At 47.3% G+C, this 115,343-nt stretch carries 89 protein-coding genes and 1 pseudogene (1 of these 90 running past the window's edge); 42 read left to right on the forward strand and 48 right to left on the reverse strand.

Annotated features, from left to right (window positions below; genetic code table 11):
- The 28 genes from ONB37_09540 to ONB37_09675 form a co-directional block, all read right to left on the reverse strand.
- The coding region (locus tag ONB37_09540; GenBank protein ID MDZ7400393.1) for a hypothetical protein at positions 1-1,615 on the reverse strand (1,615 nt) is incomplete at its 3' end.
- A 670-nt stretch (positions 1,616-2,285) separates the two neighbouring features.
- Positions 2,286-4,979 carry a TonB-dependent receptor gene (locus ONB37_09545; protein MDZ7400394.1) on the reverse strand — a complete coding sequence of 898 codons (2,694 nt, stop codon included), beginning with the start codon at positions 4,977-4,979 and terminating at the stop codon, positions 2,286-2,288.
- Positions 4,980-5,641: 662 nt separating this feature from the next.
- The gene (locus ONB37_09550) at positions 5,642-7,090 is read right to left on the reverse strand and encodes a T9SS type A sorting domain-containing protein (GenBank protein ID MDZ7400395.1); all 1,449 of its coding nucleotides are present in this window, start codon (positions 7,088-7,090) and stop codon (positions 5,642-5,644) included.
- Between the two features lie 513 nt (positions 7,091-7,603).
- Positions 7,604-8,608, reverse strand: a complete 1,005-nt coding sequence (locus ONB37_09555) for a LacI family transcriptional regulator (GenBank protein MDZ7400396.1) — start codon at positions 8,606-8,608, stop codon at positions 7,604-7,606.
- 374 nt (positions 8,609-8,982) lie between these two features.
- Positions 8,983-10,047, reverse strand: coding sequence for a hypothetical protein (locus ONB37_09560; GenBank protein ID MDZ7400397.1), 1,065 nt, complete (start codon positions 10,045-10,047; stop codon positions 8,983-8,985).
- Positions 10,048-10,492: 445 nt separating this feature from the next.
- Positions 10,493-11,464 (reverse strand): GNAT family N-acetyltransferase, encoded by a 972-nt coding sequence (locus tag ONB37_09565; protein MDZ7400398.1) that lies wholly within the window; start codon positions 11,462-11,464, stop codon positions 10,493-10,495.
- Between the two features lie 386 nt (positions 11,465-11,850).
- On the reverse strand, positions 11,851-12,762 hold the full coding sequence (gene argF, locus ONB37_09570) for an ornithine carbamoyltransferase (protein ID MDZ7400399.1): 912 nt from the start codon (positions 12,760-12,762) through the stop codon (positions 11,851-11,853).
- A gap of 186 nt (positions 12,763-12,948) precedes the next feature.
- Positions 12,949-14,313, reverse strand: coding sequence for an ATP-dependent protease ATPase subunit HslU (hslU, locus tag ONB37_09575; GenBank protein MDZ7400400.1), 1,365 nt, complete (start codon positions 14,311-14,313; stop codon positions 12,949-12,951).
- Positions 14,314-14,322: 9 nt separating this feature from the next.
- Positions 14,323-14,853 carry an ATP-dependent protease subunit HslV gene (gene hslV, locus ONB37_09580; GenBank protein ID MDZ7400401.1) on the reverse strand — a complete coding sequence of 177 codons (531 nt, stop codon included), beginning with the start codon at positions 14,851-14,853 and terminating at the stop codon, positions 14,323-14,325.
- 116 nt (positions 14,854-14,969) lie between these two features.
- Positions 14,970-16,418 carry an RNA polymerase factor sigma-54 gene (gene rpoN, locus ONB37_09585; protein ID MDZ7400402.1) on the reverse strand — a complete coding sequence of 483 codons (1,449 nt, stop codon included), beginning with the start codon at positions 16,416-16,418 and terminating at the stop codon, positions 14,970-14,972.
- Between the two features lie 172 nt (positions 16,419-16,590).
- Positions 16,591-17,322: an LPS export ABC transporter ATP-binding protein gene (lptB, locus tag ONB37_09590; GenBank protein MDZ7400403.1), complete on the reverse strand. Its 732-nt coding sequence runs from the start codon at positions 17,320-17,322 to the stop codon at positions 16,591-16,593.
- Positions 17,319-18,398, reverse strand: a complete 1,080-nt coding sequence (locus ONB37_09595; GenBank protein ID MDZ7400404.1) for a hypothetical protein — start codon at positions 18,396-18,398, stop codon at positions 17,319-17,321. Before ONB37_09595 ends, lptB begins: the two co-directional genes overlap by 4 nt.
- Before the next feature lie 117 nt (positions 18,399-18,515).
- Positions 18,516-19,103: an LPS export ABC transporter periplasmic protein LptC gene (lptC, locus tag ONB37_09600; protein ID MDZ7400405.1), complete on the reverse strand. Its 588-nt coding sequence runs from the start codon at positions 19,101-19,103 to the stop codon at positions 18,516-18,518.
- A 78-nt stretch (positions 19,104-19,181) separates the two neighbouring features.
- Positions 19,182-20,120 carry a lysophospholipid acyltransferase family protein gene (locus ONB37_09605; GenBank protein ID MDZ7400406.1) on the reverse strand — a complete coding sequence of 313 codons (939 nt, stop codon included), beginning with the start codon at positions 20,118-20,120 and terminating at the stop codon, positions 19,182-19,184.
- Positions 20,117-21,106 carry a KpsF/GutQ family sugar-phosphate isomerase gene (locus tag ONB37_09610; protein MDZ7400407.1) on the reverse strand — a complete coding sequence of 330 codons (990 nt, stop codon included), beginning with the start codon at positions 21,104-21,106 and terminating at the stop codon, positions 20,117-20,119. The genes ONB37_09605 and ONB37_09610 overlap by 4 nt, the downstream gene beginning before the upstream one ends.
- A gap of 13 nt (positions 21,107-21,119) precedes the next feature.
- Positions 21,120-21,785, reverse strand: coding sequence for an Ig-like domain-containing protein (locus ONB37_09615; protein ID MDZ7400408.1), 666 nt, complete (start codon positions 21,783-21,785; stop codon positions 21,120-21,122).
- A 16-nt stretch (positions 21,786-21,801) separates the two neighbouring features.
- Positions 21,802-22,575, reverse strand: coding sequence for a hypothetical protein (locus ONB37_09620; GenBank protein MDZ7400409.1), 774 nt, complete (start codon positions 22,573-22,575; stop codon positions 21,802-21,804).
- Between the two features lie 13 nt (positions 22,576-22,588).
- The gene (locus tag ONB37_09625) at positions 22,589-23,464 is read right to left on the reverse strand and encodes a CsgG/HfaB family protein (protein MDZ7400410.1); all 876 of its coding nucleotides are present in this window, start codon (positions 23,462-23,464) and stop codon (positions 22,589-22,591) included.
- 73 nt (positions 23,465-23,537) lie between these two features.
- A complete protein-coding gene (locus tag ONB37_09630; GenBank protein MDZ7400411.1) occupies positions 23,538-24,062 on the reverse strand; it encodes an HAD-IIIA family hydrolase in 525 nt (174 codons plus the stop codon).
- A gap of 9 nt (positions 24,063-24,071) precedes the next feature.
- Complete coding sequence (gene kdsA / locus ONB37_09635; protein ID MDZ7400412.1) at positions 24,072-24,896, reverse strand: 3-deoxy-8-phosphooctulonate synthase; 825 nt, start codon at positions 24,894-24,896, stop codon at positions 24,072-24,074.
- A gap of 95 nt (positions 24,897-24,991) precedes the next feature.
- The gene (locus ONB37_09640) at positions 24,992-26,647 is read right to left on the reverse strand and encodes a CTP synthase (GenBank protein MDZ7400413.1); all 1,656 of its coding nucleotides are present in this window, start codon (positions 26,645-26,647) and stop codon (positions 24,992-24,994) included.
- A complete protein-coding gene (kdsB, locus tag ONB37_09645; GenBank protein MDZ7400414.1) occupies positions 26,644-27,396 on the reverse strand; it encodes a 3-deoxy-manno-octulosonate cytidylyltransferase in 753 nt (250 codons plus the stop codon). The genes ONB37_09640 and kdsB overlap by 4 nt, the downstream gene beginning before the upstream one ends.
- A 57-nt stretch (positions 27,397-27,453) precedes the next feature.
- The gene (gene gatC / locus ONB37_09650) at positions 27,454-27,747 is read right to left on the reverse strand and encodes an Asp-tRNA(Asn)/Glu-tRNA(Gln) amidotransferase subunit GatC (protein ID MDZ7400415.1); all 294 of its coding nucleotides are present in this window, start codon (positions 27,745-27,747) and stop codon (positions 27,454-27,456) included.
- Between the two features lie 335 nt (positions 27,748-28,082).
- Positions 28,083-28,841, reverse strand: a complete 759-nt coding sequence (gene mobB, locus ONB37_09655) for a molybdopterin-guanine dinucleotide biosynthesis protein B (protein ID MDZ7400416.1) — start codon at positions 28,839-28,841, stop codon at positions 28,083-28,085.
- A gap of 97 nt (positions 28,842-28,938) precedes the next feature.
- On the reverse strand, positions 28,939-29,691 hold the full coding sequence (locus tag ONB37_09660) for an energy-coupling factor transporter transmembrane protein EcfT (GenBank protein MDZ7400417.1): 753 nt from the start codon (positions 29,689-29,691) through the stop codon (positions 28,939-28,941).
- A complete protein-coding gene (locus ONB37_09665; GenBank protein ID MDZ7400418.1) occupies positions 29,688-30,314 on the reverse strand; it encodes a hypothetical protein in 627 nt (208 codons plus the stop codon). The genes ONB37_09660 and ONB37_09665 overlap by 4 nt, the downstream gene beginning before the upstream one ends.
- Complete coding sequence (locus tag ONB37_09670; protein MDZ7400419.1) at positions 30,305-30,925, reverse strand: ATP-binding cassette domain-containing protein; 621 nt, start codon at positions 30,923-30,925, stop codon at positions 30,305-30,307. The genes ONB37_09665 and ONB37_09670 overlap by 10 nt, the downstream gene beginning before the upstream one ends.
- Positions 30,926-30,973: 48 nt before the next feature.
- Positions 30,974-31,525, reverse strand: a complete 552-nt coding sequence (locus tag ONB37_09675) for an ECF transporter S component (GenBank protein ID MDZ7400420.1) — start codon at positions 31,523-31,525, stop codon at positions 30,974-30,976.
- A gap of 486 nt (positions 31,526-32,011) precedes the next feature.
- Here ONB37_09675 and ONB37_09680 point away from each other — a divergent pair, with 486 nt between their 5' ends.
- Positions 32,012-34,498, forward strand: coding sequence for a M1 family metallopeptidase (locus tag ONB37_09680; GenBank protein ID MDZ7400421.1), 2,487 nt, complete (start codon positions 32,012-32,014; stop codon positions 34,496-34,498).
- 56 nt (positions 34,499-34,554) lie between these two features.
- Positions 34,555-35,319, forward strand: a complete 765-nt coding sequence (locus tag ONB37_09685) for a hypothetical protein (GenBank protein ID MDZ7400422.1) — start codon at positions 34,555-34,557, stop codon at positions 35,317-35,319.
- A gap of 150 nt (positions 35,320-35,469) precedes the next feature.
- Here the strand turns inward: ONB37_09685 and ONB37_09690 are convergent, their stop codons facing one another.
- The 3 genes from ONB37_09690 to ONB37_09700 all read right to left on the reverse strand — a co-directional run bounded on the left by ONB37_09690 (position 35,470) and on the right by ONB37_09700 (position 39,524).
- Complete coding sequence (locus ONB37_09690; protein ID MDZ7400423.1) at positions 35,470-36,249, reverse strand: class I SAM-dependent methyltransferase; 780 nt, start codon at positions 36,247-36,249, stop codon at positions 35,470-35,472.
- Positions 36,246-37,640, reverse strand: coding sequence for a hypothetical protein (locus ONB37_09695; GenBank protein ID MDZ7400424.1), 1,395 nt, complete (start codon positions 37,638-37,640; stop codon positions 36,246-36,248). Before ONB37_09695 ends, ONB37_09690 begins: the two co-directional genes overlap by 4 nt.
- Before the next feature lie 252 nt (positions 37,641-37,892).
- Positions 37,893-39,524, reverse strand: a complete 1,632-nt coding sequence (locus ONB37_09700; GenBank protein MDZ7400425.1) for a DUF885 domain-containing protein — start codon at positions 39,522-39,524, stop codon at positions 37,893-37,895.
- Positions 39,525-39,983: 459 nt separating this feature from the next.
- On the opposite strand from ONB37_09700, the gene ONB37_09705 reads away from it, so the two are divergent.
- Positions 39,984-40,340, forward strand: a complete 357-nt coding sequence (locus ONB37_09705) for a hypothetical protein (GenBank protein ID MDZ7400426.1) — start codon at positions 39,984-39,986, stop codon at positions 40,338-40,340.
- Between the two features lie 132 nt (positions 40,341-40,472).
- On the opposite strand, the gene ONB37_09710 is transcribed toward ONB37_09705, so the two are convergent.
- The 4 genes from ONB37_09710 to ONB37_09725 all read right to left on the reverse strand — a co-directional run bounded on the left by ONB37_09710 (position 40,473) and on the right by ONB37_09725 (position 46,314).
- Positions 40,473-42,314, reverse strand: coding sequence for an SUMF1/EgtB/PvdO family nonheme iron enzyme (locus ONB37_09710; GenBank protein MDZ7400427.1), 1,842 nt, complete (start codon positions 42,312-42,314; stop codon positions 40,473-40,475).
- 306 nt (positions 42,315-42,620) lie between these two features.
- On the reverse strand, positions 42,621-43,628 hold the full coding sequence (locus ONB37_09715) for a D-cysteine desulfhydrase family protein (protein ID MDZ7400428.1): 1,008 nt from the start codon (positions 43,626-43,628) through the stop codon (positions 42,621-42,623).
- Between the two features lie 124 nt (positions 43,629-43,752).
- Positions 43,753-45,267: a transglutaminase-like domain-containing protein gene (locus tag ONB37_09720; GenBank protein MDZ7400429.1), complete on the reverse strand. Its 1,515-nt coding sequence runs from the start codon at positions 45,265-45,267 to the stop codon at positions 43,753-43,755.
- Between the two features lie 114 nt (positions 45,268-45,381).
- Positions 45,382-46,314, reverse strand: coding sequence for a sugar phosphate isomerase/epimerase (locus tag ONB37_09725; protein ID MDZ7400430.1), 933 nt, complete (start codon positions 46,312-46,314; stop codon positions 45,382-45,384).
- Between the two features lie 620 nt (positions 46,315-46,934).
- Between ONB37_09725 and ONB37_09730 the strand changes: the two genes are divergently transcribed.
- From ONB37_09730 to ONB37_09765, 8 genes and pseudogenes are all read left to right on the forward strand, one after another.
- Positions 46,935-47,984: a nucleoside 2-deoxyribosyltransferase gene (locus ONB37_09730; GenBank protein MDZ7400431.1), complete on the forward strand. Its 1,050-nt coding sequence runs from the start codon at positions 46,935-46,937 to the stop codon at positions 47,982-47,984.
- Between the two features lie 119 nt (positions 47,985-48,103).
- On the forward strand, positions 48,104-48,895 hold the full coding sequence (locus tag ONB37_09735) for an acyltransferase (protein ID MDZ7400432.1): 792 nt from the start codon (positions 48,104-48,106) through the stop codon (positions 48,893-48,895).
- Positions 48,895-49,779, forward strand: coding sequence for a D-glucuronyl C5-epimerase family protein (locus ONB37_09740; protein ID MDZ7400433.1), 885 nt, complete (start codon positions 48,895-48,897; stop codon positions 49,777-49,779). The genes ONB37_09735 and ONB37_09740 overlap by 1 nt, the downstream gene beginning before the upstream one ends.
- 534 nt (positions 49,780-50,313) lie before the next feature.
- Positions 50,314-50,424 (forward strand): annotated as a pseudogene (locus ONB37_09745) (DapH/DapD/GlmU-related protein).
- 71 nt (positions 50,425-50,495) lie between these two features.
- Positions 50,496-51,815, forward strand: coding sequence for a hypothetical protein (locus tag ONB37_09750; protein MDZ7400434.1), 1,320 nt, complete (start codon positions 50,496-50,498; stop codon positions 51,813-51,815).
- A gap of 10 nt (positions 51,816-51,825) precedes the next feature.
- Positions 51,826-53,301, forward strand: coding sequence for an oligosaccharide flippase family protein (locus tag ONB37_09755; GenBank protein MDZ7400435.1), 1,476 nt, complete (start codon positions 51,826-51,828; stop codon positions 53,299-53,301).
- A gap of 51 nt (positions 53,302-53,352) precedes the next feature.
- Positions 53,353-55,092 (forward strand): CAP domain-containing protein, encoded by a 1,740-nt coding sequence (locus ONB37_09760; protein MDZ7400436.1) that lies wholly within the window; start codon positions 53,353-53,355, stop codon positions 55,090-55,092.
- A 342-nt stretch (positions 55,093-55,434) separates the two neighbouring features.
- On the forward strand, positions 55,435-57,528 hold the full coding sequence (locus ONB37_09765) for a S46 family peptidase (protein MDZ7400437.1): 2,094 nt from the start codon (positions 55,435-55,437) through the stop codon (positions 57,526-57,528).
- A gap of 207 nt (positions 57,529-57,735) precedes the next feature.
- Here ONB37_09765 and ONB37_09770 read toward each other — a convergent pair whose 3' ends face one another.
- Positions 57,736-58,737, reverse strand: coding sequence for a cobalamin-independent methionine synthase II family protein (locus ONB37_09770; GenBank protein MDZ7400438.1), 1,002 nt, complete (start codon positions 58,735-58,737; stop codon positions 57,736-57,738).
- A 194-nt stretch (positions 58,738-58,931) separates the two neighbouring features.
- On the opposite strand from ONB37_09770, the gene ONB37_09775 reads away from it, so the two are divergent.
- The 5 genes from ONB37_09775 to ONB37_09795 all read left to right on the forward strand — a co-directional run bounded on the left by ONB37_09775 (position 58,932) and on the right by ONB37_09795 (position 65,866).
- Positions 58,932-60,275 (forward strand): cytochrome ubiquinol oxidase subunit I, encoded by a 1,344-nt coding sequence (locus tag ONB37_09775; GenBank protein MDZ7400439.1) that lies wholly within the window; start codon positions 58,932-58,934, stop codon positions 60,273-60,275.
- Entirely contained in the window at positions 60,272-61,300 is a 1,029-nt protein-coding gene (gene cydB / locus ONB37_09780) for a cytochrome d ubiquinol oxidase subunit II (GenBank protein ID MDZ7400440.1), read from the forward strand. The genes ONB37_09775 and cydB overlap by 4 nt, the downstream gene beginning before the upstream one ends.
- Before the next feature lie 95 nt (positions 61,301-61,395).
- Positions 61,396-63,129, forward strand: coding sequence for a metallopeptidase TldD-related protein (locus tag ONB37_09785; protein MDZ7400441.1), 1,734 nt, complete (start codon positions 61,396-61,398; stop codon positions 63,127-63,129).
- A 501-nt stretch (positions 63,130-63,630) separates the two neighbouring features.
- A complete protein-coding gene (locus tag ONB37_09790) occupies positions 63,631-65,349 on the forward strand; it encodes a metallopeptidase TldD-related protein (protein ID MDZ7400442.1) in 1,719 nt (572 codons plus the stop codon).
- Positions 65,350-65,428: 79 nt separating this feature from the next.
- Positions 65,429-65,866, forward strand: a complete 438-nt coding sequence (locus ONB37_09795) for a nucleoside 2-deoxyribosyltransferase (GenBank protein MDZ7400443.1) — start codon at positions 65,429-65,431, stop codon at positions 65,864-65,866.
- 102 nt (positions 65,867-65,968) lie between these two features.
- On the opposite strand, the gene ONB37_09800 is transcribed toward ONB37_09795, so the two are convergent.
- The 5 genes from ONB37_09800 to ONB37_09820 form a co-directional block, all read right to left on the reverse strand.
- Complete coding sequence (locus ONB37_09800; GenBank protein ID MDZ7400444.1) at positions 65,969-66,298, reverse strand: nucleotidyltransferase domain-containing protein; 330 nt, start codon at positions 66,296-66,298, stop codon at positions 65,969-65,971.
- Positions 66,295-66,699 (reverse strand): nucleotidyltransferase substrate binding protein, encoded by a 405-nt coding sequence (locus ONB37_09805; protein MDZ7400445.1) that lies wholly within the window; start codon positions 66,697-66,699, stop codon positions 66,295-66,297. Before ONB37_09805 ends, ONB37_09800 begins: the two co-directional genes overlap by 4 nt.
- Before the next feature lie 331 nt (positions 66,700-67,030).
- The gene (locus tag ONB37_09810; protein MDZ7400446.1) at positions 67,031-67,693 is read right to left on the reverse strand and encodes an N-acetylmuramoyl-L-alanine amidase; all 663 of its coding nucleotides are present in this window, start codon (positions 67,691-67,693) and stop codon (positions 67,031-67,033) included.
- A 144-nt stretch (positions 67,694-67,837) separates the two neighbouring features.
- Positions 67,838-68,863, reverse strand: a complete 1,026-nt coding sequence (locus tag ONB37_09815; protein MDZ7400447.1) for an AIR synthase family protein — start codon at positions 68,861-68,863, stop codon at positions 67,838-67,840.
- Positions 68,860-69,159 (reverse strand): TIGR04076 family protein, encoded by a 300-nt coding sequence (locus ONB37_09820; protein MDZ7400448.1) that lies wholly within the window; start codon positions 69,157-69,159, stop codon positions 68,860-68,862. Before ONB37_09820 ends, ONB37_09815 begins: the two co-directional genes overlap by 4 nt.
- 527 nt (positions 69,160-69,686) lie before the next feature.
- Between ONB37_09820 and ONB37_09825 the strand changes: the two genes are divergently transcribed.
- Genes ONB37_09825 through ONB37_09835 form a run of 3 tightly spaced genes read left to right on the forward strand, consistent with a single transcriptional unit; the run spans position 69,687 to position 73,669 of the window.
- Positions 69,687-71,081 (forward strand): MFS transporter, encoded by a 1,395-nt coding sequence (locus ONB37_09825; protein ID MDZ7400449.1) that lies wholly within the window; start codon positions 69,687-69,689, stop codon positions 71,079-71,081.
- A 46-nt stretch (positions 71,082-71,127) separates the two neighbouring features.
- On the forward strand, positions 71,128-72,942 hold the full coding sequence (locus tag ONB37_09830) for a DUF4062 domain-containing protein (protein ID MDZ7400450.1): 1,815 nt from the start codon (positions 71,128-71,130) through the stop codon (positions 72,940-72,942).
- On the forward strand, positions 72,932-73,669 hold the full coding sequence (locus ONB37_09835; protein ID MDZ7400451.1) for a hypothetical protein: 738 nt from the start codon (positions 72,932-72,934) through the stop codon (positions 73,667-73,669). The genes ONB37_09830 and ONB37_09835 overlap by 11 nt, the downstream gene beginning before the upstream one ends.
- A 485-nt stretch (positions 73,670-74,154) precedes the next feature.
- Here ONB37_09835 and ONB37_09840 read toward each other — a convergent pair whose 3' ends face one another.
- A complete protein-coding gene (locus tag ONB37_09840; GenBank protein ID MDZ7400452.1) occupies positions 74,155-75,687 on the reverse strand; it encodes a bifunctional metallophosphatase/5'-nucleotidase in 1,533 nt (510 codons plus the stop codon).
- A gap of 302 nt (positions 75,688-75,989) precedes the next feature.
- Between ONB37_09840 and ONB37_09845 the strand changes: the two genes are divergently transcribed.
- The 11 genes from ONB37_09845 to ONB37_09895 all read left to right on the forward strand — a co-directional run bounded on the left by ONB37_09845 (position 75,990) and on the right by ONB37_09895 (position 90,331).
- A complete protein-coding gene (locus ONB37_09845; GenBank protein ID MDZ7400453.1) occupies positions 75,990-76,292 on the forward strand; it encodes a Dabb family protein in 303 nt (100 codons plus the stop codon).
- Between the two features lie 63 nt (positions 76,293-76,355).
- Positions 76,356-77,318 (forward strand): acetylxylan esterase, encoded by a 963-nt coding sequence (locus ONB37_09850; protein MDZ7400454.1) that lies wholly within the window; start codon positions 76,356-76,358, stop codon positions 77,316-77,318.
- 45 nt (positions 77,319-77,363) lie between these two features.
- Entirely contained in the window at positions 77,364-78,827 is a 1,464-nt protein-coding gene (locus ONB37_09855; protein ID MDZ7400455.1) for a pyridoxal-phosphate dependent enzyme, read from the forward strand.
- Between the two features lie 153 nt (positions 78,828-78,980).
- Positions 78,981-80,432 carry a dihydroorotase gene (pyrC, locus tag ONB37_09860; protein ID MDZ7400456.1) on the forward strand — a complete coding sequence of 484 codons (1,452 nt, stop codon included), beginning with the start codon at positions 78,981-78,983 and terminating at the stop codon, positions 80,430-80,432.
- Between the two features lie 94 nt (positions 80,433-80,526).
- Positions 80,527-81,867 carry an amidohydrolase family protein gene (locus ONB37_09865; GenBank protein ID MDZ7400457.1) on the forward strand — a complete coding sequence of 447 codons (1,341 nt, stop codon included), beginning with the start codon at positions 80,527-80,529 and terminating at the stop codon, positions 81,865-81,867.
- Between the two features lie 43 nt (positions 81,868-81,910).
- Positions 81,911-82,726 (forward strand): 4,5-DOPA dioxygenase extradiol, encoded by an 816-nt coding sequence (ygiD, locus tag ONB37_09870; protein MDZ7400458.1) that lies wholly within the window; start codon positions 81,911-81,913, stop codon positions 82,724-82,726.
- Between the two features lies 1 nt (position 82,727).
- Positions 82,728-83,993, forward strand: a complete 1,266-nt coding sequence (locus ONB37_09875; protein ID MDZ7400459.1) for an NAD(P)/FAD-dependent oxidoreductase — start codon at positions 82,728-82,730, stop codon at positions 83,991-83,993.
- Positions 83,994-84,218: 225 nt separating this feature from the next.
- Entirely contained in the window at positions 84,219-84,701 is a 483-nt protein-coding gene (locus ONB37_09880; protein ID MDZ7400460.1) for a (2Fe-2S)-binding protein, read from the forward strand.
- Positions 84,698-86,836: a molybdopterin-dependent oxidoreductase gene (locus ONB37_09885; protein ID MDZ7400461.1), complete on the forward strand. Its 2,139-nt coding sequence runs from the start codon at positions 84,698-84,700 to the stop codon at positions 86,834-86,836. Before ONB37_09880 ends, ONB37_09885 begins: the two co-directional genes overlap by 4 nt.
- A 175-nt stretch (positions 86,837-87,011) precedes the next feature.
- On the forward strand, positions 87,012-88,997 hold the full coding sequence (locus tag ONB37_09890) for a S9 family peptidase (GenBank protein MDZ7400462.1): 1,986 nt from the start codon (positions 87,012-87,014) through the stop codon (positions 88,995-88,997).
- A 203-nt stretch (positions 88,998-89,200) separates the two neighbouring features.
- Positions 89,201-90,331: a DUF5009 domain-containing protein gene (locus ONB37_09895; protein ID MDZ7400463.1), complete on the forward strand. Its 1,131-nt coding sequence runs from the start codon at positions 89,201-89,203 to the stop codon at positions 90,329-90,331.
- Between the two features lie 275 nt (positions 90,332-90,606).
- Here ONB37_09895 and ONB37_09900 read toward each other — a convergent pair whose 3' ends face one another.
- From ONB37_09900 to ONB37_09920, 5 genes are all read right to left on the reverse strand, one after another.
- Positions 90,607-91,341 carry a hypothetical protein gene (locus ONB37_09900; GenBank protein MDZ7400464.1) on the reverse strand — a complete coding sequence of 245 codons (735 nt, stop codon included), beginning with the start codon at positions 91,339-91,341 and terminating at the stop codon, positions 90,607-90,609.
- A 206-nt stretch (positions 91,342-91,547) separates the two neighbouring features.
- A complete protein-coding gene (locus ONB37_09905; GenBank protein ID MDZ7400465.1) occupies positions 91,548-93,356 on the reverse strand; it encodes an OmpA family protein in 1,809 nt (602 codons plus the stop codon).
- Positions 93,357-93,705: 349 nt separating this feature from the next.
- Positions 93,706-95,367 (reverse strand): FAD-binding oxidoreductase, encoded by a 1,662-nt coding sequence (locus tag ONB37_09910; protein MDZ7400466.1) that lies wholly within the window; start codon positions 95,365-95,367, stop codon positions 93,706-93,708.
- Between the two features lie 648 nt (positions 95,368-96,015).
- Positions 96,016-97,086 carry a S1 family peptidase gene (locus ONB37_09915; GenBank protein MDZ7400467.1) on the reverse strand — a complete coding sequence of 357 codons (1,071 nt, stop codon included), beginning with the start codon at positions 97,084-97,086 and terminating at the stop codon, positions 96,016-96,018.
- Positions 97,087-98,200: 1,114 nt separating this feature from the next.
- A complete protein-coding gene (locus ONB37_09920; protein MDZ7400468.1) occupies positions 98,201-101,458 on the reverse strand; it encodes a S8 family serine peptidase in 3,258 nt (1,085 codons plus the stop codon).
- A gap of 1,125 nt (positions 101,459-102,583) precedes the next feature.
- Between ONB37_09920 and ONB37_09925 the strand changes: the two genes are divergently transcribed.
- From ONB37_09925 to queF, 12 genes are all read left to right on the forward strand, one after another.
- The gene (locus tag ONB37_09925) at positions 102,584-103,966 is read left to right on the forward strand and encodes a TolC family protein (GenBank protein MDZ7400469.1); all 1,383 of its coding nucleotides are present in this window, start codon (positions 102,584-102,586) and stop codon (positions 103,964-103,966) included.
- Positions 103,967-104,006: 40 nt separating this feature from the next.
- Positions 104,007-105,257: an efflux RND transporter periplasmic adaptor subunit gene (locus ONB37_09930; GenBank protein MDZ7400470.1), complete on the forward strand. Its 1,251-nt coding sequence runs from the start codon at positions 104,007-104,009 to the stop codon at positions 105,255-105,257.
- A gap of 114 nt (positions 105,258-105,371) precedes the next feature.
- Positions 105,372-106,052: an ABC transporter ATP-binding protein gene (locus tag ONB37_09935; protein ID MDZ7400471.1), complete on the forward strand. Its 681-nt coding sequence runs from the start codon at positions 105,372-105,374 to the stop codon at positions 106,050-106,052.
- A gap of 15 nt (positions 106,053-106,067) precedes the next feature.
- The gene (locus tag ONB37_09940) at positions 106,068-107,300 is read left to right on the forward strand and encodes an ABC transporter permease (protein ID MDZ7400472.1); all 1,233 of its coding nucleotides are present in this window, start codon (positions 106,068-106,070) and stop codon (positions 107,298-107,300) included.
- 144 nt (positions 107,301-107,444) lie between these two features.
- Positions 107,445-108,668, forward strand: a complete 1,224-nt coding sequence (locus ONB37_09945; GenBank protein MDZ7400473.1) for an ABC transporter permease — start codon at positions 107,445-107,447, stop codon at positions 108,666-108,668.
- Between the two features lie 97 nt (positions 108,669-108,765).
- A complete protein-coding gene (locus tag ONB37_09950; protein ID MDZ7400474.1) occupies positions 108,766-109,110 on the forward strand; it encodes an STAS domain-containing protein in 345 nt (114 codons plus the stop codon).
- 12 nt (positions 109,111-109,122) lie between these two features.
- Positions 109,123-109,677, forward strand: coding sequence for a pentapeptide repeat-containing protein (locus ONB37_09955; protein MDZ7400475.1), 555 nt, complete (start codon positions 109,123-109,125; stop codon positions 109,675-109,677).
- Positions 109,678-110,028: 351 nt separating this feature from the next.
- Positions 110,029-112,599, forward strand: a complete 2,571-nt coding sequence (gene glgP, locus ONB37_09960; protein MDZ7400476.1) for an alpha-glucan family phosphorylase — start codon at positions 110,029-110,031, stop codon at positions 112,597-112,599.
- Positions 112,600-112,740: 141 nt separating this feature from the next.
- The gene (gene queD / locus ONB37_09965; protein ID MDZ7400477.1) at positions 112,741-113,112 is read left to right on the forward strand and encodes a 6-carboxytetrahydropterin synthase QueD; all 372 of its coding nucleotides are present in this window, start codon (positions 112,741-112,743) and stop codon (positions 113,110-113,112) included.
- Positions 113,106-113,744 carry a radical SAM protein gene (locus tag ONB37_09970; protein ID MDZ7400478.1) on the forward strand — a complete coding sequence of 213 codons (639 nt, stop codon included), beginning with the start codon at positions 113,106-113,108 and terminating at the stop codon, positions 113,742-113,744. Before queD ends, ONB37_09970 begins: the two co-directional genes overlap by 7 nt.
- Positions 113,745-113,747: 3 nt before the next feature.
- The gene (gene queC / locus ONB37_09975; GenBank protein MDZ7400479.1) at positions 113,748-114,437 is read left to right on the forward strand and encodes a 7-cyano-7-deazaguanine synthase QueC; all 690 of its coding nucleotides are present in this window, start codon (positions 113,748-113,750) and stop codon (positions 114,435-114,437) included.
- 218 nt (positions 114,438-114,655) lie between these two features.
- A complete protein-coding gene (gene queF / locus ONB37_09980; protein MDZ7400480.1) occupies positions 114,656-115,096 on the forward strand; it encodes a preQ(1) synthase in 441 nt (146 codons plus the stop codon).
- A gap of 87 nt (positions 115,097-115,183) precedes the next feature.
- Here queF and ONB37_09985 read toward each other — a convergent pair whose 3' ends face one another.
- Positions 115,184-115,343, reverse strand: the final stretch of a protein-coding gene (locus ONB37_09985; GenBank protein ID MDZ7400481.1) for an ROK family protein. The gene runs 722 nt beyond the window's last position; 160 of the gene's 882 nt are visible here — the last part of the coding sequence; its start codon lies off the right edge, out of view; its stop codon occupies positions 115,184-115,186.

Below are 115,343 nucleotides of genomic sequence, written 5' to 3' on the forward strand. Positions count from 1 at the left end.
CATCGCCAGGGGTGGCAATGAGCCGAGGCTTGTTGGGCGCTACGGCAAAGCGATAATCGCTGTCGTAGATGCTCTGGACCGTCCGTTTGCGCCGTGCCAGGGTCTCCAGGTCATCGGCAAATAACAGGGCCATAGAATAATTTTCGGTCTGTCCTGCCTTGAGTCTGATCGGGCCTGAGGCGAAGAACATCCCCAGATTGCCACCGACCAGAGGCGAGGGCGGTGCTTCCTCTGGATTTCGGGAGCGTCGGAAAACATTCCAATTTTGTTCGTCATTGGTCAATTCATAGTAGTGCACATTGAAAATCTCGAAACCTGTGAGGCCGATTTGGTCCGACTCGTCCTTATCGGTCTTGCCGAAATTGGGTTCGCCAGGCAGATTGCCTCGTCCCAGGGTCGGCTTGCCATCGCCTTCGCCATCGTCAGGGCCATCATAACCTGCATCGTACGGCCCCAGGCCATCCTCGCCGACATCGTCATTGAGTGGTTCGCCTGGATCCCAGTGGCCATTGTCATTGACATCGGTAAACGAGCGCCAATCGCCATCCTCATCCCCAGACCAGTGGGGCGCTGGCTCACGGCCAAAATGCTTTCTGAAATTATCGACATCAACGATCCCGTAGGGGTACTGATCGAGCCAGACGCCAGCGGGATTGATCCGACTTTCATCGATGAGGCCGTCGGCATCATTGTCACGACCGTCGTAGGTGATGCCAGGGCTTTCCAGGAATGCGAAGCCACCAACGCCCACCTTCCAGCCCCGATAGCCTTTGTAGTCGTTATCCCAGGCATAGGCGATGTCCAGATCCAGATCGTAAGAACCCGCATCGTCCATATTGTCCATGTCCTCGCCTGGTAGATCGCCCATGCCCCAGTCCGTATAAAACGCAAAGTAAACGCTATCGTAATCGGTTTTGCCTTCATTGGTGATGAAATAGAGGGCAAAAATGGCATCCCGAGCCAGCACCTGGGCCCATTGGAAATATCGGGCGGCGACTTCCAGTCCCACGCCACGACGGGATGTATCGGTGGGATCGGGGTAGAAATCCCATTCCAGATCGAGATCATCATCGAACACGAAATAGGTCTCCAGTTCGGCCTGGGTTTTGCCCTTGCCGAACCAGCCGTTCCAGTAGCCATCCCAGGATGGGGGTTTGTCGGGCCAACGCAGCGGCCAGGTGCGTGGGTCGTCGCTCATGGCAGGAGAATCCGATCCCTCACTGAAATATCCTGGCAGCGGGGCCCAGCCCCAGAGCTCACTGGGCCTGGCGGGATTGTAATCCACAAATTCACGGTACTGGGTCTCCATTGGGTGGATGCGCTTGCCACTGCGATCATTGGTCGCCACGCAGACGATCAGCGCTACACCATCCTGGTACTCATGTCCCGTGCCCTGGGGCCATTCGCACGAGGGGCTCCAGGGATGCTCGGCGATCTCGCCCCAATTCTTGAAGCGAGTGGCAATCCGATTGCCATCCATGATACCAGTGCGCAGCTTGGAAAGATCACCTGTATTGGGATCAGGCACTCGCTGCTGAATCCCCTCCTGAGAAAACAACAGCGTGGGAACGGCGATGATTGAGAGTAGTATCAGCAGGAAAATTTTCTTGTTCATTATTCGACCTCAATTTTTAATCTGAATCTGTTTTGGCCTGTCATTCCTGCGAATGCAGGAATCCTTGGGATTAATCACATTAATCATGGGGTGCCTGCATACGCAGGCATGACATTTTCTCCTCTGTCATTCCTGCGAAAGCAGGAATCCTTTTATTGATGAAGTTAAGGCGTTAGCCTTTTAATCACACAGCGAATCCAGGAATCCCTTTGCTTGTCATTCCTGCGGATGCAGGAATCCTTGGCTTATGCCCAGTCTAAAACCTAATGAGACCCCTGCATGCGCAGGGGTGACATTGAATTTCGCCCCTGTGTCATTCCTGCAAATGCAGGAATCTCTATGTTGAATCCCACTCGTCTTGGGATGCCTGCATGCGCAGGCATGACAGTGAATTACGCCCCTGTGTCATTCCTGCGGATGCAGGAATCTCTTGTGTTAAGTCGCACTCGTCATGGGGTGCCTGCCTTCGCAGGCATGACAGTGAATTACGCCCCTGTGTCATTCCTGCGGATGCAGGAATCTCTTGTGTTGAGTCGCACTCGTCATGGGGTGCCTGCCTTCGCAGGCATGACATTCGCTTTTTTATCATTCAAAATATCAACGCAAAACTTCGCACAGCAAAAGTCATTTAATGTATTCCATCCTGCAACATCCTGTTCATCCTGTCAATTTAAAAGCCCACTGTCAGCCCAACTTGAACCTCCCTGGGGCTGGAATAGAAATCGGGCCTGATGAAATAGTCTTCCAGGGAATTGATGCCACGAGGCTGCAGATAGCCCATGTGATATGGCGTAAGAGAGTAGCCTGCCCGACCCGTATCGGGAAATACATCCCGCTCGTTCAGCCGATCGAATAGATTGAAAATTCGGGCAAACAGCGAATAGCTCAAACGCCCGAGTTTGAAATTTTTGATAAGATACATATCGAAGGTATAGATCAATGGCCGTCGGGCATTATTTTCGATGTAAGCACCAGTCCCCCAGACGGAAGTGTATGGGAATCCCGTAGCCAATCGGCCAATCAGACTCACATTGTAGCTGCTCGGATCGCCGATGGTGAGCGTGGCGTTGATCTGATGCTGTCGATCCCAATCCAGCGGTCGCATCTGTTTCAATGTCTCCAATCCCGACAGCGTGTTCAAATAAGCATCGTTGGGATCCGAGGCATTGCCTTTGGCGACCTGGTAGGTATAATCCACCGAAGCGCCCACACCCGTGATGCCAGCGGTCTGCCGTTTTTCGAGCGAGACAGTGATGCCTTTCACATTGGCATAGTCCCGATTGATATAACGAGCGTAATAGCCACCAGTGAACAATCGCAGCACCTCTGTGCCCAGGAGATTGCGGATATCTTTTCGATAGGCCGTGACATCCAGGGCAAACTGGTCTGAGAGCTGCTGCTGCAGTCCAATTTCGTAAATTACGGTCTTCTGCGGTTTGAGCGAGGCATTGCCCAGCGTGTTCAACGTGCTATTAGGCGGCGGCGAAACTGTGCTTTGCAGCAGAAATAGCTCGAACTCGGGATTCACGTAAAGATAATCCAGGTTCGGCGTCTGGAAGAAATGGCCATACGACACGTGGATTACGCCACGGCTGGTGATGGGGTACGCCAAGCCGAAGCGGGGGCTGAATTGCGCCGAAGCATTCGCTCGCTTTTTCGCTGAGGCAGTGGGATTGGAATAATCCAGCGGCACTTCGCCATCAGGATTGAAATAATCGAATCGCACTCCAGCATTGACAATCAGATCCGTGAATTCCATCTTGTCCTGGATATAGGCGGAGAATTCAGTGGGATAATGTGTGTACCGATTATTGTTAAAAGCTGATGGCGGGGGAATTCGCTCGGCGCCATCGGTAATCACCTCAAATTCGTGCAACCAGAGTCGATGCCGTTTCGCTTCCACTCCCAATTTGAATTGATGGCTATTGGTCACCTGGCTGGTGATATCGAATTTGCTCAATAACGTATTGGTGCTTCTTCGAAAATTCCACATCTGCATTCCGCCGCTCAGGAAGGCATTAGCGCCAGCATCTTGCAACCTTCGCAGCGACACGTAGCGAGGATCGAATGGATCTTCATAGACGTACTGTTTGTATTTTGTCAGAAAGTAGTTCGTTTTCACTGTGAAAAAGGTCCGCTGGCTCAGCACATGGGTCCAGATCAGATTGTTATTGAACCCGTTATTAAAGCGTTTGTAATCGCCATCAGGATTCAGTCGGAAGCGATGGTCGTAGTTTTTATAAAATTGATCTTGAACCAGCAGTTCGTAGCTCAGTTTATCAGATGGCGAGAAAGTATAAGTCAATTTCATTAATCCCGTGACTCGTTTTTCGGGATTCATGGGCACAGGTTTCGCTTTGTTGATCAAATCCTGGGCAATTTCCTTGGAGTAATTGTAAACCTGCCCTTGGGACATAATTTTCCAATCAGATGAATTTGGCGCCGAAAAATCGGATTGATCCGATGGGACAAACACTTTTTTGCCATAAATATAGCCGTCGGTATCGAACCAGCGGCCATTGATATAAAACGATAATTTGTCTTTCATGCCAGGAACAGGTCCACTAAGGCTCGCTTCAAAATTGTAGGTAGGATTTAATTTGTCAATGTTCCAGAAAATGTTTTTGTGGTCGCTGAGGTAATCTCCCAGGTAGGTGGAAAATTCGCCCGAGTAATTTTTCCCTCCCTCTTTGGTGACGATATTCACCACACCCGACATGGCTTGACCATATTCGGCATTAAATGTCCCGCTGATCACTTCCAGTTCGGCGATGGCGCTATTTTCCACTTGAAAGGCATAGGTGCCAGAATAGGCGTCATTCACGGGGATGCCGTCGATCATGTACATTACTTCGCCTGCACGGCCACCCCGAAAATGCCCTTCCACCACGCCCGCTTGCAGATTGACCACGTCAGCGAAGTGATCCACGGGCAGCCTGGCGATCGTTTCGGAGCCGACGACAGCCGAGGTCGACGTCAGGTCCATCTGAATGAGCGGCCGCTCAGCCACGACGGTCACCTCTTCGCCGACATCCAGAATGGTGGTGGTCAGCTCGATTTCCAATTTGGTGGTGAGATCGACCGAGACTTTGACATTTTCATAGCGGAAATTGCTATAGCCGATCATCATCGCTCGAACGGTATAAATGCCTGGCGGCACCATGAGGATGATGAAATTGCCATTGGCATCGGTGGCAGCGCCCAGCGTCGTCCCCTCGATGATGACGTTCACCCCAGGCAAGCCCTGGCGGGTCTCCTTATCGATCACCCGCCCCGCAATTTTACCTGTGGTCCCACCATAGGCGAGAAGCGGCAATAGAGCGGCGAGGATCAGGATTAGAAAGATCAATTTATGGTTTCCCATTCTGATATCCTTTCTCAGTTTGGTGAATGAGAAATGATGAACAGATTACTGAACTTTTTTGGCGATCTATATAAACCTTTAAAAGGCGATATTTCATCCGCATGCAGGAATCTCGTTCCCTGTCATTCCTGCGGATGCAGGAATCCCTTTGTGAAATCCCGCTTATCTTGGGGTGCCTGCATGCGCAGGCACGACATTTTCTTCTCTGTCATTCCTGCGAATGCAGGAGTCTCGTTCCCTGTCATTCCTGCGCATGCAGGAATCTATTTCCCTGTGTCATTCCTGCGAAAGCAGGAATCCTCGGCTTAAGCACAGCCTAAAACCTGATGAGACCCCTGCATTCGCAGGGGTGACATTTGGTCCCGTGTCATTCCTGCGCATGCAGGAATCTCGTTCCCTGTCATTCCTGCGGATGCAGGAACCTATTTCCCTGTGTCATTCCTGCGAAAGCAGGAATCCTCGGCTTAAGCACAGCCTAAAACCTGATGCGACCCCTGCATTCGCAGGGGTGACATTTGGTCCCGTGTCATTCCTGCGCATGCAGAAACCCTTGGATTGAAGCCCACCTATCATGGGGTGCCTGCATTCGCAGGTATGATACAATAAATTTACCCTTGCGAAGGCTACCAGCCCTCGCAAGGGTCTTGACGATAAGCATCAAGTTATTTCAACAAGGTCACTCGCTTGGCAGTGACAAAATTGCCGCTTCTCAAGGTAATCAAATAAACACCCGACGATAGAGCAGAGCCATTATCATCCCGAGCATCCCAGCGAATCTCATAATTGCCCGCTGCCTGGGTACCTTCGAACAAAGTTCGGACCTTTTTGCCCAGGATGTTGTAAACTTCGATCTGGATGTGGCCCGTTCTTGGTACTGCATATTTAATGGTGGTTTCAGGATTGAACGGGTTGGGATAATTTTGACCCAGCTCAAATTCATTTGGAATTTCCGCTCGGATGTAATTGCTAGGCTCGAAAATGCCAGTCGGCAACGCTTCGATCGGCTCGATGGCGAAATCATCATACCAGACTTTGCCCACAGGGTAGGAAGTGAATCGAGCTCGACAAGAGACGCCTGTGGCATCATCGGGAGATTTGGCGATGACCGTGTACAGCCGCCAATCGCCCGCCGCCTCTCGCTGATCAAAATAGTAGAACTGATCGCCACCCGTCAAATCCCAGCTCTGCTGGATATTGCCCTTGTGGAAGAAGAAGCACATGCCCAGTCGATCATCCAGCCGATCGGGCATGACATTGGACGCCACAAACTTGGGATCGGTATTGACGCTGTCCCATTTGGCCCAAACGCTGATCTTGTACCAGGTGTTGGGCTCAGCAGGCACTGGCTCCGAATAGAATACCATCTCATCGGAATTGTTGTCCCACTCGTGCAGCAAGGCCGACCATTCGCCACTGTGAGCCTCGCCTTTGACCGTGTTGGAATAACCTTCTGTCGGACCAGCGTGCCACTCCATCCAGCCCAAAGGCACTTCCATGTCGCTGTTGAACGGCCACATGGTCCAGGGATCAGAACCGCAGCCCACATCGTCGAACCAGACCGTCCCTGTGGCCTTCTTGCCAAATTGCAGCGTGATGTACATCTCATCAGGATTATTGCCTGGCGGCAGAACCAATGCGCCCGTGTATTCGGTCCAATCGGTGTTGGCCGTGCTCTGATCGACCTCTAAAAACGCCTCGCCCAACAGCGCTCCACCACTGAAAAATGAGAACAATGCCCCAATGCGCTCATCATCCGAAGCAGGGTTGGTGTTCACGCCCTGGGTCTTGGCCCAGAAACTGATGGCATAGGTGAGATTGGCCTTGGCGCTGTTCCAGTACAAATTGGCATTGTTGGCGCTCTTCCAACCCACCACATTGTCGGCCGCCGCAGTCTTGACGACTTTCAACGAACGACTGCTGTTGTGGCCATTGGCTAAATCCCAGGTCAACGTGCTACCGCCTGCCCCTTCGTTCAACTTGGTCCAGAAATTGGGCTCTTGAATTTCCAAATCACCGTTGGGTAACAAATTGGTTTGAGCAATCACATAGGTCATTCCTAAAGTCGCCATCAGGAATGTCATTAAAATGAAGCTCCGTAACCACGATTTCATAATTCACCTCCAGATTATTTGGTTTGCGGTTTAATGCGGTTAAATTGTGCTGGTAATGCGAGGGATATTTTTTCTGTGGATCACCTCCTTGTCAAAATGGATATTCATGTTTTTGTTCTTTGCATCTGCCCATAGGTTAGCGAGCAGATTGAGCTGCATTGATTTGGTGATCTGTTAGTGCGATTCGAATGATGGTTTTTTCTGCAATACTTGGAACTTGACTCAACAATCGGCCAAATGGGATGCCTGCTTTCGGAGGCATGACACTCGATGCACTGTCATTCCTGCGGATGCAGGAATCTACTTTCCTGTCATTCCTGCGAATGCAGGAATCCTTGTGTTCAATTCCACTCGTTATGAGATGCCCGCATGCGCAGGCATGACAGTTTCGTGTCATTCCTGCGGATGCAGGAATCTGTTATTTGGGCACAGTACAAAACCTGATGAGCCCCCCTGCCTCTGCTGGGGAGCAGCGAAATAAGAACATCATCCATTAAATCATCGACCCGAATATCAGCTTGAATTTCTGACGACCAGTTCCACAGGCACCAGAATTTTTCCCAGGCTTTTTTTGTGAGATGAGATCAGATCGACCAAATTTTTAACCGCCAGAGCGCCCATGTCCTCTTTATTCACCCTGATCGTCGTCAATTGCGGGTCCATTTGCCAAGAGACATCCACATCGTCAAATCCGACTAGAGCGACCTGATCTGGCACTCTAATGCCTTTTTCTTTTAGACATTTCATGCAGCCGAATGCCATAGCGTCGTTCGCTGCAAAAACAGCGGTAAAAGACGCCTTCCGCTTTCGCAGCTTGCACATGGCGCTATAGCCGTTTTTATCGCCTGGATAGTCTTCGTCAACCACGGCCAAATTTTCGTTGAACGGAATACTGGCTTCTTCAAGGGCTTGCTTGTAGCCTAAAAATCTATCTTGAATGCTAGGATGCGAGATGTCGCCGCCGATAAAAGCAATTTGCCGATGCCCTTTGTCGATCAGATGTTTCACTGCCTGCTTGGCGCCGAAGGTGTTGTCGATCAAAACCGCTGGATAGTTGCCATTGGCTGGAAAATAATCGATAAAGATCAGCGGCAAGTCCATTTGCTCGACATAGGAAATCAATCCGTCGGGGACTCTGCCTGCTAAAATCACGCCATCAACATTTCGTTCCAGAAGAAATCGGGGGATGCATTTTCGATGAAAATCCTGTTCAACCGTGGTGAGCAGAATGTAATAATTATGTTTGCGAGCTTCGAATTCGGAGCCTAAGAAGATCTTGGTATAGAAAGGTTCGGCACGGGAGAAATGATCGCTGGTGAGAATGAAGCCGATGTTGCCGCTTTTTTTAGAAGCCAGGCCCTGTGCCGATCGTTGCGGGTGATAGTCGAGTTCCTTGATCGCTTGCTGAACCCTTTTGGCGGTCTCTTCTGAGACGTTCTTTTTGCGATTCAGCACCAGCGAAACCGTCGAGAGCGACACCCCCGCTCTTTGGGCCACATCTTTGATGGTTGGATTCATAAAATTTATCGAAACGTTTCGATGAAATTTTAAATTGAACCACTTTTATTTTATGATTGCTTTGAAGATTGGCCTAAAATTTATATGACCAATCTTTTGAAATTCATTAAATAATCTCTATTATTGTGGTGACGATAAAATGTGGGAATCCAACTAAAACTTTATTAAAGCGCTTTGAAATATAACAAAAAAAATATGGTTTGTCAAGTCTTTTTTTAAAAATCTTGCAAAGCATCATGGATCAATTTAAAATCATTCCACATGCTCTCAATGATCAGTATATGAGATTGGATGAGCTAGGAACTGGATTTGATGAACTCTTGAAATCGGATGATCGATTTTAAATGCTGACGGTTTAGCAGAGAAAAAGGGGATTAAAGCTTCGCCAGGTGGTGGATCAATTGAACCACTTTTATCGGATCATGATATCTTTTCACCCACTCCCGTCCTTCACGTCCTTTCTGAATTCGAAGCGGTTTATCCTGAATCAATGAGATCAATTGTGCTTTCAAATTTTTTTCGTCAATCACAATGAACGGGTGATCGGGATAGTGCTTCTCGAAACCAGGCGCCAAACACGAGCAAGTGGCGATGCCCATGGCCAGCGCCTCCAATGAATTAATGCCATAACCGAGATCGCCGATCTGGTCAATGAAGATGTGGCATTCAGCCTTGCGTCTGATTGCTTCCTGATAAGGCAGATTTTCGATCAGGATTAGTTGGACGGGAAATTCTTTTTCCAATTCCTGGACTATCGGGATGATCACATCGCTGCCCTTGGCCGCCCGATGGGTGGGCGCATGGCCGATCCGAATGATCGTTTCCTCTCGATGAACAATGGGCTGAAAGCGGCTGGCATCGAATGGGAACGGAATGTGGTGGATCTTGGGATGGAGCTGCAAATGATCGAACTCAACGGTCACATTTAAATCCGATATGGCGTCGATGGGTGGGATCACACCCCGCACTCGCAGATCGCTGCCCGCATAACAGCAGATGATCTTTTTGCCCAGTTGCTTCCATCGAATGACATCACGGCCATTACGGAAGAATCCGACCCCGCCATCGAGCTGAATCACGTCGAACTGATCGAGCTGAAATTGCTGATAGGCTTTTTTGATAATTGGCTGCCAGATCGCTTCCCGAAGTTTGATGAAAAATTTTTCGACAGGATTGGGACGCCAGGTAGGGGGGAGGCTGGTCAATTCAGGCTTGATGTTTGTCACTGTCACTCGAGACTTGCCACCAATCAACCTTTTAAAAGACGTAAAACCTTTGAAATTTAACAAGGGGAGATTCAGACAAATATCCTCTGGAAAACCTCGTGGGTGTTTGGCGAAGGTCATGAGTCGGCTTTCATGACCCAATTTCCGTTCCGCCAGCACAAACGTCATGGGCACGTTGGCGATGTTGAAAGGAGCGATGTGCAGGATTTTCATTTTCGTTCTGAAAAAGGAATAGTGGAATGATGAAATATTGGAATAATGGAAAATTGATTCTAGTATTATTTAGTGTCTGGGCGAAAACTCATAAGTTTAGAATTCAGTCGTCATTGCGAGGAGCGGAGCGACGAAGCAATCTCTTGTTTGTTAAAGAGATTGCTTCGGCAAAAAACGCCTCGCAATGACTGGTAAATCGCAAATCAGGTAGTTTTTGCTCAAGCACTACTTAGTCATATTAAACTGAGTTGTGTCATTCCGAACGGAGTGAGGAATCTGAATATTTTAAGATTGGTTGGCTAAATAAACAGATTTCTCGCTACGCTCGAAATGACATATTCACTCGGTCGGCCAAATTTAGCCCATAACTCCAGCACTCCATCACTCCAATATTCCACTATTCCCCGATGTTTTCAAGGTTCTCAGCAAGCTCGATTATAAAAATCTAATCAAAATACTTCAGCAGCGTATCCCGAAAGATCCCTTGGGCTCCGAAGCTCTCTTTGAAGCGGCCCAGGCCCCAGTTGGGATCCATATTCACGGTAAAAATCCCGAAATCGAGATAGCCATACTTTTCTCGAATCGCCCATTTGATGATCTCGAAAAACAGGCAATTGACGCCACGGTATTGCTGCATGTCTTCGTTGTGGCTGATGTAAAATGCCAACACCACCCGCTGATTGGTGATGAACATGACCACGCCCGCCACCATCTGCTGCTCCACGAAGGCGCCGAACAATCGGATGCGCTCTGGGAAAATCTTCTTCAGCAGCAATAGCTCATCCAACGTGTGCGTGGGCGTGACGTTATGGCGCATTTTCAGGTTGCGTTTTAAAATTTGATAAAAGGTCTCATACTCTTCACATTCTCTCACCACCACGCCCAATTTCACCCCACGCCTGACCGCCCGTCGGGATTCTGGGGAGAAGGTGTACAGCACCTCATTTTCGCCGAAGGTGAGAGGGATAACGCTGGAGATCTCCCGCTTGCGATAGCCGAAGCCGTTTTTGACCAGCGCAAAATCCACGTAATGGCTGGGGCGATGGTAATAGATGATCGGCGGCGGCGTCATCTCCACGCCTTGGAATTGGTGGTCCTGAGCATAGCGGATCAATGCCTCGACGATCTCGAACGTGTCTTTGATCCCCACATCAAATTTGGAGACCAGTCCGCCGTAGGAGGCACCTCGATGGGACGTGAGGATACGGCGATGCTGTTCATAGCGCACCGTCGCAGGAAATAGTGCCACCACCCGCTTCTCCTTTTTGAAAATCAGCGAATGATCTTCAAAACGGTCGGGCGGATGATAGCTCAGAAAGCGACGGGTGTGAAAGATGGTGCCGTTATTGGCGGCCCAGACGAAATTGTCCCACTCCTCGGCAAAGGAGGGGTGATAAGGTTCAACGTAAATCGGCATAGGATATTAATTTTTCCCCACGGATGGTAGAACTACCACGGATGAAAATTTTATAAATTATTAGTGGTGATTCTATCAAAAGCTGAAAGTTATTCTGATTTCTCCCCACGGATGATAGAACTACCACGGATGAAAATTTTATAAATTATTTGTGGTGATTCTATCAAAAGCTGAGAGCTATTCTGATTTTTTCCCACGGATGATAGAACTACCACGGATGAAAATGATATAAAATTATCTGTGGTCGTGCTATCATGCGTTGCGAATCCTTATGGTTTTCCCCACGGATGATAGAGTCGCTAGGGATAAAATTAGCTATCAAATTATCCGTGGTTGTTATATCATCCGTGGGAAATTTTGATGCAATCAAGGCGACGAGATAAAATCTATTTCATCAATTTCACCATGATCGCCTTTTGCACATGCATGCGATTTTCTGCCTCATCGAAGACGATCGAATTCGGGCTTTCGATCACGCCATCGGTGACCTCTTCGTTGCGATGAGCGGGCAGACAGTGCATAAAGTACGTGTCAGGTCGGGCGGATTTCATCAATTGCTCATTAACCTGGAACGGCCGAAAGATCTTTTTCCGTTGCTCTGCCTCGGCCTCCTGGCCCATGCTAGCCCAAACGTCAGTATACACCACATCGGCATTTTTTACCGCTTCATGCGGATTCCGATGGATGGTGATCTCGCTGATGCCAGTTTTTCGGGCATTGGCTAAAATTTGTGGGTTAGGATCGTACCCTTCTGGCACCGCCAGCGCCAACTTCATGGGCACTCGAGAGGCAAAATTGATCCATGAATTCGCCACATTATTGCCATCGCCGATAAAGGCGACTTTCAAATTATCCAGCGTCTTCCGATGTTCTAAAATGGTAAAGGCATCGGCCATGATCTGGCACGGATGCAAGAGATCGGTCAGCCCGTTGATCACAGGGACAGTGGCGTATTGCGCCAGTTCAACGATATCCTGATGGCCGAATAGCCGTGCCATAATGCCATCGTTGTAGCGAGATAAAACACGGGCGACATCCTTCACTGCCTCTCGGGTGCCAACGCCGATATCATTCGGACCCAAATAGAGTGCATGTCCGCCCAATTGAAACATGCCCACTTCGAACGAAATTCGTGTCCGTGCTGAAGGCTTGGCAAAGACCATGGCCAGCGTCTTGCCTTTCAACAGATGATGCGGTTCGCCCCGTTTGGTCTTCTCTTTTAACTCTTTGGTCAGATCGAAAATCTCAAAAATCTCATCTTTGGTCAATTCTGCAATGGAAAGAAAATGTTTGGTCACAGTTACCTCCTCATCTCAAGATGCTTAACCTATGATGCTTTAATTAAAGATCGAAAAATATAAAACCAATAAAGCTCAAGCCAACATACAGTAATTAAATATGGGGACATGCTTGCGAGGTAATCACAGAAGCCTTGGGTTTGCTGCGTGTCCCCAATCATGATTTCTTAACGATTGAATAATCTGTCACAAAATATAACGACTCAGATCCTCATCCTCAACGATGTCTTTTAGTTTCTCGCGCACTTTTTTGTCGGTGATTGTGATTTTTTTAATTTTTGTATCTGGGACCTCAAACAAAATATCCTCCAATAGGGTGGTGAGAATCGTATGGAGACGGCGTGCGCCAATATTTTCAGCCCGTTCATTCACTTCTGTGGCGATTTTAGCGATCTCCCAGATCGCTTCTTCAGTGAATTCTAACTTGACCCCTTCGGTGCTCAGCATGGCTGTGTATTGTTTGATGAGAGCATTTTCGGGCTCGGTGAGGATCCGAACAAAGTCCTCGGTGGTGAGGCTATCTAGTTCCACGCGGATTGGGAATCGGCCTTGAAGCTCTGGGATCAGGTCCGATGGCTTGGAAACGTGAAACGCACCGGAAGCGATAAATAGAATGTGATCGGATTTTACCATGCCGTATTTGGTTAGGACATTGGTGCCTTCAACGACTGGGAGGAGGTCACGCTGAACCCCCTCTCGCGAAACATCAGGACCATGTCCCGAATCTTCCCCAGCAATTTTGTCGATTTCATCCAGAAAAACGATACCAGAATTTTCCACCCTGTGGATCGCTTCTCGGATGACCTCTTCCATATCGATCAGTTTCTGTGCTTCCTCTTGAGCCAGGTAGCGCATGGCGTCGGGAATTTTCATTCGGCGTTTTTTGATCCGCTTAGGGAACATCGGGCCAAGAAGGTCCTGAATATTCAGTCCCATTTCTTCAACGCCCATTGGAGAAATGATTTGCATCATCGGGAAATTCTCTGTCTGCACCTCCATCTCTATGGTTCGTTCATCCAATTGGCCGGCGCGGAGCTGTTGTCTCAATTTCTCGCGGGTGCGATTCCACTTGGCTTTCAGCTCATCGGATTCATCAAGCTGATTTTTGTCCTCGCCCTTCGAGATAGGGGGGAGCAGAATGTCGAGCAACCGTTCCTCAGCCAACTGTTCTGCCTTTTCTTCGACCTCGGCAGTCTTTTCACTTCGGACCATAGATACCGCCAAATCCACTAGATCGCGGATAATGGATTCAACGTCTCGGCCAACATAACCGACCTCTGTGAATTTTGAGGCCTCAACTTTTACGAAAGGTGCATTGGCCAAACGGGCTAGCCGGCGAGCTATCTCGGTTTTTCCTACCCCAGTTGGGCCAATGAGAATGATATTATTGGGCATGATCTCCTCGCGGAGCTCGTCTTCTACTTGAAGGCGACGCCAGCGATTTCTCAGGGCGATCGCCACCGATTTCTTCGCGCGATCCTGGCCGATAATATATTTATCCAATTCCTGAACAATTTGCTTGGGTGTTAATTCATGATCTTGGTTATCCATACGTTTCCTTTATAGTTCTTCAATGACGATATTGGTGTTGGTATAGATACAAATAGAGCCCGCAATTTGCATCGCTTCTTGGACAATTTCCCTAGCACTGAGTTTGGTGTGTTTGATAAGGGCACGAGCGGCTGCCAGCGCATACGGCCCTCCAGAACCTAAAGCCAAAATACTGTCGTCTGGTTCGATCACATCCCCAGTTCCAGAGACCAAGAAGCTATGATTCTTATCCATTACCGCTAATTGAGCTTCCAGCCGGCGCAAATACCGATCGGTACGCCACTCTTTGGCCAGCTCAACGACAGCCCGGGGCAGGTTGCCTTTGTATTGTTCCAACTTAGCATCGAACTTATCGAACAGAGTTAGCGCATCGGCAGCTGCACCAGCAAAACCGACCAAAATCGTATCGTCGTACATCTTGCGGATTTTTCGAGCGCTAGTTTTCAAAATCGTGTCCCCGAAGGTCACCTGGCCATCGCCAGCCATGGCCGCTTTGCCTTTGTGGCGGATCCCAAGAATCGTTGTCGATCGTGTTTTCATTTTGTCCTTTTTCATTTGATAGTTGAGGTAAGCACAGTTAGCTATAACACTCATTTCTTGATTTTCCCCCTTTCGATTTGAATCATAGTCATCCTGCGATCGCTGATTTATTTCGATCAAATTTTTCGACGCAGCCGGGAGACCGGGATCATCATTTGCTCGCGATATTTGGCTACAGTTCGACGGGCAATATTGAAACCCTCTTGTCTCAGAAGTTGAACGATCTTCTGATCGTTATAAGGCTTTTTCGGATCCTCTTTTTCAATGATCTCTCGGATTCGATTTTTGATCTCTTTATTCGAAACATCCTCGCCATCATCCCGCTTGATTTTCTCGCTAAAAAAGTGTTTCAATTCATATACTCCATAATCGGTCTGAACATATTTTCCATTGGTCACGCGGCTAACCGTCGAAATGTCCATCCCAATTTCATCAGCAATATCTTTTAGGATCATTGGCTTCAAATAATTTGATCCTTTCTCAAAAAAATCGCGTTGGCGCCGAACAATTGCTTCAACGACTTTCAGAATGGTAAGCCGTCGCTGATGAATGGAGTTGATCAGCCAGCGGGCAGATTCGAGCCGATTTTTGATAAATTCTTTAGTCTTCTTGGGCGTGTTTTTCTTATCGAGCAACAGCTTTTTATAGCTATTATTAATACGCAAATGAGGGATATTCCAATCGTTCAGAATGATCTTAAAATCGTCCCCCTCCTTCGTGACAATGACATCTGGGGTAATGCTATTATCATAGAGACTGGGATAGCCTTCGCCAGGCTTAGGGTTCAACTTAGTAATGATGTTCAGTATCTCTTTGAACTCCTCCAGACTAATTCCCAATTTTTTAGCGATTTTCTCGAACCGCTTGTTCTTGAAATCTTCAAAATGATCTCTGATTACAGCAATTGCCAATTCATTTCGTTCTGGCAATTCTTCAAGTTGAATCAACAAACACTCTTGCAAGTTTCTTGCTCCGATCCCAGGCGGATCGAATTTCTGAATCACTTTGAGCACCTTTTCGATTTCCTCGACTGTCACATCAAGATTCTGAGCCATGAGCTCCAGATCATAATTTAAATAGCCCACCTCATTGATATTCCAGATGATGTATTCACCGATCATCCGCTCTTTATCTGAAAGGTCGGTCAAGTTTAGTTGTTCCAGCAGATGCTCGGGCAGGCTTGTTTGGCTCACCTCAGGCCGCTCGAATGTCTCGGCACTTTCATCCTTCGGCGCCTTGATCTCATAATTGTTCTCGTCATTTAAAATCGCGTCCCAATCAATTTCCTCCTGATCCTCCTTAAATTCCTCAATTACTTCCTCTTCGTCTTCGTCGCGATCTTCCTGTCGATCCAGCTCCTCCAATTTGATCTCTTCGACCAAATCCTGTTCCATTTCTTCCTCTTGCTCCAGGTCCTCTTCGAGCAGCGGATTCTGTTCCAATTCCAGTTTAATGCGCTGTTCTAAACTGAGGATCGGTAACTGGAGCAATGTCGACAGCAATACCTGTTGGGGCGACTGCTTCATGTAAAGCCCCATTCGCTGTGAAATATTAACATTCATCATAGCTTTATGCACCCTTCCGCAAACACTTTGTTAGCATTCATTGGTTTTGTGAATAATGAATCGGTTTCACCGATTCAACAGAGTTCGACCCCACAAAATCCATCCGTCTCCGAGAAAATGTCATGGCCGAAACGTCTTTCTCGCCAAAAACAGCTCTTTGTTAACGATGAAATCATCGATCTAATCGAAATTTCTCTCCCAAATAGAGCCGTCGGGTCTCTGGATCATTGGCAAGAAATTCCGAACTGCCCGACTTCAGTACCACTCCCTCATACAGCAAATAAGCCCGATCGGTAATCGAGAGCGTTTCGTGAACATTATGATCCGTAATCAGCACTCCAATACCCTTGCTGGTCAAGCCCTTGACGATCGTCTGAATATCCTCCACGGCGATCGGGTCGATACCAGCGAATGGCTCATCCAAAAGGATGAATTTCGGATTGGTGACCAAAGCTCGCGTAATCTCTACGCGTCGGCGCTCACCTCCAGATAAGGTGTAGGCCTTGTTTTTTGCCAGATGAGAAATGTTGAGTTCGTTCAGCAATTGTTCAAGCCGTAGCTTGCGTTCTGAGCGCGACAGGGGCATGGTCTCCAGAATTGCTAAAATGTTTTCTTCAACCGTCAGCTTTCGGAAGATCGACGATTCCTGTGAAAGATAGCCAATGCCCATCCGTGCCCGACGGTACATCGGCAGATCGGTGATTTCCTGGTTATTCAGCCAGATTGTCCCCCGGGTAGGCCGAATCATCCCAGTGATCATGTAAAAAGTGGTGGTTTTGCCAGCACCATTCGGCCCTAATAGTCCAACGATCTCGCCCTGTTCAACATACAGGCTGACCTCGTTCACAACAGTTCGTTTGCTATAGATCTTTACCAGTCGTTCCGCTTGTAGCTTCAATTTCATTCGATCTTCCCAGGAAGTATCATCGGTTTCAAATTGGGCGGGAAATAGGTACCGGAAGAGAGCTGGGGATTGCTCTCCACCAGAATCCGTTCGATGCGTTGATCTCTGATGAACACACTGATCTTATCACCGATGATTTTGTTCATGCCCTTCTCTTCTTCATCTTCATAGATGTAATAATAGCTGGTCGCTTGATTTTCCACCGTGACCTGAACCAACTGGTCGTCCTCAAAGTACATGGTGATGAGCTGGCCAGTCAATGTATTGACTCGATGGTCCCAAGCTACCGTGTCCACTCGAGAAGTGACCAGCGCCTGGCCGGTCACCACCGCTTTGACCAATTTATTTTTCTCGATAAAAAGCTGGATTTGTTCGCCAGAAAGCTGGTCGCCTCCCTGCCATGCAACTGGTTTTTGGAGCAAAAGGATCTCATTCCGATCGCGATAAAATTCTGCCCGACCACAACTGGCATTGGCTTTGCCCTGTCGGATCATGACACTGTCACTCACCACTGCTTTAGCGCCGCCTTGAAACAGCTCCATGGTTAAGCTGGTAATCCAAAGCGTGTCTGTACCTGTGGTATCGCGACGGGTGAGGATCGGATGTCCCGTGATCCATGCATAATCATTGGCATTATCAAATTTCGCCAAAGCACCAGTGATCTGAATATAATTAATACTATCGATGATTACAACATTTTTTTCTGCCGTAACGAGATCTTCATTTTTGTCATAAGCGATCTGTTCAGCGATCACCTGGCGTAATGAATCTTTTAATAATACCCGACCAATGGCTTGAAACAATTGGCGATCGCCGAAATAATATACCTGTTCAGCGAATAGGCTCTTGTTGCGATCATAAACTCGAACGTTATTGCGAACGATGGTCTGGCGTTTATCGCGCCAATACTCCGCTTCCCCGCAAAACATCTCCGCTACGCCCTGCCGCAGATGGACATTTCCAATCATTTTAATGACATCCCCTGAGGCATTCTTTGAATACCGAACCGTATCCGCGTTGATGATCTCTAATTTCTCCTCATCGGGCTTCTGAGCCTGAGTGACTTCCCCTTGCATGAAGATCGCGCCTAATAAAACCCAGCAAAATATAAAGAAGTTTTTTTTCATACCTTCAATTTGAATCTATGTAGTAACGTACCCGTAAGTTTGTGCATGACCTCTATCTCGATTATCTTATTCCTCTTTTTTTGACTTTTTCCGCTCTGGTTGAAGATTGAGGTCCAATGCCCGGCTGGTTTTACCAGAAAAAGCGATGATGCGCCAATTTTCGAGATTTTGATCGGATTCGAATCCCTTGCCGTAGAACGTGTCCTGATCAGCCGTGATGATTGTGACAAAATCGTTCGACACGATCTTTTCGATACTGTTATCCCACCGCAAACGTTCAGTCTTTAGCGTGATCCCAGTATCTGATACGACGACGACATTGCCGAACGCCTCGATGTTATTGGTTGTTTCATCCAACCTGCCTCTGTCCGCCACCAGGTTCGAAGTATGCATCCCCTGCTCGTTGAAAAAATCGACCATCACCTTTCCATCGAGTTCCACCAGTTGGCGCTCCTTAAACCGTTGCATGTGGCCATATCTGATGACGGCAGCAACCTTGCCATTTTTGCTGGTAGTCACGGTGGAGTTCCAACCCTCCTGGTCTGGGATTTCATTTACATTTTGTTGCGATGTCAGTTGCGATTCCCTGGTTCCGCAGCCGAAAGCCACCAGCATGGCGACAAAGATAATACAAAATTTTGGACTATTGTTCACTTCGATCCAGCGTCCGCTTTTTCAAAATTTTCTCAGTCAATTCCCAATTCGGCGACCTCATTCCTTTGAACCTGCTTGTTAATGGAGGTCTTTGCTTGCCACGTCCTCGGGCTTTGTTTTCCATCTTTGATGCATCCAAACCCACTGAGTGGGATATTTTTGAATGACCTGGGCGATGGCATCAGAGAAGCGTTGCGTGTTTGTCACACGATCCTGTGATGCATCGCCAGAGATTTCGAGATCAAGCTGGTCACCGATCTCAATGTAATGGCGGTTATCGGGGCCAATATGAATGGCCATCGGGACCACTGCTGCTTGGGTTTTTAGGGCTAAAATTGTGGGACCTACTGGAGTGTAGGCCAACTTTCCTAAAAAATCAATAAAAACGCCATCGACATGGCGGGTATCCTGATCGATCAGCAAGCCGATGATCTCATTGCGTGCCAGAGCGCGCAAAATTTCTCGCGTCGCACCCCCGCGTGCGATATATTTCATGCCGGAACGTTCCCGATTGCTTACCACCAGCGCATCGAGTCTGGGATCGTAAATAGGAGCGCCGACGACATTGACTGGGTAACCTTTTATTGCTAAATAAGCGCCCATCAGCTCCCAGTTGCCGATATGACCAGTTATGGCCAAGACCCCTCTGCCGCGAGCCAGCGCTCGATCTAACTTTTCCAATCCCCAGGCTGTGACGTAGCGATCGATGTTGTGAGAACCGTAACATGGCAATCGAAATGCGTCGGCCATATTCCGTCCCAGATTGATGAATACGGCTCGCGCCATGCGGTAAATAGTTTTTTGATCATAATGAGAGCCATAGATCAGGGTTAGGTGATCGATGGTCTTGCGACGTTCCGAACCAATCAGATAGAACCCGAATAATGCCAGGTTCTTGAGAAATTTTATCGCTGTATCCCGAGCCGCGCTATTGATCCACCGCAGCCCTGCTTTCACAAATATGTAGATCAACCAGTTTTTTATCCGCTTTCGGGTGCGACGCCACAATAAACTCACAGAATGCCGGCCTCCAAAAGGTCATGAATATGAACGATCCCGCGGGGATGATTGTTATCGTCCACAATGATCACTTGCATGATGCTGAAATCGGTCATAAGCTTGAGCGCCTCAGCTGCCAATGTCCCCAGCTTCACCGTTTTGGGATTACGAGTCATGATCTGGCTGGCCTTGAGGTCCCAAATATCCTTGGTTTTCTCAACCAAACGACGGATGTCGCCATCGGTAATGATGCCGATCAATCGATCCTGTTGGTCCACGACGCAGGTGGAACCGAACCGTTTCGATGTAATTTCAAAGATCACCTTTTCTAAAGGCAAATCTTCGGTCACTTTGGGAATGCGATCACCAGTGAACATGACATCGTCGATTTTGATCGATAGTTTTTTGCCCAGACTTCCCCCAGGGTGAAACATGGCAAATTGTTCGGCGGTGAAATTGCGTCGCTTCAGCAACGCCACCGCCAGGGCATCGCCGATGACCAGGGCAGCCGTGGTGCTGGATGTGGGGGCGAGGTTAAATGGGCATGCCTCTTCTTTGACGCTTGCGTCTAAAACGATGTCGCTTCGTTCCGCGATCCGCGAGCGACGATTGCCCACGATCGAGATGATCGGCACGCCAATCCGTTTTAGCACTGGGAAGATCTGAAATAGCTCGCTCGTATTACCACTTTTCGAGATGCAAATCACCACGTCATCCTTATGGACCGCGCCCAGATCGCCATGCATCCCCTCGGCTGGGTGCAAAAACATGGCGGCCGTCCCAGTGCTTGTTAACGTTGCAGCGATCTTGCGGCCAATGATGCCAGACTTTCCCATCCCAGAAATGATCACCCTCCCTTTGCATTGGGCGAGCAGTTCCACTGCCTGAGCGAACTCGGAGTTGATTTTCTGTTCAAGATCAAATATCGCCTGGGCCTCTTTCCGAATGACCTCTTTCCCGATGGAAATCGTCTGAAGCGCTATCTTGTTATTGCTCTCCGGCATAGTTTAAAGTTTTTTATAATCCCTGGTTTGGTAGCGAACTCGCACCTTCAATCGTGACATGAACTGAATCAGCTCCCCAATTGGTCGGGTCTTTTGCGTCATACGCTTTGACCATAATGGTCTTCCGGCCTGAAAGACCCGTCACATTCCAATTGTTCCATTGATATGGGCTGGAGTAATCGGTATAAGACAGTTTATCGTTGATGAAAAAGTCAACCGACCGAATCGGCCAAAGGTATGTCACTTTTACCTTGATCGTATAAAATCCTAATCCGAGGATCGTTTGGTTTTCCACTGGTTGCGTAATCATGACGAACGGTTTCGTTTCATCGCGCACATTCACAAAGACGGTGTCCTTTGTTTTGCTGCCGTTTTCATCGGAGACAGTAATGATAATGGGAAAGCGGCCCGCAGTGGCCGGCGCGATCCAGGTGACCGTCTCTAAATAATTCTCAATGAACGTCCCTCCCAACTTGCACTCCCATCGATAAGACAAAAAGTCGTTTTCCGGGTCTGTGGCCTCGACGTGCAAAGTAGTGGTATCGTTGACAGCGATCTCTTGCGGATTGGCCGTTAAATTGACAATAATTGGAGGTTGGTTGAACAGCATATCCAATGCTTTGCAATTCAGCAATAGCGCGCATTCAGCTATGACAAAAATGCAAATTGATCGCTTCATGGTCTCCTCCCGCCAATTAAAAACTGGCTGCTTGTAAGATTTCTTTTTTGGAGCTTTGAGAATCCTGAACGAGCACCACTGCATATAAGCTGGTTGCGTTTTCGTACCTTGGCAATGGCGCCGAAAAACGAAATGATTTGATCTCGCCATGCTGAATATAAGGAATCGTCTGCACTGGAAGAATTTGTCGGACCAAAAAGCGGTGCCCTTTCATATTCAGGTCTTCGTATATGACAGCAATCAACCGAAGATTTTCCTTCGCGCCATTTCCGTACATGGCGAGCCTCAAGTCGAGTTCAAATCCATTGTTGCTGATTTTTTTTATTCCTTGAAGACCAAAAGGACTGGTTCGTCCAAGCAGCGTTCCAAGCGCGTCCACATACCGCTGCTTAATATTTTCAAAAGAAGCACCCTGTACTCGCTTGGTAAGCCCATTGAACATAGCATCGGGTATAGCTCGTTCAGAGCTATTGGGAACATATTCGTAATACCGCTGATTAAATTCCTCCATTGCATAAATATCGTTCCACCCAGAAACGCGGTTCATCAGATGATATTCCAGCACACAAATTTTGTCCCGATAAATGGTTTCTTGGGCTAATTCCTCGATCGCACCGGTCGCATAACTGCAAAACTCAAACCCCGTGCTATCGTTGACAAATAATTCCACTGCAATGGTCTGCGCGATGGTGGCATTGGGATTTTTTGGATCGAAGGGATTGTTGCGTTCCAGATCACCGCAACGAACCAGTACCAGTCCAATGATCAAGAGAGATGCGATTTGTCTCATATTGTCCTCCTTTTTAAAATTGGAGGGTGAAGGAAACGGAAAATTTTCCTTGTTCCTGGTCTTCGAATGTGGCCTTGATTGGGAAAGCCTTCGAATCGCTGCTGGCATAGATATAGTTATTATCACTCCGATCGCGTTTCCATAGGGCTATTGTTGCCAAAGTTCCCGCAATTGTGGCGCTGAGCGATATGTTACGAGCCCGATAAGAGCGATTTGCATCGGAATAATACCGATCAAAGTCACCAAATAGATCTGTTTGGAGGTAGCGATCGTATTTATTTTGATAATTGAAATGAAAGATGGCCGTCGCGGCGGCAAGTGCGATGGTGCCTAATGCTGCCCAATGCGAGCGATAATTGCGCAATTTGGCAGATTGCAGTCGTTCGCCTTTCCCAGTCAGGTTGAAGATGATGTTTTGGGCTAACAGTCTGATCATTTGCTCAATGTTGTCAGCAGAGCGGCTCGTTACTTTCTCCCCTGAAATCTGACCAGTGCCCGCTTTTATCAAATGCGCATCGATACGGAACTGGGAGCCAATGGCGTTGATCTCTCCCGAGATAATAAAATCTGCTCCAGCCAATCGACCCACTTGCTGGGCCTCTTGCGTAGCCAAGATCCCAGCTTGAGCCAGTGCTTGTTCTCTCAAAATGGCTTCGAGTTTGCTTCGCTCTACCACCAGAAGATCAGTGGAACGCGAGAGCTCCGTTTTTAGCAATTCTGTGATCGTCCGCTCGAAGCGATCGTAGCCAAAAACCGAGCTGTTATTTTTGAAATCCATTACTGCAACGATGATTTTGGTGCTATCCTGGGCTTGCTGTGCAAATAGATTGGGGATTCCCCTCGAAATTAGGAAGACCAACCAGATAAGAATTTTACATTTGTTTATCATATTTGCCCTCCCAGTGATTCGAACCTATAAGTTGTTTCGTTGCGTGTGCAGCGTCCAATGGGATACCGTGAATTCAGAGCTCAGCAGATCGGAATTTCTGGATGACGAATTCCCATTTTCCCTGTCGTTTTAAGATCCATTCAATGATTTCGCGTACCGCCCCTTTGCCACCTGGCAGTTGGCTAATATAATCTGCTTCTCGTTTCACATCTTCGGAAGCATCGGCCACCGTGCAACGCACCCCAACCCGTCTGAGCACTGGCAAATCATTGAGATCATCGCCCACATAGGCGATTTCATGGTCGCCTAGCCCCAAATTTGCTCGAATCTGTTCGTATGCAGCCCGCTTATCCGATTGTCCCTGGAACAAGATTTTGATGCCTAAATCCTCTGCCCGGCGTTGGACCGCCGCCGAAGCGCGCCCAGTGATGATGCCGACTTCCAGCCCAGCCGCTTGAGCCAGTTTGATGCCCAAGCCATCTTTGATGTTAAATATCTTGAACTCTTGATCCGATTCGCCAAGAATGATGCCCCCATCAGTTAGGACGCCATCGACATCGAGCAATAGCAATTTGATCTTGTTGATTTTTTCGGACAGATTCAAGGCTCAAATCTTTTTGATAATACCATCCAGTTCTTTTAATTGAACTAATAATGATCGCAATTGTTGGAGTGGAAGCATGTTGGCCGCATCGCAGAGCGCTTCCTCAACACAGGGGTGTGTTTCAAGAAAGAGCGCCTGCACGCCTACTGCCATACCTGCTCGTGCCAGTGGAAAAATGAATTGCGGCTGGCCGCCTGATTTCCCATGAGCGCCCCCCGGCAATTGCAGACTATGAGTGGCATCAAACACCACTGGATAACCCAGGTTCTTCATGATTACCAACGATCGAAAATCGACGACGAGATTATGGTAGCCGAATGTGGTGCCGCGTTCCGTCAACATAATTTGATCATTGCCAAAATGGACCGCCTTGGCCGCAATTGCCCCCATATCCTCTGGCGCCATGAATTGCCCCTTTTTAATGTTGATCGGTTTGCCTGTCTTCGCCGCCGCAACAACTATATCGGTCTGCCGACATAAAAATGCTGGAATCTGCAACACATCTGCCACCTCAGCCACTGGTGCAGCCTCCTGCGGGGAATGAATATCCGTCAGAATTGGTATTTCGAATGATTGCTTTACTTTTTCCAGTATTCTCAGCCCCTGCTCTAATCCAGGCCCAGTATAGGACTCGATGCTCTGCCGATTGGCTTTGCTGTATGAAGATTTGTAGATATAAGGGATTCGCAACTCGTCAGTGATTTTTCTGATCTCCTCAGCCGTTTGAAGCGCAATTCGCTCGGTTTCGATGACACAGGGACCAGCGATCAGTACAAATGGAGAATTTTCGGTTATTGTAATATTATTGATTCGAATGGCTTTCATGATCCAGAATTCTTTCCAGTTTAGATTTTGCCATCAATATCAAGCCAATTTATTCCAGTGCTTCGGTCCTGCTTACAAAAAACTACGGCGAGAGCCACTCAGTGCTTTGAAGGAACGTTTTTGCCCTTGGCCGCATTTTTTTGAAATTCCAGGGCTGCGGCGACGAACTCACGAAACAATGGGTGAGCGTTCAGGGCGCGGGATTTTAATTCAGGATGAAACTGGACCCCCAGGAACCAAGGATGATTCTTCAGCTCGATGATCTCCACTAAATCCAGATCCGGGTTGATCCCGCTCATGATTAAACCATGCTGTTCAAGCAACGATCGGTACTTGTTATTGACCTCCAGCCGATGGCGATGGCGCTCACTGATTTTCTCGGCGCTATATGCAGCGGCAGCTCGGGTACCTTTTTTAATGAAGCACGGCTGAGCGCCAAGCCGCATCGTGCCGCCCTTGGCTTTAATCCGCTTCTGCTCCTCCATCAAATCGATCACCGGATGAGGAGTGGATTCGTTGAATTCCGTGCTATTCGCATCCCTCAATTGGCAGACATGACGAGCGAATTCGATCACGGCGCACTGCAATCCCAAGCATATCCCAAAAAACGGAATATTGTTTTCGCGAGCAAAACGGACCGCACTGATCTTCCCTTCAATACCGCGTCCACCAAAGCCGCCTGGTATCAGGAGCCCGGAAATGTCCGATAATACCTCGGCTGCATTCTGTTTTTCCAATAGCTCCGAATCCACCCATTTCAAATTGACGCGCGTGTCATTTGCCACTCCAGCATGGATGAAGGCCTCGATGATGCTTTTGTAAGAATCGTGAAGCCCCACATATTTGCCGCACACCGCAATGGTCACTTCTGACCCAGGGTTTTTGATCTTATGGACGAATTGTTCCCATTCCCTTAAATCTGGTTTTTTGCAATTCAAATTTAATTCTTCAACAATAATATCATCCAGGCCGCCTTCATGGAACATCAATGGGATTTCATAAATGGTGGAGACATCTGGGGCATCGATGACCGCGCGGATGGGGACGTTGCAGAATAGGGCGATCTTTTTTTTGAGATCTGCGTCCAATTTTGTTTCGGCGCGACAGAGCAAAATATCAGGTTGAATACCGATCTCCCGCAATCGCATCACTGAATGTTGGGTCGGCTTGGTCTTCAGTTCCCCTGCGGCGCGAATATAGGGGACCAATGTCAAATGAATGTTGATAAGATTTTTCGGCCCCACATCCAACCGAAGCTGACGGATCGCCTCCAAAAAGGGCAGGCTTTCAATATCGCCGACCGTTCCGCCGACTTCAGTGATCACCACATCCGTTTTCGTTTCGCCATCTGCTAAATCCAAAATACGACGCATGATCTCATCGGTAATGTGGGGGATCACCTGAACGGTTTTGCCCAAATAATCGCCATTCCGTTCCCGTTGAATCACCGTGTAGTAGATCTGGCCGGTGGTCGTGTTGTTCCGACGCGTCATATCTTTGTTCAAAAAACGTTCGTAATGACCCAGATCCAGATCGGTCTCTGCACCATCATCGGTCACATAGACTTCTCCATGCTGATAGGGGCTTAATGTCCCTGGATCGACGTTAATGTAAGGGTCCATTTTCAGGATCGTGACGTTTAATCCTCGCGCCTGCAATAACGCACCGATTGAGGCCGACGCAACCCCCTTGCCAAGAGATGATACAACACCCCCCGTCACAATGATATATTTGGTATGATTGTTCCCTTTCAAGCTGCTCTCCCATGTAATTGTGCTATGACCCGATCGATATCGGCCGGCACATCCACGCCAATCGAGTCCGTCTCAGTAAGCGCGACTTTAATTTTGTACCCATTTTCCAGCACTCGCAATTGCTCCAGTTGTTCAATTCGTTCCAAAATAGAAGGTGGGAGCTTCACCAACTGCATCAGAAAATCGCGCCGATAGATATAAAGTCCAATATGCTGATAATAGGTCGATTTCATCAACCAGTGCCGCTGATCCCTTTCGTCTCGAAAAAATGGGATCACAGACCGCGAAAAATATAACGCATAAAAGTCCTTATCGACCACCACCTTCGGAATATTCGGGTTATTGAGATCCTCGATGTTTTTGATCCGCTTGACCAACGTACCCATCGGCGCCTCAGGATTTTCACGCATTAACATCACCAGTTGATCGATGACCGCTGGATCGATCAGTGGCTCATCGCCTTGAATATTGACAATGAAAGTGGCCGTTAATCGTTTGGCTACCTCTGCGACCCGTTCGGTGCCATTCGCAGCATCTGGAGAGGTCATGATGACTTCCCCGCCAAAATTCTCAACCGCTTTAAAAATTCTTTGATCATCTGTCGCGACGATCACTCGTTCTAACAATTGAGACAGCCGAGCTTGTTCATAGACCCATTGGATCATCGGTTTCCCAAGAATATCGGCCAGCGGTTTCCCTGGGAACCGCGTTGAGGCATAGCGAGCGGGGATAATTCCGATTGCGTTCATCTGTTTTTTTGCGCGACCTTTTACGCTAACTGGTTCTCTGCTAAAAAGCCATCCTGATTAATCTTTTTTAATCACCTTTGGCACGCTAAAAAAATTGCCTTGGCGAGCCGGCGCATTTTGCAGAGCCTGCTCGGGACTGAACCATGGCACAGCTTCATCGTCCCGCATCCGATTGCCGAGCTCGATGACCTGTGACATTGGAGGGACCTCTGTCAAATCCAGTTCGTTCAACTTGTCGATGTAAGCGACAATTTGAGAAAGCTCTATGGCTAATTTCTGCTTTTCTGTATCGCTAAATCTGAGCCGCGACAATCGAGCGATTCGATCCACCTCTTCAATTGAAATTAACATGAGTATTTTGATTTTTGAGTTTCAACAAAGGATCGCTGGTTATGCGAAACTGATGCCTTTTATGCACCCGATAAAGCGAAATGCGGCCATTCACCGTGCCGCAATACTCAGGATGTGCCTGTTCCGTTTTTTTAGGATCAGCAAAGCATTTCAGCCGTTTCTAATATAAAATAATTCGCTCAAATTGTCAAGCATAAACTTCGATGTGCTGGCATAATTTTTGTTAAGAGATCGATTCCGTAATTCCGACCTTTTCATCGCAACACCGATGATCGCATCTTTTGATGCGATCAAACAGCCCCTGATCTCGAGCGAAAACCTTTATTCAAGCCTTTTTATGCAGCTGGATCAATGATGATCTCAATCCGCTGATCTTGCTGCCAGCCATGCAATTCTGCCGCAATGGCCAGGATATTATTCTTAAGAATCCTTTGCACAAATGGAACCATAGGGATTTCCCGTTGGCCGATTTTTAGGCGAATCGTGCCCTGTTGAATGTGGCAATCCTGATAAGTTTTCTCTCCCTGAATAATCGCCTCAACAAGCTCAGCGCAAGTCAACCCACAGCGCTGGCAGCATTGATCATCCACATACGGCAACATGGGAAAGACTTTAGCTTGAACCAGATCGAATAATTCATCTGCTTGCTGCGCATCTAATACGTTGAACACTGGCATTCCCCGATACTCGTTTCGGGTATTGGCAACGACACCAGCGATTGCAAAGGTGCGGCGATCGATCAAATCATCCAGATCTTCTTCGGTTCTGCCACAGACAATTTTGGGAAGCGGAAATTGTTTGAAACCCTCTACCACTAACCAGTCGCAAGGGATTTTAGAGGCAATTTCTAAAAATTCCATTCGACGGTAGTACATGAAATCCGTCTCCCGCTCCCCACGTGCGATCACCAAATCTGCACCAGCTTGCTTATGGACATAAGTATTGGAATTCGGAGTATCCAATTCAAAATCTTCCCGATGAATATCCTTGATTGTTGCCACAGAAAATCGGGCGCGCTTTAAGCGTTTCACCAACTCATGTACAGTTGTCGTTTTGCCAGATTTATGATAGCCGACGATTTGCAAGGCGTACATATTGAGGATCTCCTGTCGATTGAGAGTGGATAGGTTTTTTCAGAATTCAAGGAGATTACAGATTGGAGATATCTGGATTGCGCATAAGAGTACCGTTTTAAAAATAGATCACCCCATAGGCGTTGATGAGCATGATCACTGTTATCATTCCAAAATCCCAGGCTTTTAAAGGATAAGCTTCTTGAATTTCAATTCGGGAAACAGCACCGTAGCCACGAAGCTCCAACGCCAAAGAGGAGAAAGTCGCATAATGAATGCCCCGAATGACCAATGGCAATAGCAATTTTTTAAGCGATACGTATTTTCCCTTCAGGCTTAGCTGGTTCATATCTATGCCTCGAAATCGAAGCGTCCACAGACCTTTCTTTGCTTCTTGAAACATGAAAGGGATGAATTTCACGGTGGTGAGAAGCAATAGGCTGAATTGCAATGATACTTTCATTTTGTTTAAGAATAAAAGAAATTCGTATAGCGAAACACGGCTGAAGATGTACGCCAGCATGAAAATAATCATGAACCGGATCCAAAGCAAAATCGCCTCGCGCAAGCCATCGGAAAAGACGATCGGCCAATTCCGAAATGCGAGGAGCACTTCGCCTTGGCGGCGAAAGACAATTTGAACCAGCGAGATAATGGTAAGGAGTAGCCCAATTTGCGAGACGCGTCGGAGAAACATTCTGAACTCTCCTGGAGCTGTGAGGGCGATCCAGATGGAAAGAATAATCAGCCATAATAACGGCATGAAATAGCCTCGTTCTGCTATTGCCCAGATGGTCGCAGAGCAACCCAGTAGCAGAATCGTTAGGAAATGGAAATTAGGTCGGAACACGTTCATAATCAACTCGCTCATAATTCGGGCAATGAATCCACCTTATGCCAATCTGATCGTGCCAGCAATTTCATACACCAATCAATCTGATCGGCTTGATAGCCCAAAATTATAGTCTTAGGACCAGGTGGCTGATTGGTTCGATCCAATATAAAATCGACTAACTCGATAACTTTTGGGGCGAACAGATTCGCGGGGAGGTAACCAATAATGAGATAATCTGGCGATTTGACCCATTGCGTTAAAAACCAAGCGATTTTGGTTTCGCCTTCTGAGAGCGATAGCGGTGATCGATAGGCCATTTGCTCAACACCTAGCCTGGTGAGCAATTGGCGGGCAAGGTCGAAATGGCGTGACGCAGGTTGCAGCAGTTGTTCTGCTGCTGCCGCCGCATCTGCGATCTCCTCCTGAACCGTGCGATTGAGAAATAGCGCTGGAAGCAGATTCGGCACCCAGCCAAGCCGTTGGCCGATCCTTGGTAATTGATGAGCCAGTTCACCCCATAAATTATGCTTCCGTCCGATGTGAAATGGGGCCACAAGCTGATCGGCCAATAGGGCGTTGAGCTCTTCACTGTGCTGTTGGAGGATAATGTAATTATTCCCAATCTTGAAATTTCTTGTTAACCAATCGATCATAAGCATGTTAGATGTTTTTCGTTCAACATCCATTTGCCGAAATGGTTCGTTGCACGCTGATGATCCACAAAAATCACCGTGCAGTGATTCTGGCCCAAAAACTGGAAAAATTCCAGCCATTTGGATTTCAGGGCCTCTGAAAAGGATGGAAATATCTCATCGAACAAGAAAAGCTGTGCTTGTTGGACATAGTAAATCAGGCTGAGAGCCAGAATCTTCTGCTGATGCATTGCAGTCTTAAAAGGGATGTGCCACATCTCTTTGATTTCTGGAAAAAAAACCGCGAATTCTGCTAAGCGTTGCTCCCTCCAAGTGCGGTCCGCCTTTAAGATGCCGCTGGTCAATTCGAGCTCTTGATGCAGAGATTCAGTGAGCAAAAACAGATCCAGATGCGTGCTGGGAATGTAAGCGATCTTTGGAAAAAAGGATTTCGGTGGGGCTGATATAATAGAGCGGTCCTGGATCAAGATATCCCCGGTCAATATGCTACCTCGATAAAAATGGGGGATCAGCCCAGCGATGAGATGCAGTAGGGTGGTTTTCCCAGCTCCATTTGGACCCATCAGTTGCACAACCTGCCCCGGCCCCAATTGAGCGTTAATGCCCTTCAGTAACAACGTCTCTTCCCAACCAAAATTGAGATTTTCAATCTTTAGCAGCATGGATTACAGAAGCTTGGATTTATCAAATATTGGAAACACCTCGATCAATGCAGAATAAAGCAACAAACTGAGCAACCCCCCGATACCGCCAAAGATGAATGCAGGGATTAAACCGAGGATCAAAGGAAGCAGAGGGATATGCATCAGGATGATTCCCACGATGGCGGAGCCAGCCGCATTGCCAAAAGCGGCGGGCAAAAACATCAACCAGCGGTATCGGAAACCTCGAATCAACCAATAGACCAAGTCAATAACGATACCAGGAACGGTATACGTCAAAAGCGATAGGATGCCATGCGAGCCGTAAATGCCCGTTACTAGGACAATAATGCCTTGTATAATGCCTACTAATGTGGCAGCACCGATATGTCGCACAATTAATATGGCAAGCGAAGGCCAGATCATATAGACCGCTCCAGCCAGCGAACCAGAAGGGATGAGAAAGGCGGAACCGATCAACTTAAATAATGGACCTATGATTGGCTTTAATGCCAGACCGCAAGCCGCCATTAGGGCGATAAATACTGCATCGAGCGTTGAAATTTTATTTAGCATCGAAAGCTCTTTCAAGCGATGTTTGTAAACCAAATATCTTGATACGACCACATTCGCCCATCAAAAATGAAATCAGTCTTGAACTACGGACAAAAGTGGGCATAATATATTAAAGCCTTTCATCAAAATCAACCTTTTTTCCCTTTTTCCCCAGCTCAATTTCGTGGCTAATCAAGTTTGAATAGCATTATGGGTGAACAGCATGATTAAAAGCAGCATTATGAGATCGAAGATAGTTCTTTGAAAAATCTTTCGCTACCGAGCGAACGATCGGTTAATGGTTGCTCGTGATAATTGATACCAAGATGATTATCGTCAAGATCATCAATCATATTTGGCTAATATAAGGTGCTACCAATTGTGAGGTCAGACTCCTATTTTGCTCATTTTTTCGCTTGACTATGGTCATTTAAATGCTAAATTCATTTTATGGAAATTGATCATACGATTACTTGCCAAAACAATTTATAGGAGACAGGGAAACTGATGAAAAATTTTAGCAGAACAGTGGCGTTTTTTTTGGTAATAGGATTGGCTGCGCTTGTTCAAGCGCAGGTACTGTTAGGTGGCAAATTTCAGCGCGTTCGGGAACGAACTATCGATATTGTTCATTACAGAGCGGATCTGAGCTTCGATTTTATAGAGCGAAAAATTCAAGGCACGGCCACCATAACCTTGCGGCCGCTCATCACATGTCAATTTTTCGATTTGGATGCCATTCGGTTGCACATCGAACAAGTTGACCTCCATCTCCTTCAAGGAACTCATCCTTTGACTTTTGATCAATCGGATTCTGGTTTGAAGATAAATCTGGGAAGAAGTTATTCGCGTCAGGAGACATTGACAGTAGCGATTCGCTATTGGGCGCAGCCTAATGCTGGTCTCTACTTTTTGAAGGATCATGATCACCCTGGCCAGTATTTCATTTACAGCTATGGGGAGGGCGGACTTCACGCCAACTGGTTGCCCATTTATAACGAGGTTAACGATAAATTTTCGTCTGAATTCATGGTCACTGTGCCTGCCAACTATTCGGTTATATCAAATGGAGATCTTGTTGAGACTACCACGCAGTCAGATGGTCAGCGCACGTTTCATTGGAAACAAAAGTTGCCTCATTCGAATTATTTGATGGCACTTTATATTGGTGAATTTGAGCGCGGTGAGCTGACGCCAGCATTCGGTACCATCCCGCTGAACTTTTGGGTGCCTAAGGGCCGATTGAATGAAGGCGCTTATGCGTTTCGTAACACCCCGAAAATGGTGGAGTTCTTTTCCGAACGGTTTAATTACCGTTATCCCTGGGAAAAATACGATCAAGTGGCATTTCCCGATTATGCCATCGGCGCGATGGAGCATACGTCGGTCTCCGGGCATCGGTTGTCGGTTTTGCGCGATAGCTCCGCACCAGATAATTTTGGCCCACCAGATTTCGATCGTTATTTCCAGGTCTGGTCTGCCGACGGATTGATTTCCCATGAACTCGCCCATCATTGGTTCGGCAATAATATTACCTGTCGCAACCTCAATTACATCTGGCTGAATGAAAGTTTTGCCACCTATTGCAATATGCTCTGGGATGAATTTCATCTGGGAAAGGACGCTTTCGATCTGGTTCGCCGCGAAGCTCTTGATCGGTATCTCAACTATGTCGCCAAGAAGCATCAAATTCGGCCACTCGAATATGCCTATTATGACACCCCAAGCGAGGTTTATATCATCGAAATCACCTATTTCAAGGGTGCTCTGGTGCTCCACATGCTGAGAGAAATTTTGGGGGACGACGCATTTTTCACCACCCTGAGCTATTTTCTCCATCAGCATCAATTTTCGAATGTCATCAGTAGTGAGTTCCACACTGCCATCGAAGAAGTGACCGGCAAAAATCTGGACTGGTTTTTTGATGATTGGATTTACGGCGCTGGCCACCCGATCTTTGAGGTGAGCTATGATTATTTATCTAGCCAGAAAAAGCTGGATTTGACCGTGAAACAAGTTCAGCCGATTATCGAAGGCCAGGATCTGTTCAATCTGCCGGTCGAGATCTCGATTGTAACGCGATCAGGCAAAAAAATTGAAACTATTTGGGCTAAAAATCGGGTCGATCGATTTTTGATAGACTGCGACGAAGCCCCATTCATGGTCAGTTTCGATGGCAAAGGTGCGCTGGTGGCAGAGATCAGATTTAAAAAATCACCGCGGGAATTGATTTATCAGCTTCAGCATGATGCGCTCCCTGGTAGAATCTGGGCGCTGCGGCAACTGGTAGAACATTATTCGTCTCAACCTGCAACTTCAAATGCCATTCGCGAATTGTTGACTGGTAACAAATTTTGGGGATTGAAAGCAGAGGCTGTTCGGCTGCTGAGCGAGTTGCGCTCGCGCGATGCCATGCAGCTTATTCAGACTGCTCTTCATGCGAAAGATTATCATATCCGCAAGGCGGCGGTATTGGCCTTGCCGCGCTTCGAACCGTCTCTGGCAGAACCGCTGTTGCGACGGGTCATTCAAAACGATCCGCATAGCGATGTGGTTGCGACTGCTATTGTGGCGCTCGCTCGAACAAACCCTACGGCCAGTGGAGATTTTATCCGTGCCCAGATCAATCGACCTGCCTGGTATGATGAGATCCAACTGGCTTGTCTCAAGGCGTTTGAAATCATCGGCGACTCGCGATTGGTCCCAGAAATCGCTCCTTTTGCTGGGGAAAAAAATCACGAGCACCTACGGAAAGCCGCTTTTGATGCCTGGAAGAGCTGCCAGCCTGAAGATCCCAGACTCCATCGCATTTTAATGGACTGTGCTGAGGATTCGCCACCTGGTGTGAAAGCCCATGCAGTGGAAATGTTGGGAGATCTTACCGTTTCGTCTGCTACCGAATTATTGGAGCGAATCATCCGCGAGACAGGTGATAGCGATCTCCGTGCCATCGCTGCGGCAGCGCTGTATTCAATCACAAGGCGGAGTCAATAGGAATACAATTGGCAAGATGTAATCAAACAGTTTTCGTTTTTCGAAAGGTTGAGATCATGTTCAAGAAAAATATTCCATTTTTGCTCCTCATGATCGTTTTCAGCAGTGCCAATGCTCAACAATTTCTGGTGCTGGGAATGGGGTTCAATGGTGCATATTATCAATCGAAAGGTCTCGATCGATTCAAAAAAAGCTATAACGCATATTACGCACCATATCTGGCAACGAATTTTCATGGCCTTCAGCACGCGATGGGCTTGAGCTGGGAGTTGGGTTATCGTCGTTTAAAAGGGCTGAGCTATGCTGCTTTGACTGGGTTTCAATATAATACGTCGAAAGACCTGGCGCGCTTTCAAATCGGTGAGAGCCGAAAGTTGGAATTGAAGCAGAGCTGCCTCTATCTTGCAGGCGAATTCGGATACGCGGTCGGAAATGTTTTCGTGAATGGAACCGCTATGTTGTTTTTCAACCGCCAAATTACTTTGACGAGCCGCTATTCGAATCCGTTCGATGAGAATGTTCCCCAAAAGTCGCTCAATGGACGATATCTGGGGGAATCGTCCCATGCATTCGATGTTGGGATCGTTGCGGGCCTTTACCGCGATCCAGTGATCGTGACGGTGCGGTTGACATATCCAGTTAGCACAGCGGGGCAGAGTTATCCGTTACAGGATCATAGCGCCGAGAAGATCCAACAAGGGACACAAATTTTCCCCGATGATTATGAGGCTTTTTTGAAGCGCCAGAGTTATGCAGGGGTGGGGAGTGATATCAATGGTTTGAAGGTTACTTTGATGATTGTGGCCGCATTAAAGATGTAGACCACTGGCTGAAAGGCAGAGCCCTTCAGCCAGCAGGGGATTGGCTGAGCTTATGGCTTCGAGAGGCGGGGAGCAACAGATCCTTGGCTGCTTTTTGACATCGGTGAAGTCATAACCAGTCCCCTCGATTTGCACATTGGTATTGATGGATCACGGCTTTTTTGCAAGGATGATCATCCGATTGGTTAGGCAGCCGAAATCACCATTGGCATCGCGATCCATAAAATCGCTGATGCATTCCACTGAAGAAAATCCTGCCGAAAACAGCAATGTCGAAATTTTTTGAGGGGAATAGAGGCGTGTGCAATACGTTTTGGTTCGGATATGGCCTTTGGTTGCCGAAATTACCGTCTCTTTGCTGAAAATAATATCATCTCCTAGGACCCGTTCGCGCTGAACCGTGATGTCTTCATTGACCTGATGGACAGAGAACGGTTTAAATCGTTTCAGCATATAATCACGATTGATCAGGTCCAATAATAAGGTTCCTTTGGGCTGCAGCAAGCGATACGCTTCCTGGAGGATTTTTAAGTTCTCGCCTTCATCGATAAAATAGCCGAAAGAGCTGGCCATCACGATGATATATTGAAAGCTTGCCTCCCGAAGCCCTACATCTCTGGCATCGCCTTGAATGAACTGTGTGCTGAAACCCGCTTGCCTGGCCTGCTGTTGGCCGAGCGTGATGAGATAATGAGAATAATCTAAAACGGTAATGTTTGTGAAACCCCGGCGCGAGAGTTCAATCGCATGCCGGCCCTGTCCGCCGCACAGATCCAGAATCGCATCAGATTTTTTGAGGTTGAGGATCTTTTCGAGACAGTTGACTTCCTGCTGGGTGAGCACCTCATCGCAGACTGATCGGGCGTCGGTGAGCAAGTAGACTTCATCGAAAAGATCCTTCCACCACTCATTTGAGACTTCAAAGCTCATTCGATATGTGCTCCAAAGCTAAATAACCCGTCTGAGGCGAAGATCGCTGGCGATCCCAACCACGGCTGGGATCGAATGATTTCCAGCTCTTCCGGCTCGATGCAGATGATAATTTCTAGCTCCTCAGACAACCACATTTGTTCTAAAGTCAAGCATGATTCCCAGATTCCTCGGCTGTAATTCTCCAGGGCTTTCATTTGTTCAAGAGTGATAAGTCTCGGTCGCAGTGCAATTTTGATCGGCCCTAACAAATAGGTGAACTTCTGATCCAACGCCATTCGCTGTTGCTCTTCAATGGCCTGGCGAACGATCGCTGGGTCAGTCCCCAAGATCATCTCGTTGATGATGCGAGTCGCTTCTCGGACCGTTTGATCCGATCGCAACACCGCCAATGGTTGAACGCCGCCGCCGCTCCCCACATTGGTCGGAACTTTGCCGAACCGTCCCAAAAAGCCGTAGAGACCATCCTGACCAAACAAGCAGCGAAAATCGGTCTGATTCTGATACAGTTTTATCGTACCAGTCTCGGGGTCCATATCTGGCATCAGTTCGGACCAAAGGCTCAGCGGGATCTTCTCCTGAACGATGTAATCGTTGTAGCCACCGTTTTTCAAAGCGCGTTCGATGATGTCATCAACATTGTTGTGAATCCCGCCCACGGCGACACCTTTGCCTGAATAACCGCGCTCTGGTTTCAGCACGAGGCGCTCCCAATTCAATCGGGTCCATTCGACGAGATCGTTGATCACCTCCCCATTCGGACCAGTGGTCTTGCGCGGATAAAACTGCCGCGTCCATGGTGTCCGTCGGATGATTTCTTCTGGGAATCGAGAAAAATAGCGGGGGTCGGTCAAAACCTCGAAGAGACCTTTGGAATTGATCGGCTCGGTCCCACGAGGGTTGATCACCTGTCCATTTTTAACGGCGTGCAGTAAAGGCCGCAAGTTATGTTTACGATGCAGTTCTAATAGCACATTGGTGTTGAAATCGATAAACATCAGTGCCACATCTTTACCGCGCCATTGGACGCTGCCATTTTTCAGCTCTAGCTCCTGCGGGGCCATGAGCGCAGCCTGCAATCCATCGATCGCATTGAGATGGTGAACCAGATTCTGATTTTCGGTCACATCCTGAAGCGTCTCTTCCTCAGCCACGATCGCGATCAGCCCGGAATTGCGTCCTTGGCGTGATCGGTAGACATCCACCAGCATGTTCACAAAGCCGTGCACTGGGATGAGCCACGGATGATCGAAATCCAGAACCAACTCGGTCTGTGCTTTAAAGTATTTCTCCCAGATGGTTTTCCCAATGCTTTGATTGATCCGTTGGTAATCCCAACCCCCGGGGCTGCCCAGGTTCCATTCCGAATGATAGCCATTGAAGTTTTCCATAGTTGTGCTCCTATAATGACTGTTGGTATAATAAAAATTTCACCTGATTTGCCAAAGTAACTCTCTCGAACTAATCATGATCGTCTTCTGACATATCACCAAAAAGTTTGACGCGGATCTGGCCTGTGGATGGGGTAGAACTGGCCAGACAATAAGCAACTTACGGATTCGGCACGCGGAGATTTATGAATAACAGTACACCGCAAGAAGACAGGATGCGCAAAGATTTTGTGCGCCGCTGCCAAATATTGATTAGCGCATTGCAAATTCCAGTGGATTTTCCATTGGGCGATCGAATTGCTGCTGCCTCAATATTGTCTCTAAATCAGCGAAATTTATCTCTCCCTGCTGCAAGCACGTTTGCACGAAGCTTTTCAAGTTTGACTGGCCAAAGCGATCAAACAGGTCGATGAAGCGGCGCAAGCCGATGGCATAGCACAGTTGATAGCCTGGGTTCAAAGGGTATTTTCGCACCGAATCGGTTGCCCACTGGGTGCTGGTGCCAGTTTCGATGAGAAATTGGCTCGCTGTGTCAAAATTCATTTCCCCAAGCTGTAGGGCTAAATCCACCTTGCCCCGCGTTGCGCGCCATAGGCGGCGTTTCGCTAAAAGAAATCGATCCCCAGGCTGGGAAAAAAAGCCAGTGAGACGCATGAGTTTTTCGGCGAAACAAGCCCAACCCTCATAATAGATCGGTTGTTCGATATGCCGCCGGATCGGCTGCTGCAAATTCCAGCGAAATGTATCTAACAGATGATGGCCAGGGTAGGTCTCATGCGCGGCAAGCATCCGATACTCTAACAGTCGCTCGCGGTTCTCGGGACCGGAGACTTCGGCGTGATTGACGTAAAAAGTGCCTCCCGCGGCTGGATGCCTGGCAGTGACCGAATAGCTCGATGCCGTTCGAATGGCAGCGAGATAGCTTGGTACTGGGGCGACGTTCACTGGGCAATCGACGATGAGTTCGGATGATATGAGTTTCTTATCTATACAATGCTGAGCCAACTGATTTACCGCATCGCGATAAAGGCCGAGCAGGCCATCCGTCCCGAGAGTTGGAACTGGGAGCGAACGAATGGCTAAGCTCCAGAGAGTATGATCAGAGTCCAGTTGCGCATTTGAGATCAGCCCACGCGCTTCTTCATCCATGACGCGCTGCATCTCAGCAATCTCGAGATCGAGCGCTTCGTTGGCTTCTTTTAAATCCAAACCTGAATTCAGATGATATTGAACGACTCGTTGCAATAATTCTGACGGAAGCGCGAAATCGCTCCGTGTCGGCAATGTGAGAAGGTGATCGGCAAAACGTTGCAGCGCTTCTTGAGATCGCTGGAGCTCTGGCACATTGGACTGGAGTGAGGCGAAATATTGCTGCGTATCCGAAACCATATTGAGGGCGATCTCCCGAAACAAGGTGGGAACATCATCGAGATTTTTCCTGGCCCTATCCAAAAATGAGGGCAAGCCAACTGCTCGCTCGTGCTTTGCCCCGGGATCAGGGGAACTTATCGCCTCCGCAATTCCCAGATTGGCTAGCATTAAATAAAACGAAGGTTGCCATTGCCAAAAACGGATTTCAGCCAATTGTTCGCGCAATGTGATGACGAACTTTTTAAGTAGGGCAAGCTCAATTTGCTCGTTTAATCCCAACGCCAGCGTATTCATGGAAGCGATCTGCGTCTCCCAACCGCCGAGTTGCATCACTGTTTCTTGCACGGCTTCAGGAGAAAAATCATCCCACACCTGCCATGATAAATCCGAAATTCGGATTTGCGGAAAATAGTAGAATTCATCTGATGCACAGGCGATAGGAAAAGCTTGAGCCAAGCTGGTAAAGATCTGATCTGCAATTTTTCTAAAGGAAGATTCTGGCAAAGTTATCAAACCGTCCTCTGATTAAAAAATATCCCTTCGCATGCGATGAGGAGATTTGAAAAAAGTGAAATGACACTAATGCTGCATCGCACTGGTAATCGAAAAAAGCTGTTTGACTAGTTTCTTTAAAAATGAAAAGGGCACATTACCGCTCAAAATGTGCCACCTCCGTAGCAGTCCAAAGGATGTCGAAACGATTGAATGGAGAGATGAAAAGTAGATCGAATATAAACACTTTTTCTAAAAATGGCAAGTAAAATTTATTGAACAAAAATTATTTTTTATTGACATGTTCCTTGACAAATGGTATATTTGGCGCATATCGGAAACTTTCAGCATTGAACTTGTGAGAAATTCGCTTGTTTCATTCTGACGTTGCAACATCGTGGTAGCGTTTATTTATTGATCAAAGCATGGAACTGATGGCTTATGCTGGAGATTGGGATATTCAAATAACTTGGAGGCATAATGGAGAAGTTGATTGTTGCATTCGCGCCTGCTTTTGCGGCGGCATTAGGATTACAGCAGCTCATTGAAGTATTGGATCCGATTTTTTTCTGGCTCAAAGAGCGCAAGGGAGCAGTATTGAAACCGCTGTCATTCATTGCTGGATTGGTGCTTTCTACTTATGCGGGTCTTCGGGTGTTGAATCATCTGGGCTATGCTGGAGGTGAGATTTGGGACATTATCATCACCGCTCTAATTATCAGCAGTGGCACTGAAGGGTTCAATAGCATCTTGAAGTTCCTGGGCTATTCGAAAGAGAAAAAATCGGTCGAGGTGAAAAAAGAGATGGAAACGCTGGAGAGCGAAAAGCGTCCATAGATCATTTTCATCTCATGGTGATGGGCAAAAGCCATTTTCAGCAAATTTCATCCCCAAGGAATTTCGCGACCAGATGTGCGAGCATCATGATCATTTGATCTGACAAATCGATGGAAGAGTCATAATCGGGGTTTATTTGGTCGCTGATCTGGCGCATCGAAAGCCAATGAAGGATGCCGATCGATCTGGCGTCAGCGAATAGCGGCCGGTAGCACGGGCAGCTTCAGCATGGAATAGAAAGCCTCCGCCTCGCACGGCTTTTCGGGTTCCAGTGGAGGGACCTGCCGGGTCGTTCGGTGGGCTATTAATGTAATAAGTGCGCAAATACCAATCTGCCACCCATTCTTTTACATTGCTGCCCATATCGTATGCGCCATAGTAACTGGGACTATCTTTGGTCTGAAAACCATTGTGGTTGCTTCCATTGAAGAAACCGACGGGGGTTGTTTCGTTATCGTATGGATCGCCGCTGTCCCAATAATTCGCGCGTGAACTATCGATGTCATTGCCCCAAGGAAACCGACGTTGGTCTGGGCCACGAGCTGCTTTTTCCCACTCCGCTTCTGTGGGCAAACGCTTGCCATAAAATTGACAATAGGCTTCCGCACCATACCAAGTGACATGAACCACTGGATGATCTTCATAATTCTGTTCTACTACATATTCGCCAGCTTCGTATCTGATCTTCGATTCTTTGGCAGTCAAATCGATGAACCTAGAAATGTCATCTCTACGATCAACGTATTTTTGAAGATACTCGTTTAAAAAGCGGGCGTATTTCTGGTTGGTTACAGGGAAACGATCGATCCAGAAATCGCTGAGGTAGACTTGATGAACGGGGCGCTCATCAATATCGAAACTATCGCTTCCCATTGTAAATTCACCAGCCGGGACAAAAACCATGTCCTCGAACTGATTGGTCACTAAGGCCAAATAGCTATTGGTCAGTCCCTGGCTATCTTTTGCCTCCAGTGTCACGTGCATGGAACTGAATACCTGAAATTGCCGAACTATGGTATGGGCCCAGCTCCAGCCAGTATCCCAGGTGGAATCGGAATCGAAGTTCCACCGAAATTGCAGCCGATTGCCGTCCTCATAATCGCCTGAGCCCGAAGCATCGAATGTGACGCGCAGAGGATCTTGAGGGTCCTGGGTATAGGTGAACTCTGGAAAAGGCCGGGAATAAACGACGATGGACCGAGTAGCCCTGCTCACCCAACCGCTTGGATCCTGAACTTCCAAATTGACCAGCTTTTTTCCGCCACCGAAACGAAATTGATGCTGTTCCAGTCGCTGAGATGACCAATCGGTATCGAATTGGCCATCCCCGTCCCAATCCCAGCGCAACTGCACGCCCAAAGGATGGTCGCTACTGCTGGCATCAAATGTGAACATAGTTTCGCCTGCAATCCCGCTGTCTGGCGTTATCTGAAACGCTGCTACTGGCGCGATGGTGTTCAAAAAAATAGTTGCAGAAATGACAGTCGAAAGGCTACTATCCGGATAGCGAAATTGACAGAAGATCGAGCGTTCGCCGTAATCAGGCGACAAATTCCAAAGTCTCGTTGGACAAAATGGCTCCCATTGGCCGTCAGCTAAGTCAGGCTGATTGGCTATTTTCATCGAGACGGCCTCAGGAGCAGTAAGTTGCAGTTGAACACGGTTCGATCGCGTGTACTGCGATCCATCGTTGATCATGATAGCGATGGGGAGCTGGGAAAAAACGAGAGGTCCAACTGGTTTTGAGCTTGAAGTAGAATCATCGAATGGAAGGCTTGGCTTCCGACGGGTGCTATCTTGATCAACTGGCCTGCCGATTAATAGCTCGAATCTTGGGTTGCTGCCGTGATCATTTCCATCGCTTTGGGCGAGCGGTTCGGCAAAACAATAAAACGGCAAGTGGACGCTTAACAATCGCATTGAACCATAAATTAAAACCCCCAGAATCCCAAGAAATCGAGCTTTTTTTTTCATAACGTTCTGCCCTAGAGATCAGATGTCAATACCTGTTGGATAACCAAAGGCAACATTTGAAAAGCGCCAAAATATGGTCATTATTTTGGGAAATGTCAAGTTAAAATTGTTTAATTTCGACCTTAACGTCCACCACAACTGCCGACTCAAAATCCTGCATAGAAAAATTCAAATCAGGGAAATATCAGGAAGGATAGAAGCGATTAGGAAATCGGGTTTGGATGATGAAATTGAAGTGTAAAAATCGGAAAATTTGTATGCCTCAAGGGGCGAATCCCCCAATAGTTTTAGAAATCGTGTGGAAAATCAATCTGAACATTGTTCGACAATGAGCTCTCGTTTTGGAAACAGGCCAAAAAGGCCGCCGGTATGGATGAATAGAATTCTCTCCTTTGAAGAGAATCTCCCTTTTTCAATTTGATCCTTGAGACCCAAAAACGCTTTGGCGGTATAGACAGGATCCAGGATCAAACCCTCAGTCCGCGCCAATTCGGTGATAAAGTGAATCTCTTCTGGGCGATTCAATGCGTAACCATCTCCTACATAGCCGTCAATGATCTTAATATCCCTCTCAGAAAGCGAGATGGGAATTGAGAACCGTTCGATGGCCATGGTAGCGATATGCCGAATCTTTCGCACGAAATAGGCCTCGTCATCGCAGACGTTGAAACCGATAACATCACAATCAGGCGCGAACAGCTTTTTACCTAATATCAGGCCAGCCTGAGTGCCGCCGGAGCCGGTTGCGCAAATGATATGATCGAACACAAAGTTTAGCTCAGCCATTTGTTTGTTGATCTCGGCCATGGCAGCGACATATCCCATGCAACCTAGCTCATTAGAAGCACCTTCTGGAATGATGTAAGGATGAAAGCCATCATGTTTCAATTGAAGCGCCAGCTCTGCCATGATCTCATCAACTCGTTTTGAGTAATCCTCAGCAGAGATAAATTTGATTCGCGCGCCGACTAATCGATCCAGTAACAAATTGCCATCGATTGGGGAATCTGATGAGCCTCGTAACACGAGATAGCATGCCATTCCCAATTTAGCTGCTGCAACAGCCGTAGCACGGGCATGATTGGACTGGACGCCGCCGCAGGTGATTAACAGATCAGCTCCCTGGTTTCGAGCCTCGGCAATAACGAATTCCAGCTTGCGGATTTTATTACCTGATAACGCCATCCCTGTCAGATCGTCTCGCTTGACATAAATTTGTGGGCCGCCCCACTGAACGCAGATCCGATCAAGTTTCTCGATCGGCGTCGGCAAATTGGCTAATCGAATTCGATCCGGAAATTCGAATTGTTTCACTTTAATATCCTCCTAACATGGAACCCATAGGGGATTATTTGAAGTGGATCACTGCGCTATTTTGATGACAAGAAATTTATCGCGACGATGCGCAGAGAACGAGAAAAATCCGATCTACTGCCTGCTATCTGAAACCTTCGGGCCAGCGAAATCGAATTCCTTTGATGATGGGTTCAAAAATCTTGTTGACTTTTTTCATATCGTTTTCGCTGGAAGAACCAATCAGCCAAAACAGATGATTTGGCTGAACGATGTAGAGGCGATATTCCCATTTCGAGACCGATCCCGATTTGAATTTGGAAATGAACTGATAGCTGTTAGCTCCATCCACAGTGATTTCTTGCTCAGAGAGAAGCTGAAGTTCTGGAAACGATTGCTTGAGCATCGTGAGCTCCAATTTTGCCGCAGTGGCCGCATCAATGTCTTTATGCTCCGAAGGAAGCTCCCTTGCCATCAAATCCAGTGTAGTAGATTTATCGGTGGTGATAAATTTTTCTTTCAAAAGATAGGGACTTGGAGTTGGATCATGCTGATGCTGCCAGGTGGTTGGAAAATGAATGACCAGCCCATATTCAGGGAGTTCGAATTCGTTGATCAACAGCGCCTCCCAGTGAACCATTAAATTCGCGCCCGCATTGGTGAAATGGCCGAAATCCCAAATGCCGATTGGAGCGAACCAGACTTGACCCTGAAAAATAAATGGTGGAGCGGTTAAATTGCTCTTTGGTTCGATCATAAATCCGTTGCCTTTATAAAAGGCGAGGTGATAATGATCCAGATGGCCGAAATAATAGAATGCATCAGCCTGGCCGGAGAATTCCCTGAGCAATTCTTCGGAATCGGCCAAATAAGGATCGGCTGGCAACCATCCCCAAGAGGGGAGATAAAATTCGGCCCAATTATGGGGTAATTCCGTGTTGGGTTTGGCTAAAAATCCAGTTACCGAGCGTGCTGGAATTCCGACAGCTCGGCACAATGCCACAAATGCCCAAGCATATTCAGCGCTGTCGCCGCTGTAATTTCCCTCCAATAGATTTTCATCATTAACGAACAATGCCCTCGTCCCTCGCTGCGTCACTGGAAACTGAGGCTCGAGATGATCTATCGCCCATCGATAGATATTGCGGACTTTCACCAAAGGATCCGTTGCATGCCGGGTCAAATTCAGGGCGAGTTGGCTGACTTGTGGTGTCACGTAAGCCAATGAGTCACTATTTACAAATTGGAGCAGATTCTCTGATAATTGACCGTAATCATCAGGCACTTGGTTGGGATCGAGAAAGTAATCTACTTGATAAAGGTCTGCGATCAAATCGATCGTAATCCGGAACGATCCGCCTGCGTTGCGACTGGGCACCCGCCAGTAAGCCAATTGCGATTCTCCGGCGAAATTAGGAATCAATTTATCTGGCTTGGGATGGATGGAGATGAATTGGATATTTCGCTGACTGGAGGAATTGGCCGGGAGCAGCAGCCAATAGCCTGCAGAACGATCTATTTCTCGATATTCTGCATCGATCATCATTTCAAATGTGTAATTGGCTTCGATTCGTCGCGGCGAATGGTAATGTTCAGCCGGAAAAATTGGCTTGATGATCATGAAAAGCACCAATGAGCAAAATACTCTGAGCTCGTTCATTGCGGACCTCTATTGTATTTCTGTTTAAAAACGATCTTTCCCCGAATCAAGAGCAACGATGATCGTATTGGATTGCTCATGAGGTTACATCGTTTGTTGATTCAGCGGAACGATTCAGATAATTCCCTTCTCTTTCAAGAAGGCGACTCCCTGTTTTAGCTCGTCGAGGCTGACCTTGGGATGCACCTCGATGATCCGAAGCGCATGATCTGGCAAATAGCGCCGAATCATATCGAAGTCTATCAGGCCGCTGCCCGGGGCATAGTGGTCATTAAAGCCGTGCTGTTGGGCGTCATGGAGGTGAATGCCGATGAGCTGTTGGCCGTAGCGCTGCAAAAAATGTTCATGCCGCGCCAAACCGAACGTCTCGGCCGTTTGGGCGTGTCCTGTATCATGCCAATAACCAAGACGACCGCCAGCAAAACGATTTAACAACTCCCCGATTTCCTCGAAACTGGGCAATTGGTCGTAACAATAGCGGTTTTCAATTCCGATCCACAGCGAGAGATGCTCAGCCTGGCGATTAAGCTGATCCAAACTTTTTAATAACGCCTCGAAGTAGGCCGGTTTAGAGTGGTTTCGTTCTTCGAGCTTGGCTTCAAAGAACTGTCGACCTTGTTCATCGGCGAATTGGCCTGTGCGAAACAGCTCAAACCAGCGTTCATTTTCGCGGTCGATTGCTACCCGACCCAAATGAAATACCACGGCCTTTGCACCTAATTCATGCGCCTGCTGGAGCGTGCGTATCGAATAAAGGACAGCCAACTGGCGTTCGTTTTCATCGATTGAAGCAAGCGAATAGCCATCTCCAGATGCATGCTCGATTGGCAGCGCTTCAGGATAAGGGCAGTAATTGTGTAAGCTTAAAACCTGGAGCGATCCGTTGCCCAGCCGTTCCTTGATCTGTTCCAGTCCTTTCACCGTAATCCGATAGTCCAATTCGATCCCAGGAATACCGGTTTTCTCAAGCTCATCGATTAACAAGTTCCCATCTATTATTTCTGGCGATTTCCAAGCCGTGGAGATTCCGAATTTTTTCATCATCATTATTTGATTGAATTATCCTATCCATGTTCTGAAAATGTATGCCGCAATTTCTAATTTGAATTTTAGTATTCTTCAAATAAAATCGCTTTGTAATCATGTCATGCCTGAGAATTCAGGAGTTTCTTAATGTGCGATTTATCGATATCCGATTAAACTCCCACAGATCAAAGAGGTGACACCTATTTGTTCGCAAATTGATCTTGTTGCAGAAGTCTAATTTGAATTTGATAAATAAGGGATAGACAATATGAATTTTTTATCAAAGAATCAAGCAATTTTTTGGGCCATGAACTAGATTTATTTCTCAAAAATTTTGCTTGATTTTGCGGGATTAATTTTTTAAGTTTGCTTCGTTCGTTCGTATGAAGTGGCCCACTGGCATTATAAACTCGTTCGATTTTTTTGTTTTAGCCTGCGGGCGATGGGGAGCTAGTTTTCATCTGAACGATAGAAAATAGATGAATGCAAAATTGATTCTTGTTACAAAAATCGAACTCTGATGAAATGATGTCATTCCTGCGAATGCAATTATTAAAAAGATGTCTGCATGCGCAGGCATGACAATCCAGCAGGGTTGGCATATTCGCAGCAGAACTTCTTTAGTCGGTTTGAGGTAGGGGATGAGTTATCAACCAGATTTCGATCGATTGCGGACCGCGCTCTTTGGTGGTCAACCGGATCGGGTGCCGCTTTTGGAACTCGGTATTGCCGAATCCATCATGTCACAATTTTTGGGTAAGCCTATCGCTGGCCTGAAAGATCGGATTGAATTTTATCAAAAAGCTGGATATGACTATGTCAAAATTTCGCCGCGGATCGATATGAACCCAGATAAAATTCAACCTAAAGAGGGTGAACGAATCTCTCAGTCCAGTGAAAATGTGAACGAGCGCAGTTGGCACGCCAGCGGTCAAGGGATCATCACCACGATGGAAGAATTTGAGCGATATCGCTGGCCCAAAATGGAGGAAGTTGATTATTCAGACTTCGAATCCGCGCAAAAATTGCTGCCCGAAAATATGAAGATCATCGGCCAGTACGGCGATATTTTTACATGGACCTGGGATTTCATGGGGTTCGAAACGTTTTCGTTTGCACTGATCGATAACCCAGAGCTGGTGGAGGCGTTGTTCAATAAGATCGGATCGATCGTCTTGAAGTTATTTGAAACCATCGTCACCTTTGATAAAATCGGAGCCATCTTTTATAGCGATGATATTGCGATCAATACCGGTCTATTTGTATCGCCGCAGGTGTATCGAAATTATTTGTTCCCATGGATGAAAAAGATCGGCGATCTGTGTCGCAATAATGACATCCCATTTATCTACCATACCGATGGAGATATTTGGAGCGTATTGGATGATCTCAAGGCTTGTGGGGTCAACGCGCTCCAGCCTATTGAACCCCAGGCCATGGATATCGTGGAACTGAAACAAAAAAGGGGTAGCGATTTCTGTTTGGTTGGCAACGTGGATGTCGATCTCCTTGCTCGAGGGACCCCAGAACAAATTGAGGATCAAGTAAAATTCCTCTTGAAACATGTTGCTCCCGGTGGAGGTTATTGCCTTGGCTCTGGGAATACGGTCCCTGAGTATGTGCCGTTTCGAAATTATCTGGCAATGATTGAAACTGGTCATCGCTTTGGCAGTTATCCAATTTCGATCTGATTCAGAGGGCTAATAGCAATCTTTACGGAATGCTCTTGAACAAAGGTCTCAGTCCTTCCCGATTTCTACGGATGCGAGATATTTGAAGAACGGAATTAATTGCAGGATGAAGAGCAGCAATGAAAGTTGGCTTTATTCAATTTCACGTTCAATTTGGGGACAAACAATCGAATCTAAACGCCGTTGATCGGCTGATGCGACAATCTCGCGCAGATCTGTGGGTTTTGCCTGAGCTATTCAATACTGGTTACATCTTTACGTCTAGAGGGGAACTTGAAAATTTAGCTGAGCCAATTCCTGAGGGCGATACGGTCCAATTTTTGATCGGACTTGCCCGAGAGCAGAACACCCATATTGTGGCTGGTATTGCTGAGAAACATGATGACTTGTTCTATAACTCAGCGGTGCTGGTAAATCCCAATGGAGTGATGGGAACCTATCGAAAAATTCATCTATTTGATCGAGAGAAAAATTGGTTCGCTCCTGGCAATCTGCCATTTCGGGTTTGGGATATCGGTTCAGCGAAAGTGGGGCTAATGATCTGCTTCGATTGGATTTTTCCTGAGGCAGCGCGGACATTGGCGCTGAAAGGTGCGGAAGTGATTTGCCATCCATCCAATCTCGTGCTGCCATATTGCCAAAATGCCATGGTGACTCGATGCCTGGAAAATCGCATCTTCGCCATCACTGCCAATCGGATCGGTACTGAACAGCGAGGGGATACACTGCTCGCTTTCACTGGGGCAAGTCAGATCACTGGGACCAAGGGAGAAATATTGTATCGGGCGAGCAACGATAGGGAAGAGGCAGCCATCATTGACATTGATCCACTGGTGGCGCATGACAAATGGATCACTTCAAATAATCCGATTTTCGACGATCGTCGTCCCGAAATGTACGAGCTGCGGTGATGAATTTAGGTCTTTACCCAATAAACTATCAGGCAAGCCTGGGTGAGGATTTTTCAGAATATGAGTTCAACTCTCATGGCATTCCGCTGACTCGGTTCGAACGCCGGCCAGATTGGCAGCATAATCCGATCACGGTCTGCCAGTATGCGCTGCATCATTTCAATCGCTATTGGCGGGAAAAGCTAAGCCGATCCAAAGAAATCTTCCTCAACCAGGCGAATTGGTTGGCTCAAAACGCCGAGGATGGTCCATCAAATTCCAAGGTCTGGTACTATCGGATCGCGATTCCGCTCTACGGTATCACTCCTCGGTGGATCTCGGGTATGGCGCAGGGTGAAGCGCTGTCTGTGCTGCTACGCGCCCATCAGCTTACGAATGATCCGATCTTTCTCGACACCGCCATAGGTGCTATGAAAATATTTTCGGTCAAAGTTCAGGAGGGTGGAGTGATCGCCAGTTTCCCAGATGGTCGACCGATCATCGAAGAATATCCTTCTCCGCATTTTATGACCGGGGTTTTGAATGGCTTCATCTTCGCGATGTTTGGGGTCTACGAGTATGCTCGATATTTGGATGACCCTCATGCCTCGGAGCTTTTTTCACAGTTGAGCAATAGCCTCCGCGCAAATCTCCAACGATACGACGCTGGGTTCTGGTCTTATTATGATCAGCATGCGTCGCATCGGCTGGCGTCTCGGGCCTATCATCGGCTCCATATCGAACAACTGAAACGCTTGGCTGAATTGACTGGCGAGCCTGTTTTCCACAATTATGAACTGCGATGGCGAACTTATATCAATTCCAACTACTGCCAACTGCGATGGCTACTAAGCAAGATCCGACAGAAATGGCAGATGAAATTTAGATCGATTGCTGAAATATAACCGATTCGAGGATCGGAAAATGTACAATAAACATCTTTTCGAGTGCAACTATACTTCTTTATTCCAGCAGATTGATCAATCTTTTTGCCAAATGGACCGCGTAAGCTGATATAACACGCTGCGTTGATTCAAATCACAGTCGATCAAATGAGCGGGACCTTGAATCAAATTATCGAATTTGCGATGAAAACTTTTTTGAAATATGTTAAGATTGTTTTCTCCAAAGTATTTTGGCGACAATTGCGCCAGGTGATAGCTTTATTTTGCTCGCATCATGTCTGGTCGATCATGCATCTGGGAGCGCTTGGCAATAGGACTGTGATTCGGCCATCGGTTTCGTTTGCGAATCCCCACAATATTTTTTTGGGCGAAAATTGCCACCTCAATCGTCACTGCTATTTTTGGGCTGGGCAGAAATCGATCATCAAAATCGGCGATAATTTTGTTTGCGGACCTGGTGTGTTCATTACTTCTGATAATCATGGCATTCGCCGGGACCGGCTGATTCGCGAGCAACCAGGCGATGAGCATGATGTGGTAATTGGGAATGATGTTTGGATTGGCGCGTACGGGATTGTGTTGCCGGGCGTCACTATTGGGGACGGCGCGGTTATTGCAGCCGGATCAGTGGTGACTAAAGATGTTGCCCCGTATACGATTGTCGCTGGGGTACCGGCCAAGCAGATCGGACAAAGGACTTAGCAACAGGAGCAGGCATGGAAACGATCAAGCTTCGAAAATTTCCCTATCCCTATCAGGCTGCCATTGCTATTTGTAGCGATATTGATGGCACAAGCTTTGAGAATTTCGTTCAGATTCATAAATTTCTCAATACCTGTCAAGACACGATCTTTGGCCCGGGGCTCGGCCTATCCATAGGGGATTCCTTCTGGATGTACGATCGTCCTGGCATCAGCAATTCAGCTTTTTCATATTTTGAAGATTTAAATGGAAAGCCCTCTACGCACGCCCCGCTCATCCGCGATTTTATCCAAGCTGGCATATTGGATGTGATGCATAGTTATGGAAATTTTCCAGCTATTAGCGATTTTTCTCGAAAGCGGGCGATGATTGCGCTCCAGGAACTTGAGAAGCATAATCTGAAAATCCGCGTGTGGACCAATCATGGTGGCATCGAAAGCGTCCAGAACATCGGATCGTTGTCATGGGGCAAAGGTGATATTCCCACTCATGAGGATGATGGGACATCTGGTGCGTTGGATTTCTACCATTCAGACTTATTGGTGGACTATGGCGTGCGTTTTTACTGGGATAGTGAAGCCTCGCTGACCAGCTTGGTAGGGCAGGATGCACCAGTGCGTTTCAGTGATGCCTACTGGCGAAGCCCGCTTTATTCCGGCTTCAAAAACAGGCTGAAAAGCATTATCAAAGGCTATTTTTCCTTTGCTGATCTGCTTTATTTTAAATTTCATCGCAAACATTTCGTTCCCTGGGAACCCTTCGATTTTCAAAACAACTTGATCCAGATCGATCAACTTCGAGACGGCAATATTTTGTTCAAATTCAAGCGATATGGCCATGGCAAATTGGATTGGTCTGATCATCTTTCTTTTTTATTGAACGATCAGGTGATCGATCATTTGCTGAGGAAACAGGGGTATTTGATCGTTTACATCCATCTTGGCGATCAGCAGGATAAAAGCAATCGGAGCCCGCTGCCAGATACTACAGTTCAAAAGCTGGTGCAGCTTGCCGAGCTGTATCATTCAGGAAAAATATGGGTGGAAACGACCAGTCGGCTATTGAATTACAATTTTGTCCATAAATATCTCAGGTGGTCAACCATTAGCTCTAACACCAGCTATCGGATTAGGGTTCAACGAGCGCTGTCCAGTTTTCCGGCTTATGAGCTCGCCCCAGATGATTTAGCTGGCATAACGTTTATATGCCCAACCGACAAAAGCGTGGAACTATTTTTGGAAAATCAAAGGCTCCCGTGTCAAGTTTTTCAACTTTCCGCACAGCAGCAGATCGCCATGGTTCCGCTGAGATCGTTAGACTGGCCGCTGGAATGATGGAGATTCCATGCTAAAAGCCATTTTGCGACTGACGAAGCAATCGTTGATCTATGGCATGGGACAGGTGTTGTCCAAAGCCGTTATCATTATTTTGCTGCCCGTTCATACCAATAAGCTGCTCCCTGAAGAATACGGTGCTTTCAACCTCCTTTTGCTGTTCATCGGCTTCATGGCGATTATTTATTCCTTTGGGCTGAACACTGCTTTTTTGCAGTTTTATATCCTCGAACCAGATCGGCGAAAAAAGGATCAATATTTTGCCACAGCGTTTCTGGCAACTTTGGTGTTGGCAATTGGGCTCTCGCTGATCACATACAGCTTTCGGGCCCAGTTATCGGTTTGGCTTTTTCAGGACCAACGATACCAGGACATCATGGCCATTGTCGTTGGCATCTTATCGCTGGATGCATTCATCCTGCTTGCCAAAAATATCCTTCGCGCTGAGGAAAAGTCGGTGATTTATGGAGTGGTGAGCTTGTTAAATGTGGCTATAAACTGCGGTCTCAATATTCAATTCGTAGTCAAATATGGCATGGGGCTGAAAGGGATTCTCTTTGCTAACTTGCTCGCGTCTGGGATCACTTTTATGATGCTGCTACCGCTCACCATTCGGCATATGCTTGTCCCTGCCTCCCAAGAACTCTTAAAGAAGATGCTGAAATTTGGGCTGCCATTTTTGCCCTCTGCCCTGGCTATCTTTTTGATCGATTCAGTGGATCGAAAATTCATCGAGAAATATCTCGGCATGGCGGCGGTTGGGATCTATGGTGCTGGCTACAAGATTTCATTAGTGATCAAGTTGTTCATCAATGCGTTTAATGTCGCTTGGGTGCCGTTCTTTTTGAGTCTTGCGAACGAACAAAACGCGAAACAAATCTTCGCGAAAGTGATGACTTATTTCACTGTGCTTTGCAGTCTCATCTTTTTATTTTTTGCGATGTTCATGCAGACTATCGTTCGTTTCAGACTGTTTGGATATACAATCGTTGGCAAAGAGTACTGGGCTAGCTTACAAATAGTGCCCGTGGTCATCCTGGCTTATATTTTCTTCGGATTCTATCTTAATTTTCAGCCTGGCGCTTTTCTGACTGGTAAAACGAAGTATTTCGCCCATATCAATGTGATCGGGGCTGGTGTGAATATCTTGGCGAATATGATACTCATCCCTTGGTTCGGATTGATGGGCGCTGCTTATGCAACTTTGATCGCTTACTTCGTGATGGCGATATCACTATATCTTATCACTCAGCGGATTTATCCGATTGAATATGAGCAGATAAAATTGATCAAAATCGGATTGATCACTGGTTTGATTGTGCTCTTGGATCATTGGGTAAAAGTGCCTTTTCAATTGATCTTTCAATTCCTCTTATTGGGGCTATTTTTGGTACTGATCTACGTGTTCAAAATTTTTGATGCCCGAGAGATTAGAAGCCTGAAAGGCCTCATCAACAAATTTTATGGTAAAATAAGCTTTCGTTAACATTAGAACAGCTCGATCGTTCCGAGTAAACCATGATGGAGGGGGATTGATATGCGAATCGTGAGGGTTCTGTTGCTCGGCACATGGTGGATGCCTTTGATTGGCGCAATGGCCCAATCTGAACGCCCGCCATTTGACAGCGTGCGACTGGATCGGCCCTTGCCCCAAATATTTCGGGCTGGAGAAATCTATATCTTGCGGGGAGCGTTGATCGATTCGACGAGAGATTTGCTGATGTCGGCAGCCTTGCAATTATTGGAAGGGACAGAAGATTATCATAAAATTGTTGAGACAAAAACGCATCATGGTCGTTTCGCATTAGCCCTTCATTTCCGATATGCTGGCCTCTATGGTCTCAGTTTAAAGGCCAATTACCAATTGCTCGGAAGCCTGCTTTTAAAAGCTGTGGAGCCTTTAAAACCAGATTCATTGCCGTTGTTTCCAATCGTCGGTTTCAGGATGTGGAGTGATAATTTCCAGCCCATGCTCATCTGGCAGACGCAGAACGAGTTGGTGCATTTGCAGATCCAGCAGGGTGGCCGAGAGAAAAGCTTTATTATTTCCAATCAAAATGGTTCATTTCAAATCGATCCGCAGGAGCTGGTGGGTTTCAGCCAGGCTGACGCGCTCATTCGGGTTCGCGGGGCCCGCTCATTAGATGGAAGTTGGTACGAGATGGCATCGGATTGGGGACCATGGCAACAATTATCATGCATCTTGGTAGAGAATATCCCGCCAGTGATCGATGCTGTGGTAAAGTTTAACGAGAAATTTGATCCGAGCACAACAGTCGAAAGACGATTGAAATTGGATCTCACCATTCAGGCCTATTTTCAACCCGATGCTTATATCAAGCGACCTGATGGTCGAGTGGATATCGTTCAATTGCGATCGAATAAGCGTCTGACTGAATTTTCGATTGGCAAGGATGCTATTTCTGCATATCCGGAAGGAAAATGCTGGCTGGAATATATTCCGCGCTTTTATGGAGTCTATCAGCTCGAGATCAACGACGCCTATGGCAAAGCATTATTGAACGTCCCATTCTACTGTGGCAACTATTTTCCGATATTGCCGCCACCCAAAATTGCTATCCCGCAGAGTCTTGAAAAGCTCGATCTTCAAGAAAGCCGAAATCAGATGCTTGATCAAATCAATTCTATACGTCAGCGATTAGGGTATCGGCTTCTCTCGCTGGATCCTCAATTAACGGCTCTGTCTCAGTATTATGCCGATCGAATGGCACGGGAAAATTTTTGCGCGCATGTGGCACCGAAAGATGGAGAGGTGTTAGACATGCGGCGCAGGAAGTTCAAAATCATCGAGCGTATTAAAGAAAATGTTGCCAAAGCGCCTTATCTGGACCAGGCTTTTTATAGTTTAATCACCAGTCCCGCCCATTATGCAGCTATGATCGATTCTAACATGACGAGAGTTGGGATTGGGATTGCCGTTGATGAGACTCGGCATATTCTGGTGGCTCAGCACTTCTCGACAAACCCATATTTTGATGATCAGGCTGAGGAATTTTTGACATCGCTTTTTCAAAAAATGAAAGCGATCCGAGGGGACTTGACCTGGTTAACAAATCCGCCAAACCAACCAAAAGTTACCACAGCCACATATCATGCAGCATCGCCTGAAAAGATCGAACAGTTGATTCTAAGTCCCAAGGGTCAGCGGATCTGGCGCCATCCCAACGTTGGGGCAGTCCATTTCCTCAGCTTGATCCAGACTGCGGATGGATTCAAATTGGAGATAGATTTCTATCCGCCAACCAAAGAACAATAACCTGCCGATTTTATGACGAGCCTCTCATGACCTAATTACCAGTCGATCTGAGCAAAGCTTTGAGATTTGACAGGGATTGTGACCGAGCCCCTTGGGAGTTTGCGGAACTTTGCAAGAGCTTGTTCGGTTGGTTCTTGAGGTCCTGCACGATAGGAATGAGATATTTCATTTTTTAAGCTGCACGAGCTCATCTGTTTTTTTGAAGTCATTGTATTCATCTTGGTGGAACTTTATTCATTGAGGTCGTATAAGTGTCTTGGCCCTGTTAAAAAGCCGATCATTTTGAGGCAGATCAGCCAAGCTTTCAAAGCAATAAAAGTACACTAAACAGAGAGGTGGTTCATGGTTAACAAAAATCGTTTCAGTATTACAGTGCTATTCATTATTAGCTTGCTTCTCTTACCTTTTGCTTTCACGGACGTTCAATCCACCCCAGACGAAGGGATGTGGACGTTCGACAATCCTCCAATAAAACAGTTGCAGGAGAAGTATGGTTTCACTCCGACTCAGCAGTGGCTGGATCATGTGCGGCTGGCCAGCGTCAGGTTCAACGACGGCGGTTCAGGTTCATTCGTAAGCCCGAATGGTCTGGTGCTGACCAATCATCATGTGGCGATGGGACAACTCCAAAAGATGTCCACAGCCGAAAGAAATTATGTCGCCACCGGTTTCTATGCCAAGACTCTGAAGGACGAGGTGAAATGTCCTGATTTAGAGTTGAATGTGCTTTATGCCATGGAAAATGTGACTGATCGGGTATTAGGGGCGGTAACCTCGGGCATGAGCGAGCAGGAAGCGCTTAAGGCGCGTGAGGCCGAGATAGCACGAATCGAAAAAGAGTATTTGGATAAGACTGGCCTGACCTGCAATGTCGTTTCACTCTATCGTGGCGGAGAGTATTGGGCATACCAATACAAGCGCTACACCGATGTGCGGTTGGTGATGGCGCCCGAGCGACAGATCGCCTTCTTTGGCGGCGACGATGATAACTTCACCTATCCGCGCTACGATCTGGATATGGCCTTTTTCCGCGTCTATGAAAACGATCGGCCGATTAGTTCTCCGCATTATTTGAAGATCAATGCCAAAGGGGCGGAAGATGGCGAACTGGTTTTTGTTTCAGGGCATCCTGGTTCTACCAATCGGCTTAATACTTATGATCAACTGGTGTTTCAGCGGGATGTGCAATACCCGATGATGCTTAAGATGATCAACAAGCGATTGGAGATTTTATATAACTATGCCAAGCAAGGTCCAGAACAGCATCGTCGCGCTTTGGGCCAGATATTCGGCCTTGAGAACGGCAAGAAAGCTCAAACTGGGGAGTACCAAGGATTGCTGGATGCGCGAGTGATGGAAAAGGCACGACAGGAAGAATTGGCGTTTCGACAGAAGATCGACGCTAATCCCGAATGGCGCGAGCAATATGGCTCGGCTTGGGATGCTATCAGCCAGGTCATTGCTCAGCAGAAGCAGGTTGCTCAGCAGCGGTTTTATCAGCGGATGGCGTTGAGTTCTCGTTTCTATAACATCGCCAACCAGATCGTGTTCTATGTAGCTGAGGTTACCAAACCCGATGAAGACCGCCTGGATGGGTATCATGATAGCCAACTGGAGCAATTGCGCTATCGTTTGTTCTCTCCAGCGCCGATCTATAAAGACCTAGAAGAGGCTACCATGAGCGGGATGATGCAACTGGCACTGGATGAATTAGGACCAGATGACCCTTATCTCAAGATTATCCTCGATGGTCGTACACCGCTGGAAGTCACCCAGGAATTGCTCGCTAATACCAGGCTGGATGATGTCGGATATAGAAAATCGCTGATCGAAGGCGGAGCAGATGCGGTTGCTCAAGCAACCGATCCTTTCATCGTACTGGCAAGGAAGTTTGAGCCTTTGCAGCGACAGCAGATTGAAGATGATAAGAAAAATTTCCAAAGCATCCTGATCCCGGCCAGCGAAAAGATCGCCCGCGCCCGATTTGCGGTTTATGGCAAAGAAACCTATCCTGATGCCACTTTCACCCTGCGGCTGTCTTATGGCGTGGTCAAAGGCTATCCGATGAACGGGACCAAGGCCCCCTATAAGACCACCCTATATGGCCTCTATGATCGAAGCCTAAGCTTCAACGAGCAAGATGCCTTTGCGCTGCCCAAGCGCTTCTGGGATCGAAAATCGAAGCTTAATCTTGCTACCCCAGTCAATTTCGTGAGTACTAATGACATTATTGGCGGCAACTCCGGTTCGCCAGTGATCAACAAGAACGCTGAGCTGGTCGGCCTCATTTTCGATGGAAATATCGAAAGCCTGGTGGGAAGATTTGTGTACGATGACACCACCAATCGCGCTGTCTCGGTCCATAGCGCGTTTATCATCGAAGCGCTCAAAAAACTCTACGATGCCGATGCGCTTGCGAAAGAATTGGGATATTAGCAATCGAATCTCTCAATGATGGCTTAAGGGAATGATGGGATAATGGAATGATGAAAAATGAGGTCCATTATTCCATCATTCCAATTCATCATGAACTGAGTTGTCCGACCGAGCTGGTTCGATCTCTTGCCCTTTATCGATTCTTAATGTGCAACCGCCCAACTTCGCTAATCACTCGATTTGCCAATCGCCCAATCACCTAATTTTTCATTGGCCCAAAAACAGGTCTCGGCCTTTGACCAGAGCATAGATCTTTCGATCTGCAACGGAACGTTTCAGCATCCAGAAACCACAATCGGGATGGACATAGCGAATGCGATCGATGCCGCATTTTGCCATCGCCTTTTCGATGCGTTTGGCCACTTCATCTGGAGTCTCGATGTGGTTTACTTTGATATCTATTACTCCGATGCCCAGTTGAATCCTGGGATCAATTTGAACCAAGGCATCCCAATCGCTTTCTGGTCGATGCGCCAATTCCAGCACCAGATGATCGGCATGGAGGCTATTGAGAAAGCCGATGAGCGCTTGCCACGTGCCGCGTTGAATGGTTTGGCCGCCGTAGTTGCCGAAGCAGAAATGAACCGCTTTCTCAACAGAAATTGCATCCAGTACCATATTAATCGCCTTAGCGGCTAACGGACCATCATTGGGATTGCCAGGGATATTGGCCTCATCAACCTGGACGCAAGCGCAAGGCAAGCCCTTCACTTGTTCGACCAGGACATCTGCTATCGCCAGTGTCAGCCTTTCGAAATCATGGTAATAGAAATCGAGCAAAGTCCTGGCCAACATGTATGGGCTGGTCACCGTGAATTTGAATGGACCATTGGCGACCGCCGCCGCCCGTTCGCAGTCAGCGAGTAAGTTTAGACCTCCTTCGTGAATCGGACCGATGACTGCACCTGCTGGTTTAGCACGAAATGCCACCTCCGATTTTTGTCGAAATTGCTCATGTTGTGAGCGGCCGATCTGGGTGGTGATGCCAGCCATTTTACCAATAAAATAGTCGATCATCCCATTGGTGTCTGGATGGTTGATGTCGAAGCGATATAGTTCCCCATCGGTGGGCAGATCAATGCCAGCTTGGCGTTGAATATCGAAAACCACTCTGGTGGCATCGACCAGCGCCTGTTCGCTGGGATGGGCTGCCAACCAATCTGGGACAGGATAGGAGCCAACTGTTGTCGTCAAAATTGTCTCTTTCATAGGTCTTTCAATCCTCAAATTATAATTGGCAGAATCTAAACGTTTCTATCCCAAAAATCAACTGAAAAATTTTGATATTGAAAATCACCTGTATTGCGTCACCGCCAATTTTATTGCTTGCATTTTTGTCATAATATTAGTATTTTTGCACCGCGAATGATCAATTATTTGAAAAAAATAACTGGAGAGGTTTTATGGATGTCTTGACCCTGTCCCGTATTCAATTTGGTCTTACTATCGCGTTTCATTACATCTTTCCGCCGATGAGCATCGGGCTGAGCATAATTCTGATCATCATGGAGGGGATGTATCTCAAGACGAAAAATGAGCTTTATCATCAAATGACGCGTTTCTGGGTGAAGATTTTCGGATTGATTTTCGCCCTTGGCGTTGCCTCAGGGATTGTTATGGAATTCCAATTTGGCACCAATTGGGCGACTTATTCTCGGTTTGTTGGCGATGTGTTCGGAAGTGCATTGGCGGCTGAAGGAATCTTTGCGTTCTTTCTGGAATCTGGTTTTCTGGCCATTTTGCTTTTTGGATGGAACAAAGTAAAGCCTCGAACCCATTTTATTTCGACAATCATGGTCTCTTTTGGCGCCCATTTCAGTGCAATCTGGATTGTGGTGGCCAATTCCTGGCAACAAACCCCGGCTGGACATCAGATTGTTGGTATTGGATCAACGGCACGGGCCGAGATCGTAAGCTTTTGGCAGATGGTATTCAATCCATCGTCGATCGATCGACTTGCTCATGTGTTATGTGGCGCATGGCAGGCTGGCGCTTTTCTGGTGCTCAGCGTCAGCGCCTATTATTTAATCAAAAAACGACATGTTGACTTCGCTGAACGGTCGTTCAAAATCGGTTTAGTTGTGGGGGCAATTGCCTCGGTGCTTCAATTGATCAGCGGTCATTACAGCGCCATCGTGGTGCGCAAATATCAACCTGTTAAACTTGCTGCCTATGAAGCCCATTACCCAGAAAAAGAACCTGCCCCGTATCATTTGATCGGTTGGGTCGATGAGAAAAACGAAAAAGTCTATGGGATCAGCGTCCCAGGTTTGTTAAGTTTCCTCTTGAGCGGTGATCCGAAAGATCCAGTCATTGGACTGAGCTCCTTTCCTCCAGAGGACCGGCCACCGGTTGCTGTGGTATTCCAAACCTATCACGCCATGGTGATCATCGGTGTCGGGCTAATTGCCCTTTCTTGGCTGGGCTTATTCTTATGGTGGCGGAAAAAGCTATTTGATTATCGATGGCTGTTATGGATCTTTGTGTTGTCAGTATTAGGTCCTCAATTTGCCAATCAATTGGGGTGGTTTTCGGCGGAGATCGGCCGGCAACCATGGATCGTTTATAACCTTCTGCGCACTGAGGAGGCCTATTCCAAAACCGTAACCGCTCATGAAGTCATTACCTCTTTGGCAATTTTCGGCATTATTTACCTGATGCTAACCGTGCTGTTTATTTACTTGTTGAACGATAAAATTCAACATGGCCCGGTGGAAGATCAAGTGAAGGAGGGACATTTAGCATGAGTATCGCATTCGATTTAAATACCATCTGGTTTGCCTTGGTTGGCGTTTTATTCACTGGCTACGCGCTACTCGATGGCTTTGATCTCGGGGTAGGTGCCCTTCATCTGTTTACCAAAACCGATCGTGATCGTCGGCTGCTCCTGAATGCCATCGGCCCAGTGTGGGATGGTAATGAGGTTTGGCTGGTGACTGGCGGCGGCGCGCTGTTCGCAGCGTTCCCTCGGGCATATGCGACCGTTTTCTCCGGTTTCTACATGGCGTTCATGATCTTCCTATTCGGCTTGATCTTTCGCGCAGTTGCCATCGAATTTCGCAGCAAGCAACCCATGCGCTGGTGGCGGCAAACCTGGGATATCAGCTTCAGCGTGAGCAGCATTCTCTCCAGTCTGGTACTTGGAGTCGCGCTCGGTAATATCATCTGGGGCATACCGCTGAATTCAGAGGGAGATTATATTGGATCATTCTGGGGACTGTTTCATCCCTATTCGCTGCTTGTGGGAATCACCACGGTCGCATTATTTATGATGCACGGCGCGATCTATGTAGTGTTGAAAACCGAGGGTGAGCTCCACGACAAAGTTCGCGGCTGGGTGAATAACACCATCATCTTCTTCATCATTTGCTATGTGACCACCACCATGGTGACGCTGATTTTCGTCCCTCACATGGTCTATTATTTTCGCGAGCAACCAGTGCTTTTTATCGTCCCATTTCTGAATATGTTGGCGATTGCTAATATCCCGCGGGAGATTATTCACGGGAATGACTTTCGCGCTTTTCTATCATCCTGCGCCGCGATGATCGCGCTAATGACCATTTTCGGGATTGGCATGTATCCTAACATCGTGCTCTCGCGTCCAGATTTCTCAAACAGTTTAACGATCTACAGCGCCGCATCTTCGCATAAAACGCTGAGCATCATGCTGATCATCGCCATCATTGGGGTGCCGTTGGTATTGGCATATACGGTGAGCATTTATTATATTTTCCGCGGGAAGGTCAAACTGGATGCTTCCAGTTACTAATACCGACTTGTTTTCATCATAAAAGTGGATTTGATTCTATTCAATGAGAACGAACATCCAACCATGGAGTGGATTGATATTTTTTTGGAGAAAGCATGACCTTTTTGAAAATTCCGATGGCGAAGGTCGCTTGGCTGATATGCGCGGGCTGGATGCAATTTTGCGTACCGGGTCTCATTTCAGCCCAAGATTCGCTAATGACTTTATTGAGCGATGAATTAAATCGCGAGCTTGCAGTGCTTCAACAGGAAGCAATTCCCCCGTATTTTATCAGCTATACCGTGAGCGATGTACATAAAACTAGCGTGAGCGCCTCATTTGGCACCCTGACCAATGCCAGCAGCTCGGACTCGCGTCTGCTGATGGTGATAGTTCGCGTGGGCGATTATCGATTCGATAATAGCCATGAGCTCCGAGGCGATTTTTTTGATATCTCTTCTTTTGGAAGCCGAAACGTGGAGCGCATTACGCGCGAGAATTCTCCGGAAGCGATCCGCATGGCTATCTGGCGATTGACAGACCAACAATATCGTCAGGCAGTAGAACAATATCAGCGGGCGAAGGCGAATGTCGCTACCAAAGTTGCTGCTGAGGATACCTCTGCCGATTTCTCGCGCGAATTGGAAGTGGCAGTTTTTTATGAGCCAACCATAAATGTCAAAGCGGTGCTGGGTGACCGATCCATTTGGGAACAAAAGGTCAAAAAATATTCAAAGGCATTTTTAGAAAAGAAGCAGATTTTCGGCGGACAGGCCAGCTTCAGCTTTTCAGTGGAACGGAAATATCTCGTTACCAGCGAAGGGACGAGGATCGCTCAAAATGCCGTGTTTGCCCAATTATATATTTCGGGCTTCATCAAGGCAGATGATGGCATGGAATTGCCGCTCTATAAGAGCTATGCAGCTTCCCACCCGCAGGACCTTCCTGGGGATGAGCAAATTTTAATGGACGTAGCGGCAATGATCAAGAAGCTGGAAGCGTTAAGAAACGCTCCTTTGGTAGAACCTTATACAGGTCCAGCAATTCTCTCGGGCCGATCCGCTGCAGTGTTCTTTCATGAAGTATTCGGCCATCGGATCGAGGGGCATCGGCAGAAGAGCGAGGAAGAGGGGCAGACTTTTAAGGACAAGATCGGCCAACTCATCTTGCCGGAGCATTTGCAGGTCACGTTCGATCCGACCCTGCGAAGCTATCGCGGATTTCATCTCGTTGGCCATTATCAGTTTGACGATGAAGGGATTCAATCGCGTCGGATCGCTGTGGTGGAAAATGGTATTTTCAAATCGTTTTTGATGTCGCGTTCGCCGATAGAAAATTTCCCCCGGTCCAATGGTCATGGGAGAGCCCAAGCTGGTTATGTACCCCTGTCACGACAATCCAATATGCTGATCGAATCAACAGCGCCGCTCTCGGCCCAGCAGCTCCGAGAAAAACTCATCGCTGAATGCAATAAACAGGGCAAGCCGTTCGGGCTGCTGTTTCAGGATATCGAAGGCGGGTTTACCATCACTGGGCGAGATATGCCCAACGTGTTTAATGTCATTCCCACTGAGGTCTATCGCGTTTACACCGATGGCCGGCCAGATGAATTGGTTCGCGGGGTGGACTTGGTTGGAACACCGCTGGTGATGTTTTCGATGATCTCGGATGCCAGCGACCAATATGATGTATTCAATGGCATTTGTGGCGCCGAATCCGGCAATATCCCCGTATCTGCGATGGCTCCTGCACTCCTTGTCACCCAAGTCGAAGTTCAGAAGAAAAGCAAATCGCAAGAGCGACCGCCAATTCTGGAACGGCCAGACATTAGAAGAATTTTCAAAAAGTAACCAATAGGCCCTTAATCATTTTGAATGGTTTCATTGAGAAATTTTCGCCTATCAATTCGAATGCCATTTTTTTCATCCCAAGCGGATCAATTTGCTATTAATAAAACGAGGCGATCTTTGCAAATTGTGGGGACAGTTCGTTCTGAACCAGTAATGATGGAGTGAAATCCCACAAATTGCGAGGACTCACAAATTGTTTTGTTTATCGGCATGTCAGACTTGTTCCTTTTTGCTTTTTCAGGAGCGCATAGACATCTGCAGAAAGAGTGATATTGAATAGATTCGTGTCACTGGTGCGCATTTAGGAATCCCTGATAGCTTTCAAATTAAAAATCCAAGAGATCCTTGCATTCTCAGGCGTCGCGGCCAAATTTCAAATTCTTTGAATGTTCCAAAATCTTGAAGTGCCTATTTGAAAGGATCAAAGATCGCCTCCATGGAATTGACCAGAGGCAATCTGATTAACGATAGAGCCACGGATTAAAAATTTAAAAGGTAAACATGAAAAATATAATTAGACGGATTACCCTATTCATATCGATGCCGCTAATTTTCATTGCATCTATTTCTGCAAAGACTGAGACGACGCACGACATCATCTTATCTGCCATGAAAGATGAGTTGACCCGAAACCTGCAACAACTGCAATTGGAAAGTCTGCAGCGGCCATTTTTCATTTCCTACACGGTTCGCGATTTCACATCCGTTTCGATTTCGGCAACGCTTGGCGCTCTCATCGAATCGGAGGTAAGCCCATTGCGCAGCTACAATGTGCGCGTTATGGTTGGAAATTATCAGATGACCGATGAAAATTTTCAGGACTCAGCGCCGAGCGACTTTCAAAGTTCATTACTGCAGGGCATGGATGAATTGCCGATTGAAGATGATTATTATGGTATTCGACGTGCGCTGTGGATCTCGACCGATCGGGTATATAAAAGCGCATCGGAAAAATATGAACGAAAAAAAGCAGCCCTGGAACAGCAGGAGCTAAGTGAAGAGGAACGTTCGCTGGAGGATTTCAGTCGGGCGCCTGTCGTAAAATATCGCAAACCAGCGCCGGAGTTCAAATTCGACCGAGCTCGCTGGGAGGGCATCGTCCGACAATTGTCGTCGCTATTCAAAGCCTACCCAGATATTTACACGTCTCAAGTTCGATTCAATTTAGTTCATGGCGATAGCTATTTCATCAACAGCGAGGGCACTGAGGTGATCCAGCCGTTCAGGCTGGCTTCCATTATCGTTAATGGGTCCGCCCAAGCGGTTGATGGGGATTGGCTTACCGACACATTCTTTTTCATCGGGTTCAGCCCAGATGAACTGCCATCACTTCCGGTGCTGAAACAGGAGACAATCTCGTTGGTTGAACGCTTGTTGGCATTGCGCCGTGCTCCAGTTTTCGATGGTGCTTATACTGGACCCGTGATGTTTGAGGGCACAGCGGTGGCTGAATTGATGTCCCAACAATTGTTTGAGCGACCTGGTGGGTTGCTCGCTTTCCGCAAGCCGGTCACTGCTGCAATCGGGCGCTCCCAGCCTTTACCCAGTCAATCGCTCGAAGATAAAATCGGCACCCGCATTCTCTCTCGAGACCTGACCATTGTCGCACGCCCAACGCTGAAAAGTTTTGCAGGGACAAACCTCATTGGGAGTTATGAAATCGATGAGGAGGGCGTAGTCCCACCAAATGAAATCTTATTGGTTGAGAATGGCATTTTAAAAATGTTATTGAGCAATCGTACCCCAACACTCAAAATCAAATCTTCTAATGGCCATGAACGGCCAATGTTCAGCCTTGGAAAATTTGCTGGCAGCCGACTCGGGCCAAGTGTGATCGTCATTACCAGCAACCAAGGGAAAACAGCGGCTGAAATGAAAACTGAATTGCTCAAATTGGCCCAGCAGGAGGGGCTGGAATATGCTATCATCATCCGCAAGATGACTTTTTCGCTTCGGACAGCAATGGTTTATCGGGTTCGGGTGGCTGATGGTAGCGAAGAATTGGTCCGTTCGGCAAGCCTGGGTCGATTGGCTGTCAGCTCATTGAGGCGCATCTATTTGGCAAGTTCCGAGCAAATCTTATATCAAAAGGGCGGCATTCCCGCCTCCTATATCGTTCCTAATGCGCTCATTTTTGAGGAACTCGAGCTCGAACAAGAGAAACGATCGTTTACGCCAAAGCTTCCGGTGGTGCCAAGCCCGCTGCTGACGAACCAGTAACGCCAGAACCTATTCCCTCCATTTTTTTGGGACATCGGCACGATAATGAAGATTGAATTGTAATTGATATGGAGCGAGGATGAGGATCTATTTTTCAGCGTCGATCTCTGGTGGCAGAAAATATCTAGATATTTATAAAAAGATCGTAGCTTATTTAAAGGAGCAGGGGCATCAGGTATTAACAGAGCATATTGTGATCGACAATATTTTCGATTTTGAAAATCAGCTCAGTCCGCAAGCGATCTTCGAGCGAGATATTCAATGGCTAAATGAGTGCGATCGCGTGGTCGCCGAGGTCTCAAACCCTTCGTTAGGGGTGGGCTATGAGATCTGCTATGCGTTGGAGCATCGCGTTCCAACTCTGTGCCTCTATCAACCGGGAATTTTCGTGAGCCGCATGATCATCGGAAATACATCTCCATATCTGACATTGTACGAATATCGGAACGAACCGCTTTTATTTCAGCAATTGGATGAATTCCTCGGCCGAGCCAATTTGAAAGCTGCTTCAGATTGAATCGAATGGAATGATCAATTCTTTGCTGGGTCAAATTGGAATTTGAAATTCGCGCTGAACCGTTCAAGTATTCGGTTTTCAGTTTGCCAGCAAATTCGAGGATCAGATCGAGACATCGATCGCTGGTTTGCTTGGTAAAAGCTCCTTGCCAAATTGGTCAATATGCTGTTTTAAATCCTCATTTGTTATCTGATCATAATCCACCACATCGAAAAAATAGGGCATCAGAGTCTCTTCGTTCAGAAGATATCGAATCTGAGTAATAATTTCGTGGGTGATGTTTTTGCCTCTGATAGCGATATCTACATCTGAGCCGCTCTTAAAATTTCCCATCGCGCGCGAGCCGAAAATAATTGCCTCCTGGACTTCTGGGAAAGAAAAGATAATTTGCGTTAGCTGCTTGATCTCATGTTCTCGCAGTCCGAATCTCATCCCTGCGCCTCAGGTTGTAATTTGTCATAAAGCTGCCTGATGATCGGCAGATAGTTTTCTCTGATCACCCGTTCGATCTGCAAAGCGAACGCTTCATCATAAATGTGCGTTGTCAAATTGCGATCTTCTAATGCTCGCAGCCAGGTCTCCCCGTCGGAGATTAACTCGATTTGGAACGCTTGCTTGATCGTCTCTCGTGGCGTTTTTACCAAAAAACCCAGCGATTCGAGATAATCTTTCATTGTTTTCCAGGAGAGCTCGAAGGCAATTTCAAAAAACTGAATCAAACCAGCTCGCTCTATTTCTGATAGTTGTTGGACACGTGCCGTTCGCTCCAAAAGCTCAAAAGCTTTTGCGAAGTTTTGAAAGCGTTGTTTCCAGCGCATTTCTTTTGGATTCATATTTTCATCCAGACATTGACAGAGATGCCACTCATGGCATGATCAGCCCAATTTGAGTCGTTTAAGCGTCGACCAGAAATGTAGGAACTATTTATCGCTATCAAAGCTTCATTCCACCATTAATGTAAACCGATGGAAGTTTAGCCCTCGAGATAAGCTATGTCCTAAAAATTTGATGATGTATCGAATCCGATGTGCGCTTGACGTCCTGGCCTGCCAGCGAATTCAGGCATCCCATCTGCTTTTGTACATTCAAGATCATAATTAGCTCTGAATGCCTGATTTTGCATGGATAGAAGCACTGATTTTGTAGCTGATTTCACCGCAAAAATCATTTAAACAGCCTAGCCAAGAAATCCAGCAATTTGCCTAATATCCCTCGCTCGCGGCCACTTGGGATGTACACATCATCGGTTTCATCGATATAGACGATGCCATCGCCATCCTCATCCTCATATTCGCCAGGAGGAATATCCGCGCCAGGGACAGATACAGAGGTCAGCGCACGTCGAAAGCGATCCCAATCGAACAACGGGCCTGGGTCTGGCTTCCAGGGAGAGACTTCCTGATGGCCGCGAATCAGTTCGATCGGGATATTAAATTGCCGCATCTTCTGTCTGACCAACCAGATCAGCGCTTCGTATTGAAAAGCTGTATAAGGAACGATTTGACCATCCCCTTGCAGCTCAATGCCGATGCTCCATCGATTTAAACTTTCGCGCAATTGACCTCGAATGACCCAGCTACTTTTGCCGGCATGCCAGGCCGTGTCCTCATCCCGCACCATCTGAACGATCGGCCGTTCGACACGAGCGATGATGTAATGCGCCGAAGCCTGATTGGTGGTTCGCCACACCGCTGGCTTGAACCAGTTGATCGTCCCCTCGAAGCTGTTGATCATCCCATTGGTGCTGCCGGTATGATGAATGATGATCATGGCGTTTTCAATTTTACCGGGATCAAAAAATTGACTCTCTATCCATTGTATCTGCATTATTGGCCTCCTATGTTCGGTTGGCAAATTAATTCTGTCTTATTCAAAAAATAATCAGATTTAAAAACGATCTTTATTTCCTGTTCAATTCCATCATATCATCAAGCCACCAGTCCACGATTCTTTGGTTCATCTGTCCACGCATCACGCTTGAAATAGCTTGGTGATCTCGTCCTGATGAAACAGGGGTAGATCGATCTCATCGTTGTCGATAACGAGCTTGACACCATATTCAACTGGCATCACTTTGCCGATGTTTCGAATTTCGATCTGATTTTTTTTTAAATTTTCGATTATTTTGCTGGTGAAGTGCGGATCGACGACGATCAGCAGCGCCCCAGAAGCGATTGCTCCCATTGGATCAATATCATATTGATCGCAGAGCAGCTTGGATTCTGGCAGGATCAGGATCTCGTGCTCGAAAATTTTAAGTCCCAAGCCGGTAGCGATCGCTAATTCGTGGAGCCCCATGGCTAGTCCGCCTTCGGTGGGATCATGCATGGCATGGACGCCGCCGATCTCAACTGCCAGCTTTGCATCTTTGATCACACTGATCCCTGGATCATATAGGAAATTTCGGCACTTTTCCACCAATTCTGCAGAATAGAGCTGGGTTAACGGCTCAGCTTTTTCTCGAGCGATGATCGAGGTGGCTTCGATGGCGATCCCTTTGCTTAAAAGCACGTCATCCCCGGGACGGACGTTCTCGCCGGTGACCAGCGATCCTTTCTCTGCAACCCCTAACATCTGGCCGACTATAATAGGACGATCTAAGCCATAAGTGATCTCGGTGTGTCCCCCGCAAAACAAGATATCCAGCTCCTGACACGCGGTTTGAAGCTGTGAAAAGATATTCTCAACTAAGAGTCTATCCGACTTTTTCTCAGGCAGCAGGACGGTTGCGAGGAACCATCGGGGAATTCCTCCCATGCAAGCGATATCGTTGGCATTGACATGAATCGCATAATGGCCGATACTCTCGGTTACGAAAGTGATGGGATCGGTTTTCGCGATCAAATAAAAATCGCCTTGGTCAATCACCGTGGCATCCATGCCAACTTTAGGCCCAACAACCACGGTCTCGTCTTCCATGGTGTATTTTTCCAGCAATTCCGAGAGGAACGACGGAGCTAATTTGCCAACGGGTAGAACGTCCTGCGGATCGATCATGATTGGATCTCCACCTCAAATGTCACGGTTCCGCCACCCGTCCATTCGCATGGGTCCAGACATTGTACGTAAGCGCGATTTTCATCACGCTTGTTCAAACCAATAGCTATTGGCGCAACGCCATGGGACAGCGCCACATGATACGGCAAGAGCGAAGCGAGTGAATGAAGACAAATCCGGCGGGCTTTTTCGGGATTGATAATATATCCCTGCTCTAACCAGAAACAATCTCCAGGATGATAAATTGGACAAAAGCCTCGCACATCCCTTATCGTGATTTTGAGATCATATCCCATCGGATCGCTCCAAAAAAATTGATCTAATTCGGTGCGCTCGACTCGAGAGGAAACCTTTGTCAATTAAACTTTTTTATTCTCTAATTTGGGCAACTTTTTCTTTGCTGCTAATTTCTCATATCAATGCCATCATGGCTTCGAAAAACACTGGTTAATATATCAAAATAATTCGTGTTTGTCAATCAAAAATAAATAATATTTTGTTCTTGCATTTTTATGTCTGTTTTGTTATAATAAGCTGAACTTTTGAAGAGGTAGAAAAAATTTTTTATGTAGTAAAGACTCTTGTGAAAAGAAATGGTTTCAAAACTCAGTAATTGCCTTGTTTGAACTGAGAGATAACATGTTGAGCCGCCTGAAGATGTTTTCTCAAGCGATCGGCTCTGCTACTTCAAAGCCAATGACATTCCCAATTTCAATTAATTGAGCCCCGCTGATGTTTTGCTCAATGCGCATAAATCCGCTGATCTTTGGAATAGGCAAAATTTAATTCGCATTTCAATAAATCATTACGAGGGAGCGATTTGATGACTGATACTGTGCTTGCTAAGCCGCACCATTCTCCTGAATTTCGTCTGCGCCGTTTTCTAAATTGGTTTCCTATGGGTTTGACCTACGCCTTTCTTTACATGGCTCGCTACAATTTGACGGTCTCCAAAAATGCATTGGGCGACTTAATGTCCAAAAGCGATTTCGGATTGATCTTTGGCATTGGCACCTTTACCTACGCGTTTGCGTTTTTGTTGAATGGTCCCTTAACCGACCGGATTGGGGGAAAAAAAGCGATCTTAATTTCCGCGTTTGGCGCCGCTACCATGAATCTCTTCATGGGGCTAACTCTCTATTTGCTGCTTGCCCAGCAGGTAAAGCTGAATCTGCTGATCGTTTTTTCCATCTGTTATATGCTAAATATGTACTTTCAGAGCTTTGGGGCTGTGGCGATTGTCAAGGTCAACGCTTCGTGGTTTCATGTGCGAGAGCGGGGGGTGTTCGGCGGAATTTTCGGGGTGCTGATCTCATTGGGGCTTTATTTCGCGTTCGACTGGAGCGAAGCGGTCGTTCGTGCGACCATGGTCAATGTGCCTGCCAAATTGAACTTTCTCGAAGCAGGATTGCGCCGCCTCATTGGTGCGACCAACGCCACTGTGGATCAAACATGGTGGATTTTCTTTGTTCCTGCCATCATCCTCTATTTATTCTTTATCCTGGAGAGCTTCATTTTGAAAGATCGTCCCGGCCAAGCTGGGTTTGCAGATTTTGATACTCATGATGCCTCATCAGGCGAAGAAGACAAAAAGTTCCAGTTGAAAGAGATCTTAACACGCATTCTCACCAATCGCGTGATCATTATTGTCGCGATCATCGAAATGTGCACTGGGGTCCTGCGACAGGGCATTATGCATTGGTACCACATTTTCGCCAAGGAGGAGCTCGGATTAGGGCCTACCGATTTCATGCAAGCTCATTGGGGGTTGATGCTCATGATTGCTGGAGCCAGCGGAGGGATGCTGGCCGGTTTCTTATCGGATAAGATTTTCGGTTCTCGTCGGGGGCCAGTGGCTGCGCTCCTTTATGGCGCCATGATCCTTTCTACCATTATCATGGCGTTCGTGCTCTATCAACCGCTTTATCTCGCAATCCTGGTGACTGTTATCTCATTTAGCGTCATCGGCACCCATGGCATGTTATCTGGGACTGCCACCATGGACTTTGGCGGCCGGCGGGCTGCGGCCACGGCGGTCGGATTGATCGATGGCGCGGTTTATTTGGGGACAGCCATTCAATCGGTCTCGTTGGGATTTCTGACTGAAAGAAACTGGCATTATTGGCCTTTGTTTCTGATCCCATTTTCGATTTTTGGATTTCTTTTGGCCTTAAGCATCTGGCACGCGTTTCCAAAAGGTCGAAAAGCTGGCCATTAAAGGTCATTTAGAGCAAAAATTTTCAAACTTATTTCGCGGAGGGAGTATGAAAGTTTTTGTGAGTTCTACTTATGAGGATCTGAAGGAATATCGCGAGGCGGTGCGCGATGCCATCATCTCTCGAGGCTATCAGCCAATTATGATGGAGTACTTTACACCCGAAGGAACAGAACCGCCAAAACCGGAATGTCTTAAACGGCTCAGAGAAGCTGATATCGTCGTAGCAATCTATGCTTTTCGTTATGGACATATCTTCGAAGGCGATGATAAATCCATTACTGAATTGGAGTACGAGCTGGCAGTTAAAAAGAAAAAGAAGATCTTCTTTTTCATGCCGCATAAAGATCTGGCCAGACGATGGCCCAAGGCATTTCGAGAAGAGAACGAGAAGCTTCGGGAGTTTCGAGGAAAGATTCAGCGTGACCATTATGTCCAGTTTTTTCGAAGCAAAGATGATTTAAAATTTTTGGTCTTGAAGACCCTGCCCCACGATCTGGAAATAGACTTAGAAAAGGCCTTAAATGATGCCCGCGATGAAACGAAAAATGTTCCTCCTCAAAAACAAATGGAGATCATTGACCAACTGATCGCGGCCAACGAGGAAGGACGTCTCAGCGATGAAGCTTTGGCAGTCAGCTCTCGGCTCATTACCAGCAATTTCAAGACGTTTGATTCCTCTCTCAAGCTATCGCTTGTTCATGCGACGAATGAGTTGCTCACTGGCAGTTTGACAGTTGGCGATTACGAGAAAATAGCCAATCGTTATACGCGCTGGAAACAATTGAAGCGGAAGCTGAGGCGGGTTGCGGGGCCAGCTTTATTGTTTCTGTTGATTGGTTTCTTTATTGGATTTCTATCCTACCGCTATAACTGGTTCAATGCCCGAGTCAAATATCTGGCAGCTAAAAATACCAACCCGATGGATGTGGTAGAATGGCTGGCAGAAGAAAAGGTGGGTGAAAATATCAATTTCGATGATGTCGCCAGCCCCGGCACTTTGAAGGCGATCATCGGTCTCAGCTTCGCATACGAATTGGATCCTAAAAACCAGGAACTCCGATCCAATCTGGAGCGATTGCTCCGGGATGTGCGGCGCGACATGCGCCAGAGGTTCACTCCGCCAGAACGACTGCAAAACGATTTGCTTGTTTTAAACAAAATATATGAATATGTACCCTATGCTGGAATTCGAAACGTTGCTGATTCGCTGAAGCCACGAGTTGATCTGATTCATCTGGACCAGCAATGGGCCAACCCCGAGGTCAGTGATAAAACTTTGCTGAGCGGTTACCAGGCGGTGCTTCGAAACTATCGGAACCAGATCGATGCCGCTGGAGTGCAGCGGAAAATTGACGAGCTGTCCCAATCTGTCGCTCGATTTGAACAGATTAAAGCCATGCAAGCTTCGGATACCGTGACAATTACCGAACAATCGAAGCTTTGGCAGGATTATATCGCCGGCCATCGGAACAGCCCAGAGCGGGCTTTCGGGCAAAGCGAGATCGATCGGATCAAAGGGCTCATGGATGAATATGCCAGCATTTCAGTGGAGGATGCCTTTGTCGTGTGTCGCAGTGTAGTGGATCTGAATCCTATCGGGAAAGCAGATCATTTTCCCGTCGGCAATGTCTGCGCATGGGCCAAGGTCCGAGCTCCTCGGGCAGAGGTTGTGGTGTTTAAATGGTTCGCCAACAATTCGCTCTACCATACATTTAATGTGAAAGTTGATCGCAACCTCGAGGCCGGCTATCGCGTTCATTCGGCGAAGAACTATGGCTCAGAATATCGGGGAAGAAACGAAGTGCGGCTCTACAATAGTCAAAATCAGCTCATAGGACGGAGGGTATTTTATGTCGGATAAAATCAAGAAAACGACTTTTGATGTGATCATCTTGACCGCCAGACCAGCAGCAGGTAAATCGGAAGTGATCGATTATTTAAAAAAGACCGATGTGGCAACCCGGAAAAGGCGCTTTCATATCGGCGAATTTGACGAGATCGACGATTTCCCGTTCGTCTGGGACACATTCGTCATCGACGATATTCTGACCAAGCATGGCCGGCCAAGGTTGTTCACGGATGAGAGGTATTATTTCAAAGACCATTTTATCTGGAATTTGTTTATCGAGAAGATCAATGTTTCTTATGCGAGAAAATTGGCCTACGATCCAAATTATCATGAGAGCCATACGGCGATCATCGAATTCGCGCGTGGCGGAGAGAATGGCATCGGTGAAGCGCTGTCGTATTTGAGCGATGATATTTTGAGTCGGGCGGGGATCTTTTATATCGATGTCTCTTATGAGGAATCTGTTCGCAAGAACCGCGCACGGAAACGACCTGGGCAAGAAGATTCGATTTTATTCCATTCGTTGCCAGATGAGAAGATGGAGTTCTATTATAAGATCAACGATTGGGAAAAGTTGACTCGGGATGATCCGGAATACATCAAAGCCAAAGGGTTTCGGGTGCCTTACGCAGTATTTAAAAATGAACCAGATTTGACTACTGCCGATGGCGAGCCATTGGGATTTGCGCTGGAGGAAACGTTCGGTCGCCTATGGAACATCTGGTCCAGAAACCGATGAGCGATTTTCTTGTTGCTTTTCTCTAAGTGGATAGGAAAACTTTTTGCCAGAACGGAAATTGCGCCCGTCGGTGCCAGTCGAGCTAATAGTTCGATTATAGACTCCTGTTCCATTCAAATAATTTGCGGTATCAGTGTCATGCCTATAGAGGCAGGCATCTTTCTATCAATCCATTAAAAATGAACTCCTGCCTCTGGAGGAGTAACCAGCATTTGTTCACTTCTATTTGCAAGCCTGGATTGGCTTGGTGAAGGAGCTTGTACTGAGGATTAAGTTTTTCTCTTGATTTTAGTTTCCCCAGATTGAGCGTTGTAGTATTAATGATGAGGCGTTGCAAATTATGGAATGACAAGGCAACTCAGCTTGCAAAGAAATTAGGGTCGGAGCTTGGGCACATCGGTGATTCATCTTTAGTCTGTCAGCACAAGCTCCGTTCCTGATTTTTTCAAGTGGCCAATTGATAGAGGATTCAGCCGAATCAGCTCTCAATCCTTTCTCAAAATTCTTCTTTCGATCTTGGAATCGATCGTCTTCTGTTGCTCCACTGCTTTCATCACCACGTCGGTCAATGGGATCATCAAATCGGTCACTTGGCTGGGAATAAATCCAAGATATTTATCCGCATTAGAGATGACAAAATCGACTGTGGCCCCCAGATAAATTTTATCAAGCTCGATGGACTGGTCGCCAATTTTGGCATTGAAAATCGTTACTGTGCCATCTGAATTCAATTTCCACTCGTATGATAGGCCCGATACCTGAAGGATGCCGCTGGACCCTTCGGCCGCAGCCTGGGCATTGGTCCGCAAAATCTCTAAGACCTGTCTACCGGTCACATGAAACTTGACGATCGAATTGTTGAACGGCAAAATATTTTTAATATCCAGCTTTTTAATCGGACCAGCAGACAGATCCTGGCGAATGCCTCCACTGTTGATCAGCGCAAAGTCGGCCTGACTGAACTGGCGCATACAATCGGTCACAAAATTGCCGATATTGCTCTCCGAAATGCTGGATCGGCGCCAGTCAGTTTCCAGTTCCCCAATGACCTTGCCATACTGCTCATCGATCATTTGCTGAAATTTTTTGACCTCTGCTTCCAGCGATGGCTCAGACTCAATCCCCTCGTTCCACAAGGGTATCACTTGATAATTGTAGCTGAACACCGTATCGGCCGCCACGACGAGGTCCAATCGGCCGAGATCCCGCCAGCGGCTTCCAGCTTGCACAATGATTTTTCGGTTGACAATTGCAGGCTTCTGAAGCAAATGATGGCTATGCCCACCGATGATCACATCTACTTCTGGGCCGACCGTCACTGCCAGGAGTGAATCCGCTTGCAAACCATTATGGCTCAACACCACAATCAAATCGGTCAGCGGATCTAAAATTTTTGCAAGCGAATCGACGATCGGGGCGGAGGGACGGGCGACCAATTGATCACGTTGCGGTCGATTGAGATAATTGGGCAGATCATCGACGATCGTGCCAATAACCCCAACTGCCAGGTTGCCCTTGCTATAAATCTGATAAGGTTCTTTCGTGAACAGTCGACCATCGGCATGATACAGATTGGCCGAAAAGACCGGAAAATTGCAGAGATCAAATAGCTTCTGAGCATTGTCTACTGAAATATCGAACTCATGGTTTCCAGGCGTCAGACCATCAAATCCGATATCATTGAAAAATTTCACTAACGCACCGCCAAAAGCGCCTTCATATTCAATATCACAGATCGGCGATCCGGTCATGAAATCGCCAGCATTGAGCAAAAGCGTAGGATGATTTTCGTTGCGGATTGTTTTAATATAGTGGTTCAGCGCCAGCACGCCACCTAATTTGCGCTCTCGATTTCCATCTCGGTCTTTTATGGTCACTGGTAAAAAGGCGCCATGCATGTCATTCACATGGAGAATGGTAATTGCATCCGTGTGAGGAGCTGCTGGAGGATAAACCTTGCTGGTTCCACACCCCAGAAGCGTGATTAACAAGAGCAATCCGATGGTCATATTTCGCATAAATAATTCCTCAAATTGAATGGTTGATTGTTCCCGAATTTTTGTGGACGAATTTAGGTATTTCCGATCCCAAAATCAAGCAAAATATTTTCAGAAATGTGGTTGACAATATGAAAAGAATTTAGTATTTTCTATCCACCTTATTTCAATGTCTCGAGTAAGGAAATTTGTTCCACAGAGGGTAGGGGATTGATATTCGGAATGGATCAGTAACTAGTTCGGGATCGTTGGCAATTTGATCATGAAATGTTCGTTTTTTCATTCGAAGAATTTTCAACGAAATCGAGTCACGGAGTCTCACGATGGTGAAGCATATTGTGATGTGGAAGCTGCATGACTTTGCGGAGGGGCGTTCTAAAGCGGAAAACACCCATTTGATGAAACAATGGCTCGAGCAATTGAAAGACAAAATTGCTGATGTCCAATACTTGGAGGTCGGGATCAATTTCAAAGCTTCTGAAGACGCTTATGATGTAGTGCTCTATACCGAGTTTAAAGATCGCCAGGCGCTCGAAAATTATCAAGCCCATCCAGAACATATTCAATTCAAAAATAAAATTCAAAACCTTCGTCGTGATAAAATAGTTGTCGATTATGAAATTTGACACGCGATATTGGTGTTCGAGAATGCTGATCTGAATAATTCAATTTTATACGCGGAGCTGCTTATGCCCCTGATGTTCGACATGCCGCTGGAACAGCTTTATAGTTATGAGGGAAAGAACCCACGCCCGGCTGATTTTGATCGGTTCTGGGATGATGGGGTGAATGAGGTGAAGTCGATCGATCCCAAAGTAGAATTAGTCGCCTCGGATTTTCAGACTGAATTTGCAGAATGTCTGGATCTGTATTTCACCAGTACAGAGGGAGCTCGAATTCATGCTAAGTTGATTCGTCCCCGTAAGGCCAAGATGCCCCATCCTGTGGTGTTGATGTTCCATGGCTACGCGGGGAACGCTGGTGATTGGTTCGATAAGCTGGGCTATGTGGCGCAGGGATTTACGGTCGCAGCGATGGATTGTCGGGGGCAGGGAGGGCAGTCTGAGGATCGCGGGGCGGTAAAGGGCAATACGCTCAAAGGGCATATTATCCGAGGGCTGGATGATGAACCAAAGAAGATGCTGTACCGGCAGATATTTCTCGATACCGTCCAGTTGGCACGGGTCGTCATGAACATGCCTGATGTCGATCCAGACCGGATCGGCGTTATGGGTGCCAGTCAGGGCGGTGCATTGGCTTTAGCTTGTGCTGCTTTGGAACCCATGATCAAATGCGCTGCTCCAGTATTTCCGTTCCTGTGCGATTACCAACGCACATGGGAGATCGATCTGGCCGAGCATGCTTACGAGGAGCTGCGGGACTATTTTCGCCGGTTCGATCCGCTGCACGCTCGCGAACGGGAGATCTTCACCCGTTTGGGCTACATCGATGTTCAGCACCTCTGCCCTCGAATCCATGCCGAAGTATTCTGGGGCATCGGTTTGATGGATACCATCTGCCCGCCATCGACTCAATTTGCCGCCTATAACAAGATTACTTCTAAAAAATCATTGGCCATTTATCCCGATTACGGTCATGAAAACCTCCCTGGCCATCAAGATCGCGTGTTCCAGTTCATGGCCAAATTGTAATCCAAGGTATTCTTAACTTTTGGACCTAAATCGCAGAGAACGAACATGGATCATTGGGACTGGTCAATCGCGAACCACGATTACCTTCAAAGGACAATCCAAAGATGTCGACAACAGAACATCATTTTGCCGACCTTTGAGCAACTTAGGCATCCGAACCAAATTCCAGAGACCATCCAGCAGCAACTCGAAGCCATTGACCTTCATGCTCTGCATCCGCTGAACCTGTTTCGCATCCATTGGTGCAATGATCCAGTCACTGGACGAATTGGAGGATACAATTATTTTGAAATCCCTCAGGCGATTACTGGCGTACCACCGAGAATTATCGGGCTGGTGGGGAAGCATTTTCCCACTGGGGCGCATAAAGTCGGGGCAACCTTCGGCTGTTTGGTGCCCTATCTTGTCACTGGCCGCTTTAATCCTGATTATCACAAAGCGGTATGGCCATCGACTGGCAATTATTGCCGCGGCGGCGTTTTTAATTCCCGATTGCTTTCCGTCCATGCAGTAGCCATTTTGCCAGAGCAAATGAGCCAAGAACGGTTCGATTGGTTGAGAGATTTGGGGGCAGAGATTTATGCTACGCCCGGATGCGAGAGCAACGTGAAGGAGATCTACGACAGATGCCATGAGCTGGCAGCGAAAAGCGATGCATATTTCATCTTCAATCAGTTTGATCAATTTGGCAATGCGATCTGGCATTATGAGATCACGGGGTATGCGATCGAACAAGTATTTGATCAGATAAAATCTCCAAACCAACGGCTGGCTGGATTTGTGAGCGCGACCGGATCGGCTGGAACAATTGCTGCAGGGGATTATTTGCGCCGCAAATTCTCTTCGATCAAAATATTGGCGGCGGAAGCGCTCCAATGTCCTACTTTGTTGATGAACGGCTTCGGCGCCCATCGGATCGAGGGGATCGGGGACAAACATGTGCCCTGGATCCATAACATCAAAAATCTCGATCTGGTTTGTGCGATTGATGATGACCATCCACTTCGGGTGCTGCGGCTATTCAATGAACCAGCCGGACAGCAATGGCTGACCCACTTAGGCGTGGATCAACAAACGATTCAAAACCTGCCCTTATTGGGGATTTCCTCAATCGCCAATTTGCTCAGCAGCATCAAATTGGCCAAATATTATGAATTCAATGCCAATGACGTGATCTTTACGGTGTTCACCGACTCGGTGGACATGTATCGCTCCCGCTTGCAGGAGCTAACTGCTGCTCGTGGCAGCTACACCATGCAGCAAGCGGAAATAGATTGGAATTGCGTGATCAAAGGACAGGGAATCGATTTTATCAAAGAGCTGACGTATTATGAAAAAAAGACCATTCACCATCTCAAATATTTCACCTGGGTGGAACAGCAGGGCAAAGATGTGGAGGAGCTAAATGCCCAGTGGTACGATGAGGATTACTGGGAGAAACGATTTTCCACTGTCCCGCTCTGGGATCAATTGATCGAAAACTTCAATGCGAAAGTGCGGTCATGCTAGGATTTTATCCCTTCCCGTTTTTCGAAGATGTGCAGAATAGCTATTTTTCTAATTTGGGAATCCGTGCTAAAATCAGAGGATTCGATGGAGCAGATTTATCTATCTCAAGGAAATTTGAGCTGATCATTTTTTATCTTGCAGGATATTTAGCAGATGAAAACACGAACAAGGATGATAAAAAATGCACTGATCAGCTTGGGTGGCAATGACTTGAGATTGGTCGATGTGGTTTTTGCCGATCAGATCGAACAGGTTATCCCGAGAACCGATTGGCCCATCGAGTGGCGCGAAATCGCGACCAAGAAGCGATGGGAGCGCTTCAAGCACAATTTCCCAGTCGGAGCGGCCAATGAAGACATTCCGAGTTATGATGCTGAATTTCTGTTGCTCATGCCTGGAGCCATAGATGCCCATGTTCATTTCAACACCCCAGGGTTCGAGCATCGTGATGATTTTGCACACGGTTCGCTGGCTGCTGCTTGTGGGGGCGTGACGACCGTACTTGACATGCCCTGCACTTCAATCCCCCCGGTCACCTCAGCGAAAAATTTGGAATTGAAGCTTGAGGCGATCAAAGATCAAAGTTGGGTGGATTTCGGTTTATGGGGCGGCATCTCAGGCCGTGATTTCCCAAGCCCTTCGCGCATCCTTCAGCAAATCGAGGAGTTATTCGAGCGCGGCGTGGTTGGCTTCAAAGCATACCTAATCTCTGGTATGGAGACATTCACCGATTTGACCCTCCGCCAGATGGAGATAATTGCAAGTATCTTAGGGGATAGGGGTGCAATTTTAGCGGTCCATGCGGAGGATAAGGCGTTAGTTCAACAGCGACAGCAGGCTTTCGAACGCAAAAATTTAAATACCTGGCAGGCCTATTGCGAGGCTCGCGATGATATTGCTGAGGCCAAAGCGGTAAGACAGCTCATTCAGATAGCGAAACGAACCGGGTGCCGGGTTCATATTGTTCATTTAAGTTCGAAATTAGCGCTGGAGCAGATCGTACTCGCACAGTCAAAGGGCGTGGATATCACCGCTGAAACCTGTCCGCATTATCTCTATTTCACCGAGGATGACTTTAAGAATGACTCGATCGCCAATTACCTCAAGACCGCGCCGCCGGTGAAAAAGGATGAAGATCGCACAGCTCTGTGGCTTGGTTTGGGAGATGGATCTATCGCCTTTGTGACGACGGATCACGCGGGCTGCGATCCCATCAATGAGAAATCATCCTGGAATTTTTGGGAGGTTTATGGGGGAATCCCCGGTGTGGAGCACCGAGTGCCATTTTTGTTCAGCGAAGGTTTCAAAAAGGATCGATTGACGTTAGCGAGGACAATCGAATTGCTTGCGACCAACGTGGCCGAGACCTTCGAATTGGATACCAAAGGGGATTTATCCCCAGAGAGCGACGCAGATTTTGCGCTGATCAATTTATGGGATAGCCAAGTGGTCAAAGCGGAGCATATGCACAGCAAAGGCAAGTATACGCCGTTCGAAAGCGTCGTTTTGAATGCGGTCGTCCAAGCCACCTTTGTGCGGGGAAAATTGGTCTTCGATCGAAATGGTCGTTCGGAAGTCGCTCTGGGCTATGGTGAGCAAGTATAAACAAGGCGGCTCTATTGATGGATGACTTATATTGATTCCGACAATTGATTTTCGCATTTCGATTTAAAGAGCGAACTAAATTCCTGAGCCAAGAATGAACTCAAAATACGAACTTACCATCAAAAATGCCTGGTTATGTCAGATTCAGCAGCGAACGATTGAGCCGGTCTTTGGAGAATTGCGCCTCAGCGATGGCAAAATTCAGGCACTCATTCCCACAGATTTCCAAAATTTCGTTCAACAGATGGTCACTCCTGAAGAAAATGTGTATGATGCTATGGGGCGCGTCGTTACCGTGCCGTTGATCAATTTTCATGATCATTTTTATTCGAGGTTGGCGAAGGGGCTGCCCATTCAAGCTTCGACCGACATTTTTTATGACAAACTCAGACACCTATGGTGGCAGGTGGATCGCGTCCTGGATTTGGAGCTAATCGAAGCCAGCGCCACAATCGGAATTATGGATTCGCTGCGTCAGGGCGTCACCTATATTTTTGACCACCATGCTTCACCTCTGGCCGCACAAGGGAGCCTTCGTGCCATCAAACAGGTTTTAGTCCGCTACGGTCTGCGAGGTGTGTTGGCGTTCGAAACCTCGGACCGCAACGGCCCTGAACTCGCTCAACAGGGGCTGGATGAATTCGCCGATTTTTATGAGCATGAGGTGAGCAACGATGTGAAAGCGATGCTTGGGCTGCATGCATCGTTCACGTTAGAAGACGATACGTTGAATCGTGCCAAGGAACTGCTTAAGACATACAATACAGGAATCCACATTCATCTCTGTGAGGACCCGATCGATCGCTCCAAGAGTGCGGAACAATATCATGATCTGCCAGTGCATCGGCTCAAAAAATTTCACCTGCTCAATAAAAAATCGATTCTGGCTCATGGCATCCACCTCACTGGAGCGGATTATGCGACTATTGCCGAGGCTGGCAGCGCCATCGCCTATAACCTTGATTCCAATTTGAATAATGCGGTTGGCTTGCCAGCGTTCAATCGCGCGCCAGCTCCAATTCCGATTCTCGTGGGCACAGATGGCATGCACGCCAATATTTCTCGATCCTTGAAACAGCTTTTCTTGCTCTATCGGCATCAGGGCAATGGGGTGGAAGACTCGTTCCGTTGGTTCCAGAAGTGCTTTTTCGATCAGTTGGATTTCGTGCACCATTATTTTGCTGATTTTCCCACGCTCAACCCTGGCGATCGCGCGGATTTGATCGTCTGGGATTATATCCCGCCTGCGCCGATCTGTGCAGAAAACTTCTGGGGCCATTTTATCTACGGAATGCTGGAAGCGCCAATCCATTCAGTGATTCAAAAAGCACGATTTTTGATGAAAGACAAGATGATCCCTGGCGAAGAAGAAGCCCGAGCAGCCAGCTATAAGCAAGGCGAGCGTCTATTCGATCGGTTTTGCAAAGGAATTTGACCGAATATTTGCATTTGAGCCAAAAATAATTTATGTGGACTTAATGGAAAAATACTGGGACTCTCATTCAGCAAATAAATTTGGCACCGAAAAGGAGCCAACGTCTGCGCTTTTTGTCGGTCATGGCAGCCCAATGAACGCCATCGAAGAAAACGAATTTAGTCGGGCATGGATCGAATTGGGCAAGAAACTGCCGCAGCCGAAGGCGATCCTTTGTATTTCTGCGCACTGGGAGACGCTCGGGACCCAAGTGACTGCGATGGATGCGCCGAGAACCATTCACGATTTCTATGGTTTTCCGGCTAAGCTATATCGGCAGCGCTATCCAGCGTCAGGTTCACCTCAGTTAGCCGAACGGATTCGTCAGGCACTCGATCCGGTTCTGGTGGAGTTCGATTTCCAGTGGGGCTTAGATCATGGAACGTGGTCAGTGCTGATGCGGTTGTTTCCGAGCGCGAATATCCCAGTGGTGCAATTAAGCTTGAATCGGACAATGCCACCGACGGTTCACTATCAATTGGGCAAATCGTTGAGACCTTTGCGCGATGAGGGTGTGCTGATCATTGGCAGCGGCAACATGGTGCACAATTTGGGGATCATGCGATGGCAAGATATGGCTTTTGATTGGGCTGCTGAGTTCGATCTCATTCTGAAACGTCTCATTGAGGTTAGGGATCACGAGGCAATTGTCAATTATCAGCAATTCGGTCGGGCAGCGCAGTTGGCGATCCCAACTAACGAGCATTTTCTCCCATTGCTCTACGTGCTGGCTGTTCAGGATGCGGATGAGCCAATTTCCTTTTTTGCCGAAAAAGTGACATTTGGGTCGATTTCGATGCGTGGGGTGAGAATTGGATAGTCTGTCAAGAACGAGAGTGATCGTGGTCGGTGCAGGGGCTGCTGGTTTGATGGCTGCAGGACAGGCAGGGGAGCTTGGTGCTGATGTCCTAGTTCTGGAAAAAATGCCCCGCATCGGCCTGAAATTGCGCATCACAGGAAAAGGGCGCTGTAATCTCACCAACATTGCGCCGGTACCCGAATTTATCCGCCACTTTGGGCAGAATGGCCAATTTCTCCATCAGGCGTTTGCGCGATTTTTCAGCGAGGATTTGATCGCTTTCCTCGAGAATTTGGGACTTGAGACAATTATCGAACGCGGCGGTCGTGTTTTCCCAGCCACCAATCGGGCCAGTGAAGTGGTTCGCGTATTGGGCGATTGGGTAATTGAGCGGGCAAAAGTCCTAACCAATTATGCTGCCAAAAAGTTGATGGTTGAATGCGGAGAGATTACCGGTGTTACCGCTCAGTCACCATCCTTTGGTGATCAAATAATTCGGGCCGACCGGGTGATCGTTGCCACGGGGGGCGCATCATATCCAGCTACTGGCTCGACTGGGGATGGTTATCAACTGGCTCAATCGGTCGGACACCGCGTCGTGCCGGTCCGTCCTTCCTTAGTGCCGTTGGAGACTGCTGGCGATATCGCCAGCCAATTACAGGGATTGAGCTTGCGGAATGTGGGATTGAAAGTCCTGATCGATGGCAAGAAGACGACAGAGGCATTCGGAGAAATGTTGTTCACCCATTTTGGCGTCTCAGGACCCATCGTGCTCGAGATCAGCAAATATTGTGTCGATGCGTTGCGCGCTGGGCAGTCTGTGGCGCTCTCCATCGATCTCAAGCCCGCTTTAGATGAACAAAAGTTGGACTTGCGGTTATTGAGAGACATCGAGCAGCATGGCAAGCGAAAGTTTGATAATTTGCTCAAAGCCCTGCTGCCTCAGAGATTGATATCGGTATGCGCGAAATTGGTCCAAATCGATCCGAATAAGCCAGGGCATCAAATCACTTCGGAGGAGCGCAAGCGGCTTGGCCGTTGGCTCAAAAATTTTCAGCTTCCGATCTCTGGTCATCGGGATTGGAATGAGGCGATCATTACCGCTGGCGGCGTGGATGTTAAGCAGGTTGATCCAAGGACCATGGAATCTCGATTGGTTAAGGGGCTTTACTTCGCCGGAGAGGTATTGGATATCGATGCAGACACTGGTGGTTATAATTTGCAGGCCGCGTTTTCCACTGGCTGGTTGGCAGGAAGATCGGCCGCTGGGTTAAAAGCAAGGTATTGAATTTTAATATCCGCATTGGGGCGGCGGAGATCAGACAACGTTGGCGACGGAGCGGCGAAAATCCGATCCTGGTATCAGCCTGTTTTAATGCTGGCGGATTATATTATAGCAATCAAAACCTTTGGCATCTGCGCAGCTACGAAAATCACCTGAATCGAGCTGCAAAATGGTTTGGAGATGCCTGCTTCGTTGTCAATCAATTATTAAGTTAAAATGGAGGGTTAAATGGAACAGATCATCAAATTCAAATTGAACCGCAGACCAGTCAGCATTACAGTCGATGGCGACCGAATGCTCTTGTGGGTGTTGCGGACCGATTTTGGTCTGACTGGGGCCAAATACGGTTGTGGTGAAGGCTTTTGCGGGAGCTGCACCGTATTGGTTGATGGTCAAGCGGTTCGTTCTTGTCAGACCCCAGTCAAGGCGGTGCAGGGTAGGGAAGTGATCACCATCGAAGGGCTGGCGAGAAACGGCAAGCTGCATCCCCTGCAAGAGGCGTTTATGAAACACGATGCGATGCAATGTGGATTTTGCACGCCAGGGATGATTCTCAATGCTTATAGCCTGCTTAGGAAGAATAATAAGCTTTCAGTTGAACAGATCAAAGCCGGAATGGAGGATAATTTGTGCCGCTGTGGCGCCCATCCTCGGATCGTGGAAGCCATTTTAGACGCGGCAGCCCAGATGAAAGGAGGTAAGCGGAGATGAAGCCAATCGATCAAATGGAGCAAGATTTTTATGAAGGACTCATCGGCCGACCCATTGACCGACGCGCATTTTTAAAGCGCTTCGGTGGCGGCTTGATTGTGTTCTTCGCTATCGGTGACGGCTCATTGCTTGCGCAACAGCGCCCACGCCAGTGGTATCCCACGGATTTCAATGCCTATCTCATCATCGGCGCGGATAACCGAGTTACATGCTTGGTGGGAAAAGTTGAAATGGGACAAGGTGTGATCACCTCGCTGGCTATGCAATTGGCCGATGAGCTTGACGTGCCGCTGGATCGCGTCGATATGGTGATGGGCGATACCGATCGCTGCCCCTGGGATATGGGCACGTTCGGTTCGCTGAGCACGCGCCAGTTCAGCCCGTTCCTGAGGCAGGCTGCTGCCGAGGCACGGGCGATATTGATCCACATGGCTGCACAACAATGGAACCGACCGATCGAGCAACTCCAGGTGAAGGATGGGCTAATTTTCGATGTTGCGAATCCAGCGAATCGCATCAGCTATGGCCAATTGACTGCGGGCAAAGTGATTGAGCGGCATTTGGATCCAAAGCCTTCGGTTAAAAAACCATCCGAGTTTAAAATCGTAGGCCAATCTGTTTTGCGGACCGATGCCCGACTCAAAGTGACCGGAGAAGCCAAATTTGCCGCGGATATTCAATTGCCTGACATGTTGTATGCTAAAATCCTGCGGCCGCCGGCTCATTGGGCAACTTTAAAGCAGCTCGATACGACTGAGGCTGAAACAATTGAAGGGGTCCAGATCGTCCGGGACGGCGATCTGATCGCTGTGCTCCACAAGTATCCTGACATCGCGGAACGAGCCCTGAAAAAGATCAAAGCCGAATATGATATTCCAGAGCCAAAGGTGAATGACCAAAATATTTTTGACCATTTGCTTCAAGTGGCTGGGGAAGCGCGGGTAGTTGAGCAAGATGGCACAATCGAGACGGGAGAGCGGGAAGCAGCAATTACCATCGAAGCCACATACTTGAACAGCTATATCTCCCATTCTCCCATGGAGCCCCACGCCGCGGTTGCGAAATTCGATGGCGAAAAAGTGACGCTCTGGGTCTCAACCCAAGGGCCGTTTACTGTGAAAAACGAAGTGGCTGAAGCGTTGGGCATTGCGCCTGAGAACGTTCGAGTGATCACGCCGTTCGTTGGAGGAGGCTTTGGCGGTAAGAACCGGAATCTTCAAGCTGTGGAAGCGGCGAGATTGGCGCGTCGGGCAGGCAAACCAGTGCAGGTGGCCTGGAGCCGTTTTGAAGAGTTCTTTTACGATGCGTTTCGACCCGCCGCAGTGGTGAAAATCAAATCTGGCCTTTCCAGCGAAGGTGCTCCAGTTTTCTGGGATTACAATGTCTATTTTGCGGGCCGTCGCGGATCGCAACATTTCTATCGAATTCCCCATCATCGAACCCTGGAATACAACGGAATCGGACCAGAGCCAGCCCATTTCGTGACGGGTCCATGGCGAGCACCAGGCAACAACACCAATACCTTTGCCCGCGAGTCGCACATCGATATGATGGCCGAAAAAGCAGGCATGGATCCCGTGGAATATCGGCTCAAATATTTGAGGGATGAAAAGATGGTCCGGGTCCTCAAAGCTGCAGCCGAACGATTCGGCTACCAACCAGCCAAATTGCCCAGTGGCCGAGGAATTGGTGTGGCTTTGGGCATTGATGCTGGCACCTATGTTGCGCTGATCGCAGAGGTTGAAGTGAACAAAACCACTGGTCAGGTTCAGGTGAAACGTGTGGTCTGCGCTCAGGACATGGGATTGGTGGTCAACCCGGCCGGTGCCACCTTGCAGGTAGAAGGCTGCATTATGATGGGGCTGGGTTATGCGCTGGCCGAAGAGATCCATTTCAATGGTGGGCAGATATTCGACACCAATTTTGATACCTACGAGCTGCCGCGCTTTTCCTGGCTGCCGAAGATCGAGACGGTTTTAATCGAGGATCGCGAAGCTGCGCCCCAGGGCGGTGGCGAGCCAGCCATCATTTGCATGGGCGGCGTCATCGCAAACGCAATTTACGATGCCATCGGTGTCCGATTATTTCAATTGCCCATGACGCCACAGCGGATTAAAGCAGCGATGAAATCATGAGGTAATTGGCATAATCCACGTTTTGGTGCAACCTAGACCTATTAGATAAGGATTTTTTGAGTAGGAATTAGCTTTTGGGAGAAAGCAGATTAAACCCAATGCGGTCGTCTATTCTGAAGCCGATGGATCACTGTGTTGTAGAATAGTTTGTACGAATAGAACTCGGAGGGACAGGATGATAAGAAAATTGCTGATTATTACCATTATCATTTTCATTGGAGGCAATTCTTCAATATTCCCTGCCAAGCGTCCATTATCTATGGCTGATTTTTATCTCATCAAGACAGCCAAGACGCCCCGAATTTCTCCAGATGGAAAATGGATTCTTTATGTGATCAGCGAGATGGATTCTGCCTCCAATAGTCATCGGAACCAGATCTGGATGGTAGCATCGGCTGGCGGGACAGCGGAACAGGTGACCACTAAGGGCAGCTCGAACCATTCGCCTGTTTGGTCGCTCGATGGCCGAGCAATGGTTTATGTCTCCAACGCCGAGTCTGGTTCGCAGCTTTGGCTAATGAACCTTTTGACCCGCGAAGCCCAGCGACTGACCGATCTGCCGCAAGGTGCCTGGAGCCCAGTTTGGTCGCCCGATGGCAAGAAGATCGCTTTTCTCTCTGAAACCCGATTTGAGGGCAGAAATCCAAAAGGTTTATATGACATCAAGCTTTATACGCACCTGCGGTATCGTTGGTGGTACGATGACAATCGCTATGACGAAGGCTGGCGCTCGCATATTTTCATCCTCGACCTGACCACCAAGGCGGTTCGCCAGCTCACCGATGGGGACTGGTTCGATAGCGAGCTCAGTTTTTCGCCCGATGGCAAATCTATCGCCTTTGTTTCCAACCGGACCGAAGATCGAGAGAATAATATCGACACGGATATCTGGATTTTGGATGTTGAGACCGGGAAAGTCGAAAAAGCGTTCGAAAATGCTGGTCCAGATTATTCGCCTTCCTGGTCGCCAGATGGCAAATATCTCGCCTGGCGATCGACCTTTCGCTATAATTACGAATCGGACAATTATGACATTATGGTGAAGGATCTCAAAAAAGGAACGATCCGAAACCTCACTGAGATGTTCGATCAAGTCATCTATCAACTGGCCTGGCATCCCAATGGGAAGGAAATTTTGTTCCTGGCTGGCGACCGGGGCAACTATAATCTTTATGCGGTGCCGCGCAGTGGCGATCGCGTCGAACCAATCGTAGAAGCGCGTCAGCGTATCCGGCAGTGGGATATCTCGCGCGATGGCAAATTTCTGGCGTTAGCTAAAAGCAAGGTGAACATGCCTGAGGAAATCTATGTGGTACCTTATCGTCAAAAGACCGCAAAACGAATCTCCAGCGTTAACGAAAAACTGCTGGAGCAGGTCGCACTGGTCGATGCGGTTACTGTTAACTTCGCAGGCGATGGGGACACACCGATTCAAGGATGGTATCTCACTCCACCTGATTTCGATCCAACAAAAAAATATCCGCTGATTTTAAACATCCATGGTGGACCCCAGTTGATGTACAGCAATCAATTTGACTTCGAATTTCAGCTCACAGCCGCCAACGGTTATATTGTGTTCTATTGCAATCCCCGAGGCAGCTTCGGTTATGGACAGGCTTTTACCGATGAGATTAATAAGGACTATGGTGGCAGTTGTTACCGGGACATTATGGCTGGGGTCGACTACATGGTCTCGCTCGGTTTTGTGGATGAGAACCGAATGGGGGTTACTGGCTTATCGTTCGGCGGTTGGATGACCACCTGGATCATCGGGCATACCGATCGGTTTAAAGCAGCCATTCCCATGGCGCCGTTTGTGAATATGTTCTCATTTTACGGTACCACGGATGAGCAATTCTTTCCGGAATGGGATTTCGGTGGTCCACCATATACCCCAGAAGTTCGGGAGATTTACGAAAAAAATAGCCCGCTCAACCATGCGGCCAATTTTAAAACGCCAACATTAATTTTGCACGGCGAAGCGGATTGGCGCTGCCATATCACTGAGGGCGAACAATTATTTACCGCCCTGAAAAAGATGGGTGTGCCAGCCATGATGGCCCGCTTTCCTAACGAGCCCCATGTGTTCGAACAGCCTAATCATATCGAAGCGGCACTGCGCATGAAGCTAGCTTGGTGGCAAAAATATCTCGCGAATTAGCTATAAAATAGAATAGGGGAACTATCATCAAAAATAAATCTGATGACAAAAATATCGTGAGACTCTTCGATCGTGTCTTTTATTGAAGGTGTCTATCAGCTTGTTTTACGATAATAACAAGACTCCTGCATCTGAAAAGGTGATGGGAATTTGTGCATTTTTTAGAAATCTATGAAGAATCAAAATTGGAGCGGAGGAACTGAATGGACAAGCTATCTGACCGTTTGCTCTCTCTCGATGTGTTTCGCGGCATCACAATCGCTGGAATGATTCTGGTCAATAATCCTGGAAACTGGTCTAAGGTCTATAAACCGTTGCTCCATGCACCTTGGCATGGCTGGACGCCTACCGACTTCATCTTCCCATTTTTCCTGTTCATCGTAGGCGTTGCTATGTCGCTATCGCTGACTAAACGGATCCAGCGGGGCGATAGTCGCTGGCAGCTCTATAGCAAGATCATTCGGCGAACGCTGATTATTTTTGCCATCGGATTCTTTTTGAACCTATTCCCGTTTTTCGATTTCAAGACCGTGCGCATCCCAGGGGTATTGCAGCGGATCGCGGTTTGTTACTTTTTTGCTGCGGTCATTATGGTGGAATCGAACAAGAAATGGCAGATCGGCTGGACAATCTTCTTGCTGGCAGCTTATTGGATTTTGGTCAAGTTGGTGCCCGTTCCTGGATTTGGAGCCGGTGTATTGGAACCGAAAGGCAATTTGTGCTGGTATATCGACAGCCATCTATTCGCCGGCCATACTTGGAAAGGAGCACCAGTGCCAGGATTCGATCCCGAAGGTCTCTTGAGCACGCTGCCTGCGATCGCCACCGTGATGCTCGGGGTCTTCGCTGGGGACTGGCTGAGATCAAAACGCGGTCACTACGAAAAAGTGACAGAGCTATTTGCATTCGGGATAATAGGACTGCTGCTGGGCGTGATTCTGGATGTGTGGTTGCCAATTAATAAGAACCTCTGGACCAGCAGCTATACGGTCTTCATGGCTGGCATGGCATTGATCTTCTTGGCCATGTGCTACTGGTTGATCGATATTCATGGTTATAAAAAGTGGGCCAAGCCATTCATCGTTTTTGGCAGCAACGCGATCCTGGTGTTCAGCCTCACCACCCTGTTGGCTAAAATCACTATCACGGTCAAATGGACCCTGTCTGATGGCTCAGAAATGTTCCTGAAAAGCTGGCTCTATAAAAATCTATTCGTGTCCTGGTTGGGGGATACGCATTTCGCGTCCCTGATGTACCCGCTGGTATTTTATCTATTGATCTGGTTGGGGATCATGTGGATTTTATACAGAAAAAATATTTTTGTGAAAATTTGATGAGATGCAGCTATTCTCGCTCATTCCCAACTTATTAATGAGCGGTTAGCTACCCTCTGAACGATGAGCCACCGTTCTGAAGTCATCTGTGAGCAAATATGATAGCGAGTTTCATGAGATGAGGGCAAAAAGTCTGCATAAGATTTTGCTCTCGGATGGACAATTTTGAAATTTAAAGTGCCCTTCTGCATTGCTTATGAGAGACCCATAAATATGAAGTTCAGCCCAGCGATGCGCCAACATGCTAATTTTGCTCGCTGGGCTTTTTGATCAAATTAAATTGCAAATGCCTTCCACATCATCAACGCTTTTTCGTGCTTAGGATTTATTTTTAGAAGTTGTCTCAACACCTTGCTCGCCCGATCGATCCAGCCGCTATTCTGGTAATAATGGATCGCATCGATGTAAACATCCTCAATGCTTCTGCCCCGGGATAACATTTGCAACAGTTCTTCGATTTTTCTTTTGAAGATGGCTTCGCATTGCTCACGATGCTCCAGAAAATAGGTGATCAATTGAATATTGTTCTGATAATTCCCCAGAATCTGGAGCAATAATTGCAAGCCTTGATCAAACAAAGAATTGATTCGATCTAAATTTCGCTCCAGGGACGCTTTGGTTTCTTGATAGCTATCGCTATCTTCCTCATAATAATCCAGCACGTACTTGAGCTCCCGGGCGACCATAACTTTATGGAATAATAGACCGATATTGTTCATGAATTTGATTTCGTCATCAGAAGGGGTAAATTTATTGGTATGCTCAAAAATTTTTTTCTTAGGATTGAGAACTCGGCGATAGAGCAAATGGTAATTTTCCTTCATGTCCCATAGCATATCATGTATTTTTCGCAGGTTGCTAAACGACATCATAATCCCCTCATGGTACAGCCGATTATAATTTTTGAAGGAAGTGTAGGCCTCCAGGTAACGGGCAATAATATCGCGGATCTTCCGGTCCTTGATCCCAACGATATAGGGACTGATCTTGATCTTAGATTCATCTAGCATCGTTCCTTACTCCAGTAGCAAAAATTATGATGGATAATAAAAATTTATTTCAGCTCGAATTGATCCCGATTTTTTAATTTTAGCGAGAGGCAAACTTAAAAATAAGGACAACTCGAATATTGGATTGAATTCTGGCATCATGCTTCAGCGTGAGCATCACAATTCATTTGTAAAATTCAAGCATTCGATATTTGAGATCCACTGGCTCAGTTTTCGGATTTGGTATCGAGTTCCAACACTCGAAATTCAACCCGGCGGTTACGCTTTCGCGCTTCATCCGTGAACTCGCGATACAATGGTTGTTCAAAACCATAACCTTTTGCGATGAATCGATCTGGAGATTCGCCCTGAGCGACCATATAATCGACAACGGCTTGGGCGCGACTTTGGGACAGAATTTTATTATGCTTATCGGAGCCGAGATCACAAGTGTGACCGCTGATTTCGATTTTGATCCATTGTGGATTTTCGCGGATCAATTTCAGAAATCGATCCAGTTCGCTCTTTGATTCTGGAAGCAATTCGGATGAATCGAGCTTGAAGAAAACATTGAGCAAGGCTGGAGGGAATGGAACCGATTCTGGAGTGATTTTGGGCAATTCGATATCATAATTCACCTTAGGTTTTTCTTCGCGGCGCAAATCGATGTCCCGCGACGCGAAGATATAACCCTTTTTAGTGGCTGTGTAGCGATACCAACGACCTGCGGGCAGAAAAATCGTATAATCCCCCCGTGGTCGTGTGTAGGCCGTGCCCAACTGTTTGAATTTCTCGATATCTTCCCATTCCAATCGAACACTATCCAACATCTGTCCGCGCCGATCGCGCAGCTTCCCGGTCACCATGGTGATGGGGATCGTAAATTTTTTGGAAAATTTGGCTCGGTAAAGATCGCTTTTTCCCATGCCATCCTCGCGAATGCTCGCAAAATATACTTCATCTCCTTCCAAAGAAATACTATATCCCCAGTCCTTGTAGATAGTGTTGATTTCTTTGCCCAAATTTTCTGGCTCGGACCAATCAGTCCAGGAATCCCCAGTTTTGTATGCCACAAAAATATCCAAATCCCCCAAGCCAGGATGACCAGAGGAGCAGAAGAAGAGGGTTCGACCGTCCGCATGGAATATTGGTCCGCGCTCGCAATAGGGGGTATTAATCCGCTCGCCCAAATTAATCGGCTTGCACCAACCAGTATCGGTCTTAATTGAAACGTAGATATCGGTGTTATATTCCTGTTGTAAGAAGCGCTCATCGCGTGGTCGGTAGTCACCGATCCCGCCAGGTCGATCGGAAACGAAGAATACGGTCGTCCCGTCCGAACAAAACCAGGCATCCGCCTCAAAATCTGGGGAATTGATCGGCTTGCCAATATTTTTCACCTCGCTCCAGCCATCTTTTTGATAGACAGAATAGAAAATATCCCCCTTGCCATAAGAATCTGGATAGTTGCCGAACAAAAAAGCAGTGAGGCCATCAGCGGAAAGGCACATAAAGCCCTCATGATCCTCAGTGTTAATGGGAGGGCCAAGATTGACCGCTTTGCTCCACCCCTTAGCGGTCCGATGCGATACCCAGACATCTTCCCCTCCTAATCCTCCAGGACGATGACGCGCGGTGAAATAAAGGCTTTGGTTATCAGTGGTAATCACTGGATAGTATTCGTGATATTTGGTGTTGATGCTATCGCCCAGATTCTCAATGGTCACTCCCTGATCTGGGGCCTCAAGAATCTTGATGATTTTGACAATGCGCTCCTTCTCAGCAGGGAATGCTTCGAGATAGTGCTTGTACGCATCAATGGCGCGATCCCATTGCTTGAGCCGAATGAATTCCGTTGCCGATTTAAGGAACAAATTTTTTAACGCTGAAAGAGAATCCTGCGGACCGGCATTGATCGGAGAGAAACGCGGGACAGATTTGGCAGACGCAGAGCTAAAAGGAAATATCTGAACAAAGCCGATGAAGATAAATAGTTCCACAGCTTTGACCAGATAGGATGGAAATTGTCGCTTCATCATAAGCCTCAATTTTGATGGTTCGGCCGCCGAAAATTCATTGGAAATTAAACCGTCGTAATATAACAAAATCTGGCATGACTATCAAGCGAAAATATTTACCGATTGAAGTATTGGGGGATAATGGCTAAGATATGCTAAATGATCAGCGTTAATCAAACAAACAAGAAATATTTGAATCGTTTTAGTTGGCTTAAACCCGAGGGGGAAGCAAGGTCTACACAGAAGCGCCGGGTGATCAAGCTGATGATTTTGGTTTGAGGAGTTGTAAAAATCAGCTATCATCGAAAGACCAGAGACGCTGTCGCCAGCGTTCGACGACAGCGTTCCAGTCCAGAATCATTATGAGTTAGGCCGCGGCTTGGAGCGACAGATTGATGAGTTCCTGCATATGGTTTTTGATATATGTGGGACAATTCATGTTATGTGTCCAAGGTGCCATTTCTTCGATAAACGGTTTAATGGCCTTGAAAGAGACCATGCCTCGAGTTGCAGCATCGATCATGGAAATTCGACCCCGAATGGTGTTATGCTCGAACGGCTGTTCTGCAAATTTGGGGCTGTCGTTTTTGCAGAGATGACACTTGGCACAGAGAGCACAAATTGCAGCGATCGGCTGGTATTCTTTTTTGACTGGTTCAATCTGCAGCGAAGGCTCCTTAATATCAAAAATTTTGCCCGGATTTAGAATTCCATTGGGGTCGAAAGCACGTTTAATGGCCTTCAGATAAGGTCCCACTTCGGGGCGTATTTGATCCTGGCTTCTGCCCAGAAAGAATCCGACCGCATGTTCCCCAGAATAAACGCCGCCCTCTTTTTCGATCCAGGCATCGAACTCACGGATCACTTTGCGAGCTTTCTCTTTCTGTGTGATGTCATCCTCTACAATGAAACTGGGATGGAGATTGCCATCTCCAGCATGGCCATAGATGATCAGCTCCAGACCTTCGCGCTCAGCCAATTCACGCATCTTTTTGATGCCTGCGGTGAATTTGCGCAAGGGTAGCACTGGATCAAATTGGATAATGACCGGTTTTTTTGGATCTGCTTTGGCCAATGCTCCCAGTGCACTTCGTCGCTCGGTGTAGAGCTCATCTGCAACTTTGGGATCGTTCGTATACTTCAATTCAATGGGATTGAGGCGTTGGAGAATCGCAACGACTTTTTCGGCATTCATTTTTGCACAATATTCAGTGCCAGCGGTTTGCAGCAACAGCAACATATTCTCCTTCCCGAGACATCTCATCATTTTGTCGTCCATATATTCGAAAGAGAATAGGTCGATTTTTTGTTCGGCAATCCCCTCATGAATCGCCTGAAGCACAGATTCATCTGCGAATTGCGCCCGAATGGTCCAGGTGTCCTGCGGCAAATAGTCACATCGGAACGTCATTTCCACGATTACGCCCATGGTGCCCTCAGAACCGATAAATAGCGCGGTCAAGTCTGGGCCGGTGCTCTGCTTAGGAAACGGCTTCCCAGTGTCGAACATGTTCCCCTGACCATCGATCACTTTCAGCGTGAGCAAATAATTTTTGAATGTCCCTTTAGACATACCGAAAGTCCCGCCAGATGCCTCAGCGATATTGGCCCCCAGCGTGGAGATCAGATGCGAAGCAGGCGCCACTGGCACCACCAGCTTGTACTGGGCAAGATACTCGTTGAATTTCGCGCAGCTAACGCCTGGCTCTACTGTCGCTGTTTTCGAGACTTCATCGACACCCTTAATGCGCCGCAACCGGGAGACATTCATCAAAATGCCAGATTGGCAAATAGCACCACCTGACAGACCTGTTAATCCAGCGCTGGTGGTCACTGGAACCCGATGCTGATTGGCAAACACAATGATTTGACGAATTTCTTCTGGACTACCAGGATATACGACGATATCTGGATGGGAGCGATACATCGTAGCATCCCCAAAAGTGTAGGCATAATATTCAGGTTGATCCGGGGTAAACACAAAATCGCTTCCAACAATGGCCGCCAAAGATTTTCGCAGATTAGTCATACAAAGCTCCTCTGTTTATTTTCTTTTGTGACATAGCGATCGCCTGTTTTTTTATCTACGATATAATAGCAATTTTTCTGTGAAAATCAAAGCAAAATATTGATCAATTTATAAAATGTATGGCAGCGAGTTGTTTACATTTTGCGCTCAAATAGGAGATGAAATCAAACATTCTTGTGCCATGCTCATATAGGCGATCATCTCAAAGCTGGACTTTATGCTGAGAATCATTATCCAAAGGGATCTCATCATTTAAAGGATTGAAGGAAACCCATAAAAATTCAGCTTCGATTTTTCGACGGTAGGGGAGAAGATTATCCTCTGAAGCACCGGGAAAGATAGCAGCCGAAAGTTTAAATCAGATTTGGTGCCGCTAGGCAGTGGTGGTTCGAATCGAAATCAACAGTCATAGGATGATCGCTATGTTTTCGATAAATGGGCTACCAATTGCGATGGAATGTAAGAATCGCTTTTATTTATGCAAAAGGGTAGGGTACAAGATGCTTTTGTAAGCAGGGATGAGGTTGATGTTTCAATTGATTTGAATTGTTGATAAATTCATATAGTAAAAATAAGGGAGCGGTTCTCAAAGCCGCCCCCCTGTTTGTTAAGGATCAAATTTTGGGTCAGTGGTCATTTAATTGAAATTTAATTTCCGCACACTGTCACACCGAAATAGTCTAACACAGCTTGAATTGGATTACCGAAACCAGCCGTGGTGGAACCAGCGAAATGAAGCGCCACCGGATGATTACCGTCCTCTGTCACGATGAGGGAACCAGAATCTCCGCTTTCGGTCAGTTTGGTATATCCGATTTGACCTTCAAAGCGCGCATAGCCAGCCAGCGTGTAATTGACTACGATGGTGGCATTGATGGTGGTCACTTCACCAAACGTCAATCCCGTGGTTCGCCCGCATTTTTTGATCTTCATTCCAATAAATGCCTCGGCTGGAGTCGAGCTCGGTGTAAAATAATCATTCACCATGGCGCAGGTAAATTCGATCCCGGGCTTGATCTTGGCGATAGCGGCATCAATGGTATTGCTGTTTCGCAGCGGATTCCATTTGATCTCACAAAAATCCGAGAGATAGGCAACCACATCATTGTCATCTTGCGTGCAAACCACCTCATGATCCGCAGGCGCTGGCTGGACGATCCGTTCGCCGATCTGACCACGGTTCGTTTGAGCAAACACATGGTTGTTGCTCAAGAAATAGCTTTCACCGCCCTTTTCAACGACGCAGCCGATCGTGCCAGCATAGCATACGACGCCGTTTCTACCTGGAGGGTTCATCCCAATATTATTGCCTGAGACACCGCATGGCACGGGGCGAATCCGATCCGTTGGTGCTGCTTCAGCAAAAATTTCGCCGGTCTCAATCACGACCACGGGAACGCCCTCAAGCGTTTTCGGCAGTTTTTCCTCCGAGCCTGCCGCTTTTACCATGATTTGAATCGCATAGCGGCCGTCAGCCAATCGGGTCGTTCCAGTACCTACGACATTTTCGATCGTCAACAAACGATCGGTGTGCCGATTTTGAATAGCGATGACTTGATCAATACCCAAGGTGATCGGCGATGGACTAATCGCTGGTCCGATCGGCTCACGAGGACCAACCAGATCTCTGCGGCCCATCTCGCAGCCGATCCAGATCATTGCCGTTGCTACCAAAACCAATACCAATGTGATCAGAATGAAACGATTAGATTTGCTCATATCGACCTCCTATTGTTGGGTGAAAATTTAAGTATGAATTGAATGATTTGATTGTAAATCCTTCTGGAGAGTACCAAAGATTTGTCGTACGCTGCGCCGCAAGTTACAGCCATAGTAGCAACTCATCGATCTCGTGCCAATACATGATTTCCTTTGACGAAAAATAATGTAGTTTAAAAACTCAATTTCCATTGGCATCTCAAATCGAAAACCCCCATTCAAAAACGAAGCATTGAAATGGGTGTTGTAAATTTTGTCTCGGACACGTTCAACAACTCAATTGGAATTCTATTTTAAACAAGGCAAAAATTGAGTGGCGTTGGCGCAAACTTGAGATTCGGTGGCATACTGGGGTGGGCATTTCATGCCGTTATCAAATCCGTTCCATGGGTCAGAGGGGCATAAAAGAGCAGCAAACGAAATTCACTTCCAATAAATAGGGCGCATCATAATTTTTGTATAAATTCACTCGAGATCGTAGGCATAATGAGATGATCTGATCCATGGAGACGAGATATTGATCATGATAAGAGCAAACAATCTTAAAGATTCCCTTCCATTTCGATCTACCAGTGCTTTTCCCCCAAATAGCCACAAGTCGATAGGAAGATGCTTAAAAAATTCGTTAATAAATAGCCGCAAATATTTCAGAATGCTGAAAACATTTTGCAGTCAATTTTCAGCCTATTAGTGAAATCAGATTTTCGTCACGGCAAAACAAATATCTATCGAGCTAAAAAAATTTGAGTTGATTCTATGATATTTGTCCAATGGAATTGATCGGTCAATCCCAACTCGTTCTTTAAATTCGAATCAATCTATTGTCGAGAATGACCCTAATTGTTCATGTGGTTCGTTCACAATTTTTACGTCTTGCTTGCAAAAGCGGGCATCTTTTACGAATCTATTTAACTAGTCTGTTGTAAAAATCCAACATCTTTCAGAAATCAAGTGAAACTGAGAGAAGAAGGATGCTAATCCATCAAAAGAGGCACAGTTGCAGATTCGGTGAAGTCAAATTTGAAAGCATCAAAAATAGATCACAAGCAGGACATTGTCCGAAGACTCTGTCCTGCTTGTGATGAACTTTTAAAAAATCAATCAGCCAAAGAGATTATTTGATCATCATCATCTTTTTAATGACGGACTGGCCGTTGGGGAATTGGATGCGGAAGAAGTAGTAGCCAGAGGAAACGCTGGCGCCCGCAGCATCCGTGCCGTTCCATTGGACCGAATTCAAGCCAGCTTGAGCTTCGCGATTGAATACTGTGGTGATCTTTTCGCCGATTATATTATAGATTTCCACCGTCACATTGCCCGGTTCTGGGAGGTAAAATGAAATGGTGGTCGATGAGTTGAACGGATTGGGATGACTGAATGCCAGTTCCTCATCCAATTCTTTTTCAAGCTCGGCGAGCGGGCTCGGCTCAGGATTGCTGCCCGGCAGAGCATTTAATCCGCCACTGCCATCACTGCAAGCCCAATTTTCTACATTGGAAGCCGAGTCATAGGTCCAGTCAGTCTTTGTGACATTGGTGACTTTGAAACAGTAGCGGCTGACGTTGCGATAATTGCTGGATTGGGTGCTGCCCCAACCATTGGAACCGGTGGTGAACGAAACCGTGCCAGACGCGCCTTCGGTCCATTGACCTGTGACGGTTGCATTGGCTACGGCGGCGCCATTCTGATCCACGATTTGAACTTCTGCTTTCCCGTAGGACAAGCGGCTAGTCACATTCACCTTGGTCACTTTGACATCATTGACGTGCATCAGATTGCCAGCAGAATCATCATTCTGAATGGTGCCAACCCCCTGGCCATCAGTGATCGTTGCGTTCACTGGGTTGCTTAAGTTTACATAGAAAGTTTCATCCGATTCAACGGTCTGGTCGCCATTGACCTGGACAGTGACGGTCTTCGTGGTTGCACCTCCAGCACTGAATACCAAGGTTCCAGATGTGGTGACGTAATCGCTTCCAGCAGTAGCCGTACCATTGGCTGTAGCATAATCGACACGAACCTCGACATTCGGAGTAGCGTTCAGGCTGACTGTAAAGTCGAAATTGGTGGTGCCTGAGTTGCCCTCTGGTTTGGAAACGTCATTGATGGTGAGGGTGAGCTGGACGTCGTCGTTTTGAATCGTTCCGATCCCCTGCCCATCCGCGATGACGGCGTTCACCGGATTGCTCAGGTTCACGTAAAATGTCTCATCCGGCTCAACAGTCTGATCACCATTGACGGTCACGGCAATGGTCTGGGTCAGGGATCCTCCAACCGGGAAGATCAGCGTTCCCGAGGTTGCCACATAATCGCTCCCAGCCGTAGCAGTCCCATTAGCCGTGGCAAAATCGACTCGCACTTCTTGGCTGCTCGTAGCAGAGAGGGTAACCGTGAAGTTGAAATTTGTCGTTCCGGAATTGCCTTCTGGGGCAGTGACATCGTTGATCGACAAGGAAAGTTGGACATCATCGTTGAGGATGGTGCATTGGCCCTGGTTATCGGCAATGGTTGCGTTAACTGGATTGCTCAGATTGACGAAGAAGGTTTCGTCAGACTCGACCACCTGATCTCCATAGACCTGGACTGTGATCGATTGCGTGGTGCTGCCCCCGGCTGGGAACACCAACTGTCCCGAAGTCGCTGCGTAATCGCTGCCAGCAGTGGCACTGCCGTTCGCTGTGGCGTAGTCAACTCGGACCTCTTGATCGGGTGTTTTGGAGAGCGACACTGTGAAAACCGCGTTGACCGTACCAGAATTGCCTTCGGTGACCGAGATGTCGTTGATACTAATGGAAGGTGGAGCTGGCTGCCCACCCGCGACGGCATTATAAGCATTGACGCGACCCGCGCCCATCTTGCCGCTATAAGAAGCATTGCAAGAAAGTGAATAGATATTGTCAGCGGTGTCAAATAATTTTTGTTTCACTTGGCTAGCCGTCCAGGAAGGATTTTGAGACCAGATCAAAGCTGCAACGCTGGCCGCCAAAGGGGATGCCATGGAAGTTCCATCCATCGTGGCGACATAGTCGTTTTGGGGATCGTCATGATTGTGATAGAGGCTCATGATACCGACCCCGGGCGAAGCGATATCGACCCAGGTGCCGCGGGTGGACCAACTGGCCAAGCAGTCGTTTTGGTCGGTGGCGCACACGGCGATCACATCGCTGCGGCCGCCTAGATAATCCACTGCTTCATCGCCATTGTTTCCGGCAGATTTGAACACGAGGCCGCCGTTGGCCACAAAATAGTTGACTGCATCTTCTAAACCACCAGAGTTGGACGATCCCCAGCTACAGGAGACGATCTTCGCGCCATTATTCGCAGCATAATAGAACGCCTGGGCTGCAAAATCCATGCGAACTCGGCCGATCTCGTAGACATGGCGACCGCGATAATCCGCGGACCAGCCAATCCGCAACGCCATGACCTTTACACCGTTGCCATAAGGCTGCCGGGTGCCATCCCCCCAACCGCCAGATGGAGAACTGGTGCCGTAATTATTGTTGTTCAATGCCCCCACGTTCCCAGCGCAATGGGTCCCGTGACCATTGAAATCGCGAGGATCATTATCTGGCTCATCTGCGTCCTCTCCAGGCCACGCAGGGTAATATGGCGGCTGAGACGCATCATCCACAAAATCCCAGCCGATCCAATCATCGACAAAGCCGTTGCCGTCATCATCCACTCCAGCAACGCCGTTCTTCTCGGTCCAATTAATCCACATATTGCCATCGGCAGCCGTGGGATTGTCGTACGAGGCATTCGAGCCTCCCAGGTCCTTGTGAAAATACCGAACGCCTGTATCCAGAATCCCGACGATGACCTGCTGGTTGCCCGTTTCAACATCCCACGCCTCCGGCGCATCCATGTCATGATCGTTGGATTGACTGAGATGCCATTGATCTGGGAATCTGGTATCGTTCGGAATTGCATCGACAGGATGAATCCCAATCAACTCAGCTTTTAGCACACTGCTCAACCGTTGATAGGCAGCTACTACATCGCGAATATCAGACCGATGATTGCGGAATTGAATGCGATAGTAGCCTGCGAGGTTGATAGCGCGACCATTGAAATAGCGTTCCTGAGCATTGGGAAACATTTCGACAAGGGCGTTTGCCTCATATTTTTGGTTCAATATATCAATCGCACGGATGCCAGTCCTGCCCTGCGCAAGCAATGTTCGGTCAAATGTCCGTGCAATTAAAGGATCGAATTTCACTACAATGGCATTGGCGACATAATCGGTGGTCTTTGGGATCGAGAGGTTAACAGCACTGCGATCCCCCATGTACACTTTGGCATCCTGACCGAACATCAATGATGCTGACAAAATTAAAATGATGAATAGAAGAGGTAATGATTTGCTCATATCGTTCTCCTTGTGCTGCTTAAATAAGTAATGGAGTGGTTTAAAAAGTGGCGATTGGAATAAAGCTCTCACCTCCCTTCCAGAATGCGATTTTGTCGATTTATTTAATGATCGATTTGGTGGTCGTGAATGTTTGGGAGCTCCCTCTTCATTGCGACGATATTTTATGGACCATGAAGAGAGACCTGATCATTTTAATCGAGATAGGGGATAATATTCGGCGCACCATGAAATAGTCAAGCGCAAATTCACGTTGTTGCAATTTACACTCGAATAACAAAAAAGTCAAGCGAAAATTTTTGACCTCTGAAATTTTTTCCCACTCGAAAACGTCCATTTTCTCGATTTCTAATAGGAGATACAAATCTGTAATCGACCAAAAACGATGGGTTACATGAAATTCAAAAACGAAACAGCTTCAATTTGGATCGAATGAACAATGATCTGATTTGGCTGATGGAAAAAAAGACGGCTTAAAAGATAAAATCTTCAATCCCCAATTATTTTCTAGACCAAGAACAAAAAGCCACCCAAAAAACTCGAGTTTATCAGAGCGCTATTATCTCTACGGATTACAAAATTAACCATTAATTAACTTGGAAATCGAGGAATTATTTGCTATATTCGACCACTTTTTAGTTTTGATCACGCTTGAAAGACAATAGAAATTTTTAAAATTGAAATGATGTTTTGGGTACAATGTCGACCTGATCAATTTAAAACGCTTCAGGAAATACGGAAATGGCTCAGCATCAAAACCAGAGTTTAGCAGAACACCCTTTCTGAGACCAATCTGGAATTTCCGCACTCTGAGCTGATAACAATCTCCATTGTTCATGAATTAAATTAGAACGAAACTTTTGATAGGGCATTACGTTTTACTGTCCATCAATAAAACGCTTCCCTGTGCAATCTACGCATTATTGATCGTAGATGAGTAAATAATAAATCGTACTGCAACGCTTATGGGTGGCAACTCGGATAATCGATCGCAACGAAAGTTAGCAATCAGGAAATTTGTTAAATCTTGTCTGTTTAACCGGGTTGGTGGGAGCATAAACTGCAGGGGAGTCTTTAGGTCACGGCGGTGATTGAGCTTTTTTGACAATAATCAGGAGCTACACAATGGACAAAACAAAATGGGTGACGGGTATACTCATATTGCTATTTATGGTTGCCATGCCGATTCAATTGATCCATGGTCAACCTGGAAAAAAGTTGTCGTTGGATGAGTGTATTGAAATTGCGCTGAAGAACAATTCGCAGCTTAAAAATGCGGAGCGGGACATCGCTTTGTCTGGTGCTGATATCACGACTGCGCGATCGGCATTATTGCCGAACATCGATGCGAGTTTTTCATCTGGCCGATATATTCAGGGGCCGCGATTGCGCAAATACGATGTTCCAGTTGGCATTGATACGCTCACAGGCAACATCATTTATGAACAAAAGGATATCAGTCAAAGCAAAACGGAACGCAACTCGCATCGCGCCTCGGTAGAGTTGACGCAAACGGTGTGGGATTGGGGCAAGAGTTGGAACCGATTGACTCAGGCGCGATTGATGCAGGATAACGCAGAATACAAACTCATTGGCCAGCGGAATAGCGTAATCTACAACGTTCAGGAGAAGTACTTTGAGCTTTTAAAAGCGATCAAGCTGGGCAAAGTTTATGAAGAGGCTGTTAAGCGGAGCGAAGAACAGCTCAATCGCACGCAGAGCATGTATGAAATTGGCGCTGTGGCGCTGGCGGATGTTTATAAAGCGAAGGTTGCACTGGGAAACGATCAGATTAATTTGATCAATCAGAATAATACGATCATCATTGCCCGCGCGAATCTCAATTATGCAATGGGAATTGACCCCAATAGCCCAACCGAGATTCAAGAAATTGAGAGCGGCAGATTAGAAATGCCATTTACTATTGAATCTGCATGGGCGCTATCCCAGGAAAAAAATCCAGACATTAAGCGGTATGAGCTGATGTTGAAGAACTATCAGTATGCAGTCCGTAATGCTCGGTTGGCCTATTTGCCTTCTATCTACGGTTACGTAAGTTACTCGCGCGACAATGAATATTTCGATCGAGTCTACAATAGCAAGCTGGATGAAAATTATGTGGCATCTTTGGGATTACAGATGAATCTAAATATCTTTAAAGGATTGGCAGACCACGCCGAGCTTAGCCGGCAGAAGATTAATTATGCCAAGGCAGAGGAGGAATTGATCGAAAGAAAGCGCTTGCTGAAGGTGGAGGTGACGCAGGCGTTCAATGTTCTGAAGGCGAACCGAGAAATCATTGAGATCAACAAGACGAATTTGGTCGCGGCCAACGAAGATTTGAGGTTAGCGCAGGAGCGATATAAAATTGGGGCTGGCACATTATTGGAAGTGATCGATGCACAGTTGGCGGTGACGCAAGCTCAGAGCGCATTGGTCAGCGCGGAATATAACTTCCAGATTGCATTAAGCTATTTAAAATTACTGGTGAACGCTTTGCAAGAATAGTTCGCTGAAATTTGAAAAGACTAGTCATCAGGAGTGAGAAATGTCGCGAAAGAAATGGATCATCGGGGGAATTGTAGCGGCGGTGGGAGTGATCGCGCTGTTGGTCGGTTTATCTGGCAGCAAATCGAAAGAGGTTGCGGTCCAAGTCGAAAAAGTGACCCGTGGCAACATTACCCAAATGGTATCTGCCTCTGGGAAGGTACAACCTGAGGTGGAGGTCAAGATTTCGGCGAATATCAGCGCTGAGATCATCGGCTTGTACGTGAAAGAAGGCGATCAGGTGAGAAAAGGGCAATTGCTGGTCGAATTGGACCGCACCAAATATCTGGCAGCAGTCGATCGAGCTCGCTCGAACAAAAAGTCGCGCGAGGCAAATTTGCTGCAGGCCCAGAGTGTTTATAAGCGGACAGCAGACCTCTATCGACAGAATTTAACTTCCCAGGCGGATTTAGAGAAAGCGGAGGCGGATTTAAAATTGGCCGAAGGCCAGTTAGAACAAGCCGAGGCAGATCTCAAACAGGCGGAAGACGATCTGACGAAGACCAAGCTTTATGCTCCAATGGATGGAACCGTAACCAAGGTGAATAAGGAGGTTGGTGAGATTGCCTTGGGATCGATGTTTCAGGCGGATGTGATCCTTGTTGTCTCGGACCTGTCACGTATGGATGTGATCTCTGAGGTGGATGAGAACGATGTGGTATTGGTATCTTATGGCGATACAGCCAAAATCGAGGTCGATGCCATTCCTGATACCGTGCTGAAAGGATATGTCCGTGACATAGCACACTCGGCGACCACTCGAGGGAAGGGCACACAAGATGAGATCACCAACTTCGAGGTCAAAATCGCTTTGATCGATAAAGAGCCGAGATTGCGCCCTGGGATGTCCGCAACCGTGGATATTGCTACGGAAACGCGGTATAATGTTCTCAAAGTGCCCATCCAAGCGGTGACCGCGCGAGAACGCCGTGAACTTGCTGAAGGGACTCAGCTCCCTAATGCTAAAAGTTCACGACGAAAGACCCGACCTCAGTCCGATGAAGCTTCAGAACAACAAGCGCCGGAAACGATCAATGATGAACTCGTTGAAGTCGTCTTTGTGGTGGACAATAAAGTGGCAAAAATTGTCCCGGTGAAAACCGGCATCAGCAGCGATACTGAAATCGAGATTATTAGCGGACTGGAGGAAGGGCAAACGATCGTGGCCGGGAGTTACCGCGCCTTATCGAAATTGCTGAAACATGGCAGCATCGTCAAGGTCAGTGATAAACCGATGCTCAAATCCGATTAGGGAATTGATTCATTACAGCAGGACCGAACATGACCTCGAGATATCATGAGGATCGCTGGTCTTCTCAGGTGGTCTGTGTCTGTTTCATTTGAAAATTCAATCAAAGGAATAAAAATGTTAATCGAACTCAGCAATATTGTGAAAATTTACCAGGTCGGAATGGAGAAAGTTGGGGCACTGAAAGGGGTTTCACTGAACATAGAAGAGAACGAGTATATGGCGATTATGGGGCCGTCGGGGTCAGGAAAATCGACCCTGATGAATATTTTGGGTTGTCTGGATACGCCCACGTCAGGGACTTATCGGCTCGGTCGGGAGTTGGTGAGTGAAATGAACGACGATCAGCTGGCCGATATTCGGAATCGGGAGATCGGTTTTGTATTTCAGACTTTCAACTTACTGCCCCGTGCGACGGCGTTACATAATGTGGAGCTGCCCCTAATTTACAATGGAACTCCCGCTGCTGAGCGTCGTCAAATTGCGCAACAGGCGCTTGAAATGGTGGGCTTGGCTGATCGAATGAACCATAAACCCAATGAATTGTCTGGTGGGCAGAGGCAACGGGTGGCCATTGCTCGTGCCCTCGTAAATAAACCTAAAATCATTTTGGCTGACGAACCGACCGGAAATTTGGATACGCGGACTGGCGAAGAAATCATGGATATCTTCGAAAAATTGCATGAGAGTGGCAATACTATCGTCCTGGTAACGCACGAAGAGTATATCGCCGAGCACACCAATCGGATCGTGCGGTTGCGAGATGGCAAGATCGAACGAGATGAACGACTCAATTGAACTCGAGTAAATAGAATGAAAAGAACGATAATTGAACTCTGGGAACAGCTCAAGATCGCGTTCCAAGCATTGGCCTCCAACAAAATGCGATCTTTTTTAACGACTTTGGGCATTGTGATCGGAATCGCCACGGTGATTGGCATTCATTCGATCATTCAGGGGCTGAATCGGTCGTTTTATACTTCTATTTCAGCTTTAGGATCGGATACGCTCTATATTGACAAATTTTCATGGTTTTCCCGGGTGGATTGGTTATTGGCGCGTAATCGCAAAGACCTCACCTTGGAACGCGAGGGGATGGCGATCAAAAAGTACGCGACGTTGGTGAAAGCCGTTGCTCCTGTCGTGAACGGCAACCGAACTGTTAAGTTCCAGAGCGAAAAATTGAAAAATGTCCAGGTCACTGGCACAACAGAAGAATATGCGATCACTTCGAATATCGTTCCAGAATTTGGTCGGATGCTGACTCAGGCTGATGTGCAACATCGCCGCAATGTCTGTGTGATCGGTTGGGAAGTGGCCAATCGCCTGTTTCAGAAAAAGGATCCGTTGGGGCGGCGGATTAAGATCGGGGATCATGATTTTCGTGTCATCGGTGTATTGGAAAAGCGCGGTAATTTTCTGGGGCATAACTTGGACGCACAAGTGATTATTCCTATCGGCGTGTTTCAGAAGCTGTATGGTTCCAGGCGCTGGCTCACGATCCAGGCAAAAGTGGTCGATCCTACGATGATCGAGGAGGCGAAGGATGAGATCACTGGGATTTTGCGCCGCGTTCGCAAGGTGCCTCCAAAAGCTGAAAATGATTTTGCTATAAACCAGCAAGATATGATCGCAGATTTATATAAACGGCTCACTGCGGCGCTTTATGCCGTAGCGTTCGGTGTCGGCTCGATCGCTCTGATCGTTGGCGGCATTGGGATCATGAATATCATGTTGGTTTCGGTAACCGAGCGGACGCGAGAGATCGGCATCCGAAAGGCGATTGGCGCACGGAATCGCGATATCCTTCGCCAGTTTCTCATCGAGTCGCTGGCAGTCAGTGCAATTGGAGGGATCATCGGCATTCTTGTTGGCTTTGCAATCGCCAAACTCGTGGCTTCCACTACTTTTCTTTCAGCTTCAGTAACACCGTCATCCGTAATCATCGGCATCTTATTTATTGGATTGGTGGGTATTTTTTTCGGTATTTTTCCAGCTTACAAGGCGGCCAAATTAGATCCCATTCAAGCGCTCCGCTATGAATAAATAACCACTGGTCGCCAAACCGAGCGATATGATCGCGCGTTAGAAGAGCAAAAGTTCTTTTGCGACTGCGGCGCGCTCCCAAATTTTGAATCCCTGGCTAAAATTCAGCCAATTTCTGCATAATACCAGAGCCAAGAAACCATTATGGATCTTAGAGAGACAACAAAAATCGCGTTTGATGCCTTGCGGGCGAATAAATTGAGATCATCCTTAACCACCTTGGGCATTGTTATTGGGGTGACGACCATCATCGGCATGATGTCCATTGTAAAAGGATTGCAAGATTACATGGTTGGAGAATTGAGCGTTTTAGGGACCAACACCTTTCAGATTCAGAAATACCCCGCCATCCAATTGGGGGAGATGGATGAAAAATATCGCAATCGGAAGAATTTGAAGATGGAGCATGCCAGAGCAATTGAGCAGAATGCAACTCTGGTTCAAGCTGTAGGTATCTCGGCCTACAGTTGGGGGCAGGCGGTGAAATATCAGGATAAGAAAACCAATCCCGATGTGGTTTTGATCGGCGCGACCCCTGGGTTTCAGACTACGTTTAACTATTTCGTCAATGAGGGTCGGTTTTTGAACGAAGCGGACATCGAATATAATCGCAACGTGATCGTCCTGGGATTGGATGTAACTGAAGTACTGTTCCCGCATGAAAGTCCCATCGGCGAATATGTCCGAGTTGGCCCCCAACGGTTTCGTGTGATCGGCATTTTAGAACGACAGGGCAAATTGCTTGGAGAAAGTCGAGATAACCGCGTCATCATCCCGATCACCACGTTCCAAAAGTTGTACGGCAGCGAGCGAAGCATCGAGATCAATGTCAAGGTGGCTGACCCCAAGTTGATGAATCCTGCCATTGATCAGGTAACTGGAATTTTGCGTAAGGTGCGGAAAGTTCCCCCTGGCAAACCGAACGATTTTGAGATCGTCACCAGCGAATCGATGATCGCCACGTTCAATGATCTGTCTTTAGGTATTAAGCTTGGCGCGATTTTCATTGCAGCGATCTCGTTGGTCGTCGGCGGAATTGGAATCATGAATATTATGCTGGTTTCGGTGACAGAACGGACTAAAGAGATCGGCATCCGCAAGGCGATTGGAGCCCGACAAATCGATGTGCTTTGGCAGTTTCTAATTGAAGCAATCTTTTTAGGGAATCTGGGTGGCGTCATCGGGATCGTGCTGGGGGTTTTGGTTGGTTTGTTGGTCGGAGCTGTCACTCCGCTGCCCACCTCAATCCCCATCTGGTCGATCTTCTTGGGCATTGGTTTCTGCAGCCTGGTGGGTATTGTTTTCGGCGTTTATCCTGCCAGAAAAGCAGCTCGACTGGATCCCATCATCGCTCTGCGCTATGAATAGGCAATACAGGACGAGGATAATTGATTATCCAATTCAATTGAAATACAAAGGACCTCAATTTATTTTTATTGAACAATCCATTTGGGAGGAAAAAAATATGCAATGTACGACAAAGGAGATCGATGGGGTGTTGGTCATTGAGATTCAGGGAGAAATCATGGGAGGAGCCGACTCGGAAGTGTTCCGAAACATAGTTTATTCTGCAATTGAACGGGAGCAAGTATTTATCGTGGCGGATTTGAAGGGAGCGACCTGGATGAACAGTTCTGGGTTGGGGATGCTAATCAGCGGTCTGACTACATTACGGAGTAGCGGAGGCGATCTGAGGTTAGCGAATCTATCGGAAAAGGTTCGTCGACCTTTGGAAATCACCAAATTAGAGTCGGTTTTCTTGACTTATAACTCGGTGGAAGAAGCTGTGACCAGCTATCAAACCAATTAGGGAGGAAAAATTATGTCCGATCTCACCCGCGAGGAATTGCTGGATAGATATCGCCGCGGAGAATCATTTCGAGGTATGGATCTTTCGGGGATTGATCTATCATACGAACATTTGAAAGGTGCAAATTTCGAGCAGGCCGATTTATCGAATGCGCATCTCCAAAATGCAAATCTGGAGGGGGCTAATTTTACGCGAGCAAATTTGACCGGGGTCTTTTTGTTCGGCGCCAATTTGATGGGAGCGCAGTTCGATGAAGCGAATTTGTCCGATGCGAACCTCCAGGATACAAATTTAGAAAAAGCCAGCTTTCGGGCGGCGAACCTAACTCATGCAAAGCTGTTTGGAATCCATGCGCTGAACGCCGATTTTCAAGCCGCGACGATTATTGCCGGTCGGCTAAAGCGCGCGAAACTGATCGGCGCGAATTTTAACAGAGCGGATCTGTCCCAAGCCCATCTGGAACGAAGCGATCTTACCAATGCGAATCTGGATCAAGCCAAACTTATTGGCGCCTTTCTCAATGATGCCTGCCTCGATGGCGCCAGTATGGTTGGGGCGATCAGATGAGCGTCTCAATAACCAATTGTCGTTTCGGGTCTCTGGACGATCAGGATCGCCCTGATGTCGGAGATGATCTTGAAAGGACCAATGAGGTGCAACCATCTCCTTTGTCGCTTGGTAACGAGAAAAGACAGTTAAAACATGGAGGTTTGCTCATCATTCACCAGCTAGTACAATAGTGCCAGATTCATCATCCACGATTTGCCATCCTTGGTCTTCTCTGGAATGAAAACCAGTCATTCCATTTTCCCGCTTGCATTTCAGAAAATTAACTGTTATATTTGGAACTTGCAAAGTCATGACAGAATACAATGGTCATTTGGATTTGTTAAAGAAAAAAATATTGGAGACAATTGCATGGAACCAATTCGTACGTTCACGATTCTTCCGAGGCTGCCAGAGAAGTTAGAACCGCTCAAGAAAATCGCCTATAATCTATATTGGAGCTGGAATCATGAGGCCATCGATCTGTTCCGAAGAATGGACACGGATCTATGGGAGGAGACCAATCATAATCCAGTAAAGATGCTTGGCGAGATCCGTCAGGAGCGACTGGAGGCACTGGCCGAAGATGAGAGTTTTGTCACTCATCTCAATCGTGTCTTAGAGAATCTGAATCGCTATCTTAACGAAGCGGCTTGGTATCAGAAGAAGCAGAATAGTCGGGGTTCTGAGATTAAAATTGCCTATTTTTCTGCAGAATTCGGTTTAACTGAGTGCATCCCCAATTACTCAGGCGGCCTCGGTGTGCTGTCGGGTGATCATCTCAAATCGGCCAGCGATCTGGGCTTGCCGTTCGTGGGAGTTGGCTTGCTTTATCAAGAGGGATATTTTCGCCAGTATTTGAACAACGATGGCTGGCAAGGCGAGCTTTATCCCGAGAACGATTTTTACAATATGCCGGTGCAATTGCAGACGAATGATGATGGCACGCCCGTGCTGATAGAACTGGATTTCCCGGGGCGAAAGGTCTATGCTCAAATCTGGAAGGTGGAGGTTGGAAGGGTCAATCTTTATCTTCTTGATACCAATATTGTGCTTAATAACGAGGTGGACCGCAATATCACGGATGAACTTTATGGTGGAGATTATGAAATGAGGATCCAACAGGAGATTGTTTTGGGAATTGGGGGAATGAGGGCGTTGAAAGCCCTGGGGATTCATCCAGTGGTATTTCACATGAACGAAGGGCATTCTGCTTTTTTGGCGTTAGAGCGGATTCGCTGTGCCATTGAAGATTATCAATTGAGTTTTGATGAGGCAAAAGAATTGGTCCGCTCCAGCAATATCTTTACAACTCATACACCGGTCGAGGCGGGCATCGATCAGTTTGAACCCCAATTGATCGAGCGATACTTCAATGATTATATTCCAAAGTTGAAGATCAGTAAAAATGAGTTTATGGCCTTGGGACGAAAAAATCCCAATGATCAGTTCGAAAAGTTTTCAATGGCTATCCTCGCCATTCGGCTCTCCAGTTATGTGAATGGTGTGAGCAAACTCCACGCTCAAGTTGCGCGTGAGATGTGGCGCGATATGTGGCCCCAAATTCCCATCGAAGAAATCCCGATAACCTCAGTGACCAATGGGATCCATCCTGGATCGTGGGTGTCCAAGGAGATGGCAAATCTCTATGATCGCTATTTAGGGCCGACGTGGTTGCGGCGCTCCGAAGACCCAGCCATCTGGAAACGAGTTGCCCAGATCCCGGCTGAAGAGTTGTGGCGGACCCATGAACGACGGCGCGAGAGATTAGTGGCTTTTGCGCGACGACGATTGCGGTTGCAATTAGAGCGACAAGGGGCGCTGCCATCAGAGCTCCGCAAAGCAGATGAGGTACTCGATCCCGATGTCCTTACCATTGGGTTTGCTCGCCGATTCGCCACTTACAAGCGCGCTACGCTGATGATCAAAAATATTGAGCGCCTCAAAAAAATTTTAAACGATAAAAATCGGCCAGTCCAAATTATCTTCGCAGGCAAAGCGCATCCTAAGGACACGCCAGGCAAAGAATTTATTCGAGAAATCATCCACCTCACTCGGCAGGACGAATTCAGGAACTCCATTGTGTTTCTGGAAGACTATGACATGGATATGGCACGCTACCTGGTGCAAGGCGCTGATGTTTGGCTCAATACGCCACGTCGGCCCAAGGAAGCCAGCGGTACCAGCGGCATGAAAGCAGCGGTCAATGGAGGAATTAATGTCAGCGTGTTAGACGGTTGGTGGGATGAGGCCTATTCTCCCAATATTGGCTGGGCAATCGGATCTGGTGAAAGATACGATGATCCCCGATATCAGGACCAGGTCGAGTCAGAAGCACTTTATGATTTGCTTGAAAAAGAAATCGTCCCCCTGTTCTATGATCGTGGCAAAGACCATCTGCCGCGAAAATGGATTGAGATCATGAAGCAATCGATCATGGCGATCTGCCCAATCTACAACACAAATCGCATGGTGATGGAGTATACTGAGCAATTCTATGCCCCGGCATATAAAAAATATCAGGGTTTGATCAAGAACAATCTGAAAAAGACCAAAGAACTGGCAAACTGGAAGAAGAAATTGGCGAGCAACTGGCGAAATATTCGGTTCATCACCATAAAAGAAGAAGATGAGCAGGAACATCAAGTGGGATCGAGCATTCGTATCGAGGTCAAAATTTCCCTGGGCGATTTGAAACCAGAGGATGTCAGCGTAGAGATCTATCACGGTTACATCGATACCGAAAACAAAATTGTCAATGCCTCTGTGGAAAGGATGAATTGCGTGGAACAAAGCGAAAAACAGTGGTACTTGTTCGCTGGAAGTTTTCCCTGCCGCTACAGTGGATTGTATGGGTATACCGTTCGCGTAGTTCCTGCCAGCGATTGCCTCTCAAATCGCCATGAGACTGGATTAATTCTATGGGCCAATTCACAAACCTAACCCATCTGAGCACCTGTTTGGTGGGTATGTTAACAAAAGTGAGATGCGTGAGGGGGCGCGCTAGTCAAATTGGTCGCGGCAAGGGTTATCAGAAATGGCATTCTCCTCAAGTGATATCATAAAGTTCAATGGAATCCAAATATGTTTAAAATATCGGTCACGACCCAAATATCCTCAGCGCATCGATTGCGCGAATATGACGGGGCCTGCGAAAATCTACATGGTCATAATTGGTTGATCCGCGCTACGGTCGTCAGTGATCAGTTAGATGCGCTCGGCATGGTCTATGATTTTAAGAAGCTCAAGGCCCATTTGCGCGAAATCACCGATCCGTTGGATCATCGACTGATCAATGAAGTGCCACCATTTGATATGGTGAACCCAACTTCAGAGCAGATCGCCAAGTATATTTTTGATTCATTGGCCCCCAAATTGCCAGCGCCACTACGCCTTGCATCGGTTGAAGTGGGGGAGTCAGCTAATTACTTGGCATGTTATGAGCCATCATGCTGAAAGTTAATGAAATTTTCTATAGCCTTCAGGGCGAATCCACATTTGCGGGGCTGCCGTGTTTATTCATCCGTCTGACTGGTTGCAATTTGAGATGCCAGTATTGCGATACTCGCTATGCCTATGAAGAGGGATCGGAAATTGCCTTGGACCAATTATTGAATCACCTTTCAAATTACCGATGTGAATTGATTGAAATTACTGGCGGCGAGCCATTACTGCAAGATCAGGTCCCAGAACTGGCGAAATCGTTGATCAATCGGGGCAAAACCGTACTGGTTGAAACCAATGGGACCCTGGACATTGATCGGTTGCCAAGATCGGTCATTCGGATCATGGACATCAAATGTCCAAGCAGCAACGAGTCCGAAAAAACCGATTGGGGCAATATCGCTCGTTTAAAATCGCAGGACAATGTCAAGTTCGTGATCGGAGATCGGGCAGATTTCGACTGGGCGGTAACGATCGTTGAACAATGGAGTTTATTGCACCGATGCCATGTGCTGTTTTCCCCTGCTTATAGCGTGTTGGCGCCTGAAAATTTGGCCGAATGGTTGCTCGAGACAGGCTTGCCGATTCGGTTCAATTTACAGATTCATAAATATATCTGGCCTCCCAATCGACGAGGGGTATAAGCTATGGATCAAGCCGTGGTTTTACTGAGCGGGGGAATCGATTCTACGACCACCCTGGCTATCGCAAAAACTCAGGGATTTGCGCTTTACGCGATCAGCTTTGATTATGGTCAAAGACATCGGCGCGAATTAGAAGCAGCCAGCCGCATCGCAAACCATTTTGGGGTTCGGCAGCATCTTGTCATTGCTGTAGATTTAAAGGCGATCGGAGGGTCGGCATTGACCACCAGTATTGAGGTTCCCAAGCATGAGGCATTGGACCAATCGCCTGTCTTCGTCCCGATCACCTATGTTCCAGCCCGAAATTTGATCTTTTTATCGCTCGCATTAGCATGGGCAGAGGTGCTCGAGGCGTATCATTTGTTCATCGGCGCCACAGCGGTAGATTTCTCGGGCTATCCAGACTGCCGTCCCGAATTTCTTCGCTCGTTCGAGCAAACTGCCAATTTGGCCACCAAAGCAGGTGTTTCCGGAAAAAAATTCACTGTTCATGCTCCGCTCTTGCACCTCAGTAAAGCTCAGATCATTCGGACTGGAGTTGAGCTGGGAGTGGATTATTCATTGACGTGGAGCTGTTATGATCCTCAATTGGATGGCACGGCCTGTGGCCGTTGTGATAGTTGTTTGTTTCGAAAAAATGGCTTTCGCCAGGCTGGCATCCCAGATCCGACCCGCTACCACACTTCTGGATAAGAGGGGCTAAAATTGCGTGCCATTATCCAATAGTGTCAGGGGGTAGGATAAAAATCTAGAAGTCAATTCGAATTTAGCAGGATGGTTCGCTGATCAACCACGCTGAAACTTATTGGGCTCATATTCCATTTCGGTTCAAAATACGCTGGAATTCAATTAAAAATTTGATCGCTCCGAATCGCAGCCATGCGAACGGAGCTGGGAGGGATGAATATTTCATGAATCAAGATCAATATGAAGGCTTGACCATACTCAAGGCGAGCGAAACTCGGTATCCGTCCTCGCCAGATGAAGCACGATTGGAATGTTTTGATAATCGCTATCCAGATCGCGATTACTGGGTGACCTTCGATTGCCCCGAGTTCACATCGCGCTGTCCCATCACCAATCAGCCTGATTTTGGCAAGATCACGATCCGCTATATTCCTGATCGAAAATGCATCGAGAGCAAATCGCTGAAGCTCTATTTATTCTCTTTTCGAAATCATAATACCTTTCATGAGGAGGTGGTGAATCGAATATTGGACGATCTTGTGGCAGCATGCCAGCCGCGACGGGCGATTGTGATTGGGAATTTTAATCCCCGCGGGGGGATTAGCATTAAGGTTGAAGCCGAATACCCAAAAACAAAGACAGAAGAAGCTGCTCCTCTCACATAAGTCGTTCTCAGAGAAGCAGCCGATATTTTCGGTTCAGTGAGATCAGAAGTGGACGATTGTGAGATAGTGGTGAATTGTCAGGCTGTCTCAAAACAGCAAAGCGGCTGCGCCAAAGAGTCCGGCATCGTCGCCCAGCGCCGCTGGCACCACTCGGAGATGCTCTCTCGGACCTTGGTTGATATTTTCGTCAAGATGTTTTTTCATTGTCGGGGCAAAGAACGACCAGGCATGACACACGGAGCCGCCA

It is taken from the genome of candidate division KSB1 bacterium (assembly GCA_034506395.1).
Classification (GTDB): Bacteria; Zhuqueibacterota; Zhuqueibacteria; order Thermofontimicrobiales; family Thermofontimicrobiaceae; genus Thermofontimicrobium.

Excerpts from the sequence above, each read along its gene's own strand:
- ONB37_09545 (MDZ7400394.1), bottom strand. The coding sequence starts at position 4,979 with ATGGGAAACCATAAATTGATCTTTCTAATCCTGATCCTCGCCGCTCTA.
- ONB37_09550 (MDZ7400395.1), bottom strand. The coding sequence starts at position 7,090 with ATGAAATCGTGGTTACGGAGCTTCATTTTAATGACATTCCTGATGGCG.
- ONB37_09555 (MDZ7400396.1), bottom strand. The coding sequence starts at position 8,608 with ATGAATCCAACCATCAAAGATGTGGCCCAAAGAGCGGGGGTGTCGCTC.
- ONB37_09560 (MDZ7400397.1), bottom strand. The coding sequence starts at position 10,047 with ATGAAAATCCTGCACATCGCTCCTTTCAACATCGCCAACGTGCCCATG.
- ONB37_09565 (MDZ7400398.1), bottom strand. The coding sequence starts at position 11,464 with ATGCCGATTTACGTTGAACCTTATCACCCCTCCTTTGCCGAGGAGTGG.
- hslU (MDZ7400400.1), bottom strand. The coding sequence starts at position 14,313 with ATGGATAACCAAGATCATGAATTAACACCCAAGCAAATTGTTCAGGAA.
- hslV (MDZ7400401.1), bottom strand. The coding sequence starts at position 14,853 with ATGAAAACACGATCGACAACGATTCTTGGGATCCGCCACAAAGGCAAA.
- rpoN (MDZ7400402.1), bottom strand. The coding sequence starts at position 16,418 with ATGATGAATGTTAATATTTCACAGCGAATGGGGCTTTACATGAAGCAG.
- lptB (MDZ7400403.1), bottom strand. The coding sequence starts at position 17,322 with ATGAAATTGAAGCTACAAGCGGAACGACTGGTAAAGATCTATAGCAAA.
- ONB37_09595 (MDZ7400404.1), bottom strand. The coding sequence starts at position 18,398 with ATGCAAGGGGAAGTCACTCAGGCTCAGAAGCCCGATGAGGAGAAATTA.
- ONB37_09610 (MDZ7400407.1), bottom strand. The coding sequence starts at position 21,106 with ATGCCGGAGAGCAATAACAAGATAGCGCTTCAGACGATTTCCATCGGG.
- ONB37_09615 (MDZ7400408.1), bottom strand. The coding sequence starts at position 21,785 with ATGAAGCGATCAATTTGCATTTTTGTCATAGCTGAATGCGCGCTATTG.
- ONB37_09620 (MDZ7400409.1), bottom strand. The coding sequence starts at position 22,575 with ATGAGACAAATCGCATCTCTCTTGATCATTGGACTGGTACTGGTTCGT.
- ONB37_09625 (MDZ7400410.1), bottom strand. The coding sequence starts at position 23,464 with ATGATAAACAAATGTAAAATTCTTATCTGGTTGGTCTTCCTAATTTCG.
- kdsB (MDZ7400414.1), bottom strand. The coding sequence starts at position 27,396 with ATGAACGCAATCGGAATTATCCCCGCTCGCTATGCCTCAACGCGGTTC.
- gatC (MDZ7400415.1), bottom strand. The coding sequence starts at position 27,747 with ATGTTAATTTCAATTGAAGAGGTGGATCGAATCGCTCGATTGTCGCGG.
- mobB (MDZ7400416.1), bottom strand. The coding sequence starts at position 28,841 with ATGTACGCCTTGCAAATCGTCGGCTATCATAAATCTGGCAAAACGACA.
- ONB37_09660 (MDZ7400417.1), bottom strand. The coding sequence starts at position 29,691 with ATGAGCGAGTTGATTATGAACGTGTTCCGACCTAATTTCCATTTCCTA.
- ONB37_09665 (MDZ7400418.1), bottom strand. The coding sequence starts at position 30,314 with ATGCTTATGATCGATTGGTTAACAAGAAATTTCAAGATTGGGAATAAT.
- ONB37_09675 (MDZ7400420.1), bottom strand. The coding sequence starts at position 31,525 with ATGCTAAATAAAATTTCAACGCTCGATGCAGTATTTATCGCCCTAATG.
- ONB37_09680 (MDZ7400421.1), top strand. The coding sequence starts at position 32,012 with ATGAAAAATTTTAGCAGAACAGTGGCGTTTTTTTTGGTAATAGGATTG.
- ONB37_09685 (MDZ7400422.1), top strand. The coding sequence starts at position 34,555 with ATGTTCAAGAAAAATATTCCATTTTTGCTCCTCATGATCGTTTTCAGC.
- ONB37_09690 (MDZ7400423.1), bottom strand. The coding sequence starts at position 36,249 with ATGAGCTTTGAAGTCTCAAATGAGTGGTGGAAGGATCTTTTCGATGAA.
- ONB37_09695 (MDZ7400424.1), bottom strand. The coding sequence starts at position 37,640 with ATGGAAAACTTCAATGGCTATCATTCGGAATGGAACCTGGGCAGCCCC.
- ONB37_09705 (MDZ7400426.1), top strand. The coding sequence starts at position 39,984 with ATGGAGAAGTTGATTGTTGCATTCGCGCCTGCTTTTGCGGCGGCATTA.
- ONB37_09710 (MDZ7400427.1), bottom strand. The coding sequence starts at position 42,314 with ATGAAAAAAAAAGCTCGATTTCTTGGGATTCTGGGGGTTTTAATTTAT.
- ONB37_09720 (MDZ7400429.1), bottom strand. The coding sequence starts at position 45,267 with ATGAACGAGCTCAGAGTATTTTGCTCATTGGTGCTTTTCATGATCATC.
- ONB37_09725 (MDZ7400430.1), bottom strand. The coding sequence starts at position 46,314 with ATGATGATGAAAAAATTCGGAATCTCCACGGCTTGGAAATCGCCAGAA.
- ONB37_09730 (MDZ7400431.1), top strand. The coding sequence starts at position 46,935 with ATGAGTTATCAACCAGATTTCGATCGATTGCGGACCGCGCTCTTTGGT.
- ONB37_09735 (MDZ7400432.1), top strand. The coding sequence starts at position 48,104 with ATGAAAGTTGGCTTTATTCAATTTCACGTTCAATTTGGGGACAAACAA.
- ONB37_09740 (MDZ7400433.1), top strand. The coding sequence starts at position 48,895 with ATGAATTTAGGTCTTTACCCAATAAACTATCAGGCAAGCCTGGGTGAG.
- ONB37_09750 (MDZ7400434.1), top strand. The coding sequence starts at position 50,496 with ATGGAAACGATCAAGCTTCGAAAATTTCCCTATCCCTATCAGGCTGCC.
- ONB37_09755 (MDZ7400435.1), top strand. The coding sequence starts at position 51,826 with ATGCTAAAAGCCATTTTGCGACTGACGAAGCAATCGTTGATCTATGGC.
- ONB37_09760 (MDZ7400436.1), top strand. The coding sequence starts at position 53,353 with ATGCGAATCGTGAGGGTTCTGTTGCTCGGCACATGGTGGATGCCTTTG.
- ONB37_09765 (MDZ7400437.1), top strand. The coding sequence starts at position 55,435 with ATGGTTAACAAAAATCGTTTCAGTATTACAGTGCTATTCATTATTAGC.
- ONB37_09770 (MDZ7400438.1), bottom strand. The coding sequence starts at position 58,737 with ATGAAAGAGACAATTTTGACGACAACAGTTGGCTCCTATCCTGTCCCA.
- ONB37_09775 (MDZ7400439.1), top strand. The coding sequence starts at position 58,932 with ATGGATGTCTTGACCCTGTCCCGTATTCAATTTGGTCTTACTATCGCG.
- cydB (MDZ7400440.1), top strand. The coding sequence starts at position 60,272 with ATGAGTATCGCATTCGATTTAAATACCATCTGGTTTGCCTTGGTTGGC.
- ONB37_09785 (MDZ7400441.1), top strand. The coding sequence starts at position 61,396 with ATGACCTTTTTGAAAATTCCGATGGCGAAGGTCGCTTGGCTGATATGC.
- ONB37_09790 (MDZ7400442.1), top strand. The coding sequence starts at position 63,631 with ATGAAAAATATAATTAGACGGATTACCCTATTCATATCGATGCCGCTA.
- ONB37_09795 (MDZ7400443.1), top strand. The coding sequence starts at position 65,429 with ATGAGGATCTATTTTTCAGCGTCGATCTCTGGTGGCAGAAAATATCTA.
- ONB37_09800 (MDZ7400444.1), bottom strand. The coding sequence starts at position 66,298 with ATGAGATTCGGACTGCGAGAACATGAGATCAAGCAGCTAACGCAAATT.
- ONB37_09805 (MDZ7400445.1), bottom strand. The coding sequence starts at position 66,699 with ATGAATCCAAAAGAAATGCGCTGGAAACAACGCTTTCAAAACTTCGCA.
- ONB37_09810 (MDZ7400446.1), bottom strand. The coding sequence starts at position 67,693 with ATGCAGATACAATGGATAGAGAGTCAATTTTTTGATCCCGGTAAAATT.
- ONB37_09815 (MDZ7400447.1), bottom strand. The coding sequence starts at position 68,863 with ATGATCGATCCGCAGGACGTTCTACCCGTTGGCAAATTAGCTCCGTCG.
- ONB37_09820 (MDZ7400448.1), bottom strand. The coding sequence starts at position 69,159 with ATGGGATATGATCTCAAAATCACGATAAGGGATGTGCGAGGCTTTTGT.
- ONB37_09825 (MDZ7400449.1), top strand. The coding sequence starts at position 69,687 with ATGACTGATACTGTGCTTGCTAAGCCGCACCATTCTCCTGAATTTCGT.
- ONB37_09830 (MDZ7400450.1), top strand. The coding sequence starts at position 71,128 with ATGAAAGTTTTTGTGAGTTCTACTTATGAGGATCTGAAGGAATATCGC.
- ONB37_09835 (MDZ7400451.1), top strand. The coding sequence starts at position 72,932 with ATGTCGGATAAAATCAAGAAAACGACTTTTGATGTGATCATCTTGACC.
- ONB37_09840 (MDZ7400452.1), bottom strand. The coding sequence starts at position 75,687 with ATGCGAAATATGACCATCGGATTGCTCTTGTTAATCACGCTTCTGGGG.
- ONB37_09845 (MDZ7400453.1), top strand. The coding sequence starts at position 75,990 with ATGGTGAAGCATATTGTGATGTGGAAGCTGCATGACTTTGCGGAGGGG.
- ONB37_09850 (MDZ7400454.1), top strand. The coding sequence starts at position 76,356 with ATGCCCCTGATGTTCGACATGCCGCTGGAACAGCTTTATAGTTATGAG.
- ONB37_09855 (MDZ7400455.1), top strand. The coding sequence starts at position 77,364 with ATGGATCATTGGGACTGGTCAATCGCGAACCACGATTACCTTCAAAGG.
- pyrC (MDZ7400456.1), top strand. The coding sequence starts at position 78,981 with ATGAAAACACGAACAAGGATGATAAAAAATGCACTGATCAGCTTGGGT.
- ONB37_09865 (MDZ7400457.1), top strand. The coding sequence starts at position 80,527 with ATGAACTCAAAATACGAACTTACCATCAAAAATGCCTGGTTATGTCAG.
- ygiD (MDZ7400458.1), top strand. The coding sequence starts at position 81,911 with ATGGAAAAATACTGGGACTCTCATTCAGCAAATAAATTTGGCACCGAA.
- ONB37_09880 (MDZ7400460.1), top strand. The coding sequence starts at position 84,219 with ATGGAACAGATCATCAAATTCAAATTGAACCGCAGACCAGTCAGCATT.
- ONB37_09885 (MDZ7400461.1), top strand. The coding sequence starts at position 84,698 with ATGAAGCCAATCGATCAAATGGAGCAAGATTTTTATGAAGGACTCATC.
- ONB37_09890 (MDZ7400462.1), top strand. The coding sequence starts at position 87,012 with ATGATAAGAAAATTGCTGATTATTACCATTATCATTTTCATTGGAGGC.
- ONB37_09895 (MDZ7400463.1), top strand. The coding sequence starts at position 89,201 with ATGGACAAGCTATCTGACCGTTTGCTCTCTCTCGATGTGTTTCGCGGC.
- ONB37_09900 (MDZ7400464.1), bottom strand. The coding sequence starts at position 91,341 with ATGCTAGATGAATCTAAGATCAAGATCAGTCCCTATATCGTTGGGATC.
- ONB37_09905 (MDZ7400465.1), bottom strand. The coding sequence starts at position 93,356 with ATGAAGCGACAATTTCCATCCTATCTGGTCAAAGCTGTGGAACTATTT.
- ONB37_09910 (MDZ7400466.1), bottom strand. The coding sequence starts at position 95,367 with ATGACTAATCTGCGAAAATCTTTGGCGGCCATTGTTGGAAGCGATTTT.
- ONB37_09915 (MDZ7400467.1), bottom strand. The coding sequence starts at position 97,086 with ATGAGCAAATCTAATCGTTTCATTCTGATCACATTGGTATTGGTTTTG.
- ONB37_09920 (MDZ7400468.1), bottom strand. The coding sequence starts at position 101,458 with ATGAGCAAATCATTACCTCTTCTATTCATCATTTTAATTTTGTCAGCA.
- ONB37_09925 (MDZ7400469.1), top strand. The coding sequence starts at position 102,584 with ATGGACAAAACAAAATGGGTGACGGGTATACTCATATTGCTATTTATG.
- ONB37_09930 (MDZ7400470.1), top strand. The coding sequence starts at position 104,007 with ATGTCGCGAAAGAAATGGATCATCGGGGGAATTGTAGCGGCGGTGGGA.
- ONB37_09935 (MDZ7400471.1), top strand. The coding sequence starts at position 105,372 with ATGTTAATCGAACTCAGCAATATTGTGAAAATTTACCAGGTCGGAATG.
- ONB37_09940 (MDZ7400472.1), top strand. The coding sequence starts at position 106,068 with ATGAAAAGAACGATAATTGAACTCTGGGAACAGCTCAAGATCGCGTTC.
- ONB37_09945 (MDZ7400473.1), top strand. The coding sequence starts at position 107,445 with ATGGATCTTAGAGAGACAACAAAAATCGCGTTTGATGCCTTGCGGGCG.
- ONB37_09950 (MDZ7400474.1), top strand. The coding sequence starts at position 108,766 with ATGCAATGTACGACAAAGGAGATCGATGGGGTGTTGGTCATTGAGATT.
- ONB37_09955 (MDZ7400475.1), top strand. The coding sequence starts at position 109,123 with ATGTCCGATCTCACCCGCGAGGAATTGCTGGATAGATATCGCCGCGGA.
- glgP (MDZ7400476.1), top strand. The coding sequence starts at position 110,029 with ATGGAACCAATTCGTACGTTCACGATTCTTCCGAGGCTGCCAGAGAAG.
- queD (MDZ7400477.1), top strand. The coding sequence starts at position 112,741 with ATGTTTAAAATATCGGTCACGACCCAAATATCCTCAGCGCATCGATTG.
- ONB37_09970 (MDZ7400478.1), top strand. The coding sequence starts at position 113,106 with ATGCTGAAAGTTAATGAAATTTTCTATAGCCTTCAGGGCGAATCCACA.
- queC (MDZ7400479.1), top strand. The coding sequence starts at position 113,748 with ATGGATCAAGCCGTGGTTTTACTGAGCGGGGGAATCGATTCTACGACC.
- queF (MDZ7400480.1), top strand. The coding sequence starts at position 114,656 with ATGAATCAAGATCAATATGAAGGCTTGACCATACTCAAGGCGAGCGAA.